This is a genomic window from Pseudomonas canadensis, from assembly GCF_030980095.1.
Taxonomy (GTDB): Bacteria; Pseudomonadota; Gammaproteobacteria; order Pseudomonadales; family Pseudomonadaceae; genus Aquipseudomonas; species Aquipseudomonas canadensis.
Genome location: NZ_CP133298.1, coordinates 5,010,180 through 5,125,165 on the forward strand (window position 1 = coordinate 5,010,180; position 114,986 = coordinate 5,125,165).

Genomic DNA, 114,986 nt, shown 5'->3' on the forward strand with positions numbered 1-114,986 from the left:
GCCGTTGACCTTGATGCGCTTCTGGGTGATCCAGGCTTCGACGTCGCGGCGCGAGCCCACGCCGATACGCGCCAGCACCTTCTGCAGTTTTTCGCCTGCTGGGCCGATTTCCTGGCTGTCGTTCTGGTCTTTGTCGTTCATCTTAAGCACCTCCCGGTGGGTCGATTCAGGCGTGGCCTGAAGAGTGTTGAAAGCGGGGCTTTGGCCGAATAGCTCGGCAAAGGGTCGCGAATCATACGCGCAAGACGCGCGTTGCGCATCACAGACTAGTCGATAAGCGCCAAGTCATTTGCTTTTCCGCCGACCGGTGGCGCCCAGGGCCAGCAATCGCAGCTCGGCTTCGGCCAGGACGCTGCGCTTGTCGGCTTTGTCGAGTTTCTTCCAGGCGCGGATCTCACGCTTGCTGCGGCCACAACCAACGCAGATGTCATCGCTGAATTTGCAGATGCTGATGCAGGGGTCTTTGGTGGAACTCATGTTTTGTACCTGACACTGGAGATCTAAATGTGGGAGCGTCAGTCTTCGAACTGGCGGCGCTCGGCTTCGATGGCTTCGGCCAGGGCCCGGGCTTCGTCTTCTTCGTCGCTCAAAGGCGGTTGTTCGAGAGCGGCGACGGCGGCGAGGAGTTTTTCGCGGGCCTCAGCAACGCCAAGGATGTCTTCCTCTGGCTCAGGTTCTGCTTCGACTTCAGGCTCAGCCTCAACGTTCGGTTGAGTTTCAGGTTCGGCGACGCCGTCACGCAGCAGGTCGTCGAAGTCAGTCTTGATGCCCTGCTCCATGTCGTCCAATTCCAGCAACAACGTATGAAAACTGGTCTCGTCCTTCGGCTCTTCCGGCTCGGCGCTGGCGTCGGCCAATTCCTGCAGGCTCGCGGGCACCGGCGCGTCGTCGAAATCGAGCACCGGCTCGGCTTCCATCTCGCGCAGTTCGGCCAGCGGCGGCAGGTCGTCGAGGTTTTTCAGGTTGAAATGGTCGAGAAACACCTTGGTGGTGGCGAACATCGCCGGTTTTCCGGGCACGTCGCGGTAGCCGACGATGCGGATCCACTCGCGCTCCAGCAAGGTCTTGACGATATGGCTGTTGACCGCCACGCCCCGCACATCCTCGATCTCGCCCCGGGTGATCGGCTGGCGATAGGCGATCAGCGCCATGGTCTCCAGCATCGCCCGCGAATAACGTTGCGGACGCTCTTCCCACAAACGGCCGACCCAGGGGGAAAACTTCTCACGGATCTGCAGGCGGTAACCCGACGCCACTTCGCGTAATTCAAAGGCGCGGCCATCGCAGGACTTGCGCAGGATCTCCAGCGCCTTCTTGAACACCGGCGGCTCAGGGCGCTCGGCTTCTTCAAAGAGCTCGAACAGGCGTTCCAAAGATTGCGGTTTGCCAGAGGCCAGGAGAAACGCCTCCAGCAGCGGCGCCAGTTCGCGGGGTTCAGTCAGATTCATCGATTCAGCTCTTTATTCGGCTCGCGCCCGCACGTGGATAGCCGCAAAAGGCTCATTCTGGACCAGCTCGACCAACGATTCCTTGACCAATTCAAGGATCGCCATAAAGGTCACCACCACCCCCAGGCGCCCCTCTTCAGCGGTGAACAGCTCGACAAAGGGCACGAAACCGCCGCCCTTGAGGCGTTCCAGCACATCGCTCATGCGCTCGCGGGTCGACAACGCCTCGCGGCTGACCTGGTGGCTTTCAAACATATCGCCACGGCGCAGCACCTCGGCCATGGACATCAGCAATTCTTCCAGGCTCACGTCCGGCAGCAACTTGCGCGCGCGGGCTTCAGGCGCGTCGAGTTTCGGCACTACGACGTCGCGGCCCACGCGGCTCAAGCCGTCGATGCCTTCGGCGGCGGCCTTGAAGCGTTCGTACTCTTGCAGGCGGCGGATCAGTTCGGCGCGCGGGTCATCTTCTTCGGCTTCGACCGTCTCCGAGCGCGGCAGCAGCATGCGCGACTTGATCTCGGCAAGCATGGCGGCCATCACCAGGTACTCGGCGGCCAGTTCCAGGCGCACCGATTGCATCAGCTCGACATAGCCCATGTACTGGCGGGTGATTTCCGCTACCGGGATGTCGAGGATGTTGATGTTCTGCTTGCGAATCAGGTAGAGCAGCAAGTCCAGCGGGCCTTCGAAGGCTTCAAGGAAGACTTCGAGGGCGTCCGGCGGAATGTACAGGTCCAGGGGCATTTCCATGACCGCCTGGCCATACACCATGGCAAACGGCAGTTCCTGCTGGGCGCCCGCCTGGGGATCAACGGTTTCCACGGCTGACATTCAAGCCTCGACCATGAACGGGGCCGGGTCGCCGCAACCCACGCGGATCACCTCGGGTTCGCCGTCGGCCAGGTTGATCACGGTGGAGGCTTTGTTGCCGCCGTAACCGCCGTCGATGATCAGGTCGACGTGCTTTTCCAGCAGGCGGCGCATTTCGTATGGGTCGTACAACGGCTCATCTTCGCCCGGCATGATCAGCGACACGCTCATCAACGGCTCACCCAGCTCTTCGAGCAGCGCCAGAGCAATAGGATGCTCCGGGACTCGCAGGCCGATGGTGCGCTTCTTCGGGTGCAACAGCAGACGCGGCACTTCGCGGGTGGCGTTGAGAATAAAGGTGTAGGGCCCCGGCGTGTGCGCCTTGAGCAGGCGGAAGGTGCCGGTATCGACCTTGGCGAACAGCCCAAGTTGGGACAGATCGCTGCAGATCAGCGCAAAGTTGTGCTTGTCGTCCAACTGGCGCAGGCGTCTTACACGCTCCACCGCGCCCTTGTCGCCGATCTGGCAACCGATGGCGTAGGACGAATCAGTCGGGTAGATCACCACGCCGCCGGCGCGAATGATCTCGACGGCCTGTTTGATCAGGCGCGCCTGGGGGTTTTCCGGATGAATCTGGAAGAATTGACTCACGTGCTCTACCTGTTCAGACGGTGGCAGTAATGGGGTCATGCTTGAATCGCCCCGACAAGAGCGGCAGGTCTTCGGGTACCTGGCGATACTCGCCGATTTCGGACCACCCACCTGGACCATGAAAATCACTGCCGGCACTGACCAGCAGACCAAATTCGCGGGCAAGAATCGCCAGGCTGCCAACCTGTTCGGCGGGTTGATGCCCGTTGACCACTTCGATCGCGTGGCCGCCCGCTCCAATATAGTCGCTGATCAGCTTGCGGCGCTTGCTGCGGGTGAAATCGTAATGCCAAGGATGGGCCAGGCTCACCCAGGCGCCGGAGGCACGCAGGGTCCCGACCGTGTCTTCCAGGGTCGGCCAGTGTTGCTTCACATCGCCCAACTTGCCGGCGCCCAGCCATTTGCGAAAGGCTTCGGCGCGATCTTTGACAAAGCCTTCACGCACCATCCAGTCGGCAAAGTGCGGCCGGGCCGGTGCATTACCGCTGTCGCCCAGTTCCTGCTGGATGGCGCGGGCGCCATCAAGGGCGTTGGGCATGCCTTTGAGGCTGAGCTTGCGACTTATTTCTTCGGACCGCAGCCAGCGGCCATCGTGCAAATCGGCGATGGCCTGCACCAGCGGCGGAGCCTGTTGATCGAAACCGTAGCCGAGCACATGAATGGTGGCGCCGCCCCAGGTGCAGGACAATTCCACGCCGTTGACCAGCTGCATGCCTAGGCTGTGGGCCGCGACCCGGGCCTCGTCGAGACCTTCGAGGGTGTCGTGGTCGGTCAACGCCAGGACTCGCACGCCTTTTTCAAACGCACGCGCGACCAGTACCGCGGGCGCCAGGGCGCCGTCTGAGGCCGTGCTGTGGCAGTGCAAATCAACATTCACGGGGATGTGTAACCTCAAGTCAGCTGGCGCTTTCGCTACCAAGGATGTTTGTTATTATGCCGCCACATCCAGCTTCTGGCTCTTACTGTGAAACAATTCATCGACTTCATCCCGCTGTTGCTGTTTTTCATCGTTACCAAACTCGACCCCAGGGTCATCGATATCGCCGGTCACCCGGTGTCGTTCGGGGGCATCTACAGCGCCACCGCCGTCCTGATCATCAGCTCTATCGTCGTCTATGGCGCTATCTTCATCTCCCAGCGCAAGCTGGAAAAAAGCCAATGGCTCACCCTCATTGCCTGCCTGGTATTCGGCGGACTGACCCTGGCCTTCCACAGCGAAACCTTCCTCAAATGGAAAGCGCCGGTGGTGAACTGGCTGTTCGCGCTGGTCTTTATCGGCAGCCACTTCATTGGTGATCGCCTGCTGATCAAGCGAATCATGGGCCATGCGCTGACCCTGCCGGAGCCGGTGTGGACACGCTTGAACGTGGCCTGGATCGTGTTTTTCCTGTTCTGCGGCGCCGCCAACCTGTTCGTGGCCTTTACCTTCCAGGATTACTGGGTCGACTTCAAAGTGTTCGGCAGCCTGGCCATGACCGTGTTGTTCCTGGTAGGCCAGGGTATCTACCTGTCGCGCCACCTGCATGACGTTGCCCCTACCACGCCTAAAACCGAGGACTGACATGCTCTACGCAATCATTGCCACCGACGTGGCCAACTCGCTGGAAAAACGCCTGAGCGTACGCCCGGCCCATGTCGAGCGCCTCAAGCAGCTGCAGGCCGAAGGCCGTATCGTGCTGGCCGGCCCGCACCCGGCGGTAGACAGCAACGACCCAGGCGATGCGGGTTTCACCGGGAGCCTGATCGTTGCCGAGTTCGCCTCCCTGGCCGATGCCCAGGCCTGGGCCAAGGCTGATCCTTATGTCGCCGCCGGCGTATACGCTGACGTCGTGATCAAGCCGTTCAAGCAAGTCCTGCCTTGATAACGGCCGCGCCGAACCTTATCGGTTCGGCGTACGCCTAATGGCTCATTATTCTCGGTAACCTGCCGACAACGTTCTGAATATTCGTGTGGAATCAGGAGTTCCGATGCGCTTACGTCAGTTGTGTCTGTTGGCAGTGGTAATGATCGGGGCTTCGGCCCACGCTGAAGAAACCTCGAACACCGGCAGTTCCACGCCCCTGTCCTTGAGTGTCGGCGCCCAGATCACCGAGTTGCAGCAACGTTTGAAAGAAAGCGAACGCCAGCGTGAAGAACTGAGCAAGCAACTGCAAAGCGCAGATGCTGCCCGCGAAAGCGCCCAATTGAGTCGCCTTCGCCAAGAGAACCAACGCCTGGCCCAGCAACTCAAAGAGACACAGGGCGGCGCCTTGACCCGCTGGCTGACCGAGCAACAGCAATGGTTCGTCACCGGCGGGGCCGTCGCACTGATCGCCCTGCTGTGCGGGATCTTCGCCAGTGGTGGGCACCGTCGCCGTCGACAATGGCTAAATTGAGTGAGTCATGAGCGAGCTGTTACTGATAGATGATGACCAGGAGCTCTGCGAGCTGCTGACCAGTTGGTTGAGCCAGGAAGGCTTCCAGGTGCGTGCCTGCCATGACGGCTTGAGCGCCCGCAAAGCCTTGGCCGACAGCGCCCCGGCTGCGGTGGTGCTCGACGTGATGCTGCCCGACGGCAGTGGCCTTGAGTTGCTCAAGCAATTGCGCAACGACCACCCGGAACTGCCGGTGCTGATGCTCTCGGCCCGTGGCGAACCGCTGGACCGCATCCTCGGCCTCGAACTGGGCGCCGACGATTACCTGGCCAAGCCCTGCGACCCACGCGAGCTGACCGCCCGCCTGCGTGCCGTATTGCGCCGCAGCCATCCGGCTGCCGTGTCGACCCAGCTGGAATTGGGCGACCTGTGCTTCAGCCCGGTGCGCGGCGTGGTCAGTATCGACGAGCAGGAGTTTACCCTGACTGTTTCCGAAAGCCGCCTGCTGGAAGCCCTGCTGCGCCAGCCCGGCGAACCGCTGGACAAGCAGGAACTGGCGCAGATCGCCCTGGGCCGGAAGCTGACCCTCTACGATCGCAGCCTGGATATGCACGTCAGCAACCTACGCAAAAAGATCGGCCCACACCCGGACGGCCGGCCACGGATCGTGGCGTTGCGTAGCCGGGGCTACTATTACAGCCTCTGAAATCGGGAGCCCCTGGGCTCCTGGTTTTGTCAGCGCCCCCCCAATCGTCTTTACCCAAGCTTTACCCACACCTGACCGCCGCTGACCTTGATCTCCGTAATCTACTCACATCCGGACTCACCGGAATAGAGACAGGAGAATCACCATGCGCAAGACCCTTATCGCTTTGATGTTCGCCGCTGCCCTGCCCACCGTTGCCATGGCGGCAATGCCTGAAGGCCCAGGCCCGATGGGCGGCCCGGAAGGCCACATGATGGGTGGCCCGGGCCACGGCGGTGAACACGGTCCGCGTGGCAAAGGCGGTCCTTTCAGCCAACTGGACCTGAGCAAGGAACAGCGCCAGCAGATCGGCAAGTTGATGGGCGACCAATGGCACGCTCGCAAAGACCTGACCAAGAAGTACTTGGACAAACTGCCAGCCGCTGACCAGAAAGCCATGCAGGACGAAATCGCCGCCGGCAAGCAGAAAACCCAGGCGGACATCCGGGCGGTCCTCAAGCCTGACCAGCAGAAGAAGTTCGACGAGATCGTCAAGCAGCAGGAACAGCGTCGCGCCGAATGGAAGGAATTCCAGGCCTGGAAAGCGCAACAGCCGCAAAAAGCGCAATAATGCACCCGCGTTAACACTCCCAGCCCAGTGGCCCTCGCCACTGGGCTTTTCCTGTTTGAGGGTTTCCTGTGCGTTCATTGTTCTGGCGCATCCTGGCCAGCTTCTGGCTGGCCATCGCCTTGGTTGCCGGGTTGTCGATCCTGCTGGGGCACATGCTCAATCAAGACGCCTGGATTCTCAGCCGTCACCCCGGTCTCAATAACCTGGCCGAAGAGTGGACCCAACTCTACGAGGCCCAGGGCGAGGATGCCGCCCAGGATCTGCTGCAACAGCGCAAGCGCCAGTACCACATCGACGTACAAGTGCTGAATGAAAGCGGCGAGCCGGTGGTGCGCGGCACCTTTCCGCGCCGCGCCGCCGCTTTCGAAGCGCGCCAGAATGACAGCCAGGACGGCCACTTGCCCTGGCGCCGCCTGACCGCCGAGTACACCAGCGAAAAGACCGGCGACACCTACCTGCTGATCTACCGCATCCCCCACCCGGAACTCGACGCCTGGCACCGCAGCAGCCTTTTGTGGCCGTTGAGCGCGTTGGCGATCGCGCTGGTGGTGCTGACCCTGTTCAGCCTGTTGGTGACACTGTCCATCACCCGGCCCCTCAGCCGTTTGCGTGGCGCGGTACATGACCTTGGCCAGGCCACCTATCAGCAAAACAGCTTGGCGCGCCTGGCCAACCGCCGCGATGAATTCGGCGTGCTGGCTACCGACTTCAACCGCATGGGCGCCCGCCTGCAAAGCTTGATAGGCAGCCAGCGCCAGTTGCTGCGCGATGTCTCCCACGAACTGCGCTCGCCCCTGGCGCGCCTGCGGATCGCCCTGGCCCTGGCCGAACGCGCCAGCCCCGAAGAACGGGAAAAACTCTGGCCGCGCCTGACCCGTGAATGCGACCGGCTGGAAGCCTTGATCAGCGAAATCCTGGTACTGGCCCGTGTCGATGCCGACAACGCCAGCGCCGAAGAGGTCGACCTCACTTCCCTGCTCAAGACCCTGCAAAAGGACGCCCAACTCGGCGCGCCGGACCAGCTAGTGCAACTGAACGCCGACACCGACCTGCACCTGAAGGGCTGGCCGACCATGATCGAACGCGCGGTGGATAACCTGCTGCGCAATGCCCAGCGCTTCAATCCACCGGGCCAGCCGATTGAACTGCATGCGCAGCGCCAGGGTGATCGGATCCTGATCAGCGTGCGCGACCACGGCCCCGGCGTTGAGGCCGAACACTTGAGCCAGCTCGGCGAACCCTTCTACCGCGCCCCCGGCCAGACCGCACAAGGCCATGGCCTGGGCCTGGCGATTGCGCGTCGCGCCGCCGAACGCCATGGTGGCAGCCTGATCTTAGCCAATCATCCTGACGGCGGTTTTGTTGCCAGTATCGACCTGCCGTTGGAACCTGGGGTTGTCACACCGGCCTGATGATCTTCTATAGTGGCCCTTCTCTTACGGAGGGCCTTTGATGACTGACCTGCTGACTCCCATCCAAGCCGCACTCGCTCTACCACAAACACCACTGACCTTTACCGAAGCCGGCGCCCTGCCCTCGACCTTCGCCGTCACTGAGCTGGCCAGCGCCAGCATCGGCGCTGCCGGCCAGGCGGTGGCGCAACTGATCCAGCAACAGACCGGGCGCCTGCCCAGCGTCATTGTGGACCGGCGCCTAGCCTCCTTCTGGTTTTCTTCTTCGATCCGCCCGGTAGGCTGGGAAACACCACCGCTGTGGGACCCGGTGGCCGGCGACTATGCCAGCGCCGATGGCTGGATTCGACTGCACACCAATGCGCCCCACCACCGCGCGGCGGCTGAGCGTGTGCTGGGCAAGGTGACCGAGCGGGCCGAAATGGCCGTCAAGGTCGCCAAATGGAACGCCGCCGAGCTGGAGCAGGCGCTTGTCGATGAAGGGGGTTGCGCCGCGCAGATGCGTGACTGGCAAGCCTGGCAGGCACATCCTCAAGGGCTGGCAGTGAATGCTGAGGAGCTGGTGCAGCGCCAGACCTTTGCAACCACCACCCACAAGCCCTGGCTCGGCTCGGTTGCGCGGCCACTGGCGGGCCTCAAGGTATTGGACCTGACCCGCGTGTTGGCCGGCCCGGTGGCCAGCCGCTTTCTCGCAGGCCTGGGCGCTGACGTGCTGCGCATCGATTCGCCCACCTGGAATGAGCCCGGCGTAGTACCGGAAATGACCCTGGGCAAACGCTGCGCCCGCCTGGATTTGAAAAGCCCGGAAGGCCGGCAGGTTTTCGAAGGCCTGCTCAAGGAAGCCGACATCCTGTTCCACGGCTACCGCGCCGATGCCCTAGAACAGCTGGGTTACACCGCCGATGGACTGCAAACCCTGGCCCCCGGCCTGATCGACGTGAGCCTCAACGCCTATGGTTGGAGCGGCCCGTGGCGCAACCGTCGTGGTTTCGACAGCCTGGTGCAGATGAGCAGCGGAATCGCCGCCGCTGGCATGGCCTGGAAACAGACGGACAAACCGGTGCCCCTGCCGTTGCAGGCGCTGGATCACGCGACCGGGTATTTGATGGCGGCCAGTGCGATCCAGGCATTCAGTGAACGGGTGAAAACCGGGCGGGGTGGTTCGGCGTGGTTATCATTGGCGCGTACGGCGAAGTTGCTGGTAGAGGCGGGACAGGTGCCGGAGCAGCCAGCGTTGCGCGCCGAAGAGCCAGCAGATCAAGGCCTGTTGGCGGAGCAGACAGCCTGGGGCCAGGCACATCGATTGTTGCCACCGGTCGCTATCAGCGGCACGCCGTTGCAGTGGGATTTGCCGGCTGGGGAATTGGGTTCACACCGGCCTCAGTGGTGACCTTGAGTCCCCATTCGCGAGCAAGCCCGCTCCCACATTCGACCGCATTCCATGGAGGTACTCGGTCAAAATGTGGGAGCGGGCTTGCTCGCGAAGAGGCCAGTACAGGCACTCTTAATCCGCCCGCTGCAACGACGTCCACAAGTGCTGCGCCGCATACGCCCGGAGCGGGCGCCAAGCCTCAGCCCGCGCCAACAACTGCCGCGCCGAAACCGGCCCACCTTCCAATGCCACCAACGCATTGATCAACCCGATATCCCCCGACGCAAACGCATCCGCCTCGCGCATCTGGCGCATGGCGATGTACTGCGCGGTCCAATCGCCAATCCCCGGCAACGCCACCAACCGTGCCACACCAGCCTTGAGGCTGGCCTGGGGTTCGAACAATCGGGGATCATCCAGCAACGCCTGGGCCACGCCCGACAAGGTCCGCCCACGCGCCTTGGGCATGCCCAGCGTCGCCAGGTCCGCCGCCGCCACCACCTCAGCGGCGGGGAACACATGGGTGATACCGACATGCGGCGTTGCCAGCGGCTGACCGTAGTGCGCCACCAACTTGCCCGCCAGACGAATCGCGGCGACCACGGTGATTTGCTGGCCGAGCACCGCGCGAATCGCCAGCTCCAGACCATCCCAGGTGCCCGGCACACGCAAGCCCGGACGCGCTGCGACCAGTTGCGCCATCAATGGGTCCGTCGCCAATTGCGGGTTGATCAACTGGGGTTGGGCATCCAGATCGAACATCGTGCGCAGACGCCGTTCGATCTCAGGCAACGCCGCCGGGTCTGGAAAACCCACCTCCACGTCTAGCCAATCGCCATCCCCCATCGCCACGCTGATCCAGCCGTGCTGCCCGCCGAGGCTGATACTGCGCCGGTACACCCCCGCCTCGACCGTCTCCATCCCGCCGATCGCCCGCGCCGACAGAAACCCCACCATTGCCGCCCAGTCGTAGGGCGGCTGATACGCCAATCTCACAACGACAACACCCCGCTGTACAACCCATACGCCGCCAGCCCCGCGCCGGCGATCACGCAGCTGAAAATGCCTTTTTCCATGTGGGTAAACAAGGGTTGGCCCTGCTCACGCTTGGCGAGGGCAAACAGGATCACACCCGGCGCATACAACAGCGCCGACAGCAGCAGGTATTTCAAGCCCCCGGCGTAGAGCAGCCATACGGCGTAGCCGAGGGCAATCAGGCCCACCAGCAGGTCCTTCATGCGCTGGCCGTGGGCGCCTTCATACGTTTCGCCGCGCCCGCTCAACAGCACCGCATAGGCGGCCGACCACAGGTAAGGCACCAGGATCATCGAGGAAGCCAAGTAGATCAGGGTGGTGTAGGTGCTGTGGGAAAACAGCGTGATCACCAGGAAGACCTGGATCATCACATTAGTCAGCCACAGCGCATTGACCGGCACCTGGTTGACGTTTTCCTTTTTCAGGAAGGCCGGCATGGTCTTGTCCTGGGCCGTGGCATAGAGGATTTCCGCACAGAGCAACGCCCAGGACAGCAAGGCGCCGAGCAACGAGACCGCCAGGCCGATGCTGATCGCCATCGCGCCCCAGGGGCCGACGATGTGTTCGAGCACACCTGCCAGGGACGGGTTCTGCAAGTGCGCGAGTTCCGGCTGGCTCATGATCCCCAGGGACAACACATTCACCAGCACCAGCAGTGCCAGCACGCCCAGAAAACCGATGACCGTGGCGCGGCCCACGTCCGAGCGTTTCTCGGCGCGCGCCGAGTAAACGCTGGCGCCCTCGATGCCGATAAACACAAACACGGTGACCAGCATCATGTTGCGCACCTGGTCCACCACGCTGCCGATAGTCGGGTTGCCCGCACCCCAGATATCTCGGGTGAAGATCTCTGCCTTGAATGCCACGCCGGCAATCACGATAAACATCAGCAGCGGCACGATCTTGGCCACGGTGGTGATCTGATTGATAAACGCGGCCTCCTTGATCCCACGCAGCACCAGAAAATGCACGGCCCACAGCAGCAAGGACGCGCAGCCGATAGCCACCGGCGTGTTGCCCTGACCGAATATCGGAAAAAAATAACCGAGGGTGCTGAACAGCAACACGAAGTAACCCACGTTGCCCATCCAGGCGCTGATCCAGTAACCCCAGGCCGACGAGAAGCCCATGTAGTCGCCGAAGCCGGCCTTGGCATAGGCATACACGCCCGAATCCAATTCAGGCTTGCGGTTGGCCAGGGTCTGGAACACGAAGGCCAGGGTCAACATACCCACGGCGGTGATCGCCCAACCGATCAGCACGGCGCCCACCTCGGCGCGAGCGGCCATATTCTGCGGCAACGAGAAAATCCCCCCGCCGATCATCGACCCCACTACCAGGGCGATCAGGGCACTGAGCCGAAGTTTCTGGGCGGGTTGGGACATGAACACTCCTGAATGAATAAAACGCTTTTAGCTGACAACTGTGCACTCAACTAATTAACCCAGCGAGTGTAGCGTTTATTAGAGACCGCGATAAAACACGGCGCTAATAACCCGAGGGCATGACAGTTTATAGGGTTTAGGCTTATTTAGAATTTAAATACGGCAACTACTTTGTCGTGTATTGGCTACTTATTGTCGCCTGTATGAAAAGTTTGCACATTCGGAAAAACGGGCTAGCTTAAAACGTCCACACGTAGCACTAAATGATTAACCAATACCGCAGGGATCGCTCTGGAAAGCACCTTTGCGAGGAAATCTATTGCCCACGGCTTTGCACCCTAAGTCATTAATTCACAATGGAATGTGCCAATGAAGTGATCTGAGTCAGCTGTTTGATTAGCGCACGGATTTATTCTGTGGTCTCTCTTCTCCTGCATTGGAGTTATGCGATGTCTGAATCTCCCGGAAAACTTCGATTGGGCGCACTGGTTGCACTTGTCGTCGGCTCAATGATTGGCGGCGGGATCTTCTCACTGCCGCAAAATATGGCCGCCAGTGCCGATGTCGGCGCCGTGTTGATTGGTTGGGTGATTACCGCCATCGGCATGTTGACCCTCGCGTTTGTGTTCCAGACCCTCGCCAACCGCAAGCCCGACCTCGACGGCGGCGTGTATGCCTACGCCAAGGCCGGCTTCGGCGACTACATGGGCTTCTCTTCAGCCTGGGGCTACTGGATCAGCGCCTGGCTGGGCAACGTCGGTTATTTCGTGTTGCTGTTCAGCACCCTCGGTTACTTCTTCCCGCTATTTGGAGAGGGAAATACACCTGCTGCAGTGATCGGTGCGTCGGTGCTGCTGTGGGCCGTGCATTTTCTGGTGCTGCGCGGCATCAAGGAAGCGGCATTCATCAACCTGGTGACCACCGTCGCCAAGGTCGTGCCACTGGTGCTGTTCGTGTTGATCGCGCTGTTTGCGTTCAAGCTGGATATCTTCACCGCTGACATCTGGGGCGTGAAAAACCCGGACCTGGGCAGTGTGATGAACCAAGTGCGCAACATGATGCTGGTCACCGTCTGGGTGTTCATCGGCATCGAAGGCGCGAGCATCTTCTCGTCCCGTGCGGAAAAACGCTCCGACGTGGGCAAGGCCACAGTGATCGGTTTTATCACCGTGCTGTTGTTCCTGATGCTGGTGAACGTGCTGTCCTTGGGCATCATGACCCAACCCGAACTGGCCAAGCTGCAAAACCCATCGATGGCCGCCGTGTTGGAACACGTGGTGGGCCACTGGGGCGCGGTGCTGATCAGCGTCGGCCTGATCATCTCGCTGTTGGGAGCGCTGCTGTCGTGGGTGCTGCTGTGTGCGGAGATCATGTTCGCCGCCGCCAAGGACCACACCATGCCGGAGTTCCTGCGCAGGGAGAATGCCAACCATGTGCCAGTCAACGCCCTGTGGCTGACCAACGCCATGGTGCAACTGTTCCTGGTGATCACGCTGTTTTCCGCCAGCACTTACCTGTCGCTGATCTACCTCGCCACCTCGATGATCCTGGTGCCTTACCTGTGGTCGGCGGCCTACGCCCTGTTACTGGCGGTGCGCGGCGAGACCTACGAAAACGCGCTGAAAGAGCGCAAGAAAGACCTGTTCATCGGCGCCATCGCCCTGATCTACGCGATCTGGCTGCTGTATGCCGGCGGCACCAAATACCTGCTGCTCTCCGCCCTGCTCTACGCGCCCGGCGCGATTCTGTTCGCCAAGGCCAAGCATGAACTGGGCAAACCGATTTTCACCAACGTCGAGAAGCTGATTTTCGCCGCAGTGGTCATTGGCGCCCTGGTGGCGGCCTATGGGCTCTACGACGGCTTCCTGACCCTGTAACACCTGAATCTTTTGTTCACTGGAGGATCTGTAATGACCACGGAAAAAGTGAAGTACGGCGTACATTCCGAAGCCGGCAAACTGCGCAAAGTCATGGTGTGCTCCCCAGGCTTGGCCCACCAGCGGCTGACCCCCAACAACTGCGATGAACTGCTGTTCGATGACGTGCTGTGGGTGGCCCAGGCCAAGCGCGACCATTTCGACTTTGTGACCAAGATGCGCGAGCGGGATATTGATGTGCTGGAAATGCACAACCTGCTCACCGACATCGTCGCCATCCCCGAAGCGCTGGACTGGATCCTGGAGCGCAAGATCACCGCCAACACCGTGGGCCTGGGCCTGGTCGATGAAGTGAGCTCGTGGTTGCGCAGCCTGGAGCCGCGCAAAATCAGCGAATTCCTGATTGGTGGCGTGTCGGCCGATGACCTGCCGAGCAGCTTCGGTGGCAAGACCATCGAGATGTTCCGCGACTTCCTCGGGCATTCCAGCTTCATCTTGCCGCCACTGCCCAACACCCAGTTCACCCGTGACACCACCTGCTGGATCTACGGCGGCGTCACGCTGAACCCGATGTACTGGCCGGCACGACGCCAGGAAACCCTGCTGGCCTCGGCCATCTACAAGTTCCACCCGGAGTTCACCAACGCCGACTTCCAGATCTGGTACGGCGACCCGGATCAGGAACACGGCGCTTCCACGCTGGAAGGCGGCGACGTGATGCCCATCGGCAACGGCGTAGTCCTGATCGGCATGGGCGAGCGTTCGTCCCACCAGGCGATCGGCCAACTGGCGCGCAACCTGTTCAAGAACAAGGCGGTGGAGAAAGTCATCGTGGCCGGCCTGCCGAAATCCCGCGCGGCGATGCACCTGGACACCGTGTTCAGTTTCTGCGACCGCGACCTGGTCACCATCTTCCCCGAAGTGGTCAACCAGATCGTGCCGTTCACCCTGCGCCCGGACGAAAGCAAGCCACACGGCATCGACATCCAGCGCGAGAAAACCAACTTCCTCGACACCGTCGCCGCAGCCCTCAACCTCAAGGCGCTGCGCGTCGTCGAAACCGGCGGCAACAGCTTCGCCGCCGAACGCGAGCAGTGGGACGACGGCAACAACGTGGTGGCGGTGGAGCCTGGCGTGGTGATCGGTTACGACCGCAACACCTACACCAACACCCTGCTGCGCAAGGCTGGTGTGGAAGTCATCACCATCAGCGCCGGCGAACTCGGCCGGGGCCGTGGCGGCGGCCACTGCATGACCTGCCCGATCATCCGCGACCCTATCGACTATTAATTTCCAGGCCTTGGCCGTCGCCCATAAGGCGCCGGCCAGGGGGATAACCTAAACAGAAGGAGATCCATCATGGCTTTCAACATGCGCAACCGCAGCCTGCTGTCACTGATGCACCACACCACCCGCGAGCTGCACTACCTGCTGGACCTGTCCCGCGACCTCAAGCGCGCCAAATACACCGGCACCGAGCGTCCGCACCTGAAGGGCAAGAACATCGCGCTGATCTTCGAAAAAACCTCGACCCGCACCCGCTGCGCCTTCGAAGTCGCGGCCCATGACCAGGGCGCCCACGTCACCTACATCGACCCGGTGTCGTCGCAGATCGGCCACAAGGAAAGCATGAAAGACACCGCCCGCGTATTGGGCCGGATGTTCGACGCCATCGAGTACCGTGGCTTCGAACAGGAAATCGTCGAGGAGCTGGCCAAGTTCGCCGGTGTGCCGGTGTTCAACGGCCTCACTGCTGAATTCCACCCCACCCAAATGATCGCCGACACCCTGACGATGCGCGAGCACAGCGACAAACCGCTGCATGACATCAGTTACGCCTACCTGGGTGACGCACGCTACAACATGGGCAACTCGCTGCTGATGATCGGCGCCAAGCTGGGCATGGACGTGCGCATCGGCGCGCCGAAAGCCCTGTGGCCGCACGAAGATTTCATCAAGCAATGCCAGGCGTTTGCCGAAGAAAGCGGCGCGCGTATCACCATCACCGAAGACCCGAAGGAAGCGGTGAAAGGCGTGGACTTCATCCACACCGATATCTGGGTGTCCATGGGCGAGCCGGTGGAAGCGTGGGACGAGCGCATCGAGCAACTGCTGCCGTACCAAGTCAACGCCAAGATGATGAAAGCCTCGGGCAACCCGCGCGTGAAGTTCATGCACTGCCTGCCGGCGTTCCACAACAGCGAAACCAAGGTGGGCAAGGACATCGCCGCGCGTTATCCAAACCTGGCCAATGGCGTGGAAGTGACCGAGGACGTGTTCGAGTCGCCGGCCAACATCGCGTTTGAGCAGGCGGAGAACCGCATGCATACCATCAAGGCGATTCTGGTGTCGGCACTCGCAGATATCTGACGGATATTCTGTAGGAGCTGGCTTGCCAGCGATAGCCATGTACCTGCCGACATCCCTGTTGGAGGTACAGGCACTATCGCCGGCAAGCCGGCTCCTACATGGACCGTGTTGTTCATGAGCTTTCTAGAAGGACATTCTGTATGCGCATCGTCGTAGCCCTGGGCGGCAACGCCCTGCTCCGCCGTGGTGAACCCATGACGGCGGACAACCAACGCGCCAATATCCGCATCGCCACCGAACAGATCGCCAAGATCCATGCCGGCAACCAGCTGGTGATCGCTCACGGTAATGGTCCGCAAGTCGGCCTGCTGTCGTTGCAGGCGGCGGCCTACACCCAGGTGTCGCCGTACCCACTGGACGTGCTCGGCGCCGAGACCGAAGGCATGATCGGCTACATCATCGAACAGGAACTGGGCAACCTGCTGGACTTCGAAGTGCCGTTCGCCACCCTGCTCACCCAAGTCGAAGTGGACGCCAAGGACCCGGCCTTCCAGAACCCGACCAAGCCCATCGGCCCGGTGTATTCCAAGGCCGAAGCGGAAAAACTCGCCGCCGAAAAAGGCTGGGCCATAGCCCCGGATGGCGACAAGTACCGCCGCGTGGTCGCCAGCCCACGGCCCAAACGCATCTTTGAAATTCGCCCGATCACGTGGCTGCTGGACAAAGGCAGTATCGTGATTTGTGCCGGCGGTGGCGGTATTCCGACGATGTACGGCGAGGACGGCAAGCTGCGCGGCATTGAAGCCGTGATCGACAAGGATCTGTGTTCGTCGCTGCTGGCTTCACAATTGAAAGCCGATTTGCTGGTGATCGCCACCGACGTCAACGCCGCTTTTATCGATTTCGGCAAACCCACCCAAAAAGCCATCGGCCAAGCCCACCCGGACGACATGGAAAAACTCGGCTTCGCCGCCGGTTCCATGGGCCCCAAGGTACAAGCCGCCTGCGAGTTCGCCCGCCAGACTGGCAAAACCGCCGTCATCGGTTCACTCTCGGACATCGAAGCCATCGTCCAGGGCAGCGCCGGTACGCGCATCAGCACGGCAACACCTGGCATCACCTATCTGTGAAGTAGAGGAGAGACGCCTATGGCCACCTTTGAACCGGGTCACCTGCACGTTGAACGTCACGCGCTGAACAAGGATGACTACAGCTACAACCTGTGCATCGACTACGAAGTCAGCCAGGATCCCAAGGAAGGCAAGGGGATGCTGTTCAAGCTCCATGGCTCGGTGCAGGGCAAGGACCTTAAGGAGGAGTTTTTCCTGCCCAAGGACCAGGCGTTCGACTTTGCCCGGCATGCGATGAACATCGCGCAGAAATACGGCATGCCGAAGATTGCCGTGTTGAACGGCTCGATGCACAAGCAGTACGACCAGATGTTCGAGGATGTACGGCATCAACTGGATGTGAAACCTGGGGATCCGATCAAGCCCGAACACCTGGAATAACCGCCCCCCTGTAGGAGCGAGCTTGCTCGCGAAGAACGCAAGATCAACGCGTGCATTCAAGCAACCCGCGTTATCGTTGACGTTTTTCGCGAGCAAGCTCGCTCCTACAGTTTTCACCTCTGGCATACTTGCCGCCTCTCGCTCCCCAGAATTGTTAGCGTCCCATGCGTATCCACGTCAGCTTCATCGACCGCGTCGGCATCACCCAGGAAGTCCTGGCCCTGCTCGGCGGGCGCAATCTCAACCTGGATGCGGTGGAGATGGTGCCGCCCAATGTCTACATCGACGCACCGACCCTCAGCGCCGAGGTGCTTGAAGAACTGCGCGACGCCCTTTTCAGCGTGCACGGCGTACAGGCCGTCACCGTGGTGGACATCCTCCCCGGCCAACGCCGCCACCTGCAACTCGACGCCCTGTTGGCCGCCATGACCGACCCGGTGCTGGCGCTGGACAGCGCGGGCAAGATCCTGCTGGCCAACCCGGCGCTGATCGCGCTGTACGGTCGTGAACCGGCCGGGGAAAGCATCAGCGAGCTGTTCAATGACCCGGCGCTGCTGGACACCCTGCTGGAACATGGCTTTCGCTTGCCGCTGCGCGAGATCAGCGTCAACGGTCAGACCCTGCTGTTGGACGCCACGCCGATCACCGACGCCGGCGCCCTGCTCACCCTCTATCAGCCCAATCGCATCGGCGAACAACTGTCGGCGCTGCACCATGACCATGCCGAAGGGTTTGACGCGCTGCTCGGTGAATCCCCGGTCATCCGCACGCTAAAGGCCCGCGCGCAGCGGGTGGCGGCGTTGGATGCACCGTTGTTGATCCAGGGCGAAACCGGCACCGGCAAAGAGCTGGTGGCGCGTGCCTGCCATGCGATCAGCGCGCGCCACAGTGCACCCTTCCTGGCGTTGAACTGCGCGGCGCTGCCGGAAAACCTCGCGGAAAGCGAGTTGTTCGGTTATGCACCGGGCGCCTTCACCGGCGCACAACGCGGTGGCAAGCCGGGGCTGATGGAGCTGGCCAACCAGGGCACGGTGTTCCTCGATGAAATTGGCGAGATGTCGCCGTACCTGCAGGCCAAGCTGCTGCGGTTTCTCAACGACGGCAGCTTCCGGCGCGTGGGCGGGGACCGTGAAGTGAAGGTCAATGTGCGCATCCTCAGCGCCACCCACCGCGACCTGGAAAAAATGGTCAGCGAGGGCACCTTCCGCGAGGACCTGTTCTACCGCCTCAACGTGCTGAACGTCGAAGTGCCGCCGCTGCGCGAACGCGGCCAGGACATCCTCTTACTGGCGCGTTACTTCATGCAGCAGGCCTGCGCCCAGATCCAGCGCCCGGTGTGCCGGCTGGCACCCGGCACTTACCCTGCGCTGCTGGGCAACCGCTGGCCGGGCAACGTGCGTCAACTGCAGAACGTGATCTTCCGTGCCGCCGCCATTTGCGAAAGCAGCCTGGTGGACATCGGCGACCTGGACATTGCCGGCACCTCGATGGCGCGCCAGGGCGACGGCGAAGTCGACAGCCTGGAACAGGCCATGGAAGATTTCGAACGCAGCCTGCTGGAAAAGCTCTACGCCCACTACCCCTCCACGCGCCAACTGGCTAGCCGCTTGCAGACCTCGCACACGGCCATCGCCCATCGCCTGCGCAAATACGGCATTCCAAATAAGCCCTGAAGCCGAGCTCCCACAGGAATTGCAATTCGAGCGTTAAGTTTGGTCCAGGAACGACATCCAGTGTACTGAAAGCGCTACAGTGGAACGATTTCGCTACAACCTTGTTTTTTGCGCGCCATGCAAGGCTTTGATCCACATAGGCTTTTTTTCAGACGCCCGAGTGTAGCGAAATCGCTACAGCGAATCGGCATATCGTCATAACCGTTTTATTTAACTCGTTGATTTATAACGACTTAACAACCTTGGCCGCGATATTGCTAAGCAACTCCCCATTATTCCAATCCCGTCCACCAGACGAATCTGGCCCCGAGGAGTTTCCATGAGCGAGTTGCGTTTCACTGAAGATCACGAATGGCTGCGCGCCGAAGCCGATGGCAGCGTCACCGTGGGTATCACCGCTTTCGCGCAGAACGCGCTGGGTGATGTGGTTTTCGTGCAACTGCCGGAGTTGCAGGCCTATGACAAGGGTGCCGAGGCGTCCACCGTTGAGTCGGTCAAAGCGGCTAGCGGCGTGTACATGCCTTTGGACGGTGAAGTCCTTGAAGTGAACGACAAATTGGATGGCAGCCCGGAGCTGGTCAACGAAGACCCGATGGGCGAAGGTTGGTTCTTCCGCTTTAAACCCGCTGATGCCAGTGCAGTGGCTAAGCTGTTGGATCAGGATGCGTACGACCGCCTGATCAAAGCCAACGCTGAAGCTTGAGGAGCGCGCCATGACCGTTAATCTGACTACCGCCAACGAATTCATCGCCCGCCACATCGGCCCGCGCCAGGAAGATGAGCAGCAGATGCTCGCCAGCCTGGGCTTCGACTCCCTGGAAGCCCTGAGCGCCAGCGTGATCCCGGAAAGCATCAAGGGCACCAGCGTGCTCGGCCTGGAAGACGGCCTGAGCGAAGCCGACGCACTGGCCAAGATCAAGGCCATCGCCGGCAAGAACCAGCTGTTCAAGACTTACATCGGCCAGGGCTACTACAACTGCCACACGCCGTCGCCGATCCTGCGCAACCTGCTGGAAAACCCGGCCTGGTACACCGCCTACACCCCGTATCAACCTGAGATTTCCCAAGGCCGCCTGGAAGCGCTGCTGAACTTCCAGACCCTGATCAGCGACCTCACCGGCCTGCCGATCGCCAACGCATCCTTGCTCGACGAAGCCACCGCCGCCGCCGAAGCCATGACCTTCTGCAAGCGCCTGAGCAAGAACAAGGGCAGCAATGCCTTCTTCGCCTCGATCCACAGCCACCCGCAAACCCTCGACGTGCTGCGCACCCGTGCCGAGCCCTTGGGCATCGACGTGGTGGTGGGCGATGAGCGTGAACTGACCGACGTCAGCCCGTTCTTCGGCGCGCTGCTGCAGTACCCGGCCAGCAACGGTGACGTGTTCGACTACCGCGCACTGACCGAGCGCTTCCACGCCGCCAATGGCTTAGTGGCCGTGGCCGCCGACCTGCTGGCCCTGACCCTGCTGACCCCACCGGGTGAGTTCGGCGCCGACGTGGCCATCGGCAGCGCGCAACGCTTCGGCGTGCCGCTGGGCTTTGGTGGCCCGCACGCGGCGTACTTCTCCACCAAGGATGCGTTCAAACGCGACATGCCGGGCCGTCTGGTCGGTGTATCCGTGGACCGTTTCGGCAAGCCGGCCCTACGCCTGGCCATGCAGACCCGCGAGCAACATATCCGCCGCGAGAAAGCCACGTCGAATATCTGCACCGCCCAGGTGCTGCTGGCGAACATCGCCAGCATGTACGCCGTGTACCACGGTCCCAAAGGCCTGACCCAGATTGCCCAGCGTGTGCACCAGCTGACCGCGATCCTGGCCAAGGGCCTGACCGCCCTGGGCTTGAAGGTCGAGCAGGAAAACTTCTTCGACACCATCACCCTCAACACCGGCGCCAACACTGCCGCGCTGCACGACAAGGCGCGCGCCCAGCGCATCAACCTGCGTGTGGTGGATGGTGAGCGTCTTGGTGTGTCGGTGGACGAAACCACCACCCAGGCCGATATCGAAACCCTGTGGGCAATCTTCGCCGACGGTAAGGCCCTGCCGGACTTCGCCGCCAAAGTAGACAGCACCCTGCCGGCCGCGCTGCTGCGCCAGTCGCCAGTCCTCAGCCATCCGGTGTTCAACCGTTATCACTCCGAAACCGAGCTGATGCGCTACCTGCGCAAACTGGCCGACAAGGACCTGGCGCTGGACCGCACCATGATCCCGCTGGGCTCGTGCACCATGAAGCTCAACGCTGCCAGCGAAATGATCCCGGTGACTTGGGCCGAGTTTGGCGCCCTGCACCCGTTCGCTCCGGCTGAGCAAAGCGCTGGCTACCTGGAGCTGACCTCCGACTTGGAGGCCATGCTCTGCGCCGCCACCGGTTATGACGCGATTTCCCTGCAGCCGAACGCCGGTTCCCAGGGCGAGTACGCGGGCCTGCTGGCCATCCGCGCCTATCACCAGAGCCGTGGCGATGAGCGCCGCGACATCTGCCTGATCCCCTCGTCGGCCCACGGCACCAACCCGGCCACCGCCAACATGGCGGGCATGCGCGTGGTCGTGACTGCGTGCGATGCACGCGGTAACGTGGACATCGAAGACCTGCGCGCCAAGGCCATCGAGCACCGTGACCACCTCGCCGCGCTGATGATCACCTACCCGTCCACCCACGGCGTGTTCGAAGAAGGTATCCGCGAAATCTGCGGCATCATTCACGACAACGGCGGCCAGGTGTACATCGATGGCGCCAACATGAACGCCATGGTGGGCCTGTGCGCACCGGGCAAGTTCGGCGGCGACGTGTCCCACCTGAACCTGCACAAGACCTTCTGCATCCCGCACGGCGGTGGTGGCCCGGGCGTTGGCCCGATTGGCGTCAAATCGCACCTCACGCCGTTCCTGCCCGGCCACGCGGCCATGGCGCGCAAGGAAGGCGCGGTGTGTGCGGCGCCGTTCGGCAGCGCGAGCATCCTGCCGATCACCTGGATGTACATCAGCATGATGGGCGGTGCGGGCCTCAAGCGCGCTTCGCAACTGGCGATCCTGAATGCCAACTACATCTCCCGTCGCCTCGAAGAGCACTACCCAGTGCTCTACACCGGCAGCAACGGCCTGGTGGCCCACGAATGCATCCTCGACCTGCGCCCACTCAAAGACAGCAGCGGCATCAGCGTAGACGACGTGGCCAAGCGCCTGATCGACTTCGGCTTCCATGCGCCGACCATGTCGTTCCCGGTGGCCGGCACCTTGATGATCGAGCCGACCGAAAGCGAATCCAAGGAAGAACTGGACCGCTTCTGCAACGCGATGATTGCCATCCGCGAAGAAATCCGCGCGGTGGAAAACGGCACCTTGGACAAGGACGACAACCCGCTGAAAAACGCGCCGCATACCGCCGCTGAACTGGTGAGCGAGTGGACCCATCCCTACACCCGCGAGCAAGCGGTGTATCCGGTGCCATCCTTGATCGAAGGCAAGTACTGGCCGCCGGTGGGGCGTGTGGACAACGTGTTTGGCGATCGCAATCTGGTGTGTGCGTGCCCATCGATCGAGAACTACCAGGAAGCGTAAACGCAACCTTCCCTGTAGGAGCCGGCTTGCCGGCGATGGCGGCCTCGAGGCCCGCATCGCCGGCAAGCCGGCTCCTACAAGATCGGGTGCCCCCGTGAATGCGTGCCCAATAATAAGAAACCGGAGAACAACCATGTCTTTAAGCGTGTTCGACCTGTTCAAGATTGGCATTGGCCCCTCCAGCTCCCACACCGTCGGCCCGATGCGCGCCGCCGCTCGGTTCGTCGAGGGCCTCAAGCGTGACAACCTGCTGAGCGCTACCGCCGGCATCAAGGTGGAACTCTACGGATCGCTGGGCGCCACCGGCAAAGGCCACGGCAGTGACAAGGCCGTGTTGCTGGGCCTGGAAGGCGAACACCCGGACACTGTGAATACCGAAACCGTGGCCACCCGCCTGGCGCAGATGCGCAAGGACGGCCACTTGAATTTACTCGGCGAACACAGCATTGCGTTCAACGAGAAAGAACACCTGGCGATGATTCGCAAACCCCTCGCCTACCATCCCAATGGCATGATTTTCCGTGCCTTCGACGCCGCCAATATCCAGATCCGCAGCCGCGAGTACTACTCGGTCGGTGGTGGATTTGTGGTGGATGAAGACGCCGCCGGCGCCGACCGGATTGTCGAGGATGCCACAGCGCTGACCTTCCCCTTCAAGCATGCCAAAGACCTCCTCGGCCATTGCACCACCTACGGGCTGTCCATCAGCCAGGTGATGCTGACCAACGAGAGCGCCTGGCGCCCGGAGGCGGAAACCCGCGCCGGGCTGCTGAAGATCTGGCAAGTGATGCAGGACTGTGTGGACGCGGGCTGTCGCAACGAAGGGATTCTGCCCGGCGGCTTGAAGGTCAAGCGTCGCGCCGCGGCCCTGCATCGCCAGTTGTGCAAACACCCGGAGTCGGCGCTGCGCGACCCACTGTCGGTACTCGACTGGGTCAACCTTTACGCCCTGGCCGTCAACGAAGAAAACGCCAACGGCGGCCGCGTGGTCACGGCGCCCACCAATGGAGCGGCAGGCATCGTGCCGGCGGTGCTGCATTACTACATGCGCTTTATCCCCGGCGCGAACGAAGACGGTGTGGTGCGCTTTCTGCTCACCGCCGCCGCCATCGGGATTTTGTACAAGGAAAACGCGTCGATCTCCGGCGCAGAAGTTGGCTGCCAGGGTGAAGTCGGCGTGGCTTGCTCCATGGCGGCCGGCGCGTTGTGCGAAGTCTTGGGCGGCAGCGTTTCCCAGGTGGAAAACGCCGCCGAAATCGGCATGGAGCACAACCTCGGCCTGACCTGCGACCCGATTGGCGGGCTGGTGCAGGTGCCCTGCATCGAGCGCAATGCGATGGGCTCGGTCAAGGCAATCAATGCGGTGCGCATGGCTTTGCGCGGCGATGGGCAGCACTTTGTGTCCCTCGACAAGGTCATCCGCACCATGCGCCAGACCGGCGCCGACATGAAAAGCAAATACAAGGAAACCGCCCGTGGCGGTTTGGCGGTCAACATTATCGAGTGCTGACGCCTAACGGCGCGCCAGCACGTTTTTCAGGAGCTGAATATGTCCACCGAAACCCTGTTGAAAACTCCATTGCACGCCCTGCACATCGAGCTGGGCGCACGCATGGTGCCCTTCGCCGGCTATGACATGCCGGTGCAATACCCGTTAGGCGTGATGAAGGAACACCTGCACACCCGTGATCAGGCCGGGCTGTTCGACGTGTCCCACATGGGCCAGATCCGCCTCACCGGAGCCAATGCTGCTAAAGCCTTGGAAACCCTGGTGCCGGTCGACATCATCGACCTGCCGGTGGGCATGCAGCGCTACGCGATGTTCACCAATGACCAGGGCGGTATTCTCGATGACCTGATGGTGGCGAACCTGGGTAACGACGAACTGTTCCTGGTGGTCAACGCCGCCTGCAAGGACCAGGACCTGGCACACCTGCGCCAGCATATCGGTGACCTGTGCACCATTGAGCCGCTGTTCGAAGAACGTGCACTCCTGGCCCTGCAAGGTCCGGCGGCGGTGAAGGTACTGGCGCGCCTGGCACCGGAAGTCACCAAGATGACCTTCATGCAGTTCGCCACGCTGCGCCTGCTGGGCGTGGACTGTTATGTCAGCCGTTCGGGCTACACCGGCGAAGACGGCTTCGAGATCTCCGTGCCTGCCGCCAATGCCGAAAGCCTTGCGCGCAGCCTGCTGGCCGAGACCGAAGTACAAGCCATCGGCCTGGGTGCCCGCGACTCGCTGCGCCTGGAAGCTGGCCTGTGCCTGTACGGCCACGACATGAACGCCGACACCACGCCAATCGAAGCCAGCCTGCTGTGGGCGATCTCCAAGGCCCGCCGTGCCGACGGTACGCGTGCCGGTGGCTTCCCGGGTGCGGACAACATCTTCACCCAGCAGCAAACCGGTGTGAGCCGCAAACGAGTAGGTTTGTTGCCACAAGAGCGCACGCCCGTACGTGAAGGCGCGGAAATCGTCGACGCAGACGGCACCGTGATCGGCAGCGTGTGCAGCGGTGGCTTCGGTCCGACCCTGGGCGGCCCGCTGGCCATGGGTTACCTGGACAGCGCATTCATCGCGCTGGATACCGAAGTGTCTGCGTTGGTACGTGGGAAAAAGGTGCCACTTCGTGTAAGTAAAATGCCATTTGTACCGCAACGTTACTACCGTGGCTGATTGACTGTTTCTATAAGTAACGCGATTGCGTTAACGCGCACTAATTTGTAACGCAATCGCCATAAAACAGTGCACTCCCGATAGTCTTTCTTATAGGGCCCCCGCTATAACAAGTGATCAACTCTATCGAATAAGTGGGATCCACTACATCCACCCAAGTGCCATAAGCCCTAGCAAAACCTGGGCTTTTGGCAGGGCTTGTTTTTTCTCCATTAGTTGGCGTAGAGTTTGCCCACTGTGTTTGCATGGGTCGCTTGGAACCTGGACCTGGGCAGTAGCCAAACTTAGCTACAACCCGTTCGACGTCTCTTACTTTCCTGCAACCCAGCCCAGTACTCTTTCATGCGAAAGGGGCTGTCATTAATTTTTAGCGTCAAGGAAATAAGAAAATGGCTGAACGTCAGAGCGGTACCGTCAAGTGGTTTAACGACGAGAAAGGGTTTGGTTTTATCACTCCAGAAAGCGGTCCGGATCTGTTCGTGCATTTCCGCGCTATTCAGGGCAACGGCTTCAAGAGCCTGAAAGAAGGCCAGAAAGTGACGTTCGTTGCTGTGCAAGGCCAAAAAGGCATGCAGGCTGACGAAGTACAAGCAGAAGGCTGATCCCTCCTGCGACAAAAAGCCCCTGATGGTGACATCAGGGGCTTTTTTATGTGCGTTTACTCGTAAAATGGCTTTTTTCATCAGAGAGCCCTGCCATGTCAAAACCCCTGCTGAGCCCCCAAGGCGAGTTCCCCGCCGTTGGCCTGGGCCGTCGCCTGGCAGCGATGTTCTATGACTTCCTGTTGTGCACTGCCCTGCTGATCGTCACCGCGTTCGCCTACAAGCTGATCTGGATCGCGTTTGTCGGTGAAGCCAAGATGCGCACCCTCACCGAGTCCGGCGCGCTGGACGGCGACCCGTTGCTGTCGACGATCCTGTTGTTTGTGCTGTTCGGCTTCTTTGCCAAGTTCTGGACCCATTCCGGGCAGACCCTGGGCATGCAGGTGTGGGGCGTGCGCGTGCAGAACGCCGATGGCTCACGGATCAGCCTGTGGCAGGCGCTGTTGCGCTTTGTGGTGTCGATTGCGTCGTGGTTGTGCGTGGGGCTGGGATTTATCTGGTCGCTGGTGGATAAGCGCAAACGCAGCTGGCATGACATCTATTCCGACAGCCAGCTGGTTCGTATCCCCAAACAGAAAAAGTAACCGCTCTTTGCAGGAGCCGGCTTGCCGGCTCCTGCAAGGTTATGCGTTGCCGGCCAGCTTGAGGCGGGCGGCCTGGGTGAAATCCAACATGCGCTTGAGCGGGCGCACTGCCTGCGGAATCACGGACGGCTCGACGAAGATCTCGTTGCTGCCCTCACGCAGGCACTGCAGCGTGCGCTCCAGCGTGTTCATCGCCATCCACGGGCAATGCGCGCAACTGCGGCACGCTGCGCCGTTGCCGGCGGTAGGCGCCTCGACAAAGACCTTGTCCGGACACAGCTGCTGCATCTTGTAGAAAATGCCGCGGTCAGTGGCGACGATGAAGGTTTTGTTCGGCAGGCGCTGAGCGGCAGCAATCAATTGACTGGTCGAACCTACGGCATCCGCCAATTCGATCACCGCCGTCGGCGATTCCGGGTGCACCAAAATCGCTGCATCCGGGTACAACGCCTTCATGTCTTCAAGCTGCTTGGACTTGAACTCTTCGTGGACGATGCAGGCACCGTCCCACAGCAGCATGTCGGCACCGGTCTGACGCTGGATATAGGTGCCCAGATGCTTGTCCGGACCCCAGATAATCGTCTCGCCGTTGTCCATCAGGCTTTCGACGATTTCCAATGCACAGCTGGAAGTCACCACCCAATCCGCCCGGGCTTTGACCGCCGCCGAGGTGTTGGCGTACACCACCACGGTGCGCTCGGGATGCTGGTCGCAGAACGCCGAGAATTCCTCCACAGGGCAACCCAGGTCCAGGGAACACGTGGCTTCCAGAGTGGGCATGAGGATGCGTTTTTCCGGGGTGAGGATCTTGGCGGTCTCGCCCATGAAACGCACGCCGGCGACCAGTACGGTCTTGGCCGGGTGGGCGGCGCCGAAGCGGGCCATTTCCAGGGAGTCGGAGACGCAGCCGCCGGTTTCTTCGGCCAGGGCCTGGATCACCGGGTCACAGTAGAAGTGGGCAACCAGCACCGCGTCTTGAGCCTTGAGCTCGGCGGCGATGGCAGTACGCAGGTTCGCCTCTTCCGCGGCGCTGAGGGCCTTGGGCTGCTTGGCGTCGAGATGGGCTTGAACCAGAAGGCGTTCGGAAATTTGCGTCATGTTCGCAAGACCTGCAGGCGCAGTTGCGCGAAAGTCGAGTGTACCACCGGCTCTGGAGCCCTTCGGGCGCCGCCGGACGAAGTGATTGTGTTCATCAAGCACGGGTTAAAGTGAAGCTGCGCAAGGCTACAGAATATCCAAGGCTTTCAAAAGCCTAATCTGGCATTCGTCGGTGCGTCTGTCGGGCAAAAAAAAGGCGCCTCCATCACTGGAGGCGCCTTTTTTACAGCCGTATCAGCGTGCCAGTGCGGACGGATCTTCCTGCAACATTACCGAAGCATGCAGGCTGGCCAGGGCTTCTTTAACAGTGGACTCCTCCAGCGCATCCTTGGACTTCTTGCTTTCCTTGGCGGCGTATTCGAGCAGCACCAGGTAGTCGCGCTTGACCGACGCCTCTTTCGGCACCGTGGTGTCTTCCACCAACTTGCCCATCACATACTGCTGCGTGCGGGTGTTCTGGCTGGCACTTTGATCGAGGGTTGCACTGGCCAGCAGGCCGTCCTTGTAGGAGAGCTTGGCCGAGCTACTGGCCTTGTCCTGCACTTGTATGTAGCGATAGTTCTGCGACTCTGCGTTGCCGTCCAGGGCAGGCGCTTTGCCGCCCTTGAGCCCTTTATGGAAACTCGCGGACAGGCTCGACTGCTGGTCCTGGCTGACACTGCGATCCAAGGTGCTGGTGCCGCCGACGTGGGTCTTTTGCGAAACCTCATAGGCGAAACTGTCCACCTCAGACGGACGCATCGGGTTCGGCGATTCGCTGGTCTGTTTGATGGATGCCTTGAAGTCCGCCAAGCCGGTCAGCAAGCCCTGATCAGTCGAGTTGCGCGTCAACGCTTCGGGCAGGGTAACGCCCTGTGGATAATGACTATTCATGGCGCTGAAGGCGTCTTTGAACATCGCCATCAGCTCTGGCTTGGCACTGCCGCGCTCCTGTGCCCGGTCGAATTGGGCGAGATAGCGTTGCAGGGCCTTGGCCTGTTGCTTGGCGTTGCCGAGGATCGCGGCGTTTTTCAGGTCGACGGCCAAGTTCAACTCGCCGAGCGGCCCCCTCATGCGGGTGGTGCGGCTTTGGCTGTCCGCATGGAAGGCCAGGCTCAGGTCCTGGCCGTCCAGGGATTTGAGCTTGGCATTGAGGTCCACCGACGCCAGCAGCTTGGTATCAAACTGCGTCAGTTGGCTCAGGTCGAGCTTCGGCGGCGTTGCCGTCAATCCATCTACGGCGGACTGGAAGGCGCTGCCCAGTTTGCCGACGGCCTTGAGTTCCTCATCGCTCAAGGTGCCACCGTCTACTGTGGCCTGCACGCCCAGGCCATCGGTCTGGCTCGAAAGGCTGAAGGTGACGGTCTTACCGCTGGCGGTCTTGATGCTGAGGCTGACCAGGTTGTCGGCCTTGGTGTGCAGCAGACCCTGATCAACTTTGATTTCACCTGCGTTCGCCGCGCGGTCGGCACTCGCGAACATCACCGACTGGGAAATCCCTGCCCCGCCCTTGGCAAACTGCGCAATCAGGCCAGCGCCCAAGCCACTGAAGCGGTTGGCCGTCGACTGCGAATTGAAGTTGGCGTTGAGCGATTTGCTGAGCGCGTCCTGGCTGTCACTTTCCCAGGCGCGCACGGTCTCTTGACCCGGTAATTGCCCGCGACGGGAATAGGTGTCGGAAAGCGTATCGGAGACGACGTTGCCCAGGCTGACGACTGAAGAGGGCCTCTTCAGGCTGACTTCAATGTTGTGCGTCAGGGTTGCAGGCGGCGTTTCTGTCGGACGGACGATAAGCGTATTGCCGGTATTAATAGGCGAAAGCGTGGTCATGACGATCCCTGTCTTGAGCTGAGCAATGCTCAATTTAACCAAGACTTCGATCGATTGACAGCACATAGATAGCAAAGAGCCATGCCAAAAAACTGGCTCTTTGCGGTTTTGCGAACATCAGAAGCGGTAGGTCACCGATCCGCCGAAGCCATTGGCGCTGTTTTCATACTTGGCATCGTAGGTCAGGCCAACCTGGGAAAGGTTCTGCCGCACCTTGATCGGTTCTTCCTTGAGGTACGAATACGCTACGTCGAAGGTCAGGTTATCGACGGGCGTCCAGCCGGCGCCCAGGCTGAACACCGTGCGGTCACCCGTAGGAATCCGCACGGAGCGGTCGGTGTTGTTGGTCGGCGTCTGGTCCACCGAGAAGCCGGTCCGTAGCACCAGTTGTTTGTTGACCCGATACGCCGCGCCGATGGCGTGGGACCAGGTGTCATGCCAGTGCTGTTGCTCGGTGATCGAGCCAAGGCCACCAAATTGAGCAGTGAGATCGGACACGCCATCGTTGTTGATGGTGATCTTCTTCAACTGGCTCCAACGGGTGTAGGTGCTACCGAGGTAGAGGGTCCAGTCGTCATTCAGTTGATGGGTGACCGAAAAATCCACCGAGGATGGCGTGGTGACGTTCAAGCTGGCGTCATAGTGCTGGGGCCCACCGTCGAAGGCATCGGAGATCACCCCGGAGGCGTGGGTCTTGCCGGTAAGGTGGTAGACCACCTGCGAGTGGTAGGTCACGCCGATACGCGTACTTTCGAGGGGTTGCACCAGGATACCGGCGTTGAACCCGGTGGCGTTGTCGTCGCCTTTGACCTTCACACTTTCGCCCGCGCCGCCACCCAGCGGCACATTGGAGTCCAGCTCGCCATTGATGCGATTGAAGGTCGGGCCGAAGCCTACCGACACCTTGTCGTTGAAGGCATAGCTGACCGTCGGCTGCACGGTGATGACCTGAACCTTGCTCTTGTTGCCGAAGCCATTGCCCTGGAAGCTGTGCTCATAGTCGGTCACCAAGCCGAACGGGGCATAGATGCCTAAACCGAACGCCCAGTGCTCATCGATAGGCGTGACCAGATACCCCATCGGCACGGCAATGCCGGGCACCATATCGCCCTTGTTGGTGCCTGGGTTGTCGGCACCGAACTGCGAGGAACTGGCGTCTTTGATATCGGTTTTGGCATCGAGGTAAGTCGCACCGAGACTGACTTCATTCTGCTTCAGGCGAGACATACCGGCGGGGTTGCCAAACACGGTACTGGCGTCTTCGGCCGATGAGGAGCGACCGGCATAACCCGTGCCCATTGAACTGATACTTTGTTCATTGAGCGCGAATCCACCGGCGAACAGCTGGGTTGAGGCAAGGGAAACGGCGAGCGCCAAGGCGCCTTTAAGAGTTTTGTTATTCATTATTAGGACTCGAATTGTGGGCAGCGACGAGGAAGCTACCAACGTTCGAGCGAGGGGTTTATGAAGAGTTTTTCATGCGGGTGATTGTCGGACAATCCTAGGATATTCAAAGACTTTAGCTGTTTTTCATCCCCAATAATGACCTTGAAGCCTGATCATGACCCATTGGTTTTGAACAGAGCCTGACAATGGCTCGGATACAAAAAACCCCAGGCACTTCGTATGCCTGGGGCTTTCTCTGTATTCCAGCAGGCAAAAAAAAACCCGGAAATCCTCACTTGCGTGGGCCTTCCGGATTTTCTAAACCGCCAAAAATGGTGGGTCGTGTGGGATTCGAACCTACGACCAATTGGTTAAAAGCCAACTGCTCTACCAACTGAGCTAACGACCCGCTGTGTGGTGGCGCGTATAATACTGATTTCTAAGGATTATTCAACACCTTATTTGAAATAAATCAGAAATAACGCGTTGGGTCAGTAATTCCGGCCGCTTGGAAGCCTTCTGCACGCAGTCGGCAGCTGTCGCATTTCCCACAAGCACGGCCGTCATCGTCTGCCTGATAGCAGGAAACAGTCAGCGAATAATCCACGCCAAGTCCTACACCAGCCTTGACGATATCGGCCTTGCTGAGGTTTTGCAGCGGCGCCAGGATACGGAAGCCCTGCCCTTCTACACCGGCCTTGGTCGCCAGGTTGGCCATGCGCTCGAACGACTCGACGAACTCTGGGCGGCAGTCCGGGTAACCGGAGTAATCCACTGCGTTGACGCCAATGAAGATGTCGCGAGCGTTGAGCACTTCTGCCCAGCCGAGGGCCAGGGACAGGAACACGGTGTTGCGTGCCGGCACGTAGGTCACCGGGATGCCTTCGCTGGGCGCTTCCGGCACATCGATGCTGCTGTCGGTCAGCGCCGAGCCGCCGATGCCGTTGAGGTTCAGGCCGATCACCTTGTGCTCGACCACGCCCATCTCACGGGCAACACGCGCGGCGGCGTTCAGCTCGGCGCGGTGACGCTGGCCGTAGTCGAAGCTCATGGTGTAGCAGCTGTAGCCTTGCGCCTGGGCCATGGCCACCACGGTGGCCGAGTCGAGGCCGCCGGACAGCAGAATTACCGCGCGTTTTTGATCCATTGTGTGTTCAGTCATATCAGCGTCCTGGCTCGTCGTTCCAAAGGTATTTATGCAGCTGCAATTGCAGGCGCACCGGGAGATTGTCCGCAACCACCCAATCAGCGAGGTCGCGTGCGTTCAGGTCATGGTGGCTTGGCGAAAACAGTACTTCGCCTGCGCGGCGGTCCAGCCCGTATTGAATCAGCTTGGAGTTCGCCCAGTCGTAGTCGTCGCGGGAGCAGATCACGAACTTGACTTGATCGTTGGCCGTCAGCAGCTCGATGTTCTCGTAGCGGTTACGGTGCGCTTCCTTGGAGTCGGGGGTCTTGAGGTCGACCACGCGGCTGACACGGGGGTCGACCGCAGAGATGTCCAAGGCGCCACTGGTCTCCAGGGAGACCTCGTAGCCGGCATCACACAGCTGCTTGAGCAACGGGATGGCATTGGGCTGGGCCAACGGCTCGCCGCCGGTCACACAGACGTAGCGCGGCTTGTAGCCGGCGACCTGCTCCAGGATGTCATCGAGGGTGCGCACCGTGCCGCCACTGAAGGCGTAGGCGCTGTCGCAGTATTGGCAACGCAAGGGACAACCGGTCAGGCGCACGAATACTGTGGGCAGGCCAGCCGTTCGCGTTTCACCCTGCAACGAGTAAAAAACTTCGGTAATACGTAATGTGTCTTGCATAGTCGCCACGGGCGTAACAGCTAAACAGGCTGTCCGCCTCCGTCAGGCACTTTGAGGGACCCCGCCAACGCGTAGACCCCAAAAAGCGTGTTTCATAAAAGGGCGTGGATTCTAACGAAAAAACCCGCGACAGGCGCGGGTTTCTTCTAAACGGGCTGCATCGCTTACAAGCGTTGCAGATCCCGTTGGGCCAACTGGGCAGCGGAAGTCCCCGGATATTGGGCCACAACCTGCTGCAGAATGCCTTTGACCTTGTCGGTATGACCCAGGCGGCGCTCTACGTCAGCGAGTTTGTACAGCGAATCCGGCACCTTGGCATGCTTGGGGTACAGCTGGCTGACCTTGGCAAATGCCTGGCCCGCGCCCTGTAGATCACCCTTGGCCAGGTTGACTTCACCCAACCAGTATTGGGCGTTGCCCGCGTACTGGCTGTTCGGGTATTTACGCAGGAAAGCGGTAAATGCCTGGCTGGCCTTATCGAAATCCTTGGCTTTGATCAAGTCGAAGGCTGCATCGTAATACAGCTTTTCCTTAGCCGGATCACCCGGTTCGCTGCTCGCGGCAGGGGCTTGGCTGGCAGCCGCCCCTGCTGCTGCACCACCGGCAGCAGCGCTTGGCGCGCCACCGGCAGAAGAATTATCAGGAGTTGCGGCAGGTTGAACGCCGGCTCCAATGCGTCGATCAAGATCCTGGTAACGCTCCAGGCCTTCTTGCTTCAGCTGGTTCACTTGGTTCTGCAGTACTTCAATGGTGCCTTGTTGCTGCGCCAGTTGATCCTGCATGCGTTGCAGCTGGTTGAACAGTTCGCCCTGTGCCGAGGGAGCGGACGTAGCCGCTCCCCCCGCATAGGCGCCGTTCGTGCCATAACCTGCTGGCGGATAACTGCTCCCGCTATTGTTATAGCCAGAGTTGCTATCTTCCACAGGAACCGCAGCCCACACCGCAAGCGGTGCGAGGCTGAGAGCCAATACAGTTAGAGCACGACGGCACGTTCGCATGACGAATTACTTACGCAGTTCGACGCGACGGTTTTGAGCCCAGGACTGCTCGTCGTGGCCAGTAGCAACTGGACGCTCTTTACCGTAGGAAACCAGTTCCAGTTGGCCTGGAGCAACACCTTGCAGTACCAGGTAGCGCTGAACGGCTTTCGCACGACGCTCGCCCAGTGCCATGTTGTACTCACGAGTACCACGTTCGTCAGTGTTACCTTCCAGTACAACGCGAGCGCCGTTAGCTTTCAGGTCCTTCGCGTGAACGTCCAGAGCGCGCATGGCTTCTGGTTTCAGGTCCGAACTGTCGTATTCGAAGTAGAAAGTGGTGATAGCGCGCAGAGCAGCTTCTTCGCTCAGGGAGCCGTCAACCGCACCAGTGTTAGCGCCGTAACCAGCGTTTGGATCAACAGCTGCGCCTTCACCGGCATTGTCGCCGCCTTTAGACGAGCAACCAACGGCTACGGACAGAGCCAGAGCCAGAGCAGCAAACTTACCAAACTTCAGCATTTCCATCGTGAAACTCCTAATGAACCCCAGTGTGTTAAGTACTTCTTTTTGTAGCGCCGCGTCAGTTCAGGTAAGGGGACCAGGATGGTTCTCTGACTTCGCCTTGTGCGGTAGGAAGTGGGAGCCTTACGCGTCCATTTATGGACACGAGCATCAAGACTCCCCGGCCCTGCTGGCGGGTGGCGTAGATTACCATGGTGCCGTTGGGCGCAACAGTGGCTGACTCATCAAGGTTGGTATCTGTGAGGATTTTTACGGTTCCGCGCTGCAAATCCTGGGCCGCAACCCGGAAATTAGTGAAACCATCCTGACGGTGAATCATCACCAACGTCTTTTCATCGGCCGAAAGCTTAGGGTTGGCGTTGTAGTTACCGATAAAAGTAACACGCTCTGCCCCACCACCATTCACGTTCGCCTTGTAGACCTGTGGCTTGCCGCCTCGGTCAGAGGTGAAGTAAATGGTCGAACCATCCTTGCCCCAGAACGGTTCGGTGTTGATGCCCGGGCCGCTGGTTACGCGGGAAATCTGGCGCGAAGCCATGTTCATCACGTAGATATCCGGGTTGCCATCCTTGGACAGCACGAACGCCAGGCGCGAACCATCCGGCGACCAGGCCGGTGCACCGTTGAGGCCTTCGAAGTTGGTGATCTGCTCACGACGGCCAGTATCAATGTGCTGGACGAAGATACGCGGACGCTTCTGCTCGAAGGACACGTAGGCAATACGCTTGCCGTCCGGCGCGAAGCGCGGCGACAGGATTGGCTCACGGGATTGGAGCAAGGTCACAGCCCGTGCACCGTCGTAGTCCGAGCGCTGCAAAGTGTAACGAGTGTTGTCTACAGAGAAACGTTCAGCCGTTACGTACAGCAGACGCGTCGAGAACGCACCCTTGATACCGGTGAGCTTTTCAAACGACTGGTCCGAGATGTAGTGGGCCATGTCGCGGATCTGCTCGGCAGTGCCCGACACGCTGCCGGTCAAGACCTGCTGTTCGGTCGCCACGTTGAACAAGGTGTAGGTGATTTGCAGACGACCACCGGCCGGCGTGATATTGCCGACCATCAGGTACTGCGCACCCACCGCTTTCCAGTCGCGGAACACGACTTCGCTGGCCTGGTTTGGCTGGCTGATCATGTTGCCTTTTGGAATCGGTGCGTAGTAACCGGAGTTGCGCAGGTCGTCGCTGACGATCTGGGCCATGTCGTCCGGCAGCACGCTGCCGCCCTGCCAGCCGAACGGCACTACCGCGATCGGGGTGGCCCGATCGCTACCGCTGGTGACCAGAATGTTCTTTTCATCCGCCGCCGCTATCCCTGCCATACAGCAAATAACGACAAGCATTCCTCGAAGAAGGTTTCTCACAAGGCTAGATCCTCAGGTGTGAATGTCATCTTGAATGAACGATAGGGAGCGAAGTCGCTTGGTTTCATTCCCTGCATCTCGGTCAACCGGCCAATATTCTTGACCGCGGCAACCGCCGAACTGTCGAACGAACCGTCACCACTGGACTTGGACACGCTGACCGAAGTCACCGTACCGTCCGGCAACATGCCGATCTGCAGCACTACTGTCATGCCTTTACGTGCCGAAGGTGGACGTGTCCATCCCTCTGCTGCCCGCGCCCGAATCAGGTCGTCGAAACTGCCCGCGACTTCATCACCACGTTCATCGGCCAAGGCTTGCTGACGCTGCGGCGTGTCGGAGAGCAGATCTGCCAAGGCCTGGGCCTTTTTCTCTTCGGCGGATTTGCGCGCTGCTTCCTGGGCCTTTTTCTTCTGGGCGTCGGCGGCAGCTTTCTTCTTCGCGTCGTCGGCGACTTTTTTCTTCGCCTCGTCTGCTTCAGCTTTTTTCTTGGCGTCTTCGGCGGCTTTCTTCTTCGCGTCTTCGACTATTTTCTTCTTGGCGTCTTCAGCGGCCTTTTTCTTGGCCTCTTCTTCAGCAGCCTTCTTGGCTTCTTCTTCAGACTTCTTCTTGGCTATATCAGCCAATTGTTTCTCTTCGGCCTTTTTGGCTTCGGCAGCTTTCTCGGCTTTCTTGGCTTCATCAGCCTTTTTCGCCTCGTCCGCTTTCTTGGCTTCGTCAGCCTTTTTCGATTCCTCGGCCTTTTGAGCCGCCTCTTCTTTCTTTTGTTCCGCAGCAGCCTTCACCGCTTCCTGCTCGACCTTCTTCTGTTCCATCTGTTCGACTTCAGTCTGGCGCGCAGCCGACTTCTGGGCCTCACCCGCAATCTTCTGATTGGTCTGGGTGGTGGCCTGACTTTTCGATTTCAGCTGATACAGGGTCGCCTGCACGATCGGCTTGGCTGGCGGCAGGTCCGGAGTCATGGCAAAGCTGACGAACAGCATGCCAAACACCAGGACGTGCAGGGCAATTGCCCAGACGCTAGGCCAGAAGTAGCTTTCCGAGGCGGACGGCTCTCGCTGTTGCTGCATCAGGGCGCCTCGGTAATCAAGCCAACGTTACCCACGCCGGCCTTCTGCAGCCCGCCCATGGCGCCCATGACGGAGCCGTAGTCGACCGCCTTGTCACCGCGGATGAAGACCTGGGTGTGCTTGCCGCCTTCGTTGCCGGAACGAATGATCTTGGTCACCGCGTCGGTCATCGCCGGCAAGGTCAGGGCCTTGTCCTGCTGCTTCTGAGTGTCGACTTCGCTGCCAAGGTTCCAGTAATAGGTCTTGTCGGACTTGATCGAAATGGTCAGCACCTGGGTGTTGTTGTCTTGCGGCAAGGCTTCGCTGGAAACCTTGGGCAGGTCAACCTTCACACCCTGGTTGAGCATCGGCGCGGTCACCATGAAGATAACCAGCAGCACCAGCATCACGTCGATGTAAGGCACTACGTTCATCTCGGCGACCGGCTTGCGCTTGGTTCGAGCTCGAGTGATTAAAGCCATCGTGAGATACCTGCTTATTCTTCGCTGGTGTGCACTTTACGGTGCAGGATCGCCTGGAATTCATCGGCGAAGGTGTAGTAACGGCCAATCAGGTTCTCGCCGCGAGCAGCAAAACGGTTGTAGGCAATTACTGCGGGGATAGCAGCGAACAGGCCGATCGCGGTGGCGATCAGGGCTTCGGCAATACCAGGAGCCACGGTAGCCAGGGTCGCTTGCTGGGCCTGGGCCAGGCCACGGAAGGAGTTCATGATCCCCCACACGGTACCGAACAAGCCGATGTAAGGGCTTACGGAGCCGACGGTGGCGAGGAACGGCAAGCTTTGCTCAAGCTTCTCTTCTTCACGGGAAATGGCAACGCGCATGGCACGAGCCACACCTTCCATGACCGCTTCCGGGTCAACACCTGGCTGCTGGCGCAGGCGGGAGAATTCCTTGAAGCCGGCGCGGAAGATCTGCTCGACGCCAGAATCCGGGTCCGGGTTGCTGCCCGCCTGACGGTAAAGCTTGGACAGGTCGATACCCGACCAGAAGCGCTCTTCAAAGCTCTCCAGGGCACGTCGACCGGCACGCAACAGATTGCTGCGCTGAAAAATCATGACCCAAGAGGTAACCGATGCGGCTACCAGGGTCAGCATGACCAGTTGAACCACAACACTGGCATTGCTGACCAGGCTCCACATGGAGGAATGGTCGACGACGGTAGGTTCCACGCTAAATCTCCTGCTTTGATTGTTTACCCGCGCCGCTTACGTCGGCAAAGGCCGCACGTAGAGCTTCGGGAATGGCCCGGGGTTTCAAACTATTGGTGCGCACACAGGCCACCAGGAACTGCCCCTCACAGAGCAGCGTTGCATCCGTTGCCCGCCTGACCTGCTGCTTGAAACGCAGGCTGACACGGTTCAATTCGATTACTTCAGCGCTGACCAACAGTTCGTCGTCCAGCCGCGCCGGCGCGTGATAGCGCGCCTCGCTGGAATGCACGACGAATAACAGGTCCTCCCCTGCCAGCTGGGATTGGGCAAAGCCCAGCTCCCGTAGCCGCTCGGTTCGAGCCCGCTCCATGAACTTGAGGTAGTTGACGTAATACACGATGCCGCCCGCATCGGTGTCCTCGTAATAAACGCGACAGCGATGTGCGAACGACTGATCCCCGTTTTGCGCGCGCATACTCTAGTGCTTACTCCTCAGGTTGCCAATCCGGCTGGGCAACTGTTTTTTAATCCATCGAAACATTTCGAGTGACTGAATGACGACACCAGCCACTAGGACAGCACAAACCTCGGATAAATCGTCTGGCGTGAAGCTTTTAATCGTCCACTGCATCGAGGAATTCGTCTACTACAGGCATCTCGCCCAATCGTGACGGAATGTTTAACCCGAAGTGCAGATAGGCGTGGCGCGTGACGACTCTCCCCCTCGGCGTACGCATGATGTAACCCTGCTGGATCAGATATGGCTCCAGCACATCCTCAATGGTATGGCGTTCTTCGCTGATGGCCGCGGCCAGGCTGTCGACGCCTACCGGCCCGCCGTCGAACTTCTCGATCATGGTCAAGAGTAGACGCCGATCCTGGTGATCGAAGCCGTGCTCATCCACATCCAGCAGGTTCAACGCCAGATCGGCCACCGCCTTGGTGATATGCCCCTTGGCCCGCACCTCGGCAAAGTCCCGCACACGGCGCAGCAGACGGTTGGCGATCCGAGGCGTACCACGGGCCCGGCGGGCGATTTCAAACGCGCCTTCCGGGTCCAGCGGCAAACCGAGAATGCTCGCCGAACGACTGACGATGGTCGCCAAGTCCGCCGTGCTATAGAACTCTAGACGTTGAACAATGCCGAAACGGTCTCGCAAAGGGTTGGTCAACATACCGGCGCGGGTGGTGGCCCCCACCAGGGTGAAAGGCGGAAGATCGAGCTTGATCGAACGGGCCGCCGGGCCTTCGCCAATCATGATGTCGAGCTGGAAGTCCTCCATCGCCGGGTACAGCACTTCCTCGACGATCGGCGAAAGCCGGTGAATCTCGTCGATAAACAGCACGTCATGGGGCTCGAGGTTGGTCAGCAACGCCGCCAGATCCCCCGGACGCTCCAGCACCGGGCCGGAGGTGGACTTGATCGATACGCCCATTTCCTGGGCGATGATGTTGGCCAGGGTGGTCTTGCCCAACCCAGGCGGCCCGAAGATCAGCGTGTGGTCCAGGGACTCACTGCGCCCGCGCGCAGCCTGGATGAACAACTCCATCTGCTCACGCACGGTGGGCTGACCGATGTATTCGGCCAGGCTCAGGGGGCGGATGGCGCGGTCCTGGACCTCTTCACGGTCGCGCGGGCCAGTGGCTGCAATCAGACGATCAGCTTCAATCACTTAAATCATTCCCTTCAGGGCGCGGCGGATCATGTCTTCACTGCTCAGGTTCTTGTCCTTGATGGCCGACACGGCCTTGCTGGCTTCCTGCGGCTTGTAGCCCAGGGAAATCAGCGCGCTGACGGCATCGCTTTCGGCGCTGGCAACTTGGCCCGCCGGCATATCCGGCTGATTCGGCACCAGGGCGAACATACTCGGTACCACTTCCCAGGCTTTGAAGCGGTCCTTGAGTTCCACCAGCAGGCGCTCGGCAGTCTTCTTGCCGACACCCGGCACCTTGGTCAGCGCCGACGTGTCCTGGGCCGAAACCGCGCGCACCAGCTCATCCACTTCCAGGCTCGACATCAACGCCAAGGCCAGTTTCGGGCCCACGCCGTTGAGGCGGATCAGCTCGCGAAAGAAGTCACGGTCGCGCTTGCCGATGAAACCATAGAGTAGTTGCGCGTCTTCGCGCACCACCAAGTGGGTGTGCAGGGTAATCGGCTCACCGACCGACGGTAGGCGATACAGGGTGGTCATGGGCACTTCCAGCTCATACCCCAGCCCGTTTACATCCAGAATCAGGTGCGGCGGCTGTTTCTCAGCCAGGGTGCCGCGCAAGCGTCCAATCACGGTTCAGATCCTTAAAGCTTGGGGTCAGCGCATGGCCTGACCGGAAATTACGATTGCGCTGATGCTATCAGAGACGCAGCCGCCCGCCACGACTGCGTGCCGTACCCAGCCCATGAGGCAGCAAGCTGGAGCGGGTGTGCGCATGGCAAATGGCAATGGCCAGGGCGTCGGAGGCGTCGATCTGCGGTTTTGAAGTGAGCTTGAGCATGTGCATGACCATCATCTGCACCTGCTCTTTATTCGCCGCACCGGTGCCGACCACGGCCTGCTTGACCTGGGTCGCCGTGTACTCGGCGATCTCCATGCCCTCCTCCGCCCCGGCAACGATGGCAGCGCCACGGGCCTGGCCAAGCTTTAACGCGGAGTCGGCATTTTTTGCCATGAACACCTTTTCGATGCCCATGGTGACCGGTCCGTAGGTCTGGATCACTTCACGCACGCCGCGATAGACAATCTGCAGGCGCTCGGCCAACTCGCCCGCGCCGGTGCGGATGCAGCCCGAAGCGACGTAGACACAGCCGCGCGGGGTCTGCTGCACCACGCCAAAACCGGTGATGCGCGAACCGGGGTCGATACCTAGGATTAAAGTCATAACGCCTGCAGATAAGGTAAAGAGAAACCAGCATAAAACATGCAGGGTGACATGAAACCCCGTAGGAGCCGGCTTGCCGGCGATGGCGTCCTCAAGGGCCCTATCGCCGGCAAGCCGGCTCCTACAGGGGAGCGGTGTGCCTAGGAGAGCTGTTCGGCGACGGATTCCGGGATGTCGGCATTGGAATACACGTTCTGCACATCATCCAGGTCTTCCAGCATATCCAGCATCTTCAGCACTTTCTGCGCGCCATCCAGGTCCAGCTCGGCACTGGTGGTCGGCAGCATCACGATTTCCGCGTCGGTGCCTTTGAAACCCGCGGCTTCAAGGGCATTGCGCACGGCATAGAAGCTGGCGAACGAGGTGAACACGTCGATGGAACCGTCTTCATTGGTCACCACGTCGTCGGCATCTGCCTCCATCGCCGCTTCCATCAGCGCGTCTTCATCCGTGCCGGGGGCGAAGGTGATCTGCCCCTTGCGCTCGAACAGGTAAGCCACCGAACCGTCGGTGCCAAGGTTGCCACCGCACTTGCTGAACGCGTGGCGCACGGCTGCCGCGGTACGGTTGCGATTGTCAGTCATGCACTCGACCATCACCGCCACGCCGCCCGGGCCGTAGCCTTCGTAGCTCAGTTCGACCATATCGTCGGTATCGGCAGCACCGGCGCCACGGGCCACGGCGCGGTCGATGATGTCGCGGCTCATGTTGGCGCCAAGCGCCTTGTCCAACGCCAGGCGCAGACGCGGGTTGGAGCCGGGGTCACCACCGCCCTGGCGGGCGGCGACGGTCAGCTCGCGGATCCACTTGGTGAAGATCTTGCCTTTTTTGGCATCCTGACGCTCTTTGCGGTGCTTGATGTTCGCCCACTTGGAATGGCCAGCCATAACACAACTCCGAAATTCTATAGAAACCTTGATCAACCCCGCCCCAGGCGAGGAATAGTCCTTTAACGCAAAGGCGCATCCGAAGATGCGCCTTTTTAGACTGCGTAAACCTCAGTGCGCTTTCACGCAGCAGCCTTACTCAGCCTTAGGCGTCTCACGCAGGCGGATGTGCAACTCGCGCAGTGCCTTGGCATCCACCACACCCGGAGCCTGGGTCATGACGTCCGCAGCGCTCTGGGTTTTCGGGAAGGCGATCACTTCACGGATCGACTGGGCGCCGGTCATCAGCATCACCAGGCGGTCCAGACCGAACGCCAGGCCACCGTGCGGCGGCGCGCCGTATTTCAGGGCGTCGAGCAGGAAGCCGAACTTCTCTTCCTGTTCCGCTTCGTTGATGCCCAACAGGCGGAAGACCGCTTGTTGCATCTCCTTGCGGTGGATACGGATCGAACCGCCACCCAGCTCGGTACCGTTGAGCACCATGTCGTAGGCGCGGGACAGCGCGCCCGCAGGATTGGCTTCCAGCTCGGCCGGGGAGCACTTCGGCGCGGTGAACGGGTGGTGCAAGGCGCTGAAGCTGCCGTCGTCGTTCTCTTCGAACATCGGGAAGTCAACGACCCACATCGGGGCCCATTCGCAGGTCAGCAGGTTCAGGTCGTGACCCAGCTTGATGCGCAGTGCGCCCAGGGCCTCGCTGACGATCTTGGCCTTGTCGGCGCCGAAGAACACGATGTCGCCGTCGACTGCACCGACGCGGTCGAGGATCGCGTTCAGGTTGTCCAGCGGGATGTTTTTGACGATCGGCGATTGCAGGCCGTCAACACCATTGGCGCGCTCGTTGACCTTGATGTACGCCAGGCCCTTGGCACCGTAGATGCCGACGAACTTGGTGTAGTCGTCGATCTGCTTGCGCGGCATGCTCGCGCCGCCAGGCACGCGCAGGGCGGCGATGCGGCACTTAGGGTCATTGGCCGGGCCGCTGAACACCTTGAAGTCGACTGCTTTGAGTTGGTCGGCCACGTCCACCAGTTCCAGCGGGTTACGCAGGTCTGGCTTGTCGGAACCGTAACGGCGCATGGCTTCTTCGAAGGTCATGTGCGGGAAATCGCCGAACTCCAGGTCCAGCACTTCCTTGAACAGATTACGGATCATCTGCTCGGTCAGGCCCATGATCTCTTTCTCATCGAGGAAGCTGGTCTCGATATCGATCTGGGTGAATTCCGGCTGGCGATCAGCGCGCAGGTCTTCGTCACGGAAGCACTTGGCGATCTGGTAGTAACGGTCGAAGCCGGCCACCATCAGCAACTGCTTGAACAGCTGCGGCGATTGCGGCAGGGCGAAGAACGAACCGGCGTGGGTACGGCTAGGCACCAGGTAGTCACGCGCGCCTTCCGGGGTGGCGCGGGTCAGGATCGGGGTCTCGACGTCCAGGAAGCCGTTTTCGTCGAGGAAGCGGCGGATACTGGTGGTCATGCGCGAACGCAGGCGCAGCTTCTCGGCCATCTCCGGACGACGCAGGTCCAGGAAGCGATAACGCAGGCGGGTTTCTTCGCCGACGTCGGAGTATTCGTTGAGCGGGAACGGCGGGGTTTCCGATTCGTTCAGCACTTCCAGTTCATAGCCCAGCACTTCAATGCCGCCGGACGCCATGTTCTTGTTCACGGCACCGGCCGGACGCAGGCGAACCTTGCCGGTGATCTTCACGACGTATTCGCTGCGCACGCGGTCGGCGGCGGCGAAGCTCTCGGCGCGATCCGGGTCGAACACCACCTGGGCCAGACCATCACGATCACGGATATCGAGGAAGATCACCCCGCCGTGGTCGCGGCGACGGTGAACCCATCCGCAAAGGGTGATTTCCTGACCTTCCAGGGTCTCGTTCAGTTGGCCGCAATAGTGGCTGCGCATCATGGTAGTGGTTTCACTTCTCGTAATTCGAAATTCGGTGGAGGCCTGCCTCGTCACCGTACATTAAAGCAGGGGACGGATAATGCAGGAGCCTGCGCGTAGAGTTCAACTCAGTCTGCTTTGTCGCCGCCCGCCAGGTTCTTCTTCGAGCCGGTCTTGAAGTCGGTCTCGTACCAGCCGCTGCCGCTCAGGCGGAAGCCTGGCATGGACAACATCTTCTTGAGCTCCGGCGCCTGGCAGGCTGGGCAATCGACCAGCGGCGCTGCGCTGATCTTCTGAATGGCTTCCAACTGATGACCACAGGAAGCACATTGATAGTCGTACATGGGCATGGAGATGTCTCGGCGATCAGATCGTTACTGCGCCACGCCTGCTCCGGAACAACCCGGCACGCGCAGCAAAGCGCGGGATTATATCTGGTAAATCGAGGTAGCGCAGCCGGCTTTCTGCCCAGGGGCCTTGCCCGCCTTAAAGGAGGACATGACCCCGAAGCCCGGTAGCTAAGAAGGTTGAACACGCTCTTTCAAGGCGTGAACCACACACACCACCCTGACCAACCCACTGAAGTTCTTCACGCCGCCATGACGCAAGTGCACTTCCCGATCCACATAGGACAGCAACGCACTGACCGAACAGGCATTGATCCTGGCAATTTCCGTGAGGATATTCCAATAGATCTGCTCCAGCCGCAGGCACGTGGAAAACCCGTTGAGCCTCACTGACCGGGACAATGGCTTGGCCAGTCCCATGTCGAACCCTTTAACAAAGGGGTCGACCTTTATTTTATGAAAACCACCGGTTTCCATGACTCCATTACCCACTCCGCGTGACATACACCTGACACTCCATTGCCAAACAGCCGCCCATGGGGTGTCCCATTGGGCAATCACCCTATAAAACAGCAGGCAGAGTGCGGCAGCCAGAAGACGCGGAGTTGATCGGCGTAGGACAACGCCAGGAAATGCGCGGAAACAAGCGAGCGGCGCCGGGAAGGCGCCGCTCAGGCCAGTTGTTTACTGATTTTCGAGCAGGGAACGCAGCATCCATGCGGTCTTTTCGTGAACCTGCATGCGCTGGGTCAACAGGTCGGCCGTCGGCTCATCGCTGACCTTGTCGAGCAGCGGGAAGATACCGCGCGCGGTGCGAGTGACCGCCTCCTGGCCTTCAACCAATTGCTTGATCATGTCTTCAGCACTCGGCACACCTTCTTCTTCCTTGATGGAAGAAAGACGGGCGTAGATGGAGTAGGCACCCGGTGCCGGGAAGCCCAGGGCACGGATACGCTCGGCAATGGAGTCCACGGCCAGCGCCAGCTCGTTGTACTGTTCTTCGAACATCAGGTGCAACGTGCGGAACATGGGGCCCGTGACGTTCCAATGGAAGTTGTGGGTCTTCAGGTACAGTACATAGGTATCCGAAAGCAGTCGCGAAAGCCCGTCGACGATGGATTTACGATCTTCTTCACTGATACCGATATCGATTGCCATGTTTATCCCCTTCAATTGACAAGCATTCATTGATCCGGTGCAGGACCACTCTAGCAAGTGTGCCGGTGATGCGCAGCCCGGCGCGGCAATTCGTCCCGCCTTGGCCTGCCAGAACGACACGGCCCAAGCCTTCAGTCCATGTGGGAAACGTCCCAGCAGGCTGCTGGAAAAGCCCGCACGTGTCTAGGACAAGCGTTTGACGCAGAAATGCCGTCACCCTTGCAACACCCCGAAATGCTTGATTTGAGTAGGCACAGCCTTTGCTGTTAAATAGGCGGCGTGTCGACGCCGTTATTTTCTGCGGCAGCGGCATAGGCTGATACCCCGCGCACGTGCCCAACGCCTCCCATTGTTCAGAAGCGAACCGTGCCAGTCAGCTCTTCCTTGTGATCCGTCTTAACGTGAGTTAATCAAAATGTTGAAAATCGTCCACCTGCTAACGGGCGTTGCAGCTTTGCTGCTGTCCTTTATCCCGAGCCTGCAGCCTGAAAGCCTGCCGTATCTGGAACAACACGACGCTCTGTACCTGGCCTTGTTCGGCCTTCTTAACCTGACGCTGGCACCGGTGATCCCTTACTGGAACAAAGGCACACGTCATCAACTGCAAAACCTGGTCAGCGCGCTGTTAGTTCTGACTGTCGTCGTACAAACCCTCACCCTCCTGGCGCCCATGCCTGAAGTCGGCGGCCACCCGGCCATCCTGCTCAGCCTGGTGATTGCTGTGGCCGCCATTGTTCTTCACCTGGCCATCAGCTTCTACCGTTCGTCCCCTGCGGCCTCGTCGCAAACCTACGACATGACCAATCGGGATACCGGTACCGTCAAGTGGTTCAACACATCCAAAGGCTTCGGCTTTATTTCCCGTGATTCGGGCGACGATATCTTCGTCCACTTCCGGGCCATTCGCGGCGAAGGCCATCGCGTCCTGGTGGAAGGCCAGCGTGTGGAATTCTCCGTCATGAATCGCGACAAAGGCCTGCAGGCCGAAGACGTGATCGCTGCACTGCCGCGTCGCTGATACTCAGCTTCGTAGCAAAAAAAACCGCGACCCAGCCTGGCTGGGTCGCGGTTTTTTTATGCACGCCTATTAATAGTGAGGCGGCGGCGCTTCTTCTTCGGACGTTTCGAACTGACCGCCCATTTCTTCCTGGCGCTTGAGCAACGCGGTCATCTGCAGTTGCAGGCGTTCGACGGCGCGCTGCTGGGTGACAAGGATGTCATTGAGAGTCTCGATGGTGTCGTCCTGGAAGGCCAGGCGACTTTCCAGATCGTTGACGCGGTCTTGCAGATCCATGATTCAACCCTGGGTAAAGACGAAGTCGGCGGGCAGCAGCTCGCGCAGACGAGCACGAATGGCTGACACTTGCTGATCGGTATAAGGCTTCGCAGGATGCTTGCCCCACACCGGCGCAGGCCAGGCGGCATCATCACGTTTGCGCACAATCACATGCACGTGCAACTGGCTGACCACGTTGCCCAGAGCGCCGATGTTCATCTTGTCGGCGGCCAAACCTTCATTGAGCAACTGGGCCAGGGCAGTCGTTTCCTGCCACAGGCGTTGCTGGTCGACGACATCCAGTTGAAACACTTCGCTGATAGCATTGATGCGCGGCACCAGGATGAACCAAGGGTAGTTCGAGTCATTGGACAACAGCAGGCGGCACAGGGGGAAATCCCCGATGACCAGTGTGTCTTGTTGAAGGCGTTGATCTAAAGCGAACACCGCAGGCACTCCGTTCGGCAGGTCAGGTTCAAGGCCACCAGCATACCCGCGAATCGCTATTGCTTCACGCCGACCAATACGCGCCCAAGCAAGGCGTGGCGAAAAAAAGTGCACCATTTCGATCCAAACGATTTTTTCGACTACGCTCAACCACCAAACCTTCGGCGATTGACCAAGCACAGATCAAAACATTGCGAGGAAAACCGCGATGCAGAGGCCTCACAAAACAAGGCATTGAGCCATCACCCAAACACTGAGGCATCAGAGGCCATGCACCAAAATGACCCAATTGCGCCTCAAAGAGATCCGCCGATTACCCACTGAATGGGGTGAACGGGTAACGTTTTTCCCAGATACAGGATTTATGCACCACAACACAGGCACAGAGCCCGAGCGTCAAGGCCAAACCAATCGGCGTAAAAACCCCGTGCTTATGCGGTTTTCACGAAGCGGTAACGTTTTTCACGAAAAAATGACATTCGATTTACGGTTTGGGCACGCTTGCTGCATTCATCCCTCTATCGTCGGCAACGGCACCGGACGGGAAGCAGGTGTTTCGCGATGAAAAACAGCAGCGGTTCAATGCGCGCCAAGGAAGATTTCAAACTTAACAAAGTAACGTTTTTTTGCGTTCTTTTAACGGTCGGAAAACAGCATTGAAGTTGTCAGCCTCGTTACAGTGAGGCTGTGAATTTGCGACATGGATATAGCAATCTACGACAAGCTCGTAAAGAAGCTGAAAGGAAAGTTGGGCAAGTATCGCCAATATTGTCAGCGTGATATAACTTTGCGCCGACACAAAAAGAAAGAGCCGCCCAGACAAAAATATAGGTGGGACGGCAGTACTCTTCCTAAAACCAAAGGAGCAAATCACGATGCGCGTGATGAAGTGGAGCATGATCGCCCTGGCTGTTTCAGCAGGCACTACGCAGTTCGCAATGGCGTCCGCCCAAAGCGATTCCAAAGGCTTTGTTGAAGACAGCACTTTCAGCATCAACACTCGCGCCCTGTACTTCAGCCGCGATTTCCGCAACAACCCGTCGGGCCCAGGCACGAAAAGTCGTGCGGAGGAAACCGGTCTGGGCTTCAACGCCCTGTACGAATCGGGCTTCACTCAGGGCACCATCGGCGTCGGCGTCGACGTGATCGGCCTGTTGGGCGTCAAGCTTGACAGCGGCAAGGGTCGCGCTGGTACTGGTCTGTTCCCAACCGGCTCCGACGGTCGTTCGCAAGACGATTACTCCAAAGGCGGCGGTGCCGTTAAGTTCCGTATTTCCGATACGGTCCTGAAAATTGGCGACCAGTACACCACAGCGCCTGTGTTCGCCTCGGACGACAGCCGCTTGCTGCCAGAGCTGCCACAAGGTATCTCGATCACCAGCAATGAGATCAAGGGCCTGAAACTGGAAGGCGGTCACTTCACTTCCAGCATCGCGCAAAACCAGACTTACCATGACAGCCTGGGCCTGACCAAAACCGACTTTGTCGGTGGTGTCTACTCGTTCACTCCTGAATTCACCGGCAGCCTGTACTACGCGAAGACCGAAGATTACTTCCGCAAGTACTACAGCAACCTGAACTGGACCCACGCGCTGAGCGACGATCAGTCCTTCGCGCTGGACTTCAACATCTACGACACCAAGAGCGAAGGTGCCGGCCTGCAACGCGCAGAGAAAGATGGCACCACCAAGCTTGATAACCGTGCGTTCAGCTTGCAGGGCGCTTACACCATCGGTGCTCACACCTTCACCCTGGCAGCCCAGAAAGTCACCGGCGACGGCGACTATGGCTACGGTGTAGACGGCGGCGGCACGGTGTTCCTGGCCAACTCCATCGCCCGTTCCGACTTCAACGCCGAAGGCGAGAAGTCCTACCAGGCGCGTTACGACATCAACATGGCGACCTTTGGTATTCCTGGTCTTAGCTTCATGACTCGTTATGTCACCGGTAGCGGCGCCAACACTGGCACCACGTCGAACGGTAAAGAATGGGAACGCGATATCGAAGCCAAGTACGTGGTACAGAGCGGTCCAGCGAAAAACCTGAGCTTGCGCCTGCGTCAAGCCACTTATCGCTCGGGCGATGGCGTGTACTACGGTTCGCCTTCGATCGACGAACTGCGTTTGATCGCGAACTACCCGCTGAACATCCTGTAATTGACAGTTTTATTACAGCGATGAGTTAAGGTTTCGGCCTTAAACAAAAAAGCCGCTCCCTTGTTTAACAAGGGAGCGGCTTTTTTATGGCTGTAATGTTTCAGCACTGGAATAACTAGCAAGCTAACTAACGAGGTTACCGCTTACACCTTGAACCTGACCTAACGGCCAAGTTCAAGAATGATCCCAGATTACTTGGCAGCTGTTTCCTGCATCACACGAATAACCCGCTGTGGAAACGGAATATCAATCCCCGCCGCTTTCAAGCGGTCCCGTGCAAGTTCGTTCAACATGAACACCACGTCCCAGTAATCGGCCGTCTTGGTCCAGCAACGCAAGGAAACGGTGATCGAACTGTCACCCAAGGTCGACACCACCGCCACCGCAGCCGGGTCTGCCAATACGCGCGGATCTTTCGCCAGCTCCAGCAAAACTTCACGGGCTTTCTGCAGATCGGCTTCATAGTCGACGCCCACATCAAACACCACTTTGCGGGTCGGCTGACGGTTGGTGTTGGTGATGAGACCGTTGGACAGGCTGCCGTTGGGGATGATCACGGTCTTGTTGTCACCGGTACGCAGCACGGTGTGGAAGATCTGGATGCTGTCGACGGTGCCGGAAGTGCCTTGGGCTTCGATCCAGTCACCAATGCGGAACGGGCGGAACAACAGAATCAGCACGCCGCCGGCAAAGTTTGCCAGGCTGCCTTGCAACGCCAGGCCAATGGCCAGGGTGGCAGCACCGATCGCGGCAACGAACGAGGTGGTGGCGACGCCGATCATCGAGGCCACGTTGACCACCAGCATGACCTTGAGCGCAATGTTCGCCAGGCTGGTGATGAAGTGTTGCAGCGCCAGGTCAGCATTACGCAATGCCAGCAAACGCCCCACTCGGTGCGTCAACACGTTGATCAGCCACCAACCGATGGCCAGGGTGACCACCGCCAGCAAAAACCGGCTGCCGTATTCCATGATCATCGGTAACCAAGACTCTGAGGTCTTGATCAGGTGATCCACTTCAGCATTCAAATCCATCTACATTCTCCTGTTTACCGGATGTTCGGCGTATTGAGTGGCCATAAATGCAATTGAGCCCCGTAGGGCTCAATAGTCGGCGCAAGTACTGGGGCGTGGGACGTCAAAAACGCCCACAGGTTCCCCAAAGTGCCATCAGTCGCGGAAGTTATTGAACTGCAGCGGCATGTCGAAGGTCTTGGCGCGCAGGGCCGCGATGGCCTCTTGCAGGTCGTCACGCTTCTTGCCGGTGACGCGAACCTGCTCACCCTGGATCGCGGCCTGGACTTTCAGCTTGGCGTCCTTGATGTGAGCAACGATCTTCTTCGCCAGCTCCTTGTCGATACCTTCCTTGAGGACGGCTTCTTGCTTCATCAGCTTGCCGGAGGCGTAGGCGTCCTTGATTTCAAGGCATTGCGCGTCGATCTTGCGCTTGACCAGCGACAGCTTGAGGATCTCGATCATCGCTTCCAGCTGGAAATCGGCTTCAGCGGTCAGGTTGACGGTCAGCTCTTTTTCCTTGAATTCGAAGCTGCCCTTGCCTTTCAAGTCATAGCGACGGTCCAGTTCCTTGACGGCGTTCTCGACGGCGTTGGTGACTTCGTGTTTGTCCAGTTCGGATACCACGTCGAACGAAGGCATGTCATTTCTCCAATATAAGGGGCGGGCTCAGTAGAGATGGAGCGCGCCCAAGCTAAAATGCCGGGGCATTATAGCGGTTCTTTTGTCCCGTTCGCTGCGGGCGCCCCTTCGGAGTACAAACTGATGTCGACCACTTGGCATATTCTCGGCGCCGGCAGCCTGGGTACACTGTGGGCCACACGTCTGGCGCGTGCAGGCGTGCCCGTGCGGTTGATCCTGCGCGATGCTGCGCGCCTGGCCGATTATCAGTCAGCCAAGGGGCTGACCCTGGTGGAACAGGGCATAGAACACACTTACCCGGTGATTGGTGAAACGCCTGACAGCCCAGAGCCGATTCATCGTCTACTTGTGGCGTGCAAAGCCTACGACGCCCAAGGCGCCGTCGCTCAGCTGCAGCACCGGCTGGCACCCGACGTCGAACTGATCCTGTTGCAGAACGGCCTCGGCAGCCAGGATGCTGTGGCCGCGCAACTGCCCCAGGCACGCTGCATCTTTGCCTCCAGTACCGAAGGCGCGTTTCGCGATGGCGACTGGCGTGTGGTGTTTGCCGGCCATGGCTACACCTGGCTGGGAGACGCAAGCCACCCCACCCCGCCGCTTTGGCTGGATGACTTGCAAGCGGCCGGCATCCCCCACGATTGGAGCACCGACATCCTCACACGGCTGTGGCGCAAGCTGGCGCTCAATTGCGCCATCAACCCGCTGACCGTGCTGTACCAGTGCCGTAACGGAGAACTGCAAGCCCATCACTGCGAAGTCGCAACCCTGTGCGCCGAACTCGGCGAACTGCTGGAGTGTTGCGGCCAACCGGCTGCCGCCCAGGACCTGCAACACGAAGTGGAACGGGTGATCCAGGCCACCGCCGCCAACTACTCGTCCATGTATCAGGACGTAACCGCCGGCCGTCGCACCGAAATCAGCTATCTATTGGGCTATGCTTGCCAGGCGGCCTCTCGTCACCAACTGAACCTGCCGCACCTGCAACAACTGCAAGTACGCTTGGTGGAGCACTTGCTTGCACGCGGATTGCCCCGCGACTGAGCCACGCGCTACCCTGCCCGCCTGTCTATCACCTGGGAAAACCCTGATGCCGCTGCGCCAGCGTCTTGAAAACCTACCGGTCGGGCAGAAACTACTGGCCGCCCTGCTGGTGCTGTTGACCACCGTGTTACTGGTGGCCAACCTGACCTTTATCAGCGCCGCCTACTGGATCTCCCAGGAAAGCATGGCGCCCCAGGCCTTACAGGCCATCGGCCGCCTGGTGTCCAACCCCGCGCTCGCCGCCGAAGCCCTCGAATCGCCGGCCAAGGCTGACGCGCTGCTCAACGAACTGACCAGCTATTCGCCCTTGCGCGCCGCCGCCCTGTACGACGGCGAAGGCAACCGCCTGGCGCAGATGCAACACGGCGACCGCCTGCACCTGCCGGACAACTATCGGCACATCGAAGCCTGGCGCGTGACCGAGTTTCGCAGTAACCAAGTCATTACACTCCCCCGCGCAGGCCAGCCGTCCGGGCATTTGTTGTTGGTGGCCAGCAGCGAGTTGCCCGTAGCGTTCTATACCGGCACGTTGACGGCGAGCCTGGGCATCCTGATTTTCAGCGTGCTGTTGTGGCTGATCATCGCCCGCCAGATCAAACGGCTGATCACCCGGCCGATCCACGAACTGGAAGAGCTTTCACGCCAAGTCACCCGCGAAGAGAACTACGCCCTGCGCGCCGGTCGCGGCAACCACGATGAAATCGGCAGCCTGGCCGAAGCCTTCAACACCATGCTGTCGCGCATCGAAGCCCGTGAGCAACAACTCAAGCGCGCGCGGGACGACTCCCAGGCGGCGTATGACCAGGCTCAGGGTCTGGCGGAGGAAACTCGCCACACCAACCGCAAACTGGAACTGGAAGTGCAGGTTCGCAGCAAGATCGAGAAGAAACTCACCGGCTTCCAGAATTACCTGAACAGCATCATCGACTCGATGCCCTCGGCGCTGATCGCCCTGGATGAACAGCTCTACGTCACCCAATGGAACCAGGAGGCCAGCGCCCTCTCCGGCACACGCCTGGACGAAGCCCTCAACCAGCCGATCTACCTGGCGTTCCAGCCACTCAAGCCTTACCTGCCGCAGATCCGGGCGGCGGTTGAGCAACACACCGTGGAGCGCATCGAGCGTGTCACCTGGTTCAAGGACGACGAAGCCAAGCATTACGCCCTGACCTTCTACCCGCTGATGGGCGGGGCCGGGCGGGGCGTGGTGATCCGTATCGATGACATCACCCAGCGCCTGTCCCTGGAAGAAATGATGGTGCAGTCGGAGAAAATGCTTTCCGTGGGTGGCCTGGCTGCCGGCATGGCCCATGAGATCAACAACCCGCTAGGGGCGATACTGCATAACGTGCAGAACATCCGCCGCCGCCTGTCCCCCGATTTGCCCAAGAACCTGGAACATGCGGAACAGGCTGGCATCGAGCTGGAAACGGTCAACCACTACCTGCAAAGCCGCGAAGTGCCGCAGTTGCTGGATGGCATCCAGCAGGCCGGAGCGCGGGCGGCGAAGATCGTCACCCACATGCTCAGTTTCAGCCGTCGCAGCAACCGGCAGATGGCTCCATGCGACCTGCCTGCGCTGATCGACCAGGCCGTGGAAATCGCCGGCAACGATTTCGACCTGGCCATCGGCTTCGACTTCAAGGGCCAGGCAATCATCCGCCAGTTCGACCCTCAACTCGGCCCGGTGCCCGGCACCGCCAACGAACTCGAACAAGTACTGCTCAACCTGCTGAAAAACGCCGCCCAAGCCATTCACCTGCGTGCAGACGACAGCGAACCGGGACGCATCATCCTGCGCACGCGCCTCAACCCGCCATGGGCGGAGATCCAGGTGGAAGATAACGGCATCGGCATGAGCGAAAACGTGCGCAAGCGCACCTTCGAGCCGTTCTTCACCACCAAGGAAATCGGCCAGGGCACCGGGCTTGGGTTGTCGGTGTCGTATTTCATCATCACCAACAACCACAAGGGCCAGATGGAAGTGCATTCCACCCTGGGCCAGGGCACCTGTTTCACCCTGCGCCTGCCATTGGCCGGCAGCCAAATTCCTCCTTATGAATTGAATCAACTGGAGCACTGACCATGGGCTTTCGCCTGTCGAAAATCTACACCCGCACCGGCGACAAGGGTGAAACCGGCCTGGGCGATGGCCGCCGCGTGCCTAAGGACCACCCACGGGTGGAGGCAATTGGTGAGGTGGATACGCTGAACAGCCAGTTGGGTTTGTTGCTGGCCAGCCTCGAAGAACAGAGTGGCAAGCATCCGGAGTTAAGGGATGTGATCGAGGTGCTTACGCCTTGCCAGCATCGTTTGTTCGATCTGGGGGGGGAACTGGCAATGCCGGTGTACAAAGCGTTGAACGCTGCGGAAGTGGATCGACTGGAAGCGGCGATCGATCGTTGGAATGAGGAAGTGGGACCGCTGGAGAACTTCATCCTGCCCGGTGGCTCGGCGTTGATCGCACAAGCCCATGTATGCCGAAGCCTGGCGCGCAGTGCGGAGCGGCGGTGTCAGCAGTTGAATGCGGTTGAGTCGTTGGAAGGCGTGGGGCTGGCGTACATCAATCGGCTGTCGGATCTGCTGTTTGTGGCGGCGCGGGTGATTGCCAAGCGCCAGGGCGTGGCGGAAGTTTTGTGGCAGGCGGCCGCTAAGCCACACTAGCCTTATGAAAACGCCAAACCTGTAGTGAGCGGGCTTGCCCCGCGCTGGGCTGCGAAGCAGCCCAAATAAGGCCGCCGCATAGACTCAGACACAACACGCTGTCTGTTTTGGGGCTGCTCCGCAGCCCAGCGCGGGCAAGCCCGCTCACCACAGTGTCCGCGTCAAACCTGCGGCCAGAAAGCGCGAATCCCCGCCACACCCTGAGCCCCAGCCTCCCAAGCCTGTTCCCGCTCGGCGGGCCCAACCCCGCCTAGCAGAAATACGGGCTTGCTGAACCCACTGATCAACTCTGCCGCCTGCTCCCATCCCAATGGCTGTGCATCGGGGTGAGTCTGGGTCGGCTGCACCGGCGACAGCGTGACGAAATCCACGTCCATCATTTCCGCCAGTGCCAGCTCTTCTGCGTTGTGGCAAGACGCCGCCAACCAACGGTCTTTAGGAAGCGGTCGACCTTTGCTCGCGTATTTACGCAGTTGTGCCGAGGTCATGTGCCAACCGGCCGAAGGAAAATCCCCCAGCCACTCGAACGGTCCCTTGAGCATCAACTGAGCCTTGCCGGCGCACAGGCCTACTGCGTCCACCGCCAGGTCACGGTATTTAGGGTCGTAGCCATTGGGCGCACGCAGTTGCACCAGCTTGACGCCGCCGGCTATAGCTTTCTGGATACCCCGCAGTAACGTCGGGGTTTCCAGTTCGCCAGGGGTGATCAGGTACTCGGCAGGCAAGCGCGCCGCCGCAACGATCGGCGCATTAGCCGCCGGGAACTCATAGTTAAGCAGGTCCCGAGGAGCCACCCATTCCAACGGTTGCCCCTCGACTCCGTGCGGCTCGCCGGTAAACGCCGAGACTTCCCAGACATCCAGCAACACCTGTTTGTCCGGGTAATCATGCTGCACCTTGATCAGCGGCCGCGCCGTGGTGACCTGGATGCCCAGCTCTTCCTGCAATTCGCGGGACAGTGCGGTTTCAACCGACTCATCGGCCTCCACCTTGCCGCCGGGAAACTCCCAGAGGCCGCCCTGATGCTGGGTATCGGCGCGGCGCGCCAGCAGGATCCTGCCGTCGACACCGCGGATAACCGCGGCTGCTACATGCACTCGTTTCACCGTGCTTATCCTCTTAGGTACGGTATTCCGCGTTGATCTTTACGTACTCGTGGGACAGGTCGGTGGTCCAGATGGTTTCGCTGCACGCGCCGCGACCCAGCTCGATGCGGATGGTGATTTCTTCCTGCTGCATCACCGCCGAGCCCTGGGCTTCGGTGTAGGTCTCGGCGCGGGCGCCACGGCTGGCGATGCACACGTCACCGAGGAACACGTCGATCTTGCTCACGTCCAGGTCCGGCACGCCGGCACGGCCCACAGCGGCCAGGATACGGCCCCAGTTCGGGTCAGAGGCAAACAGCGCCGTCTTGATCAGCGGCGAATGCGCCACGGTGTAGCCAACGTCCAGGCATTCCTGGTGATTGCCGCCGCCATTCACTTCAACGGTAACGAACTTGGTGGCGCCCTCGCCGTCACGCACGATGGCCTGGGCGACTTCCATGCACACTTCGAATACGGCCTGCTTCAACGCCGCGAATAGCGGGCCGCTGGCCTCGGTGATTTCCGGCAGGTTGGCCTGGCCGGTGGCGATCAGCATGCAGCAGTCGTTGGTCGAGGTGTCGCCATCGATGGTGATGCGGTTGAACGACTTGTTGGCGCCGTCGAGGATCAGGCTGTGCAGCACGTCGCGGGAGACTTTGGCGTCGGTGGCGATGTAGCCGAGCATGGTGGCCATGTTCGGACGGATCATGCCCGCGCCCTTGCTGATACCGGTCACGGTGACGGTCACGCCATCGTGCACGAACTGGCGGCTGGCGCCCTTGGGCAGGGTATCGGTGGTCATGATGCCGATTGCTGCCGCGGCCCAGTTATCCACAGACAGGTCGTCCAGCGCGGCTTGCAATGCGCCTTCGATTTTCTCGACGGGCAGCGGTTCACCGATCACGCCGGTGGAGTACGGCAGCACTTGGCTGGCGTCGACGCCGGTCAACTGGGCCAGCTTGGCGCAGGTGCGCGCGGCCGCCACCAGGCCTGGCTCGCCGGTGCCGGCGTTGGCATTGCCGGTGTTGGTCAGCAGGTAACGGATCGTGCCGGCAACGCGCTGCTTGGCCAGGATCACTGGCGCGGCGCAGAACGCGTTGAGGGTGAACACACCGGCGACGGTCGAGCCTTCGGCACAGCGCATCACTACCACATCCTTGCGCCCCGGGCGCTTGATGCCGGCCGAAGCGATACCGAGTTCAAAACCTGCAACCGGGTGCAATGTGGGCAAAGGACCAAGACCAACAGCCATGAATGCGCTCCTTAAAAATCAGATGATGTCTGTGCCGTCGTGAGCAACGGCGAAATTAATGGCAAAACGCCGCGACGGCAGAGGCCGGTCGCGGCGCAGGGTGTAGCAGCGTCAGGCAAAAATCTTATTCGATCTGGCCGTGGCAGTGTTTGAACTTCTTGCCCGAACCGCAGTAGCACAGCTCGTTGCGGCCCAGCTTCTGGTCATTGCGAACCGGGGTTTGAGCCAGGGCCACGTCGACCTCTTCGCCCAATACCTCAGGCGCTTCCAGCCCCGGTGCTTCGTCATGCTGGAACTGCATGCGCGCAGCCAGAGCTTCGGCTTCCTGACGCAGGCGGGCTTCTTCCTCGATCGGGTCTTCGCGACGCACCTGAACGTGGGACAGCACGCGAATCGAATCGCGCTTGATCGAATCCAGCAGTTCGGAGAACAGCGTGAACGACTCGCGCTTGTACTCCTGCTTCGGGTTCTTCTGCGCATAGCCACGCAGGTGGATGCCGTGACGCAGGTGGTCCATGGTCGACAGGTGGTCTTTCCACAGATCGTCCAGCACGCGCAGTACGATTTGTTTCTCGAAGGTGCGCAGCGCTTCGGCACTCGCCTGTTCTTCTTTCTCGTTGTACGCGGCCAGCAATTCGGCCATCAGTTTTTCACGCAGGGTTTCTTCGTACAGGTGATCGTCTTCGTCCAGCCACTGCTGAACCGGAAGGTCGACACCAAAATCGCTCTTCAACGCCGCTTCCAGACCGGCAACATCCCACTGCTCTGGCAGAGACTGTGGCGGAATATGTGCGCTGACGGTGGCGTTGAGTACATCCTGACGGAAATCAGCGATGGTCTCGCCAATGTTGTCGGCAGCCAGCAACGTGTTACGCATGTGATAGATCACTTTACGCTGTTCGTTGTTGACGTCATCGAACTCGAGCAGTTGCTTACGAATGTCGAAGTTGCGGCCTTCAACCTTACGCTGAGCCTTCTCGATGGCGTTGGTCACCATGCGGTGCTCGATCGCTTCGCCGGACTGCATGCCCAGGGCCTTCATGAAGTTCTTCACGCGGTCCGAGGCGAAGATGCGCATCAGGCTGTCTTCCAGGGACAGGTAGAAGCGGCTGGAACCGGCGTCACCCTGGCGACCGGCACGACCACGCAGCTGGTTGTCGATACGACGCGATTCGTGACGCTCGGACGCAATCACCTGCAGGCCACCGGATTCCAGCACGGCCTGGTGGCGCTTCTGCCAGTCAGCCTTGATCTGGGCGATCTGCTCAGGGCTCGGATTTTCCAGTGCCGCGACTTCCACTTCCCAGTTACCGCCCAACAGGATGTCGGTACCACGACCGGCCATGTTGGTCGCGATGGTCAGTGCGCCTGGGCGACCGGCCTGGGCAATGATCTCGGCTTCTTTTTCGTGGAACTTGGCGTTCAGGACCTTGTGCTCGATGCCTTCCTTATTAAGCAGGTTGGACACGTGCTCGGAAGTCTCGATGGTGGCAGTACCCACCAGGATCGGGCGACCCTGGGCCATGCCGTCCTTGATGTCGTTGATGATTGCCGCGTACTTCTCTTCGGCCGTCAGGAACACCAGGTCGTTGAAGTCTTTACGCGCCAACGGCTTGTTCGGCGGAATGACCATCACGGCCAGGTTGTAGATCTGATGGAATTCGAACGCTTCGGTGTCGGCCGTACCGGTCATGCCGGACAGCTTGTTGTACAGACGGAAGTAGTTCTGGAAGGTGGTGGACGCCAACGTCTGGCTTTCAGCCTGGATGTTGAGGTGTTCCTTGGCTTCGATGGCCTGGTGCAGACCTTCGGACAGACGACGACCCGGCATGGTACGGCCGGTATGTTCGTCAACCAGCACGACCTGGCCATCCTGCACGATGTATTCGACGTTGCGATGGAACAGCTTGTGGGCGCGCAGGCCGGCATACACGTGGGTCAACAGGCCCAGGTTGTGTGCCGAGTACAGGCTTTCACCTTCGGCCAGCTCGCCGATCTGGGTCAGCATCTCTTCGACGAACTGGTGACCGGCTTCGTTGAGTTCGACCTGGCGGGTCTTCTCGTCGATGCTGAAGTGACCTTCTTTGGTCACCACGCCTTCCACTTCCTCAATGTGCTGCTCCAGGCGCGGAATCAACTTGTTGATTTCGGTGTACAGGCGCGAGCTGTCTTCGGCCTGGCCGGAGATGATCAGTGGGGTACGGGCTTCGTCGATGAGGATGGAGTCGACTTCGTCGATCACGGCAAAGTTGAGTTCGCGCTGGAATTTTTCATCCATGCTGAACGCCATGTTGTCGCGCAGGTAGTCGAAGCCGAATTCGTTGTTGGTGCCGTAGGTAATATCGCAAGCATAGGCTGCGCGCTTCTCTTCCGGCGGCTGGAACGGCGTTACCACGCCGACGGTCAGGCCGAGGAATTCATACAGCGGGCGCATCCAGTTGGCGTCCCGGCGGGCCAGGTAGTCGTTCACCGTCACAACGTGCACGCCCTTGCCGGACAGTGCGTTGAGGTAAACGCCCAGGGTTGCCACCAGGGTCTTGCCTTCACCGGTACGCATTTCGGCAATCATGCCTTCATGCAAGGTCATGCCGCCGATCAACTGGACATCGAAGTGGCGCATGCCCATGACACGCTTACCGGCTTCACGGGCGACCGCAAAGGCTTCGGGCAGCAGCTTGTCGAGGGTTTCACCTTTGGCTATGCGGGCCTTGAACTCTTGGGTCTTGGCGCGCAATTGCTCGTCCGAAAGGGCAACCATCTGCTCTTCGAAGGCATTGACCAGCTGCACCGTCTTGAGCATGCGTTTGACTTCGCGCTCATTCTTGCTTCCAAAAAGTTTCTTTAACAAAGGCGCAAACATATCGGCAGGTTCTTCCACACATAGGGATGGAGGGCGCACCGTGAGTGGCCCGAGCAGCCCTCACGGCCGCATGCGAACGCGCATTCTACCCGGATTCGTGGGTGAGGAAAGTGGCGTTGTTCCCCGATGCTGGCATGGTGCTGTGAGAGGGCTTGTTTAAAATAAGGGCTTTTGCCGGAACTTCAACCCATGGAGCGCAGAAGTTACCAATTGATTTGATGAATAAAATCCACGGAATGCATTGCCTGGGGCCGTACAGGTGGGTTCTGCTAAGATGGCGGCTCTGTTACTTAAGGTGTCCAATAATGGCATTTCGCCCCTTATCAGCCCGCGCTCCCGCCGTGTTGCTTCGTGATGCCAAGCCGCTGAAAGCCATCTTTGGCCATGCTCAACGCCTGGACCGCCTGCAACGACTGCTTGAAACCCAACTGCAACCGGCTGCACGCGAACATTGCCGCGTGGCGTCGTGGCGTGAAGGCAACCTGCTGCTTATTGTCACAGATGGCCACTGGGCGACACGTTTGCGCTATCAGCAAAAACGCCTGCAGCGTCAATTGATGGCCTTTGATGAATTCGCCGGTCTGACGCGCATCCAGTTCAAAGTGCAACCGCCCACCACCCAACCCGGCGTGGCGGAGCATATTCATGACCTGTCGCCCAGTGCCGCCGAAACCATTCAGGCAACGGCCGACGGCATCAGCAACCCAGGCTTGCGTGCGGCGCTTGAACGCCTGGCGGCCCACGCCAAGCCCAAGCCCTGACTCGCTATTTGCGCTTGCTGCCGCCCAATAACGACCCCAACAAGCCACGCACCAGTTGCCGCCCCATCTGATTGGCGGCTTGCTGCATCGCGGACTTCAACGCCTTGCCTGCGGTTGTGCCAAGGAACGCCCCGGCCTTGTCCGTAAAGCTGGGCTCCTCAGCGGCCGGTTTGCCCTCTTCGGTTGACCCAAGCTCTTTGCGTGCCATCAGCACTTCATATGCGGATTCCCGATCAATCGGCTTGTCATACCGGCCCAGCAACGGCGAACTGGCCACCAATGCCGCCCGCTCGGCTGCGCTGAGCGGGCCGATCCGCGATTGCGGCGGTGCGACCAGGACGCGCTGCACGACTTCCGGCGTCCCCTTTTCCTGCAGTGTTCCCACTAAAGCCTCGCCCGTGCCCAGCTCGGTCAGTACCGAAAGGGCATCAAAGGCCGGGTTCGGCCGAAAACCGTCGGCTACGGCGCGCAAGGACTTCTGTTCCTTGGTGGTAAACGCCCGCAGGCCGTGCTGGATACGCAGGCCGAGTTGGGCCAGCACGCTGTCCGGCAGGTCGCCTGGGGATTGCGTGACAAAATACACGCCAACACCCTTGGAGCGGATCAGCCGCACCACCTGCTCCAGACGCTCCTGCAACGCTTTGGGCGTGTCAGCGAACAGCAAATGCGCCTCATCGAAAAACAGCGCGAGCAGCGGTTTGTCAGCGTCACCGCGCTCGGGCAGTTGCTCGAACAACTCCGCCAACAGCCACAACAGGAACGTCGCATACACCTTCGGCGCCTCATGCACCAAGCGGCTGGCGTCCAGCAGATGGATGCGACCACGCCCCTCACCGGTAGGCTGCAGGATATCTTCCAACTGCAGGGCCGGCTCACCAAACAAGGCTTCAGCGCCCTGCTGCTCCAGCACTGCCAGGCGTCGCAACAGTGCCTGGCTGGAACCGGTGGTCATCAGCGCCGCGTCTTCACCCAGCAACTCCGGGTGATAGCGCAGATGGTTGAGCAATGCCTTGAGGTCCTTGAGGTCCAGCAACAACAAGCCTTCGCGATCGGCCACCTTGAACGCCGCGTAAAGCGCCGACTGCTGGCTATCGGTGAGTTCCAACAGGCTGCCGAGCAACAACGGGCCCATTTCACTGATGGTAGTGCGCAATGGATGGCCGGACTGCCCGTGGATATCCCACAGCGTGACTGGGTAAGCCTTGGCCGTGTAATTGAGGAACGGCATGCCGGCGATGCGCTCGGCCACCTTACCCTGCGGGTTCGCCGCAGCGCCCAGGCCGCACAAGTCGCCCTTGATATCCGCCGCAAACACCGCTACGCCGGCGTCACTGAAAGCTTCGGCCAGGCGTTGCAGCGTGACGGTCTTGCCGGTGCCGGTGGCGCCGGCGATCAACCCGTGACGATTGGCCAGGCGCATGGCCTGGGCGATGGGCTGGCCGTCGAGGCCGGCGCCGATTAGGAGTTGCGAGGAGTCAGGCATTTCGTCACCCATGGTTAATCTTTAGTGCGGCCAGGTCGATACAGAGAAGTGTGAGACCCACAAAGTCCAAAAATAGGTCAGATAGTTCCCACAGGGACCACCGGAACCATCACAAGAAGTATCACACCTTTTTTGACGCTGCCATTTTGCGCCTCCCATAAGGACGCGCTTCGGATATTAAGACCTTAGCGGACCCTACAAGCCATGAATAAAAATCTGCGCTTCAGCCACAAAATCCTGCTTGCAGCCTCCCTTATCGTCATTGCCGCATTTGCGCTGTTTACCCTCTACAACGACTACCTGCAACGCAACGCGATTCGCGACGATCTCAACAACTACCTGCATGAAATGGGCGATGTGACCGCCAGCAACATTCAAACCTGGCTAACCGGGCGCATTGCCCTGGTGGAAAACGCCGCACAAAACATCGCCATCAACCCCGAACCGTCCGCGGTTGCTGGCCTGCTGGAACAGAAAACCCTGACGTCTTCCTTCATGGCGACCTACGTCGGCGACAGCAAAGGCGCCTTTACCATCCGCCCAGACACCAAGATGCCAGACGGTTTCGACCCGCGTGTCCGCCCTTGGTACAAGGGCGCCCAGAGCAGCAACGGTTCAACCCTGACCGAGCCGTATATTGATGCGGCCACCGGCAAGTTGATCATTTCCGTTGCCACTCCCAGCACCCAAGGCACCCAGAGCATTGGTGTGGTCGGTGGGGACCTGAGCCTGCAAACCCTGGTGGATAACATCGGCGCGCTGAACTTCGGCGGCATGGGTTACGCGTTCCTGGTCAGCGCCGACGGCAAAGTATTGGTACATCCGGACAAAAATCTGGTGATGAAGACCCTGGCCGACGTGTATCCGAAAAATACGCCGAAGATCAGCGCCGACTTCAGCGAAGTCGAGGCCAACGGCAAAGACAACATCGTGACCTTTACACCGATCAAGGGACTGCCCTCGGTGAACTGGTACCTCGGTATTTCAGTCGATAAAGACAAATCCTACGCCATGCTCAGCGAGTTCCGCACCTCAGCGGTCATCGCCACGCTCATTGCAGTGGTGATCATCATTGCCCTGCTCGGCATGCTGATCCGTATCTTGTTGCAACCGCTGCATGTAATGACCCGCGCCATGCAGGACATCGCCGATGGCGAGGGCGACCTGACCCGTCGCCTGACCATCCAGAATCACGATGAGTTCGGCACGCTGGGTAATGCCTTCAACCGCTTCGTGGAGCGTATTCATACGTCGATTCGTGAAGTGTCTTCGGCCACCGAACAGGTCAACGAGGTGGCACTGCGGGTCGTCAGTGCCTCCAACTCGTCGATGGTCAATTCCGATGAGCAGGCCAATCGCACCAACAGCGTCGCGGCGGCCATCAATGAGCTGGGCGCTGCGGCCCAGGAAATCGCGCGCAATGCGGCGCAAGCCTCCCATCAGGCCAGCGATGCACGTCACCTGGCTGAGGATGGCCAACAGGTGGTGGAACGCAACATCAAGGCGATGAACCAGTTGTCTTCGATGATCAGCGCTTCCAGCAGCAACATCGAAGCGCTCAATAGCAAAACGGTGAACATCGGGCAGATCCTCGAAGTGATCACCAGCATTTCCCAGCAAACCAACCTGCTGGCATTGAACGCTGCCATCGAAGCAGCCCGTGCCGGGGAAGCCGGACGTGGGTTTGCGGTAGTCGCAGATGAGGTGCGCAACCTGGCACATCGCACTCAGGAATCGGCGCAACAAGTGCAGAAGATGATTGAAGAGCTGCAAGTCGGCGCGCGGGACTCGGTCAGCACCATGGGTGATAGCCAGCGCCATAGTCTTGAAAGCGTCGACATCGCCAACCTGGCCGGCGAACGCCTGAATAGCGTGACCCAGCGCATCGGCGAAATTGATGGTATGAACCAGTCAGTCGCCACCGCCACTGAAGAACAGACTTCGGTGGTGGAGTCGATCAACATGGACATTACCGAGATCAACACCCTCAATCAGGAAGGTGTGGAAAACCTGCAATCGACGCTGCGTGCTTGTGCCGACCTGGAACAACAGGCGGCACGGTTGAAACAATTGGTTGGCAGTTTCCGGATCTGATCAGGCGTCCTTGGGCTCGGACTTGGCCTGCTCCTGCTCCTGCTCCTGCTCCCACAGTTCGGCGGCACCGGGAAATTCGGTGCCGTCCTCGCTGCTCAGGTCATCCGGGTCGTATCGACTCAAACACCCCTCCCCTAATGTGGCGGGGGCTTTTGAGGTGGCTTTGTCCAGCGGATCACTCATGACTCACTCCTCGGCAGCATAAAGAAAAAGGGCCTGGGACGATTTAACGCCCAGGCCCTTCATTCTTCAATCACAACAGTTCGATCAGAACACGACGGTCTTGTTGCCGTGCACCAGCACGCGGTCTTCCAAGTGGTAACGCAGGCCACGGGCCAGCACCATCTTCTCGACGTCACGGCCGAAACGCACCATGTCTTCAATGCTGTCGCTGTGGCTGACACGCACCACGTCTTGCTCGATGATCGGGCCGGCGTCCAGCTCTTCGGTGACGTAGTGGCAAGTAGCACCGATCAACTTCACGCCACGCAGGGACGCCTGGTGGTAAGGCTTGGCGCCGACGAAAGACGGTAGGAAGCTGTGGTGAATGTTGATCACCTTGCCAGCATATTCGCGGCACAGTTCCGGCGGCAGGATTTGCATGTAGCGCGCCAGCACCACTACGTCGGCTTCGTGCTGCTTGACCAGGCGTGAGACCTCAGCGAACGCCGGCTCCTTGTCCTGCGGGTTGACCGGCACGTGGTAATACGGGATGCCATGCCACTCGACCATGCTGCGCAGGTCGTCATGGTTGGAGATCACACACGCGATCTCGCAGTCCAACTCATCGCTGTGCCAGCGATGCAGCAAGTCGGCAAGGCAGTGGGATTCACGGCTGGCCATCAACACCACGCGCTTTTTCTGCTCGGTGTCGGTGATATGCCAGGTCATCGAAAACTCTTCGGCGATCGGCGCAAATGCGTCGCGGAAGGCATCAAGACCAAAAGGCAGCGAATCGGCACGAATCTCGTGACGCATGAAGAACCAACCGCTGAGATTGTCCGAGTGATGACTCGCCTCGGTGATCCAACCGTTGTGGGAGGCCAGAAAGTTACTGACTTTGGCAACGATACCAACCCGGTCCGGGCAAGCAATCACCAGCCGAAAAGTGCGCATTAGGGGAAAACTCCAGAACTTCGCAAAGGCCGCCATTCTAGCGATTGCGCAGGAAAACTGCAGTATTCGTTGACGCTTATTCTGATCGCCGGCCGACGGCATGTCCCTTAATAGCCTATGGTTTTACCACCTTTATATGAATTTAGTACGTCACCCTATGGCAGGTTCACGTATTTTAGGGGAATTATCTTAAGGCCTACGCCCTAGTAATTAACTCGAATGCATAGCAATGCTACAAACATTCAATGTAATTCACATAAATGCGAGCTTAAATGTTTACTTGGGTAAACTGCCTGACTATTATTGGGCCACTGTCCCTCTCAATCAGCGCTCTACATAAGGTAGTCCACATGTCCCTGATCAACGAATACCGTGCCACCGAAGAAGCTATCAAAGAGCTGCAAGCCCGTTTGAAGAACCTGTCCCAAGACGACAAACTGCAAACCGAGCTGGAATTCGAAGGCAAACTGCGCGCCCTGATGGGTGAATACTCCAAATCCCTGCGTGACATCATCGCGCTGCTGGATCCAGAGTCGAAAGTTAAAGCACCGCGTGGCGCCGTGAAAACTACCGGCACCAAACGTGCTCGCAAAGTCAAACAGTACAAAAACCCGCACAACGGCGAAGTGATTGAAACCAAAGGTGGCAACCACAAAACCTTGAAAGAGTGGAAAGCCAAGTGGGGCGGTGACGTGGTTGAAGGCTGGGCTACCCTGCTGGGCTAAGCCTCGCCAGGCTTACGCCTGATACGCGACACATTAAAAACGCCAGCCTGCTGGCGTTTTTTATTGCCGGTGTATGTGTGACGATCGACTACAGATTCACCTTATGTGCCAGCAAGTCGGCATATTCCTGCCACCGCTCAAGCACCTCCGCCTGAAAAGGTGTCGCACTAACTGCAAACTCTTGTTTAGCCTGCTTAAATGCCGCAAGGGTATTCGGCGCGCCCCACTCCGGGTCCGTCAAACGTTGCTGACAGAAAAGCTGCCAACGTTGTTGCTCCTCACTGTTCAAGGTATCGGGGAAGTTACGCGCTCGGTAGCGGAAGAGTAATTCAGGCAACCGATGATCATCGAAAGGCCATTGCTGGCGAGCTAATTGTGCAGGCTCGGCCATCCTGACTTGTTCACATAAACGTCGATCACGATCTCCGATAAAGCCATCGTATAGCTGTTGCTCCGGGTCTGAACTCGGGGTGAAATCTTCCTCGGCATAAATAGCCGCCAACTTATCGCGCCAACACTCCTGTGCGTCAGTTAGCCGCAGGGCACGCTCCTGATAAAGATTCATATCCAAGTGCAGACGCTCACGATCTTCTGCCCGAAGCACATTCAAGGGCGCAACCACGGGGCAGCGATTGATGTGCACCAACTTGAGCGGGACCGGTAACTCGCCCTCGGCAAGATCGTCACGACGGGTGTAGAGGCGCTGGCGCAAGGTATCTGCATCCAGGTCCAGCAACCCTTGAGGATCGAGTCCGAGGTCGCAGACGATCAGTGCATTTCGGTTGCGTGGGTGCCACGCCAGTGGCACTACGACGCCCAGATAATGACGCTCGGCGGAAAAACGCCCGGAGATGTGCACCATGGGTTGCAGTAAGCGCACCTGGTCCATCACCGCCTGCTTGCTGCGCAGTTGAAACAGCCACTTGAACAGCTTGGGCTGTTTCTCACGAACCAATCGGGCCAGGGCAATAGTGGCTCGCACGTCGGACAGAGCATCGTGCGCCTGACCATGGTCGATACCGTTGGCTTCGGTCAGGCGCTCCAGTTTGAGCGTGACGCGCCCATCCTGTTGCGGCCATTCAATGCCTTCCGGGCGTAGGGCGTAGGCCGTGCGAATCACGTCGATCAGATCCCAGCGGCTGTTACCGCCCTGCCACTCACGTGCGTAAGGATCGAAGAAATTGCGGTACAGGCTGTAGCGCGTCATTTCATCGTCAAATCGCAAGGTGTTGTACCCAGCGCCACACGTACCCGGGGCGGCCAGCTCAGCATGCACCCGAGTCATGAAATCGGCCTCGGCCAGGCCTTTTTCCGCGAGGATTGCGGGAGTAATGCCGGTAATCGCGCAGGCGATGGGATGGGGCAGGATATCGTCGCTGGGCAGGCAATAAAGATTGACCGGCTCGCCGATCTCATTGAGTTCGTGGTCTGTCCGAATGCCGGCTACTTGAAGCGGGCGGTCATTGCGCGGATTGATGCCGGTGGTTTCATAGTCGTACCAGAAAATGGAGGTCACGGGCTTTTCCTGTACTGAAGATCGACAAAGTCTAGGCGCTGGACGACGTCCACGGCCAGCACCAAATCAACTGTACAAACATCCAGCAAAACCTTGAATGGTTGCTTCCACCGCCGACACTGCTAGCATCCGTGTCTCCCAGCCATTCTGCACTGCCAAGGATCGCGATGCCGTCAGCTCCATTGGATACCCGCTACCAGATCGAGACCCCGGAGGGCATCGAGCTGCCCCTACGCCCGGCCGGCCTGACGTCACGTGTGTTGGCCTTTGCCTTCGACCTGGGTGTGCGCGCAGTGGTCATGGGCGTTCTGCTGGTGCCATTGGCCATGCTTGGCAACGTCGGCATCGGCCTGGGTTCGCTGCTGCTGTTCCTGATCAGTTGGTGGTACATGGTGCTGTTCGAAGTACTCAACCAGGGATGCTCACCTGGGAAACAGGTCATGGGGTTGCGGGTGGTACACGATGACGGCACACCGATCGGCTGGTCCGCGTCACTGATCCGCAATTTGCTGCGGTTTGTCGACATGCTGCCATTCGGTTACTTTCTCGGCGCGATCAGTTGCCTGCAGCATCCTCACTTCAAGCGCCTGGGCGACCTGGCCGCCGGCACACTGGTGATCTACCGGGAGCAACCGCTTCTGCGTCCCAAGATTCCTCAAGCTGCCGCCCTACGCTTGCCCTTCGCTCTGGATCTGAGTGAACAACGGGCCATCCTTGGCTTTGCGGAACGCCAGGGTGAGCTTTCCACGGAGCGCGTTCACGAGTTGGCTTCGATTCTCGCCACCCCCTTGCACGTATCCCCGGCCCGCGCCGTGGAACAACTCAACGGCGTGGCCCGTGGCCTGTTGGGGTCGACATGAAGCAGAGTCTTTTCGAAAGCCGTCACCAGCCTCAATGGCAGGCCTTTGCCCAATACCTGCAACAATTGGAGCAAGGCAAGGTTAAAGCCAGTGACATGGCCGACTTCCCTCATCAGTACCGGCGTCTGTGCCAGCACCTGGCCCTGGCCCAGGAACGCGGCTACAGCAGCTATTTGGTAGACCCCTTGCAACAACTGGCCTTGCGCGGCCATCAACAGCTCTACCGTCATCGCAGCCAACTGACCGCAAATGTGCTGGGGTTCGTACTTGCCGGCTTTCCCCGGTTGGTGCGGGAACAGTGGCGTTTCGTACTGATAGCCAGCCTGCTGTTCTTTGGCAGCCTGATAGGTATCGCGTTGCTGGTCTACCTGTTTCCCGACCTGATCTACAGCATCGTCAGCCCTCAGCAGGTTGCAGAGATGCAGGGCATGTATGACCCCGATGCGAGCCGCCTGGGCCGCACCGCTGAGCGCGCATCGAGCGAAGACTGGATGATGTTCGGCTACTACGTGATGCACAACATCGGTATCGCGTTCCAGACGTTTGCCGCCGGTTTGCTGTTCGGCCTGGGCAGCGTGTTCTTTCTGATTTTCAACGGCCTGGTCATCGGTGCGGTCTCCGGGCACCTGACCGAAATCGGCTCCGGCCAGACCTTCTGGTCATTCGTCATCGGGCATGGCGCGTTCGAGCTGACGGCCATCGCCCTCGCCGGTGCCGCTGGTTTGCAACTGGGCTGGGCGCTGATCGCTCCCGGGCAGTTGACCCGCGGCGAGTCACTACGGCTGGCGGCGCGCAAGAGCGTGCAGATGTTGTGCGGAGTAATGATCTTCCTGTTGATCGCTGCCTTCATCGAAGCGTATTGGTCATCCGCCACCCTGATAGCCCCCTGGATCAAGTACCTGGTTGGCGCGGCACTATGGCTTCTGGTAGCCGCTTACCTGAGCCTTGCCGGAAGGACTCTCCATGCGCCTGAGTGATGCCAGCGTGGTCATCCGCCCGCGCACTGCCTGGGAGGCGATGGATCTTGGCGTGTTGATGGCCCGCGAGCACCGCCTGCTCCTGATGAGCAGTTGGGCGTTGGTGACTCTGCCAGTGTTCGCCGCGCTCACGGCACTGCTGTGGAAGTACCCGTCCACCGCGATTTTCCTGTTCTGGTGGCTCAAGCCAGCCTTTGACCGCTTGCCACTGTATATCCTCTCCAAGGCATTGTTTGGCGAAACGCCCAGCATAAAGCAGGCTGTTCGCCAGTGGCCGCGACTGCTCAAGGGCCAACTGTTGGCCAGCCTGACCTGGCGGCGACTCAGCCTGAGCCGCAGCTTTGTGATGCCGGTGAGCCAACTTGAAGGCCTGGATGGCCCCGCTCGCCAAAAACGCCTGGGCGTGCTGCAGCAACGTAACGCTGGCGCCGCACGCTGGTTGACCACCATCGGGGTGCATCTGGAGATCGGACTGTGGTTCGGTTGCATGACGCTTTTCTATCTGTTCATTCCCCAGAACCTCGAGTCGGATTGGGATTGGCAACGCCTGATACTGGCGACAAGCTCGGAAGGCTTGTGGCTGGAACACCTGAGCAATGCCTTCTACGCCGTAATCCTGGTGTTTTGGGAACCTATCTATGTAGCCTGCGGTTTCAGCCTCTACCTGAATCGCCGCACGGTATTAGAGGCCTGGGACCTGGAGTTGGTCTTCCGCCGTCTTCGTCAGCGCCTGAGCAACGTGGTGCCGTTGTTATTACTGATGATGGGCCTGTCGCTGCTGCCATTCAGCCCGCCTGCCATGGCAGAGTCATCCCCCTCACAAAAACCGCTAGCCACCCAGGACGCAAGCCAATCCATCAAGTCCCTGATGGAAAAGCCCCCCTTCAAAAATCCGGAAACCGTCACGCGCTATCGCTTTGGCGAAGACAAGCCGCCTGTTAAAAACAAGGCTCACCGCGACGGTAAGCTTCCGGACTGGCTGAAGGCATTGCTGGACAACCTCAACAGCAATACCTTCAAGCACATCGCCCAAGGTTTGGAGGTGCTGCTGTGGGGACTTATTGTCGGTGCATTGATCACGCTGGTATGGCGCTATCGTGAGTGGTTGCGCACGTTTGTCAGCCGACGCAGGCTACGCAAGCCACAAGATCTCAAAGTTACCCCCGCGCAATTGTTCGGCCTTGAGCTAGGCCTCGAGACGTTGCCCGACGATATTGCCAGTGCCGCCGAACACCTGTGGCCCACCCAGCCAAGGGAAGCCCTTGGCCTGCTATATCGCGGCCTGCTCAGCCGGCTGCTGCATGACTTCAACATGCCGCTGAAAAGCGCTGACACCGAAGGCCAGATCCTGGAACGGGTCAACCAGTTGCAACAACCACAACTGCTGGCGTTCAGCGACGACTTGACCAGGCATTGGCAAAACCTCGCCTACGGCCATCGCCTACCTCCCCCTTTAGTCCAGCAACAGCTATGCAGTGATTGGCGCACCCTGTTCAGCCGGGGGAGCAATCCATGAACCGGCCTTTACTGTGGGCGGGACTCTTGCTGGCGTGCCTGCTTGGAGCGGGTGGTTACTACGCATGGAGCAAGGCAATTCCCTACGATGAGGTGGTGGATCGCGGCCCTTCTCCAGAAGCCCTGGCCAACCCCTACCTGGCAGCCGAACACTTTCTACGCCAACAAGGCCTGACCGTTGAGCGCGCCAATAGCCTGGAGCGGCTGGCTACCCTGCCCGCCAAGGGCAACAGCCTGTTGCTGCTCGGCGAGCGCAGCAACATGTCACCCCGCCAGGTAGAGCAACTGCTGGGTTGGGCCAAATCCGGCGGCCATTTGTTGCTGGTGGCCGAGGCGTTGTGGGATGAAGAGACTGGCAAAAGCGGCGACCTGTTGCTCGATGGTTTGCATATCCACCAGACCTTGAGTGACGAGCCTGAGGAACCTGCACCGTCCAGCAACAAAGCACTTAAAAAGAAAGCCCCGGACCTCACCAAACTCTACATCGACAATGAAAACCCATCGGCTTACTTCAGTTTCGACACAGACTTCAATCTCACCGACCCCAGGCACCTGGCCCAATTCTCTGCCAACAGCGCAAGATCGAGCCACCTGATGCAACTCGACCTCGGGGAAGGCAGCGTCACGGTAATCACCGACAGCGACCTGTGGAAAACCCCGAGCATCGCCAAGTACGACAATGCCTGGTTGCTGTGGTACCTGAACCAGGGCAAGGCCGTGACCTTGCTGTTCAACACCGACTTCGACGACCTGTTCACCTTGCTGATGCGGTACTTCCCCCAGGCTCTGGTAGCACTCGCTACCTTGATCATCCTGGCTCTTTGGCGGGCGGGCCAACGTCAAGGCCCGGTACGTAAACCCGCAGACCATGCACGTCGTCAATTGCAGGAACACCTCAAAGCCAGCGCTGACTTCCTGTTGCGCCGCAGCGGCCAGGGCACACTACTGCATGCCTTGCAGCGCGATATCCTGCGCGCGGCCCGGCACCGTCACCCCGGCTTTGAACACCTCGACAATGCAGAACAGTGCCGGGCGCTTGAACACCTGACGCGCCAACCCTTTCACATCATCAGCCAGGCCCTTGGCCCACTCCCGGAGAAACGGCTTTCCAGCGCCGATTTCAGCCGTCAGGTGGCGTGCCTGCAAACCCTCAGGAATGCCCTATGAGTGAATTTCCAAGCGCCACTGCCTTGACCCGCGAAACCGTGCAACGCGCCAGCGGGCAAGCCCAAGCCCTGCGCAATGAGTTGCGCAAAGCGGTGATTGGCCAGGACCCGGTGATCAACGATGTCCTGACCGCGCTGATCGCCGGCGGGCATGTGCTGCTCGAAGGTGTACCGGGTCTGGGTAAAACCCTGCTGGTGCGTGCCCTGGCACGCTGCTTTGAGGGCGATTTCGCGCGCATCCAGTTCACCCCGGACCTGATGCCCAGCGATGTCACAGGCCACGCCGTGTATGACCTGCACACCGAACAGTTCAAGCTGCGCAAAGGGCCGGTGTTCACCCATTTGTTGCTGGCCGACGAAATCAACCGTGCCCCGGCCAAGACCCAGGCCGCGTTGCTCGAAGCGATGCAGGAACGGCAAGTCACCCTCGAAGGCGAGGCGTTGCCCATCGGCCAACCGTTCATGGTGCTGGCGACCCAGAACCCTATTGAACAGGAAGGTACTTACCCCCTGCCGGAAGCGGAGCTGGATCGCTTCATGCTCAAGGTGCGCATGGATTACCCCGATGCGCAGCAAGAACTGGACATGGTGCGTGAAGTCACGCGCTCGTCTCGGGCCGACATGCTGGATGTACAACCCTTGCGCACGGTACTGCTGGCCGAAGATGTGCTGCAGCTTCAGCAGATAGCCAGTGAGCTGGCACTCGACGAACAAGTGCTCGACTATGCCGTACGGCTGGCGCGCGCCACCCGCAGTTGGCCGGGGCTGGCCATCGGTGCCGGCCCGCGGGCGTCCATCGATCTGGTGCGCGGCGCGCGCGCCCGTGCCTTGTTGCGCGGCGGCGAATTCGTCACGCCGGACGACATCAAGGATTGTGCCTTGGCAGTACTGCGCCATCGGGTACGTATCGCGCCAGAGCTGGATATCGATGGGTTGGAAGTCGACCAGGTGCTCAAGCAACTGCTCGATCAGATCCCGGCGCCTCGGCAATGACTCGCCCATGAAACCGACCCGTCTGCTGTTGAACTGGCTGGGCGTATTGCTGGGCTTGGGCATCGTGCTGGGCACTGCGGCAGCGTTGCAGTTCAAGTTGCCCGACACCTTGTACGCCATCGCATGGGGGCTGCTACTGGCACTGTTACTGCTCGCGCTGCTGGATGCGATGCGTCTGCGTAACCGCCCTTCGCCCCGCGTGCAACGGCAAATGCCCGGAAGCCTGGCACTGGGCCGCTGGGGAGAAATCCGCCTGGTTCTAGAGCATGACTTTGCGCAGGCACTGAGCGTGCAGGTGTTCGATCATGTCCCTGACGGGTTGTCCGTCGAGCACATGCCCCAATCCATAGACCTGCGCCCCGGTGAACGCAGTGAACTGGGTTATCGCCTTCGCCCCTTGCGACGCGGGCATTTCAATTTCGGCCGCTGTGAAATTCACCTGCCCAGCCCCATGGGCCTGTGGTCAGCACGACGACTGATCGAAGTGAGCGATACCACCCGCGTCTACCCAGACTTCGCCCGTCTGTACGGCGCCCAACTCCAGGGCGTGGACAACTGGCTGAGCCAACTGGGTGTACGCCAACGCCAGCGGCGCGGCTTGGGACTGGAATTTCACCAGTTGCGCGAGTTTCGCGAAGGGGACAGCCTACGGCAGATCGACTGGAAGGCCACCGCCCGGCAACGCACACCCATTGCTCGTGAATACCAGGATGAGCGCGACCAACAGATCGTGTTCATGCTCGATTGCGGCCGCCGCATGCGTAGCCAGGATGACGAACTGTCTCACTTTGACCATGCCCTGAATGCCTGCCTGCTGCTCAGCTACGTCGCGTTGCGCCAGGGGGATGCGGTAGGACTGTGCACCTTTGCCGGTGACCAGCCACGCTACCTGGCGCCGGTCAAAGGCAGTAGCCAATTGAACCTGTTGCTCAACGCGGTATACGACCTGGATACCACTCGACGGACTGCTGACTATCAGGCTGCAGCAAGCGAGTTGCTGGCTCGGCAGAAACGGCGCGCATTGGTGATCGTGATAACCAACCTGCGGGATGAGGATGATGAAACACTGCTGGCTGCCGTCAAGCGTATCAGTCGTCAACACAGGGTGCTGGTGGTCAGCCTGCGCGAGGAAGCGCTCGATCGACTGCGCCAAGCCCCCGTACAAACCTTGCCCGAAGCCTTGGCCTACAGCGGCACCATCGACTACCTGAATACCCGCAACGAACTGCACGACCGACTCAGCGCCCAAGGCCTGTCCCTATTGGACAGTTTGCCGTCTGAACTGGGACCGGCGTTGGTCACGCGCTACCTGGGGTGGAAGAAAGCTGGCGTGCTCTGAAAAGTGCCCGCCAACTCTTTATCTAAGCCGAAGCCTGCAAAGGATCAAAGCTGAAGTAATGCAATAAGACGTTGATCAACTGCTCATATTCCTCAGGTGCCTGCAGCACCCTGAACCCGGAATCATAGTGCTGGGGGTTTACATCCTCATGACTCCATAGGCAGCTCGCCGTGAGATCAATGGGATGGAAGGTGCCGTCAGCCGCCGGAATCTTCAAACGCAGCTCAAAATCCACGTCGACCATCATGGGCAGTTGGCTGATTAACATCAGTCCATCTTCAGAGACATTTCCCAAAAAGCCGATGGGCTTGTCGGTAAGACGATTAAACACTTGCAAAAAACAAGGAAGCTGATGCCGCTCGATCCGTCGGTCGGTAAACATGGTGAGATCGCCATCCAATGGCCATGACTGCGGCCGTGCCAGTGATTCGGAACGGGTAATACGCCCGCTCTCCTTGGATCTCGGTGCGACAACAGGCAATTGCCTGCCGCTAGACAGCCACCCAGTCCGGGGCCCCACATCCATTTGCATAGAACTTATACAAATGAACATTCAAAGAATAGCCCAAGACTGGCAACGGGCCAGTTATGGAATGACGAATATCATCACAAAGAAGCTGGTCGCGGTTGCGCGACGCTTGCACCAGGGTAATGCCCCAGTTGTTGCAGGGTGTCGAGCCTCGCGCGGGCGCGGTAGGCGTACTCGCTCGATGGGTATTGATTGATAATGAATTGATAGGTCTGTACCGCGTCGACGAACAGCTTTTGCCGTTCCAGGCACTGACCGCGCAACATCGAGACTTCCGGCTGCACATAACGTCGGGTGCGACTTTCACGGTCGACCTGGGACAATTCCAGGGTAACGCGCTCGCAGTCACCGACCTTGTAGGCGCGGTAGGCATTGTTCAGATGGTGATCCATCGACCAACGGGTGCAGCCGACAACACTGACGGCCAGGGCAGCAATGAGCAAAATTCGCATGAGGGTTCTCCTGTCTTGTGCAGTGTATCGACCCCTCGTCGAAAATCTTCAAGGATGTTCGTATTCAGCCGCAGCGAAAACAAGTCAATCATCGATAAGTAGTGCAAACGAACAATGACTACAACGAAAGAGCATAGTAGCCTTCTCCAGCGCTTGAACTCAGGAGTCTGTGCATGTCCGTCCGTCGTACCAAAATCGTCGCCACCCTTGGCCCGGCCAGCAACTCGCCGGAAGTCCTCGAACAGCTGATTCTGGCTGGTTTGGACGTTGCCCGTCTGAACTTCTCCCACGGCACCCCGGACGAGCACAAGGCTCGCGCCAAGCTGGTGCGTGACCTGGCCGCCAAGCACGGCCGCTTCGTCGCTCTGCTGGGTGACCTGCAAGGCCCGAAAATCCGTATCGCCAAATTCACCAACAAGCGGATCGAGCTGAAGATCGGTGATCAATTCACCTTCTCCACCAGCCACCCGCTGACCGAAGGCAACCAGCAGGTCGTGGGTATCGACTATCCGGATCTGGTCAAGGACTGCGGCGTCGGCGACGAGCTTCTGCTGGATGATGGCCGCGTAGTAATGCGCGTCGAAACCGCGACCCCGACCGAACTGCACTGCGTCGTGCTGATCGGTGGTCCGCTGTCCGACCACAAAGGCATCAACCGTCGTGGGGGTGGCTTGACCGCACCAGCCCTGACGGAAAAAGACAAGGCCGACATCAAGCTCGCCGCCGAAATGGAAGTGGACTACCTCGCCGTGTCCTTCCCGCGCGACGCCGCCGACATGGAATACGCCCGTAAGCTGCGCGACGAAGCCGGTGGTACTGCCTGGCTGGTGGCGAAGATCGAACGCGCCGAAGCCGTGGCCGATGACGAAACCCTCGACGGCCTGATCAAGGCTTCCGACGCGGTGATGGTTGCCCGTGGCGACCTGGGCGTGGAAATCGGTGACGCCGAGCTGATCGGTATCCAGAAGAAGATCATCCTGCACGCTCGCCGCCACAACAAGGCAGTGATCGTGGCGACCCAGATGATGGAGTCGATGATCCAGAACCCGATGCCGACCCGCGCCGAAGTGTCCGACGTGGCCAACGCCGTGCTCGACTACACCGACGCCGTGATGCTCTCGGCCGAAAGCGCCGCCGGCCCGTACCCGCTGGAAGCCGTGCAAGCCATGGCACGTATCTGCCTCGGCGCTGAAAAGCACCCGACCAGCAAGACCTCCAGCCACCGCATCGGCAAAGAGTTCGAAAGCTGCGACCAGAGCATCGCCCTGGCTGCCATGTACACCGCGAACCACTTCCCCGGTGTGAAGGCGATCATCGCGCTGACCGAAAGTGGCTACACGCCGTTGATCATGTCGCGCATCCGTTCCTCGGTGCCGATCTACGCGTTCACCCCGCACCGTGAAGCCCAGGCGCGCACCGCGCTGTTCCGTGGCGTGTACACCGTTCCGTTCGATCCGGCTTCGCTGGCACCGAACGAAGTCAGCCAGAAGGCGATCGACGAGCTGGTCAAGCGTGGCGTCGTAGAGAAAGGCGACTGGGTCATCCTGACCAAGGGCGACAGCTACCACACCACCGGTGGCACCAATGGCATGAAGATCCTGCACGTGGGCGACCCGCAGGTCTGAGTGACACGCTGAAAAACAAAAGCCCCGCCATGTGAATGGCGGGGCTTTTTTGCATTTCAAGAGTTCGTGTCGAACTCGGTCAAGCCCGCTCCCACATGTTGATCAGCGCCGGGTGATGAACCCCGACAACGCCGCAATCGCCTCAGGCGATCTCAAGCGATGGGTAAACAGCGCCCCCTCCTCCTCGATCACCTGCCGCAACTGCTCACGATCAACACTTTTCATCAATTGCTTGGTCACCTGCACCGCCCCCGGCGCCAGGGTTTCGAAACGCTCAGCCACTTCCCGCGCCTTGGCCAACGCCGCCTCACCGCTGCCCAACGCCTCGGTGGCAATCCCCCAGGCTGCCGCCTGTTCGCCGGTAAAGCCCTCGCCCAGCAACAATAATTCCGCAGCCTTTGCGTGCCCCAACAACCTCGGCAGAATCAGGCTCGACCCAAACTCCGGGCACAGCCCCAGGTTGACAAACGGCATGCGCAACCGCGCATCGCGGCTGATGTATACCAGATCGCAATGCAGCAACAGGGTTGTCCCGATACCCACCGCAACGCCCGCCACGGCGGCAATCACCGGTTTGCGGCAGTTGAGCAGGCTTTTCATGAAATAAAACGGTGGGCTGTCGAGATCGCTGGGCGGCTGTTCGAGAAAATCGCCGATGTCGTTGCCGGCAGTGAAGCATTCACTGCTGCCCTGGATCAGTACGCAGCGGATGTCCTCATCCGCATCGGCCTGCTCCAGTGCCTCGGCCAATTGCGTGTACATGGCGCGGGTCAGGGCGTTTTTCTTGTCGGGGCGATTGAGCTGCAAGGTCAGCAACCCGCGTTCGCGGTGTTGCAGGATGGCATCGGTCATGGCGAATCTCGCGGCTGTAGAGTTCAGCGCTCAACCACGGGGCAGGAACACATCGGCCAGCAGTTGATTACGCGGCAGTCCCGCCAGGAACAGACGCTTGGAAAACGCCTCGACACTGGCCGGGTGCCCGCAGAGTAAAGCCAGAGTTTGCCGCGAAACAAGCCGCAGTTGCGCCAATGCCTGGGTTGCCTGCGCCGCCGTCCACAGCCCCACCGTCACGTTGGGATGCTGTGCGGCCAGCAGCGCCAAGGGTTCGGCCAGGTAATGCCCCTCAGTATCATGGGCCAGGTGAATCACGCGGATGTCGCCCTGATGATCCTGGCGCAAGGCCTCTCGCAACACGCCCCAAAGAGGGCCAAGGCCGGTGCCGGACGCCAGTAGCCACAGCGGTCGGCTTTGCCAGTCGGGATCGTATTGCAGCGCGCCGCCGCGCAGTTCGCCCAGCCGCAAACGGTCGCCCAGCTGCAACTGGCGGGCAAGATCACTGAATTCGCCAGGCAGACGGCAATCGAGGTGAAACTCCAGGAATGGGTCATCCTGGGGCAAGCTCGCCAGGGAATAGGGCCGCGCCACTTGTCCCGCCCACAACACCAGATGCTGCCCAGCCCGGTAGCGCAGGCCTCGCTCGGGTTGCAGGCGCAGGCGCAGCACACTCGGGCTCAACCAATCGATACCCACCACCTGGGCCGGCAACCCATCACGCGTAGGATCAAAGGTTTCGACGCGCAGGTCCCCGCTCACCTGGCACTGACACGCCAAGCGCCAGCCGTCCTGACGTTGCGCCGGGCTCAAGGCCTCGGGCTGCTTGTCCTCGATCTCTCCCTGGCATCGCACCAGACACGCATGGCAACTGCCGGCGCGACAACTGTAAGGCACGGCCACACCTGCCTCGTTCAAGGCATCCAGCAGGTTGCTGCCGGTCGTTACCGACCAATGGCGTTCGCCGACATACAGTTCAGGCATATAACTCTCACCTGTAGGAGCGAGCTTGCTCGCGAAGATCGCTAACGATAACGCGGGGTGCCTGACGAAACCCATCAAATTCAAGTTTTTCGCGAGCAAGCTCGCTCCTACAACCCAATCGAGCCAGGCATTCATGACCATAGTCGGGTGTATCGGCCACCGAGCCGGGTTATACTGCCGCGCCTTTTTAGCGTCGCGCCTGCACCACTTTGGCGTGCCTTGGAAAGGTGAGCTCAGCCGACCGATGCAACACTGAGCCCACCTTTATTGAATGTTCCCTTATAGAGGAGCGCGACTCATGACCGTGATCAAGCAAGACGACCTGATTCAGAGCGTTGCCGACGCCCTGCAATTCATTTCCTACTACCACCCCGTGGATTTCATCCAGGCCATGCACGAAGCCTACCTGCGCGAAGAATCGCCAGCGGCCCGTGACTCCATCGCCCAGATCCTGATCAACTCGCGCATGTGCGCCACCGGCCATCGCCCGATCTGCCAGGACACCGGTATCGTTACCGTGTTCGTGCGCGTGGGCATGGACGTGCGTTGGGATGGCGCTACCATGGGCCTGGACGACATGATCAACGAAGGCGTGCGTCGCGCCTACAACCTGCCGGAAAACGTCCTGCGTGCCTCGATCCTGGCCGACCCGGCAGGCGCGCGTAAGAACACCAAGGACAACACCCCGGCGGTGATCCACTACTCCATCGTCCCGGGTAACACCGTGGAAGTGGACGTGGCAGCCAAGGGCGGCGGTTCCGAGAACAAGTCGAAAATGGCGATGCTCAACCCGTCCGACTCGATCGTTGACTGGGTATTGAAGACCGTTCCGACCATGGGCGCCGGCTGGTGCCCACCGGGCATGCTCGGCATCGGCATCGGCGGCACCGCCGAGAAAGCCGCCGTCATGGCCAAGGAAGTGTTGATGGAATCCATCGACATCCACGAGCTGAAAAAGCGCGGCCCGCAGAACCGTATCGAAGAGATGCGCCTGGAGCTGTTCGAGAAGGTCAACCAACTGGGCATCGGCGCCCAGGGCCTGGGTGGCTTGACCACCGTGCTCGACGTGAAGATCATGGACTACCCGACCCACGCAGCGTCCTTGCCGGTGTGCATGATCCCCAACTGCGCCGCCACCCGTCACGCGCACTTTGTGCTCGACGGCTCGGGCCCGGCCTCGCTGGAAGCGCCACCGCTGGACGCCTACCCGGAAATCGTCTGGGAAGCTGGCCCATCGGCCCGTCGCGTCAACCTAGATACCCTGACTCCGGAAGAAGTGCAGAGCTGGCAGCCGGGCGAAACCGTGTTGCTCAACGGCAAGATGCTCACCGGTCGCGACGCCGCGCACAAGCGCATGGTCGAGATGCTGAACAAGGGCGAAACCCTGCCGGTGGACCTCAAGGGTCGCTTCATCTACTACGTCGGCCCGGTTGATCCAGTGCGCGAAGAAGTGGTTGGCCCAGCCGGCCCGACCACCGCGACGCGGATGGACAAGTTCACCCGTCAGATCCTCGAGCAAACCGGCCTGCTGGGCATGATCGGCAAATCCGAGCGCGGCCCGACTGCGATCGAAGCGATCAAGGACCACAAGGCCGTGTACCTGATGGCCGTGGGCGGCGCCGCTTACCTGGTGGCGCAAGCCATCAAGAAGTCGCGTGTTGTTGCCTTCGCCGAACTGGGCATGGAAGCGATCTACGAGTTCGACGTGAAGGACATGCCGGTCACCGTTGCTGTCGACAGCAAAGGCGAATCCGTGCACATCACCGGTCCTGCCATCTGGCAGAAAAAGATCAGTGAAAGCCTGGCGGTAGAAGTGCAGTAAGCGCTTCCCCTGCAAACATAAAGGCGACTGTGGCCATGGCCCAGTCGCCTTTTTTATGGCACATGGTATGGTGCACTCCCTTACCGTGCCTGCCCATCACCGTATGATCGTCATCCCTCGCCCCCTGCGCCTGACCTTCTATTCCCTGCTGATCATCGCTGGCGCGCTACTGGCCGCGGCCTTGGCCACGCGCCACGCCGAACGCCAGGCCCTGGTGGACGACGCCGCCCGCGCCAATCAGCAGCTTGCGCTGTACGCCAACTCGCTGCATACCCTGATCGAACGCTACCGCGCCCTGCCCGCCGTGCTGGCGTTGGACTCGGAGATGATCAATGCCTTGAAGGGCCCGCTGGATACCGCGACCCAGGATCTGCTCAACCGCAAGCTGGAGCGCATCAACGGCGCGGCGCAGTCATCCACCCTGGAATTGATGGACCGCACCGGCCTGGCCGTGGCCGCCAGCAACTGGAACCTGCCCAGCAGTTATGTGGGCCACAACTACGCGTTTCGCCCTTATTTCAGCCAAACCTTGAGTCAGGGCACTGGGCGCTTTTACGCGGTGGGCGTGACCACCGGCATACCCGGTTACTTCCTCTCCAGCGCGGTGGTCGATGAACACGAACAGTTCCTCGGCGCGATGGTGGTCAAGCTTGAGTTCCCCGAACTTGAACGTGAGTGGGCCCAAGGCAATGACCTGCTGCTGGTCAGTGATGCGCGTGGCATTGTGTTCATCGCCAATCAACCCGGTTGGCGTTATCGCAACCTGCGACCGTTGTCGGCCAGCGACCTTGCCGAGCTGAAAGCCACACGCCAATACGACAAGAAACATCTGCAGGCACTCGAAACCAGCACCCTGCAACGCTTCGACGAAAACAGCCACCTGATGCGCGTCAACGGCCCGGATGGCAGTGCCAATTACATCTGGGAATCCCTGCCGTTGAAGGCCGAAGGCTGGACCTTGCACCTGCTGCGCAAACCGCAGTTCGCCTTTGAAGATCAACGTAACGCTGGCCTGGCTGCCGCCGGCTCCTGGCTGGCGCTGGTGTTCCTGGTGCTGTTCCTGACCCAACGCTGGCGCCTGGCCCGCTTGCGCCAGCGCAGTCGCGAAGAACTTGAGCAACTGGTGGAAGAACGCACCCAGGCGCTGCGTACCGCCCAGGATGGCTTGGTGCAATCGGCCAAATTGGCGGCGCTGGGACAGATGTCCGCCGCCCTCGCCCACGAAATCAATCAGCCACTCACCGCCCAACGCATGCAATTGGCCACGTTGCGCCTGCTGCTGGATCACGGTCGTGTCGACGACGCCTACCAGGCGCTCACGCCACTGGACGACATGCTCACGCGCATGGCCGCCCTCACCGGCCACCTCAAGACCTTCGCGCGCAAAAGCCCCAGTGGTTTGCGTGAACGCCTGGACCTGGCCACCGTGGTCGACCAGTCGCTGCACCTGCTCGATGCGCGCCTGCGCGATGAATCCATCGGCGTGGTGCTGGACCTGACCCGCCCCGCCTGGGTGCGCGGCGATGCCATCCGCTTGGAACAGGTCCTGATCAACCTGCTGCGCAACGCCCTCGACGCCATGGCCGACAAACCGCGCAAACGCCTGGAGATCCGCCTGCATGCCGACCAACAACTGTGGCGACTGACCGTCAGCGACAGCGGCGGCGGGATTGCCGACGAGCACCTGAACAGCGTGTTCGACCCGTTCTTCACCACCAAGCCTGTGGGTGATGGCCTCGGCTTGGGGCTGGCGGTGTCCTACGCTATCGTGCACGAATTGGGTGGGCGCCTGATCGCCAGCAATCGCGGCGACGGCGCGGTATTTACCCTGACCCTGCCTATCGCGCTGGAGACGCCCGACCTATGTTGAACGCGGTGATTGTGGTCGATGACGAAGCCAGCATCCGCACGGCCGTCGAGCAGTGGCTGAGCCTCTCGGGGTTCGAGGTGCAGTTGTTCAGCCGCGCCGAAGAATGCCTGGCGCAATTGCCCAAGGATTTCCCCGGCGTGATCCTCAGCGATGTGCGCATGCCCGGACTCAGCGGGCTCGAACTGCTGGCCGAGGTACAGCGCCGCGATGCCGATTTACCGGTCATCCTGCTCACCGGCCACGGCGATGTACCGATGGCGGTTGAGGCCATGCGCGACGGGGCCTACGACTTCCTGGAAAAACCCTTCAGCCCCGATGCCCTGCTCAACAGCCTGCGCCGCGCCCTGGACAAACGCGGGCTGATCCTGGAGAACCGCCGCCTGCATCAACAGGCCGATCATCGCGCGCAGTTGGAGTCGACCCTGCTCGGCGTGTCCCGTGGTTTGCAGACCTTGCGCCGCCAGGTGCTGGACCTGGCGAGCCTGCCGGTCAACGTACTGATCCGCGGCGAGACCGGCAGCGGCAAGGAAATGGTCGCCCGTTGCCTGCATGATTTTGGCCCTCGGTCGAAGAAACCCTTTGTCGCGCTCAACTGCGCCGCCATCCCCGAGCAGTTGTTTGAAGCCGAACTATTCGGCCACGAAAGCGGCGCGTTTACTGGCGCGCAGGGCAAGCGCATCGGCAAACTGGAATATGCCCACGGTGGCACGCTGTTCCTCGATGAAATCGAAAGCATGCCGCTGGCCCAACAGGTGAAACTGCTGCGAGTGTTGCAAGAACAGAAACTGGAGCGACTGGGCTCCAACCAGAGTATCCACGTGGACCTGCGCATCATCGCCGCCACCAAGCCCGACCTGCTGGAAGAGGCCCGCGCCGGGCGCTTTCGCGAAGACCTGGCCTATCGCTTGAACGTCGCGCAACTGCGCCTGCCGCCTTTGCGTGAGCGCCGCGAAGATATCCCGCTGCTGTTCGACCACTTTGCACAGAGTGCCGCCGAGCGCCTGGGCCGCAGCGTCGAACCCCTGAGCGGCGCTCAACTGGGGCGCCTGCTCAGCCATGATTGGCCAGGTAATGTGCGTGAACTGGCCAACGTCGCCGAACGCCAGGTATTGGGCCTTGGCGAACCGGAACCGGAAGGCATCGAGGCTGGGCAATCCCTGGCTGCGCAGCAGGAGGCCTTCGAAGCCCACTGCCTGAAAGCCGCGTTGACCCGGCACAAGGGCGATATCAAGGCCGTATTGGCCGAGCTGCAACTGCCACGCCGGACCCTCAATGAAAAGATGCAGCGCCATGGGTTGGTGCGGGACACCTTCCTGTAGGCGCTGGCTTGCCAGCGCCTACAATGGGCAGTGCGCGCCCGCACCAATAAGCGGATTTCCGCTCACCCATTGAAAATCATCAGCGGCTTTCCGCTCAAAAAAATCCTCGAACCCCTCTAATCCGGGCCTTCATCCACCTGGCACAGCTCCTGCTATAGCTCGAGCCAGGCTGCGCACGCGCCGCTCCATAAAAACAACTAGATGAAGGATCCTTCAATGGATAACTCCAACGCCCTGCCTCTGGGGTCGGCGGCCGCGCCGACGAAAGAGCGCACTACCTCCAGCCGCATCAAATCGATTTTCAGTGGTTCCGTCGGCAACATGGTCGAGTGGTACGACTGGTACGTCTACGCCGCCTTCTCGTTGTACTTCGCCAAGACCTTCTTCCCGAAAGGCGACACCACCGCCCAACTGCTCAACACCGCCGCGATCTTCGCCGTTGGCTTCCTGATGCGCCCGATCGGTGGCTGGCTGATGGGCCTGTACGCCGACAAAGTCGGGCGTAAAAAAGCCTTGATGGCCTCGGTCTACCTGATGTGCTTTGGTTCGCTGCTGATCGCCCTGAGCCCAGGCTATGAAATGATTGGTATCGGTGCACCGATCCTGCTGGTGTTTGCCCGTTTGCTGCAGGGGTTGTCGGTCGGCGGCGAATACGGCACTTCCGCCACCTACCTCAGCGAGATGGCGACCAAGGAACGCCGTGGTTTCTACTCCAGCTTCCAGTACGTGACCTTGATCTCCGGCCAGCTCATCGCCCTGGCCGTGCTGATCGTGCTGCAACAGCTGCTGACCACCGAGCAGCTGTATGCGTGGGGCTGGCGTATCCCGTTCGCCATCGGCGCGCTGTGCGCAGTCGTCGCGCTGTACCTGCGTCGTGGCATGGAAGAAACCGAGTCATTCACCAAGAAGGAAAAAGCCAAGGAAAGCGCGATGCGCACCTTGATGCGCCACCCCAAGGAACTGCTGACCGTGGTCGGCCTGACCATGGGCGGCACCTTGGCCTTCTACACCTACACCACCTACATGCAGAAATACCTGGTGAACACCGTCGGCATGAGCATTTCCGACTCCACCACCATCTCGGCAGCGACGCTGTTCCTGTTCATGTGCCTGCAACCCATCGTCGGTGGTCTGTCGGACAAAGTCGGCCGTCGCCCGATCCTGATCGCCTTCGGCATCCTCGGCACGCTGTTCACCGTGCCGATCCTCACCACCCTGCACACCATCCAGAGCTGGTGGGGCGCGTTCTTCCTGATCATGGCGGCGCTGATCATCGTCAGCGGCTACACCTCGATCAACGCCGTGGTGAAGGCCGAGCTGTTCCCGACCGAAATCCGCGCCCTGGGCGTGGGCCTGCCGTATGCGCTGACCGTATCGATTTTTGGCGGTACTGCTGAATACATCGCGCTGTGGTTCAAGAGCATCGGCATGGAAACCGGCTACTACTGGTATGTGACCGCGTGTATCGCGGTGTCGCTGGTGGTCTATGTGACCATGAAGGACACGCGTAAGCACTCGCGCATCACCACCGACTAACCGTTGAACGCAGTTCAAAATGTGGGAGCGGGCTTGCCCGCGAAAGCGGTGTGTCAGTCAACGATTGTAGAGACTGAACCACCGTATTCGCGGGCAAGCCCGCTCCCACATTGGGTATGATGCTGGTCCCGAAATCGAGAACAGAACAGGCCATGTCCGACGATATCCATTTCTACGAACCCGCCAACGGCCACGGCCTGCCCCATGACCCTTTCAATGCCATCGTCGGTCCACGGCCGATCGGCTGGATTTCGTCCCACGACAGCGAAGGCCGCCTGAACCTGGCGCCCTACAGCTTCTTCAACGCGTTCAACTACATTCCGCCGATCATCGGGTTTTCCAGTGTCGGGCGCAAAGACAGCCTGAACAACATCGAACAGACCGGCGAGTTTGTGTGGAACCTGGCAACCCGCCCGCTGGCCGAGCAGATGAACCAGAGTTGCGCCCCGGTTTCACCCGAGGTGAATGAGTTCGAATTGTCCGGCCTGACACCGGTGGCTTCGAAAATCGTGGGCGTGCCACGGGTGGGCGAGAGCCCGGTGTCGTTCGAGTGCAAGGTGACGCAAATCATCCAGCTTCAGCGCGCCGACAAGGCATTGGTGCCTAGCTGGCTGGTGTTGGGCGAGGTGGTCGCGGTGCACATAGCCAAGTGGTTGCTCAAGGACGGTATCTACGACACCGCCGCCGCCGAGCCGATTCTGCGCGGTGGCGGCCCGGCGGATTACTTCCAGTTGGGCCCTGAGGCCCTGTTCAAGATGCATCGACCGAAGTAAATCCAGTAGGAGCGAGCTTGCTCGCGAAGGGCGTCAACAATAACGCGGGCATCTTGATACGCTGCGGCGCCCTTGGATTTTTCGCGAGCAAGCTCGCTCCTACAGGACGGCGGGTGCCCAGTTCAGCACGCCTTCTTCATCGACATCGACCAACCGCTCAAGCTGCAGGGTGGCCGCATGGTCGGCGTCGGAGGCCGTGGTGAACTTTTGTCCATCAAGGATCTTGTGAAACTGCGGTGCGCCCATGCCATCCAGTGCCTTGACGGCGACGGCGGCGCTGTAGCCACCCTCACCCGGTACTACGGCGGAAACGGCTTCGTGGTGGGCAAATTGTTTACGTGCCATGTTGCTGGTCCTGGCCAATGGAAAGTCGGCCATTCTAGACCTTCAGCCGGCGAGTTGCAGGTACTCGCCGTAGGCGTGTGCAGCGGATGCGTCAGTAAAGGTCTGGAAGTCCATGCTGCGGACCACCATGTCATTCAACAGCTCGGTCAGGATCATCAGGGCTGGTGAGTTGAAGTAGGCGCTCATCGCCTCCTCACTGCTCCAGAAACCGGAGATCAACCAGACATCGGGATCGACCTGGGAATGCTGCAACGAGAACTGCAGGCAACCCTGAGCCTGACGGCCCGGTTCGATCAAACTGCTCAAGCGTGCACCGAGTTCGGTGCTGCACCCGGTGCGGGCGCGGATAAAGGCCATATGGCTCGCGGGAATGGGGGTGGACATGTTCGACTCTCCCGTTGAGAAGTGATGCTCGGCAAGCACTGTGAGGGCGTGTTGCCACAGGATCAAAGATAACGGCGCGGGGGCGGGCGCGGTTAGTCAATTCCTGTCGGCTTATTGCACAATCCTGCGAGAAGCGTAGAGAGGACGTCTGGCGCAGACGTTTTATTCCATGGGTCAACGCCTTGTTTCAGGGAGATGACAGGCCTCGCGATTGCCTGATTCACGATGCGTCGCAGGATCAGGCAAGGATTGTGCAGAATCGACGTAACACTTTTTGAAAAGCCGCCGCTAAGCTGAGCCCATCGAAGTAGCCAGTAGAGGACGCTCCATGTCGTCGCCCGAACATAAAGCCATGCCCCTCGATGCCGAGATGGAAAAACAGCGCGCCGAACTGGCCAGCATCGTGCACCGGCATACCTGGGAGGACGGCTCCTACGGCACCGCCATCACCACCTTGTTCCTGAACCGCCACAACACGCCGCGCGACTTCATGCCGGTACTGGTGGAGCCTGCCCTGTGCATTCTGGCCAGCGGCAGCAAGGAAGTGCGCCTGGCCGACGAGATCTTTGCCTACGACCCACTCAATTACCTGGTGTTCTCGGTGGCGATGCCGGTGGCCGGGCGGATCATTGATGCCACCCCGGAAGACCCGAACCTGTCGGTGCGCATCAATATCGACCCGGCGCAGTTGACGGCCTTGATCGCGGAAGCAGGGCCGATGGGCGTGCCGTCGCGTCCGACCTCCCGTGGCATGTATGTCGACCGCATCGACGGCCAACTGCTCGACGCCGTGCTGCGCCTGGCGCGCCTGCTGGACTCGCCCAAAGACATCGCCATGCTTGCGCCGCTGATCAACCGGGAAATTCTTTATCGCCTGTTGCGGGGTCCACAGGGTTATCGCCTGTATGAAATCGCCGTGGCCAACAGTCAGAGCCATCGGGTCAGCCAGGCGATCAAGTGGTTAAACGGCAATTACGAGCAACCACTGCGCATCGATGACCTGGCCAAGGAAGTGAACCTCAGCGTCTCGACCTTGCACCACCGCTTCAAGGCAATCACCGCCATGAGCCCGTTGCAGTACCAGAAGCAACTGCGCTTGCAGGAAGCGCGGCGGTTGATGATCGCCGAAGGGTTGGAAGCGTCGGCGGCCGGGTATCGCGTGGGGTATGAAAGCCCGTCGCAGTTTAGCCGCGAGTACAGCCGGCTCTTCGGTGCGCCGCCATTGCGTGACCTGGCCCGATTGCGCCAGAGCATCTGACTCAACGGAGATCAAAATGTGGGAGTGGCGGTTTTGTGTTTATTCAGTCCAGACCGCGGGGTAGCTGCAAGGTCACCCGCAACCCTCCCTCGCGCAGATTCTGCAAACTCACTTCCCCACCATGGCTATGGGCAATGTTGCGCGCAATTCCCAACCCCAAGCCATAGCCCTGCTGCTGCCCAGCCAGGCGGAAGTGAGGTTCAAAAACTTGTTCCAGGCGTTGCTCGGGTACGCCTGGCCCTTCGTCATCCACATGCAGGATGAACTCCACGCCATCGTCCTCGATGTACAGGTGGGCGTTCTGACCGTACTTCAACGCGTTGTCGATCAGGTTGCCGATGCAACGCTTGAGCGCCAGCGGCTTGCCCGGATATGCCGTCAACGCCCGGCCATGCTGGGTCACGCGGCCATTCCCGTTCGGCGCCAGGTACGGCTCTACCAGGCAATCGAGCACATGGTTCAGGTCGACCGGCTCGATGTTTTCGTGGATATCCGTATCTTTCACGCATTGCAGCGCGCCCTTCACCAACAACTCCAGCTCATCCAGGTCGCGGCCGAACTTGGTTTGCAGGTTCTCGTCTTCGAGCAATTCCACGCGTAGGCGCAGGCGGGTGATCGGTGTGCGCAAGTCGTGGGAAATCGCGCTGAACAACTGGCTGCGCTCGGTCAGGTAACGGCTGATGCGCTCGCGCATGGCATTGAACGCACGGCCCACTTCGACCACTTCGCTGCCGCCACCTTCGGCGACTGGCTCTACATCGGCGCCCAGGGACATGTCCCGCGCCGCCCGTGCCAGACGCTTGAGCGGTCGGCTCTGCCAGTGCACCAGCAAACCGATGAACAGCAGCAGAAAACCGCTGGTCAGCACGATAAACCACACCTGCTGGGACGGCAGGCCTTGCTCTTCAAGACTGGTGTAGGGCTCGGGCAATAGCGAGGCGATGTACAGCCATTCGCCAGGCGCGAGCTGAATCTGAGTGACCAGCACCGGCGGGTTTACCGGCTCCAGGGTCAGTGCGTAGTGGGCCCAGGAACGCGGCAGTTCATCAAGTTTGAGGCCGGCATTGAAGATGCGCAGGTCTTCGGCGCTGACAAACTCCACCGAGATATGCACATCGGCACCGAGGGTTTGTTTCAGCACTTCATCGACCGCTTCAAGCACGGCCTGCTTACGCGGGGTTTGCGGCAGGATGGCCATGTCCAACGGGCGATCATTGAGGGTCACGACGAAACGCGTGCCGCCCATGCTGCGCAATTGGTCGAGGACCAATGGGCGATAGGCCACCGGCAATGAACGGAAATAACTCACGCTGGCGGTCATCGAATGCGCCAGGCTGCGGGCGCTGGTGACCAGGCCTTCGAGCTGTGTGGCACGCAACTGCGAGACCCAGATCACGCTGGACAGCGCCTGGGCAAACAACACCGCCAGCAACGTCAGCAGCAGCATGCGCCCCAGCAACGAACGTGGCACCGGGAAGCGGCGACGGCGTTCAGTCAGATGTTCAGTGGGCATTGCCGGCAACCACGCTGGCTGCCAGTTGATAACCGCTGCCGCGCACCGTGCGGATCAGCCTCGGGGGTTTTTCGGTATCGCGCAAGCGTTGGCGCAGGCGGCTGACGGCCATGTCGACGATACGGTCCAGCGGCATCAGGTCGCGGCCACGGGTAGCGTTGCCGATGGTGTCACGGTCGAGGATCTGTTGCGGGTGGTCGAGAAACAATTTGAGCAGGGCGAAATCGGCCCCGGAGAGGATCACTTCTTCGCCGTCTACATGAAACAGGCGGTGGCTGATCATATCCAGGCGCCATTCATCAAACACCAGCACGTCCCCACCTACGCTGCGCTCCTGGCCGAACTGGCAACGGCGCAACAGGGCCTTGATCCGCGCCTGCAACTCGCGGGGGCTGAACGGCTTGCCGATGTAGTCGTCGGCGCCCAGTTCCAAGCCAATCACGCGGTCGGCCTCGTCGGAACTGGCGGTGAGCATGATGATCGGCACCTGCGCCTGGCGCGGGTGCTGGCGGATCCAGCGGCAAAGGCTGAAACCGTCTTCGTCCGGCAACATCACATCGAGGATGACCAGGTCGCACGGCGCCTCGTTCATCGCTTGGCGGAACCCCGCGCCATCCGGCACGCCACGCACCTGGAAACCGGCGCGACTGAGGTAGGTCTGCAGCAATTCGCGGATTTCCTGGTCGTCGTCGACGAGGAGAATCGATTTACTGATTACGCTCACGGGGTCCTCCTTGTTGTTATGGCCAATCTGTAGGAGCGAGCTTGCTCGCGAAAATCCTGAAGCTGCTGCGTATCACCTGATGCGCTGCGTTATCGTTAACGTTCTTCGCGAGCAAGCTCGCTCCTACATGGCAAAAGCCTGCTCAAGCGCCACCCCAGCCCCGGTCAACCCGGAATACGGCGCGGTCACCAACCACACCGGAATGCCTTTGAAGTAGTCGCTCATACAGCCTTTGTCGGCGAAACTCTTGGCAAAGCCGCTGTTGATAAAGAAGTCGGCAAACCTCGGTATCACCCCGCCCACGATGTACACGCCACCGCGTCCACCGGTGGTCAGTACATTGTTGCCGGCAACGCGGCCCAGCCAGATGCTGAACTGGTCCAATACTTCCATCGCCACCGGGTCGCCGGCCAGGCCTGCGGCCGTGATGGCCTCGGGGGTTTCCAGTACCGGTGTGTGGCCGTCGACCGCGCAAATGGCACGGTACAGACGCGGCAAGCCGCCACCGCTCAAGGCGGTTTCGGCGCTGACGTGGCCGATCTCAGTGTAGATGTGCTGCCACAGCTGGGTTTCACGCGGGCTGCTGAGGGGCAGGTCGACATGCCCGCCCTCCCCCGGCAACGCCGCAAAACGGCCAGCGCCGAGGTCCAGCAGCGTCCCGACCCCCAGGCCAGTGCCAGGGCCAATCACTACCGCCGGGCGCAATGGCTCCGGCGTACCCTCGCAGACCACGCGAAATTCGTCGGGCTTGAGGCGGGTCATGCCCAAGGCCATGGCCGAGAAGTCATTGACCAGCAGCAGTTCATCGACCTGCAACGTCTTGCAAAACGCAGTCTTGCTCAGGCGCCAGTGATTGTTGGTGAATTTAAATTCATCGCCGCTTACCGGCCCGGCCACCGACAGGCACACCGCACCGATGTCGCCGATTTCCAGGCCTTCCTCCTTGAGGTAAACCTTGATCGCATCTTCAGGGCTGGAGTGATCCGCCGTGGCATGCACGCGGATCGAATGCAGTTCCTGATCGCGCCACAACGCAAAACGGGCGTTGGTGCCCCCGATATCACCGACCAGCGCAAGCTTCACTTAAGCGTCTCCAAGGCAGAGGTAAAGGCGCTGGCGCCCTGCTCTGCGGAGCTTGCGGCCAAGCGCATAAATGCAAACAGCTCGCGACCGGCCCCCACGTTATTGCCCAACAGGCCCGTGGCAGGCGCGCGCGCTGCGAATTCGTCGGCGTCCACCTTAAGCTCCAAGGTGCCCTTCACGCCATCCACGCGAATGATATCGCCATCGCGCACCCGCGCCAGTGGCCCGCCGCTCTGGGCTTCGGGGTTGACGTGGATCGCGGCGGGGATCTTACCCGACGCGCCGGACATACGCCCGTCTGTTACCAGTGCGACTTTGAAGCCACGGTCCTGCAACACGCCAAGGAACGGCGTCATCTTGTGCAATTCGGGCATGCCATTGGAGCGCGGGCCCTGGAAGCGCATGACGGCCACGAAGTCTTTTTCCAACTGACCGGCCTTGAACGCGTCGGCCAGGTCTTGCTGGTCCTGGAACACCACCGCCGGCGCTTCAACAATTTGATGTTCCGGCGCTACGGCAGACACTTTCATCACGCCACGACCGAGGTTGCCTTCCATCACACGCAAGCCACCTTCCGGCGAGAACGCACGGGCCACGGGACGCAGGATGCTTTCGTCGAGGCTTTCGATCGGGCCGTCGCGCCAGATCAGCTCGCCGTCGACCAGGAATGGTTCCTGGGTGTAGCGGCTCAGGCCCTTGCCGGCCACCGTGTTGACGTCCTCGTGAAGCAGGCCGGCTTCGAGCAGCTCGCGGATCAGGAACGACATGCCGCCCGCCGCCTGGAAGTGGTTGATGTCGGCCTTGCCGTTTGGATACACGTGGGACAGGGTCGGCACCACCTCGGAGAGGTCAGCCATGTCGTCCCAGGTAAGAATAATGCCCGCCGACATGGCGATCGCCGGCATGTGCAGGGTGTGGTTGGTCGAACCACCAGTGGCGTTGAGGGCGATGATGGAGTTGACGATGGATTTCTCATCGACGATCTCGCCGATCGGCATGAAGCTGCCGTTGGCCTTGGTCAGGCGGGTGACCTGGTGCGCGGCTTCGCGGGTCAGCGCATCGCGCAGCGGCGTGTACGGGTTGACGAACGAGGCGCCCGGCAGGTGCAAGCCCATCACTTCCATCAGCAACTGGTTGGTGTTGGCGGTGCCGTAGAAGGTGCAGGTGCCAGGGCTGTGGTAGGACTTCATCTCCGATTCCAACAGCTCTTCGCGGGTGGCCTTGCCTTCGGCGTAGCGCTGGCGCACGTCGGCTTTCTGCTTGTTGGAGATGCCCGACGGCATCGGGCCGCCCGGTACGAATATCATCGGCAAGTGGCCGTAGCGCAGCGCGCCCATCATCAGGCCGGGGACGATCTTGTCGCAAATGCCCAACATCAGCGCGGCATCGAACATGTTGTGGGACAGCGCTACCGCCGTGGACATGGCAATGACTTCACGGCTGAGCAGGCTCAACTCCATCCCAGGCTCGCCCTGGGTCACGCCGTCACACATGGCAGGGGTGCCGCCGGCGAACTGGCCGACCGAGCCGACTTCGCGCAGGGCTTTCTTGATCTGTTCAGGAAAATGTTCGTACGGCTGGTGCGCCGAGAGCATGTCGTTATATGACGAAACAATTGCCACGTTGGCGGCATTCATCATGCGCAGACTATTTTTATCTTCAGTGCCGCAACCGGCCACGCCGTGGGCGAAGTTGGCGCATTGCAGCTTGCCGCGCATCGGACCGTCGGTGGCTGCACCGCGAATGAGCGCAAGGTAGGCCTCGCGGGTGGCGCGGCTGCGGGCGATAAGCCGTTCGGTGACCTCAAGAACGCGGGGATGCATGTGTAGAACTCCAGGCTAACGGATGTGGCGACCTGAGTGTCTATGCTGATCAAACGCCCGCAGCGCATGGGATGGCAGGGAGTCGTTTGGATCATCGGACCAGTTGATTCAGGTCACTCGTTGTAGATTGAACAAAATATTGCCACTAAAAAGGCTTGTTTTCTATTTTTATGCGAATAATCTTGTAATTCTTACAACAAATCGACGACAGGCACTCTCCAATGACTCTTCGTATCGCAATCAATGGTTTTGGCCGTATCGGCCGTAATGTCCTGCGCGCACTGTATACCCAAGGCTACCGCCAGGATTTGCAGATCGTCGCCATCAACGATCTGGGCGACAGTTCGATCAACGCCCACCTGCTCAAATACGACACCGTGCATGGCACTTTCGAAGCAGAGGTCGCTCACGATCAGGAAAGCCTGACCGTCAATGGCGACCGGATTGCCGTCAGTGCCATTCGCAACCCAGCCGACCTGCCGTGGGCTGCACACAAGATCGACGTGGTGTTCGAATGCACCGGCCTGTTCACCGACCGTGACAAAGCTGCCGCCCATATTACCGCCGGCGCGCGCAAGGTGATCATTTCCGCACCGGCCAAGGGCGCGGACGCGACCGTGGTCTATGGCGTCAACCACGACATTCTGCGTCAATCCCACCAGATCATCTCAAACGCCTCGTGCACCACCAACTGCCTGGCGCCTGTGGCTCAAGTGCTGCACCGCGAGCTGGGCATCGAAAGCGGCCTGATGACCACGATTCACGCCTACACCAACGACCAGAACCTGACCGACGTCTACCACACCGACCCGTATCGTGCGCGTTCGGCCACCCAGAACATGATCCCGAGCAAAACCGGCGCCGCTGAAGCCGTCGGCCTGGTGCTGCCGGAACTGGCGGGCAAGCTGACCGGCATGGCGGTGCGTGTACCGGTGATCAACGTGTCGCTGGTGGACCTCACCGTGCAGTTGAAGAAAGAAGCCACCGCCGAACAGGTCAACGCGCTGCTCAAGGATGCCAGCCAGCATTCGAAGATTCTGGGTTACAACACCCTGCCGCTGGTTTCCAGCGACTTCAACCACAACCCGTTGTCGTCGATCTTCGATGCCAATCACACCAAAGTCAGCGGCAAGTTGCTGAAAGTGCTGGCTTGGTATGACAACGAGTGGGGCTTCTCCAACCGTATGTTGGATAACTGCCTGGCATTGTGTAACGCCGAGTAATCCAGTGGGAGTGGGCTTGTGTGGGAGCGGGCTTGCTCGCGAATACAGACGCCTCGGTTCATCTGAATACCGAGGTGATGCATTCGCGAGCAAGCCCGCTCCCACATTTGTCCTGTGCAACACCGGGCAACGTGCCACTTGCCATTTGCGTTGATGATAAGCATTATCATTAACTGCAAACCGGTCTGGTATCACTGTGAGCCAATCTCGCTTCAACCATGTCTTTCTCACCCAACGGGTGATTCTGCTTCGCACCTTGCAGCGGATGGTGAATAACCACAGCACCGCCGAGGACCTGTTGCAGGAAACCTACCTGCGCGTCACTCGGGCCCTGAGCGAACGGCCGATCGATCACCTTGAACCCTTCGTGTTTCAGACGGCGCGCAACCTGGCGCTGGACCACCTGCGTGCGCGCAGGATCCAGGCCCGCACGCTGCAAGAAGATGTTCCGCTGGATGTCCTGCAAAGCGTCGCTGCCCCCATCAGTACCCCCGAAGATGCCACCCAGGCCGAGCAAATGCTCGAAGCCCTGAGCGTCAGCCTCGGCCAGTTGAGCGCCCGCCAACAACAGATCTTCATCCTCAGCCGCCTGCATGGTTGCAGTTACCAGGAGATCGCCGATCAGTTGGAAGTGTCCTTGAGCACCGTGCAAAAGGAACTCAAATTGATTATGGCTATCTGCGTAGGTGTGGCCGAACGACTGGATCGGCCTTAAGCTTCACCCAACAGAAGCGTCGATCCCAGCTGCAAGAAAGTTGAATAGAACGTGGCGAAGACCCGAGGAACACCGTGACGGACCCGAATAAACTGCGCCCTCTCGAGCTGGCTCATGAGGTGTTGCAAGACACGGCCATGGACCAAGCCCTTGACTGGCTGATCGCCTTGCAGTGCCCGCTACCCGGGCAACAGACCGAATTCGAAGCCTGGCTGGCCAGCGATCCCGCCCACGTCCACGCCTTCGCCAAGGCCCAAGCCTCATGGGAGCGCGCGCCGGTTCACAGTGCCGCCGTCGCACTGGCCGTACCGCGCAAGTCCAGCGCTTGGCGCCGCATCAAACCGCATTGGAAACCGCTGGCCACCGCCGCTGTGCTGCTGATCGGCCTGTTCAGCTTCAGCAACCTGCCGGTGCGTCTGCAAGCCGACCACCTCACCGTGGTGGGCGAACGCCAGCGCCTGCAACTGGATGACGGCTCCAAAGTGTTGCTGAACACCAACTCGGCATTTTCCAGCAGTATCAAGGACCATCAGCGCCTCGCCCGACTGTACCAGGGCGAGGCGTTTTTCGAAGTCGTGCCCAACCATGGCCTGCCCCTGGAAATCGACGCCGGCCCCGTGCGCGCCAGCGTGCGTGATACCGCGTTCGCCGTGCGCTACCTGAATGGCGAAGCGCAGGTGCAAGTGCAACGCGGCGATGTCGACCTGAGCAACACCTTCGATGATGCCCGCGTGCGCTTGCGCGCCGGTGAAAGTATCCGCATCGGGCCCAAGGGTTTTGGCCAGCCGGCCAAGCTGGACGCCAACAAGGATCTGGCCTGGGTGCAAGGCCGGCTGATCTTCGAAAACTGCCCGATGAGCGAAGTGCTCGCCGAGCTGCGCCGTTATTATCCCGGCTGGATCGTCAACACCAATGATCAACTGGCCAGCGTCGCCGTCACCGGCAATTACCGCCTCGACCAGCCCCTGGACGTGGTGCGCTCCCTGGCCCACATCACCTCGGCCAAGCTGTCGGAATACCCGGCGCTGGTGATCTTGAACTAAATGAGAATTATTTTTACTCGATAGCTGAGGATCGTACGTCTCGTCTTAGCCAATGCAACTGATTCCTATTTGTTTCAGTTCGCAACTATAAGATTCGTACCCCGGAGCGCTCTCGATGTCCTCTCGTTTCAACCGCCGGTCCTCTTCGCCCGTCCTGTCCTTGCTGACCGCGGCCATCCTGCTGGCCGGTGCGCCGGTGATGACGGCCACCGCCGCCGAACCTACTGCACGCAGCCACGGCAACTACAACTTCAGCATCGAGCAGCAATCGCTGGTCTCGGCCCTCAACGCCTTTACCGCTGTGACCGGTTGGCAAGTCGGCCTGCCCGCTGAGTTGGGCCAGGGTGTGTCGTCCCCAGGCGTACGCGGCCCGTTGTCGCCGGGAAAAGCCCTGGACCGGCTGTTGGTGGGGACCAACCTGAGCTATCGCAAACTGGGCAGCAACAACATCATCCTGGAAAAGCGCGCAGCGGGGAGCACCCTCAACCTGCAACAGGTGACCATCAGCGCCACCCGCAGTGAGCAGGGCGTGAGCAGCGTACCGAGCACCGTCAGCGTGCATGATCGCGAAGAGCTGGACCGCCAGAACGTGAATACCATCCGTGAACTGGTGCGTTATGAGCCCAACGTCTCGGTAGGCGGTGCCGGTGGCCGCTCGAGCAATTCGGGCTACAACATTCGTGGCATCGACGGCGACCGCATCCTCACCCAAGTGGATGGTGTGGAGGTGCCGGACAACTTCTTCAACGGCCCTTACGCCAAGACCCGTCGCAACTACGTCGACCCGGAAATCGTCAAGCGCGTCGAGATTCTGCGCGGCCCGGCCTCAGCCCTGTACGGCAGCAGCGCCATTGGTGGTGCGGTGAGTTATTTCACCCTCGACCCGGACGACATCATCAAGCCCGGCAAGGACGTTGGCGCCCGCCTCAAGACCGGCTACAGCTCCGCCGATGAAAGCTGGCTGACCTCCGGCACCGTCGCCGGACGCGTGCAAGACTTCGACGGCTTGCTGCACCTGAGCCAGCGCAACGGCCATGAGATGGAATCCTATGATGGCAACAACGCCACGGGGCTGGCGCGCACTGGCGCCAACCCCGAGGACGCGCGCACCACCAACGTGCTGGCCAAGCTGGGCTGGAACTACGGTGACGACAATCGACTGGGCCTGACGTACGAGAAGTTCAAGGATGATCGCGACGTCAATCTCAAGAATGCCGTGGGTGGTCCGTTCACCGGCGGGCGTGGCTTCAACTTCTACCGTGCGCGGTCGGGCAACGACACCATCACCCGCGAGCGTTTCGGTATCGAAAACCGCTTTGCCCTGGACTCGCCGATTGCCGATCAGATCAAGACCAGCCTCAACTACCAGATCGCCAAGACCGACCAGACCACCGCCGAGATCTACCAGCCGTCGCGCCGTGTCTTGCGCACCCGCGAAACCCTTTACGAAGAAAAACAGTGGGTGTTCGACGCCCAATTGGACAAGGCCTTCAGCCTGGGTGAAACCGATCACCAACTGACCTATGGCACCACCCTCAAGCAACAGAAAGTCACCGGCTCCCGAGAAGGCGCAGCCAGCTGCCTGGCTGTTGGCGGCGGTTGCACGGCCATCGGCGCGCCCAGTCCGATTGCCAGCGATAGCGTAAAGAAGGCCAGTGACTTCCCGGACCCGACCATCAACACCTACTCGTTGTTCGCACAGGACCAGATCACTTGGGACAAATGGACCTTCCTGCCCGCCGTGCGTTACGACTACACCCAACTCAAACCCAAGTTGACTGAAGAGTTCCTCAACACTGTCGACCCGACGCGGATCTACGCCCACAGTGACAAGGAAAAAACCTGGCACCGTGTGACGCCCAAATTCGGCCTGACCTACGCACTGACCGATCACTACACCTGGTTCGGCCAATACGCTGAAGGCTTCCGCACACCGTCGGCCAAGGCCTTGTACGGCCGCTTTGAAAACCTGCAGCAGGGCTACACCGTCGAGCCCAACCCAGACCTAAAGCCGGAAAGCAGCAAGGGCGTGGAAACCGGAATTCGCGGCAACTTCGATTCCGGTTCGTTTGATATCGCTGTGTTCTACAACAAATACCGCGACTTCATCGACGAGGACGCCTCCGTCGCCGGCGGCACCTCACAGCAATTCGAAGCCAACAACATCAAGCACGCCACCATCAAAGGGATAGAAGCCAAAGGGCGCCTGAACCTCGATGCCTTCGGCGCACCGCAAGGCCTGTACACCCAGGGTTCGGTCGGCTACACCTATGGCCGCAACGACGACAATGGCGAGGCGCTCAACAGCGTCAACCCGCTCAAGGGCGTATTCGGCCTGGGCTACGACCAGGACAACTACGGTGGCCTGCTGAGCTGGACCCTGGTGAAAAAGCAGAACCGCGTCGACAGCACCACTTTTCACGCGCCTGACGGCAGCACCACTGGCCCCTTCAAGACCCCAGGCTTTGGCATCGTCGACCTGACCGGTTTCTACAAAGTCACCAACGACGTGACCATCAATGGCGGCCTCTACAACCTCACCGACAAGAAATACTGGAACTGGGACGACGTACGCAGCTACGACGGCGTCGGCGAAGCGGGCGTGACCTCCCCGGCCAACCTCGACCGCCTGACCCAGCCGGGTCGCAACTTTGCGATCAACGTGATCTGGGACATTTAAACCGCCCCTCTCACCTCGTCGAAATTTCACCGACGAGGTGAGGATTTTTTACTGTGCCGCGTCTTCTTGTTCGTCTAGTTGATAACAGCTCTCTTTAGGGCACCCAGGCGCTCCCCTTCTCAAGGACTTTTTCATGACCGCTTCTCCTACCGCAGAACGCCCAAGCCTACGCTCCCAGCGCCTGAACCAGATCACCAACGAGCCACACACCAAGCTCGACGCCCTGGTCAAAGCCCACGCGCCGTTCGAAACCCAGGCCAATTTCGCGCGTTTCGTGGTCGCGCAGTACCTGTTCCAGTCGGAGTTGGTGGCGTTGTACAACGATGCCGAGCTGATCAAGATCGTGCCGGACCTGGCCGCACGTTGCCGCGCCGAAGCCGCCAAGCTGGACCTGGGTGACCTCGACACTGAAGTGCCTGCACCGGTCGCCGGCGCCGTGAAGAACCCGAGCAAGGCCGAAGCCTTGGGCTGGCTGTTCGTGTCCGAAGGCTCCAAACTGGGCGCTGCGTTCCTGATCAAGCGCGCCGTGGGCCTGGGCCTGAGCGAAACCTTCGGTGCCCGTCACCTGGGTGAGCCGGCCGGTGGCCGTGCTGAAGGGTGGAAAAGCTTCACCCGTACGCTCGATGCCCTGGAATTCAACGCTGAAGAAGAGGCTGCGGTGGAAAAAGGCGCAATCGACGCGTTTGTACGCTTCACCGTCTTGCTGGAACAAGCGTACGCTAGCGCCCCTGAACTGGCCTGACTCTTGGTTGGAATGCGATAAAAATGTGGGAGCGGGCTTGCTGTGGTGAGCAGGCTTGCCCTGCGCTGGGCTGCGAAGCAGCCCCTTGGGTCGGCGGTGAGCCCGTCGGGGGACAAGCCCCACTCACCACAGCAAGCCCGCTCCCACATTTAGATCTCATTTCATATTGATTCTCTGTGATATCTCTACCTATGACCGGCAAAACCCAATCCACCTCGAAAATCGCCCGGATCCTCTTCGGCCTGCTGGCGTACGTCAGCCTGGGCATAGGGTTGATAGCGATTGTCGTGCCGGGTTTGCCCACCACCGAATTCATCCTGCTCGCCGCCTGGGCCGCCACCAAAAGCTCACCGCGCCTCAGCGCCTGGCTGGAAAACCACCGGCTGTTCGGGCCGATCCTGTTCAATTGGCGCAACGGCAAGATCATCGCCCGTCGTGCCAAAGTCAGCGCCACAGTGAGCATGCTGCTGTGCGCCCTCCTGATGCTGGTGATGCTCGACCACGGCTGGCCGATCTACCTGGCGATTGCCGGGATGAGCCTGGGCAATCTGTGGATCTGGTCACGTCCGGAGCGGCTTGTAGCGCCCGTATAATGTAGCCTGTAGGGTATTTCCTACCGCTCATCGCCTCTCTCTCATGAATTGAATCATGACGCCGATGTTTCAGACATAGCGCTGAATGGACTTGGCCTGCACTGCGTGCCTTCCAACAAGTCCATTCGTGAGTGAACCTATGTTCGACACCCTCTCCATTCGCTTGAAAATCGTGCTGCTATCAGGCCTTTGCCTCTTGGGGGTCATCGCACTGATCATCAGCATCAACCTCTACGAAACCAATCAGAACGATCAGCTGATCAGCGATTCAAGCTCGCGAATGCTCACCAACAGTGTGCAAAACCTGCTGCAATCCAAAGCCGCCGAACAGGCCGTGCAATTGCAGAAAACCTTTGGCGAAAACCTGTTGGTGGTGACGGCCCTCGCCGACCAGGTCAAGGACCTGCGCGCCCTGGCAGCCAAACGGTCCCTGGAACCCGCTGCCTTGCGGGAAGAACTCAACCAGAGCCTCAAGACCACCTTCGAGCGCAACAGCAAAGTGCTGGGTATCTGGCTGTCGTTCGAGCCCAATGGACTGGATGGCAAGGACAGCGAATTCGTCGGCGACAAGGCCCGCGTGTCCAACGAAAAAGGCCGTTTTTCCAGCTACTGGAGCCGCGCCGGCGGTGAAGGGCTGAACACCATCATGGTTGAAGAAGACCTGACCAAGACCACCCCCAACCTCAGCGGCACGCCCTACAACATCTGGTACACCTGCCCACGTGATACGCGCAGAGTGTGCCTGCTCGACCCCTACGCCGATGAAGTGGCCGGCAAGCAGATGCTGATGACCACCATTGCCTTGCCGCTGATCGTGGACGGCAAAGTCATCGGCGTGGTCGGTATCGACATCGCCCTCAACACCCTGCAAGCAGTGACGGACGCGGCGCAAAAAGAACTCTTCGACGGCGCGGCGCATCTGGAGATCCTGTCCAGTACCGGCCTGATTGCGGCGTATAGCGGTCAGCCGGACAAGGTCGGCAAAAATCTGATCGACATTCTCGCCGCCGAAGGCAAGGAGATCGTGCAACTGCTGGCCAGCGAGTCACCCATGATCCGCGAGCAGGACGACACCATCCGCGCCGTCTACCCGGTCAAGCCGATTGCCGACGCAAAATCCTGGGGCGTGGTGATCAAGCTGCCCAAGAACGTGATGCTGGCCGACACCTTGAAACTGCAGGACGTCCTCGACAAGGCCCAAGCCACCGGTACGCTCAAAGCCTTGCTGGTCGGCGCTGCCGCCGCGCTGCTGGGTCTGCTGCTGATCTGGCTGACCGCCACCGGGGTAACCCGTCCAATCAACAGCGTGGCCGCCATGCTCAAGGAGATCGCCAGTGGCGACGGCGACCTCACCCAGCGCCTGGCCTACACCAAGAAGGATGAACTCGGAGAATTGGTCAACTGGTTCAACCGCTTCCTCGACAAGCTGCAACCGACCATCGCCCAGATCAAGCAAAGTATCACTGAAGCCCGTGGCACCGCCGATCAGTCATCGGCCATCGCGCGCCAGACCAGCGAAGGCATGCAAGTGCAGTTCCGCGAAATCGACCAGGTGGCTACCGCGTCCAACGAGATGAGTGCCACTGCCCACGACGTCGCCAACAGCGCCTCCAACGCCGCCAACGCGGCACGCGGGGCTGATCAGTCGGCACGCGAAGGCATGTCGATCATCGAGCAGAGCACTCGCGACATCACCACCCTGGCCGAAGAAGTCAGCAAGGCCGTGGGCGAAGTCGAAGCCTTGGCGGTCAACAGCGAGCAGATCGGTTCGGTGCTGGAAGTGATCCGCAGCATCGCCGAGCAGACCAACCTGCTGGCGCTGAACGCCGCCATCGAAGCGGCACGCGCCGGGGAAAGCGGCCGTGGCTTTGCGGTGGTGGCCGACGAAGTGCGCAACCTGGCCAAGCGCACCCAGGACTCCGTGGAGGAAATCCGCCTGGTGATCGAGCGCATCCAGAGCGGCACCCGTGGCGTGGTGGCGACCATGCATTCAAGCCAGAGCCAGGCCCAGAGCAATGCCGGGCAGATCCATCAAGCGGTGCAGGCCTTGGGCAAGATCAGCGATGCGGTGACCGTGATCAGCGACATGAACTTGCAAATCGCCAGCGCCGCCGAACAACAGAGCGCCGTGGCCGAAGAGGTCAACCGCAACGTCTCGGCGATCCGTACAGTGACCGAAACCCTCACCGGCCAGGCCACCGAGTCGGCGGCCATCAGCAGCCAACTCAATGCGTTGGCCAGCCAGCAGATGAAGCTGATGGATCAGTTCAGGGTCTGAACAGCTTGCACAAAACCCTGTAGGAGCCGGCTTGCCGGCTCCTACCATTAGAGACCAGTCCAAGCCTGGACAAACGCCGCCACATCCTCTTTAGCCGCGGTACGCGGCGGGTTTTGCGGCGTGCCCAGGTAGAGGAAGCCAATCACTTCCTCGTCGGCCGCAAGGCCCAGGCCTTTGGCAACGTGGGCCGAGTAGGACAGTTCACCCGTGCGCCACACGGCGCCAATCCCCTGGGCATACGCCGCCAGCAGGATGCCGTGAGCCGCACAGGCGGCTGCCAGCAATTGTTCGGATTTCGGCACCTTGAAATGTTCCTGCAAACGGGCAATCACCACCACCACCAACGGCGCACGCAACGGGCCATTCTGGGCCTTGTCGATGGCGGCTTGCGGCGCATCGGCGTCCTGCAGGCGTGCGGCTTCGGCCAGCAGCGTGCCCATTTGCTCACGGGCAGCCCCTTCAACCGTGAGGAAACGCCACGGGCGCAGTTGGCCGTGGTCAGGCGCGCGCATGGCGGCGGCGAACAGCACGTCGCGCTGCTCCTGGGTCGGCGCCGGTTCCAGCAGACGCGGCACGGAAACACGGTTGAGCAAAGCGTCGAGAGCCTGCATTGGCCACCTCCAGAGAAAAATGTGCGGCCATTCTAGCGGGAATGAATCGGATTCGACCAAACGATAATTGCTCTTATTCATTGCGCCCCGCCCTGTTAGACTTTGCGACCTTATTTTTCGTCTTCGTCCGGGAAACTCGATGTTCCGTTCGCTTTTTCGCCTGTCCGCAGCCGTGCTGGCCTTGAGCCTGAGCGCCTGCGATGACGCGCCCAGGTTTACCAAGGCCGAGCCGGGTGAATCACGGGCGGGCGGCGCTGCGACGGTGAACAAGCGCGACCAGAATGCATTTTCCCTGCCCTCGGCCAACCTGTCGCCCACCCGCCGCTTGGACTTCAGCGTGGGCAACAGCTTCTTTCGCAGCCCCTGGGTGATCGCGCCGTCCACTACCACCGCGCGTGATGGCTTGGGCCCACTGTTCAATACCAATGCGTGCCAGAACTGCCATATAAAAGACGGACGGGGACATCCGCCATTGCCCGACGCCCCCAATGCGGTGTCGATGCTGGTACGCCTGTCGATTCCGGATGCAGCGCCGTATGCCAAGCTCATCGAACAGGTCGGCGTGGTGCCCGAGCCGGTCTACGGCGGGCAACTGCAGGACATGGCCGTGCCAGGCGTGCTGCCTGAAGGCAAGGTGCGAGTCGACTACACACCGGTCAACGTGACGTTCGAGGACGGCACGGTGGTCGAGTTGCGCAAGCCGGACCTGCAAATCACCCAGCTCGGCTACGGCCCGATGCATCCGGATACGCGTTTTTCCGCACGCATCGCCCCGCCCATGATCGGCCTGGGCCTGCTCGAAGCCATCAGCGACGCCGATATCCTGCGCAACACCAACCCGAAGACCGCCGACAAAGAAGCCATCGTCGGCCGCGCCAATTGGGTCTGGGACGACGCGCAGCAAAAAACCGTGCTCGGGCGATTTGGCTGGAAAGCCGGGCAACCCAACCTCAATCAACAAAATGTTCACGCGTTTTCTGGTGATATGGGCCTCACCACCTCGTTGAGACCCTTCGATGACTGCACCGATGCCCAAGTCGCCTGCAAACAGGCCCCCAACGGCAATGGCCCCGATGGCGAGCCGGAAGTCAGCGACAACATCCTGCGCCTGGTGCTGTTCTATACCCGTAACCTCGCCGTGCCGGCGCGCCGTGGCGTCAACACGCCGCAGGTGCTGGCCGGCAAAAACCTGTTCTACCAGGCCGGTTGCCAGGGTTGCCACAAACCCGTGTTCACCACGGCGGCCAATGCCGCTGAACCTGAGCTGGCCAACCAAGTGATTCGTCCGTACAGCGATCTGCTGTTGCACGACATGGGCGAAGGCCTGGCCGACAACCGTAGCGAATTCAAAGCCGGTGGCCGCGATTGGCGCACGCCGCCGTTGTGGGGCATCGGCCTGACACAAACCGTGAGTGGCCACACCCAGTTCTTGCATGACGGCCGCGCCCGCAACCCGCTGGAGGCCGTGCTGTGGCACGGCGGTGAAGCACAAGCGGCGCAGCAGCATGTGTTGTCCTTTAATGCCGAGCAGCGCGCTGCGTTGCTGGCGTTCCTGAATTCTTTATAAGCTTCGCCCCAATTACAGAAGGGAGCTCGACATGTTCCGTCCCAAGTTGTTGTTCACCAGCCTGGCCGCCCTCGCCCTCGGCGCCTGCTCGCCGCAAGACCCGCAAGCGGTGACCTCGGCGGCCATTGCCAAGCAAGTGATCCTGCCGACCTACAGCCGTTGGGTCGAAGCCGACCGCCAACTGGCCGTCAGCGCCCTGGCCTACTGCCAAGGCAAAGAGAGCCTGGACACTGCCCGTGCCGACTTCCTGCATGCGCAAAAGGCCTGGGCCGAGCTGCAACCGCTGTTGATCGGCCCGCTGGCCGAAGGCAACCGTTCGTGGCAGGTGCAGTTCTGGCCAGACAAGAAGAACCTGGTCGGCCGCCAGGTCGAGCAGTTGGTCGCCAGCCAGCCGCAGATCGATGGCGCCGCCCTGGCCAAGTCCAGCGTGGTGGTGCAAGGCCTGTCGGCCTACGAATACATCCTCTATGACGCCAAGACCGATATTGCCGACGACGCACAAAAGGCCCGTTACTGCCCGCTGCTGGTGGCCATCGGCGACCGTCAGAAGGCCCTGGCCGAAGAAATCCTGGCCAGCTGGAACAGCACCGACGGCATGCTGGCGCAGATGACCAAGTTTCCGAACCAGCGTTACGCCGATTCCCACGAAGCCATTGCCGATCTGCTGCGCGTCCAAGTGACCGCACTGGACACCCTGAAGAAAAAACTTGGCACGCCGATGGGCCGCCAGACCAAGGGCATCCCGCAGCCATTCCAAGCCGATGCATGGCGCAGCCAGTCGTCCCTGCAAAGCCTCGAAGCCAGCCTCGCCGCCGCCCAGACCGTATGGGTCGGCGTCGACAACAAAGGCCTGCGTGGCCTGCTGCCGTCCGAACAGAAGCCGCTGGCCGACAAGATCGACGCCGCCTATGCCGCGTCCCTCAAACTGTTCGCCAGCAACCAGCGCACCCTCAATGAACTGCTGGCCGACGACGCCGGGCGCCAGCAGCTCAACGATATCTACGACAGCCTCAACGTCGTCCACCGCCTGCACGAAGGCGAATTGGCCAAGGCGCTGGGTATCCAACTGGGCTTTAACGCCAACGACGGTGACTGATGATGCTCAGGCGACAGGCTTTGGCGGTTGGCAGCGTGCTGCTCAGTGCACTCACTTTGGGCGGCTGGACGCTGTTCAAAGGGAAAGACAAGGGCCCGCTGCTGCTGTCGGCGCGGGATGATGCAGACGGCAAGCACTACGCCGTGGGCTATCGCCTGGACGGCAAGCAAGTGTTTGCTACCCAGGTCGGCCAACGCTGCCACGACATCATCAACCACCCTACGCTGCCGATTGCGCTGTTTGTCGCCCGCCGCCCGGGCACCGAGAGTTACCTGATCGACCTGCGCGATGGCACGCTGCTGCAAACCATCACCTCCAAGGCCAATCGCCACTTCTATGGCCACGCGGTCATTCACAAGAGCGGCGACTGGCTGTACGCCACCGAGAACGACACGACCGACCCCGGCCGTGGCCTGCTCGGCGTGTACAGGTTCGAAGGCGAGCGGTTGGTGCATACCGGCGAGATCTCCACCCACGGCATCGGCCCGCACCAAGTGTCGTGGATGCCCGACGGTGAGACGCTGGTGGTCGCCAACGGCGGCATTCGCACCGAAGCCGAAAGCCGCGTGGAAATGAACCTCAACGCCATGGAGCCAAGCCTGGTGCTGATGCACCGCGATGGCACGCTGATCAGCAAGGAAACCCTGGGCCAGCAGATGAACAGCGTGCGCCATATGGGGATCGCCAGCGACGGTACCATCCTTACCGGGCAGCAGTTCATGGGGGCGTCACAGGAGCGTTCCGAGTTGTTGGCAATCAAACGGCCGGGCCAGCCATTCGTGGCGTTCCCGGTGGCCGATGAGCAGTTGCAGGCCATGGGGCACTACACCGCCAGCGTCGCGGTGCACAGCGAGTTGCGCCTGGTCGCGTTGACGGCTCCTCGGGGCAACCGCTTCTTTATCTGGGACATGGACAGTGGCGAGTTGCGCCTGGATGGACCGCTACCCGACTGTGCTGGAGTCGGCGCAGTCGAGGATGGCTTTATCGTGACCTCCGGCCAAGGCCGTTGCCGGTTCTACGATTGCCGCCAGAAACCGTTGGTAGCAAAACCGTTGGAATTGCCGGCAGGGCTCTGGGATAACCATCTGCATCTGATCTGAGCTGGCGCACAGCAAAAAAAAGGGCCTCGCATCGCAAGGCCCTTTCCTGGGGGTTTGAATCGTTTCAACTCTGTGGCCTCATCCCTTGAGACATGCCGAACATGAACAGCAACAACTCATGATCAGGCTTGGCCGCAGTGCTCGCCTTGGCGACGCGCGGCAACAGGCATTGCGCGCCACCCTGCGTTGCACTGAGCACCTGTGTGCGAGGCTGTTCCCAGGCCGCCAGCGCCAAGGCTGCAACGCCCAGCGCCCCGACCAAAAACAAACCTCGTGCTATTTCTAGCTTCATCTGGTTAAACCCTTGATAGCGCTGCCAAACGCCGTCTCGTAAAAGTAGCTGAGTTTCTTCCAGTCCGCGTCATTCCACGACGAATGGCGGCGCAGTTGCAGCATGTCATGGGAAGCGGCCCGATAAGCGGTCAAGCGCTGGCGGCATTTCTCGAAATCCAGCAGCGCCACTTCGACATTGGCCGAATCACCTTCGCCTGTCACTCGCACAAAAATATGCTTGATGTACAAACAGCCATGCTGCCAGCGCCCCCGGTGCATACGCGCCAGGGTACCGGCCAATTCCTTGAGCACGCGCTCATGCACCAACTCGCCGTACTGTTCACGACCACCGGCGGCGTACCAGTTTTCGATCTCGTCGAAGCCGTCGAGGGCTGCGGTCACCAGCAGTGCCTGCCAGCGGTGCTCAGGGTCGCGGCGCGCCTCGCAAAAAACCATTTCGGGCACGCGTACATCCAACAGGCGCAGGCCCTTGATCGCATCCCGCTCACGCAACACGGTGGGACGGCCAAACGGATGTAACCAACTGCGGTAGATATGTCCGGTCTGACGCTTGCTGTAAAGCAAACGTCCATTGGCGCTCATCACGCGCTGCACGCCGCTTTCTCCACCTCGCCGACGGTTGGGTTCTTCAACCCACTCGCCCTGCTGGCGCCAGAAGTAATCAAATCGTTCTTCGGGAGCTACATGACTGCCTGCTATGCACTCAACTGCCATCCTGTTACCTCTTGCGCAATACATACACTCGCCACATGGCGTAGAGCGGAATGAAGTCCAGGGACTCCTGGACACGAAAACCGGCTTCCTCGAATTCTGCTTCAACAGTAGCAGCCGGTAACACAAACCGGTTTTGGTAACCTTCCTGCTCACCCTTCTTGCGACGTTTCAGTTCGGTGCGCTTGCGCTTCCAGGCCTTGAAATTGCCGTCCACCCACAGCGAAAGGATCACGCTGTCACGTGTAACACGCTGAAACTCCCGCAGTATCGCCAACCGATGCGCTGGATCACCAATGTGGTGCATCAGGCGCATGCAGAAAATACTGTCGACAGCGTTATCCGGTAGATCGATATCAAAGGCAGAAGTCTGCAAAGGTCGTACCCGTTTCACGACGTCAGCGGGCTGGGCGACCGTCGCGACCTTCAACATGGAGGCCGAGTTGTCCGCGCCGATAATCACGCGATTGGGTTTTTCCGCCAACAATGGCCAGAAGCGCCCCGCACCGCACGGCAGATCCAACACCAGCCCCGGCTCGCCGGCCATCGCCAGAGCGCCACGGGCCAATTGCTCGTCGCGTTTGTGAGACAGTCGACGGGCCAGATTGTCCTGATGTTTGAGCAAATAATTCTGCGCGTGCTCGTCGTCGTACTTTTCGGAAAATTCGAGTTTGATCGGGGTAGACATCAACGGATCTCCAGTTGCTGATGCCTACAAAAGTAAACAGCGCACTGTGATCAACAGGTCAACCCGTTGTGAAAAACTTGTCCTGTCCAATCTCATACATTTCAAGACTTTACAGACACAAGCAATAGCATGGGGCCATCTTCGCCGATTTACCGGGATCTCTGGCAGGATAACGGCAGAGGGTGAAGTCAGGCCTAGACCTGACTCAATTGCACATGAAAGCGGCAGCCGTTGGGCTCCATGGTGCTGAGACTCACGGTCCAGCCCTGGTTCTCGCAGATGCGCTGGACCAGTGACAACCCTAGGCCCAGGCCTTCTCCACGCTTCTCGCTGCCGCGTACAAACGGCTCGAACATCGCCTCACGTTTGTCTTCGGGAATACCGACGCCGCTGTCTTCCACCACAAAGCCCGTGGGTTCCAGGGTCAGGCGGATAAACCCTTGCTCGGTGTAATGCAGGGCGTTGCGCAGCAGGTTGCCCATGACGGCGTGCAGGAAGGTGGTGTTATAGCGCGTATCCAGAGGGTTACCGGGGTTGTAGATCAGCTCCAGGCCTTTTTGCTCTATGGGCTCGCGCCAGATGCCGAGCAGATCATCGGCCACCTGCGCGAGGTTGACCTGCTGCGACATGGCCGATTCATCGTGCTGGGCACGGGCCAGCATCAGAAAGGTCTGCACCAGTTCGCGCATCTCTTCGCAAGCCCGGGCGATACGCAGCACCTGGTTACGCCCCCGCTGGTCAATGGCCGGGTTTTCCAGCAGCAGTTCGCAAGAGCTGGCCAATACCATTAACGGCGTGCGCAATTCGTGGCTCACATCGCTGGTGAACAACTGCTCACGGGACAGCGCCTGACGCAGGCGCCCCAGCGTGGCATCGAAGGCCACGGCCAACTCACCCACTTCATCCGCTGCGTAGTCCGGCGCCAGCGGCGGGGCCAGGCCCAGCAGTTGGTCACGGTGGCGCACCTGGCGGGCCAGCCGCACAACCGGCGCCATGACTTTGCGCGCCAGCACCCAACCCAGGAACACCGCCAGCGCCAGGCTGAGTACGAAACCCACCAGCACCACGGCAAACAGCACGCGCTCGCGCTCTTCAAAATCGCTTTGATCCTGCAGCAGCACGTAGCGCCGACCATCAACCACTTCGACCATGGCGTGGTACGACAGCGCTTCGCGGAACACTTCATGGAAACCGGGTTCAAGGTGGCGCAAATCCTTGGGCAACTCAAAATCGCCAGGGCCGCCACTGAAGTAAAACAGCTGATCCGGCTCGGGCCGGTGCCGCCAGTCTTCGACCGTGTCCATCAGCAGCAAGCGTTGCAGGTCACCGCCCAGGCCCGCCGAGATCAACTTCTCTTCCACCAGGTGCACTGTCGCGACAATGCCCATGGCGAAGGCTCCCGCCACCAACGCACTCATCAAGGCAAAGGCAATGATGATCCGTTGGGCAAGGCTTTGCTTAAACTCCATCTCGACCCTCAGCCAGGCGATAACCGACGCCGTGCACCGTTTGCAGCAGTGGCTTGGCGAACGGCTTGTCGATCACTTGGCGCAATTGATGGACATGGCTGCGCAGGCTGTCGCTGTCCGGGCAGTCGTCGCCCCACAGCGCTTCTTCAAGGATTTCGCGGCGCAGCACGTGCGGGCTCTTCTGCATCAACACCGCCAGCAGCTTCAGGCCGACCGGATTGAGTTTGAGCAGGCGGCCTTCACGGGTCACCTCCAGGGTATCGAGGTCGTAATGCAGGTCGGCGACTTGCAGGGCGCGACGACCGCCACCCTGGGCGCGGCGCAGTACGGCTTCGATGCGCGCGGCCAATTCGGACAGGGCAAACGGCTTGAGCAGGTAGTCATCGGCGCCGGACTTGAAGCCCTGCAGCCGGTCATCCAATTGGTCGCGGGCGGTGAGCATGATCACCGGCGTATCGCGGCGCGCATCTTCGCGCAGGCGTTTGCACAGGGTGTAGCCATCGATGCCGGGCAACATGATGTCGAGCACGATCAGGTCGTAATGCTCGGTAGCGGCCAGGTGCAGGCCCGACAAACCGTCCTGCGCACAGTCCACGGTATAGCCTTTTAGCCCCAGGTAATCGGCCAAGTTGGCCAGAATATCGCGGTTGTCTTCAACCAATAGAATTCGCATGGGCAGTGTCTCCGTACGCGGTAACGGCCGTGTTGGCTCGCGCAGCTTAAGGCCAAGTGTGGCTCAGGGATAGGCCTGTGAGACCCGTCGATTAAGCTTTTCAACCGATATTTTAGTTGAACGAGATTTTCACTATAGCTTCACAAACCGATGACAGCGCCAGCGCTAAAATGGCCGCCAAACAAACGGCCCTTGCCTCCCCTATTCAAGGGCGTAACACTTGCGCCCATTCTCTGGCGACGACGCCCTTTCATGTCCGACACGCTGCTGCTGATCGAAGATGACCGCCCTCTGGCCGCGCTGACCGCCGAGTTCCTGCGCGCCGAAGGATTTACCGTGGCGGTGGAACATCGCGGCGACCGCGCGGCCCAGCGTATACGCGACGAACAGCCGGCGTTGCTGATCCTGGATGTAATGTTGCCGGGCATCGACGGCTTCACGCTGTGCCGACAGATTCGCGACCAGTACCCCGGCTTGATCCTGATGATGACGGCGCTGGACGAAAACGCCGAGCAATTGACCGGGTTCAACGTCGGCGCGGACGATTATGTGGTCAAGCCGGTCGACCCGCTGCTGTTGCTGGCCCGGATCCGCTCGTTGCTGCGGCGCCATCCGCAAGCCCCGCGTGCGTATTACCAGTGGGGCACGTTTCGATTGGACCTCGGCAACCATTTCGCCTGGCTCGATGAGGTGCCCTTGCAGTTTTCGGTGGGCGAGTTCGACTTACTCACGATCTTCGCCCGCCATTGCGGGGTGTTGCTGACCCGGGAACAACTCCTGCAAAGCCTGCGTGGCCTGGAATACGACGGCCTCAATCGTTCCGTGGACATGCGCGTCTCGCGCCTGCGCAAGAAGCTGATGAGCCTGGATTGCCCGGTGACCATCCAGACCATCACGGCCCAGGGCTATCTGTTTGTCGAAATCCCGCAAGGCGCCCGGCATGCTCTCTAAAGTGCGGCCCTGGATGGCGATCGTGGCGGGCACCAGTTGGGGCGCGTTGACCCTTTATTTGTTGTGGCTGTGCGCCAACGCCTCGGTGTTCGTCGGCGAATACAGCTTTTTGCGCTTGATGGCCGGGCCGGGCTACCTGGTGGCGGAGCAGCTCAAGCCCTTGCCGGCCGAGCAGCGTGAAGCGCGCATGGACGCGTTGCGTGCGCGCTTCCAGTACCCGATCAGCCTGGTCAAACTGGACGCGATCGAACTGCCGCCCGAAGCCCTGATCATGCTCAAACACCAACAACCGGCGCAGAGCAGCGATGAAGACATCACTTACTTTCCGCTCGACGACACTACCCTGATCCAGTTCGGCCCGATGTGGGGAACGGCTGAGGTCAAGGACCTCCTGCAATTCCCGGTCTATGGCATCACCGCGTGCGTGGCCGGCCTGCCCCTGGTGCTTTGGATGTGGCTGGGTCTGCGCGCACGTCGCCAACGCAGCGCCGATGTAGAAGCACTTAATGCCTGCCTGGGCACCCTGGCTCGCACGCCCAACGCCATGCTGCCGGCCATGGGCAAGGAATGGACGCCGTTGCTGCAAACCGTGCAACAACATGCGCAGGACATTACCGCCATGAGCGAGCGTCACCGAGAGGTGTCCCAAGCCGTTTCCCACGAACTGCGCACGCCTCTGGCACGAATGCGTTTCGCCTTGACCCTGCTGAGCAAAAGCGACGATCCCCTCACGCGCACGCGCCTGCAGGAACGCTTGCAAACCGATGTGGAAGAACTCGAAGCCCTGGTCCGCGCCAGCCTGGCCTTTGCCCGGATGGCCGGTGCGCCCACCGACCTGCAGCATGAACCCATTCCAATCCGTGACTGGCTGCATCAGGAGTTCGCTTTGCTCGACGGGCACCATCGCCGCCTGAGCCTGGAGACGGATCCGGCGGATCTGCAACTGATCGGCGACCGCGCCTTGCTGCATTTGATCGTGCGCAACCTGTTGAGCAACGCCATCACCTATGCCCGCGACCAAGTGCGCGTCAGCGCTGCCTGCGAAGATGAGCACCATCTTGTGCTACATGTGGACGACGATGGCCCTGGCATCCTCGCCGAAAACCGCGAAAAGGTATTCGAACCGTTTGTGCGCCTGGCCATGGGCGGTGATGAGCCCGGCGGTTTCGGCCTCGGCCTGGCACTGGCCAAGCGCGCGACCCAATGGCATCGCGGTGAATTATGCGTTGCGCGCAGCCCGCTGGGCGGTGCACGTCTGACCCTGATCCTGCCCCTACGCCCCCAGTAACCAGCGTGTTACAGCCTGTGACAGTGCACCGCTGGCATTTTCCGTAATCTCGCCACCTGATCCAGGAGAGCCCCTGCACCCTGGGTCCCGTCCTTTGGATCCGGTTGGAGAGCCCGTTCATGCGTCCCCCCAAGAAACAGTTGCCCACGTTGATGCTGTCGCTGTGTATCGCCGCCAGTTCACTGCTGGCCTGCCACTGGGGGCGGCCCATACCCAGCACAACCGCACATGTGCCTACCGAAGAGCCTTTCGACAGTGCGACTGCACCGTGGTCCGCTGCACGTGTGCTCTTTATCGGCCAACCCACCCTGGCCCGCGGGATGACGTTCAAGAAGCTATTGCGACGACGCGGAATCGGCTGAGTGAGAAGTCGCCCATAAAAAAACCCGCCTGCATCACTGCAGGCGGGTTTTTTATTAGCCGGGTAAGGCTGGCTTACATCATGCCGCCCATGCCACCCATGCCGCCCATGTCTGGCATACCGCCGCCAGCTGCGCCTTCAGCCTTCGGCTTGTCAGCGATTGCAGCTTCGGTGGTCAGGATCAGACCGCCGATGGAGGCTGCTGCTTGCAGCGCGGAACGGGTTACCTTAGTAGGGTCCAGGATGCCCATTTCGATCATGTCGCCGTAGACGCCAGTCGCAGCGTTGTAACCGTAGTTACCTTTGCCGTTCTTGACTTCGTTGACCACAACGCTTGGCTCGTCGCCGGAGTTGGCAGCGATTTGGCGCAGTGGTGCTTCAACAGCGCGACGCAGTACGGCAATACCGACGTTCTGGTCAGCGTTGTCGCCGGTCAGGTTGGCCAGGGCTTCCAGAGCACGGATCAGCGCAACGCCACCGCCAGGTACCACGCCTTCTTCAACGGCTGCGCGGGTTGCGTGCAGGGCGTCTTCAACGCGGGCTTTCTTCTCTTTCATTTCAACTTCGGAACCGGCGCCAACCTTGATCACTGCAACACCGCCGGACAGCTTGGCCAGACGCTCTTGCAGTTTTTCACGGTCGTAGTCGGACGAAGTCTCGGCAACCTGGGCACGGATCTGGGTGATGCGAGCCTGGATATCCTGCTCAACGCCAGCACCGTCAACGATGATGGTGTTTTCTTTGGAGATGGTCACGCGCTTGGCACTGCCCAGGTTTTCCAGGGTAGCGCTTTCCAAGCTCAGGCCGATCTCTTCGGAGATAACGGTACCGCCGGTCAGAACGGCGATGTCCTGCAGCATGGCCTTGCGACGGTCGCCGAAGCCTGGAGCCTTGACGGCTGCGACTTTAACGATGCCACGCATGTTGTTCACAACCAGAGTCGCCAGGGCTTCGCCTTCAACGTCTTCGGAAACGATCAGCAGTGGGCGGCCGGCTTTGGCAACGGCTTCCAGTACTGGCAGCATTTCGCGGATGTTGGAGATCTTTTTGTCAACCAGCAGGATCAGCGGGCTGTCCAGCTCGGCAACCATGGTTTCTGGCTTGTTGACGAAGTACGGGGAGAGGTAGCCACGGTCGAACTGCATGCCTTCAACAACCGACAGTTCGTTTTCCAGGCCAGTGCCTTCTTCAACGGTGATCACGCCTTCTTTGCCGACTTTTTCCATGGCTTCGGCAATGATGTCGCCGATGGAGCTGTCGGAGTTGGCGGAGATGGTGCCTACCTGAGCGATAGCCTTGGTGTCAGCGCATGGCTTGGACAGGTTTTTCAGCTCGGCAACGATAGCGATGGTCGCCTTGTCGATACCGCGCTTCAGGTCCATTGGGTTCATACCGGCAGCGACGGCTTTGTAGCCCTCGTTGACGATGGCCTGAGCCAGGACGGTAGCGGTGGTGGTGCCGTCGCCTGCGTCATCGTTGGCACGGGAGGCAACGTCTTTGACCAGCTGCGCGCCCATGTTTTCGAAACGGTCTTCCAGTTCGATTTCTTTTGCTACAGAAACGCCGTCCTTGGTGATGGTCGGAGCGCCGAAGCTCTTCTCGATGATCACGTTACGGCCTTTCGGGCCCAGGGTCGCTTTTACTGCGTCAGCCAGGATGTTGACACCGGTGAGCATTTTCTTGCGGGCGGAATCGCCGAATTTAACTTCTTTAGCAGCCATGATCGATAATCCTTAAATACTTTGGAGTAACGGGAAAATGAACGGGGGAATCAGCCTTCCAGTACGGCGAGAATCTCGTTCTCAGCCATGACCAGCAGGTCTTCGCCGTCAACTTTCACAGTGTTGCTGCCGGAGTAAGGGCCGAATACAACCTTGTCACCGACTTTAACGGCCAGAGCACGCACTTCACCGTTTTCCAGGGTTTTGCCTGGACCCGCAGCGACGATCACACCGTGGTTGGCTTTTTCAGCAGCCGAACCTGGCAGAACGATACCGCCAGCGGTTTTCTTTTCTTCTTCGCTACGACGGATTACGACGCGGTCGTGCAGAGGACGAAGCTTGCTCATTGTCGATCTCTCCTAATTGTGTTTTTCATCGGCCGGTGTCAATACCGGCGGGGTGTATTC

Annotated in this window: 110 protein-coding genes, 1 tRNA gene and 2 pseudogenes (1 of these 113 only partly in view); 55 read left to right on the forward strand and 58 right to left on the reverse strand. The window is 60.2% G+C overall.

Features of this window, described 5'->3' with window-relative positions; all coding sequences use genetic code 11:
* The 6 genes from rluB to RB216_RS23300 form a co-directional block, all read right to left on the reverse strand.
* A protein-coding gene (gene rluB, locus RB216_RS23275; RefSeq protein WP_068934988.1) for a 23S rRNA pseudouridine(2605) synthase RluB crosses the window boundary here: on the reverse strand, positions 1–141 show its 5' portion. 1,071 nt of this gene lie to the left of the window's left edge; only the first 141 of its 1,212 coding nucleotides appear in the window; its start codon is at positions 139–141; the stop codon falls past the left edge of the window.
* 144 nt (positions 142–285) lie between these two features.
* A complete protein-coding gene (locus RB216_RS23280; protein WP_028617718.1) occupies positions 286–477 on the reverse strand; it encodes a DUF1289 domain-containing protein in 192 nt (63 codons plus the stop codon).
* Between the two features lie 38 nt (positions 478–515).
* A complete protein-coding gene (scpB, locus tag RB216_RS23285; RefSeq protein WP_068934990.1) occupies positions 516–1,448 on the reverse strand; it encodes an SMC-Scp complex subunit ScpB in 933 nt (310 codons plus the stop codon).
* 12 nt (positions 1,449–1,460) lie between these two features.
* Entirely contained in the window at positions 1,461–2,279 is an 819-nt protein-coding gene (locus RB216_RS23290; RefSeq protein ID WP_010208145.1) for a segregation and condensation protein A, read from the reverse strand.
* Positions 2,280–2,909 carry an L-threonylcarbamoyladenylate synthase gene (locus RB216_RS23295; RefSeq protein WP_016975422.1) on the reverse strand — a complete coding sequence of 210 codons (630 nt, stop codon included), beginning with the start codon at positions 2,907–2,909 and terminating at the stop codon, positions 2,280–2,282.
* A gap of 13 nt (positions 2,910–2,922) precedes the next feature.
* The gene (locus RB216_RS23300) at positions 2,923–3,786 is read right to left on the reverse strand and encodes a PHP domain-containing protein (protein WP_028617721.1); all 864 of its coding nucleotides are present in this window, start codon (positions 3,784–3,786) and stop codon (positions 2,923–2,925) included.
* Between the two features lie 87 nt (positions 3,787–3,873).
* On the opposite strand from RB216_RS23300, the gene RB216_RS23305 reads away from it, so the two are divergent.
* The 7 genes from RB216_RS23305 (at position 3,874) to RB216_RS23335 (ending at position 9,382) form a co-directional block, all read left to right on the forward strand.
* A complete protein-coding gene (locus tag RB216_RS23305) occupies positions 3,874–4,470 on the forward strand; it encodes a septation protein A (protein ID WP_028617722.1) in 597 nt (198 codons plus the stop codon).
* Between the two features lies 1 nt (position 4,471).
* Positions 4,472–4,771: a YciI family protein gene (locus RB216_RS23310; protein ID WP_015885584.1), complete on the forward strand. Its 300-nt coding sequence runs from the start codon at positions 4,472–4,474 to the stop codon at positions 4,769–4,771.
* Positions 4,772–4,877: 106 nt separating this feature from the next.
* Positions 4,878–5,285, forward strand: coding sequence for an SH3 domain-containing protein (locus RB216_RS23315; RefSeq protein WP_028617723.1), 408 nt, complete (start codon positions 4,878–4,880; stop codon positions 5,283–5,285).
* Positions 5,286–5,292: 7 nt separating this feature from the next.
* Positions 5,293–5,970, forward strand: a complete 678-nt coding sequence (locus tag RB216_RS23320) for a response regulator transcription factor (RefSeq protein WP_028617724.1) — start codon at positions 5,293–5,295, stop codon at positions 5,968–5,970.
* Between the two features lie 145 nt (positions 5,971–6,115).
* Positions 6,116–6,580 carry an LTXXQ domain-containing protein gene (locus tag RB216_RS23325; RefSeq protein WP_016975427.1) on the forward strand — a complete coding sequence of 155 codons (465 nt, stop codon included), beginning with the start codon at positions 6,116–6,118 and terminating at the stop codon, positions 6,578–6,580.
* A gap of 68 nt (positions 6,581–6,648) precedes the next feature.
* Positions 6,649–7,992 carry a sensor histidine kinase gene (locus RB216_RS23330; protein WP_308907953.1) on the forward strand — a complete coding sequence of 448 codons (1,344 nt, stop codon included), beginning with the start codon at positions 6,649–6,651 and terminating at the stop codon, positions 7,990–7,992.
* Between the two features lie 40 nt (positions 7,993–8,032).
* Complete coding sequence (locus tag RB216_RS23335; protein WP_028617726.1) at positions 8,033–9,382, forward strand: CoA transferase; 1,350 nt, start codon at positions 8,033–8,035, stop codon at positions 9,380–9,382.
* A gap of 114 nt (positions 9,383–9,496) precedes the next feature.
* Here RB216_RS23335 and RB216_RS23340 read toward each other — a convergent pair whose 3' ends face one another.
* Both RB216_RS23340 and arcD (RB216_RS23345) read right to left on the reverse strand, forming a co-directional pair.
* Positions 9,497–10,360 (reverse strand): DNA-3-methyladenine glycosylase family protein, encoded by an 864-nt coding sequence (locus RB216_RS23340; RefSeq protein ID WP_308907954.1) that lies wholly within the window; start codon positions 10,358–10,360, stop codon positions 9,497–9,499.
* Entirely contained in the window at positions 10,357–11,784 is a 1,428-nt protein-coding gene (gene arcD, locus RB216_RS23345) for an arginine-ornithine antiporter (protein ID WP_305382562.1), read from the reverse strand. Before arcD (RB216_RS23345) ends, RB216_RS23340 begins: the two co-directional genes overlap by 4 nt.
* 449 nt (positions 11,785–12,233) lie before the next feature.
* Between arcD (RB216_RS23345) and arcD (RB216_RS23350) the strand changes: the two genes are divergently transcribed.
* From arcD (RB216_RS23350) to RB216_RS23405, 12 genes are all read left to right on the forward strand, one after another.
* A complete protein-coding gene (gene arcD, locus RB216_RS23350; RefSeq protein ID WP_028617729.1) occupies positions 12,234–13,661 on the forward strand; it encodes an arginine-ornithine antiporter in 1,428 nt (475 codons plus the stop codon).
* A 33-nt stretch (positions 13,662–13,694) separates the two neighbouring features.
* A complete protein-coding gene (arcA, locus tag RB216_RS23355) occupies positions 13,695–14,951 on the forward strand; it encodes an arginine deiminase (protein WP_028617730.1) in 1,257 nt (418 codons plus the stop codon).
* 69 nt (positions 14,952–15,020) lie between these two features.
* Positions 15,021–16,031 carry an ornithine carbamoyltransferase gene (locus tag RB216_RS23360; protein WP_016973242.1) on the forward strand — a complete coding sequence of 337 codons (1,011 nt, stop codon included), beginning with the start codon at positions 15,021–15,023 and terminating at the stop codon, positions 16,029–16,031.
* A 140-nt stretch (positions 16,032–16,171) separates the two neighbouring features.
* Entirely contained in the window at positions 16,172–17,101 is a 930-nt protein-coding gene (arcC, locus tag RB216_RS23365) for a carbamate kinase (protein WP_028617731.1), read from the forward strand.
* Positions 17,102–17,119: 18 nt separating this feature from the next.
* Positions 17,120–17,482, forward strand: a complete 363-nt coding sequence (locus RB216_RS23370; RefSeq protein WP_068935005.1) for a DUF5064 family protein — start codon at positions 17,120–17,122, stop codon at positions 17,480–17,482.
* 164 nt (positions 17,483–17,646) lie between these two features.
* A complete protein-coding gene (gene gcsR, locus RB216_RS23375; protein WP_122685499.1) occupies positions 17,647–19,155 on the forward strand; it encodes a transcriptional regulator GcsR in 1,509 nt (502 codons plus the stop codon).
* A 319-nt stretch (positions 19,156–19,474) separates the two neighbouring features.
* The gene (gene gcvH, locus RB216_RS23380) at positions 19,475–19,858 is read left to right on the forward strand and encodes a glycine cleavage system protein GcvH (protein ID WP_015885597.1); all 384 of its coding nucleotides are present in this window, start codon (positions 19,475–19,477) and stop codon (positions 19,856–19,858) included.
* Positions 19,859–19,868: 10 nt separating this feature from the next.
* Positions 19,869–22,715, forward strand: a complete 2,847-nt coding sequence (gene gcvP / locus RB216_RS23385; protein ID WP_308907955.1) for an aminomethyl-transferring glycine dehydrogenase — start codon at positions 19,869–19,871, stop codon at positions 22,713–22,715.
* A 133-nt stretch (positions 22,716–22,848) separates the two neighbouring features.
* Positions 22,849–24,225 carry an L-serine ammonia-lyase gene (locus tag RB216_RS23390; RefSeq protein WP_122685505.1) on the forward strand — a complete coding sequence of 459 codons (1,377 nt, stop codon included), beginning with the start codon at positions 22,849–22,851 and terminating at the stop codon, positions 24,223–24,225.
* A gap of 39 nt (positions 24,226–24,264) precedes the next feature.
* Positions 24,265–25,389 (forward strand): glycine cleavage system aminomethyltransferase GcvT, encoded by a 1,125-nt coding sequence (gcvT, locus tag RB216_RS23395; RefSeq protein ID WP_122685507.1) that lies wholly within the window; start codon positions 24,265–24,267, stop codon positions 25,387–25,389.
* 389 nt (positions 25,390–25,778) lie between these two features.
* A complete protein-coding gene (locus RB216_RS23400; RefSeq protein ID WP_003365337.1) occupies positions 25,779–25,991 on the forward strand; it encodes a cold-shock protein in 213 nt (70 codons plus the stop codon).
* A gap of 95 nt (positions 25,992–26,086) precedes the next feature.
* Complete coding sequence (locus tag RB216_RS23405; protein ID WP_028617737.1) at positions 26,087–26,575, forward strand: RDD family protein; 489 nt, start codon at positions 26,087–26,089, stop codon at positions 26,573–26,575.
* Positions 26,576–26,614: 39 nt separating this feature from the next.
* On the opposite strand, the gene nadA is transcribed toward RB216_RS23405, so the two are convergent.
* From nadA to RB216_RS23510, 21 genes are all read right to left on the reverse strand, one after another.
* Positions 26,615–27,673: a quinolinate synthase NadA gene (nadA, locus tag RB216_RS23410; RefSeq protein WP_068935015.1), complete on the reverse strand. Its 1,059-nt coding sequence runs from the start codon at positions 27,671–27,673 to the stop codon at positions 26,615–26,617.
* A 234-nt stretch (positions 27,674–27,907) separates the two neighbouring features.
* Positions 27,908–29,482 (reverse strand): lactate dehydrogenase, encoded by a 1,575-nt coding sequence (locus RB216_RS23415; RefSeq protein WP_308907956.1) that lies wholly within the window; start codon positions 29,480–29,482, stop codon positions 27,908–27,910.
* A gap of 117 nt (positions 29,483–29,599) precedes the next feature.
* Entirely contained in the window at positions 29,600–30,886 is a 1,287-nt protein-coding gene (locus tag RB216_RS23420) for an OmpP1/FadL family transporter (protein WP_028617740.1), read from the reverse strand.
* Positions 30,887–31,201: 315 nt separating this feature from the next.
* Positions 31,202–31,277, reverse strand: a tRNA-Lys gene (locus tag RB216_RS23425).
* A 63-nt stretch (positions 31,278–31,340) separates the two neighbouring features.
* Positions 31,341–32,015, reverse strand: coding sequence for a 7-cyano-7-deazaguanine synthase QueC (gene queC / locus RB216_RS23430; RefSeq protein WP_028617741.1), 675 nt, complete (start codon positions 32,013–32,015; stop codon positions 31,341–31,343).
* Positions 32,016–32,031: 16 nt separating this feature from the next.
* Complete coding sequence (queE, locus tag RB216_RS23435) at positions 32,032–32,679, reverse strand: 7-carboxy-7-deazaguanine synthase QueE (RefSeq protein ID WP_010208116.1); 648 nt, start codon at positions 32,677–32,679, stop codon at positions 32,032–32,034.
* A gap of 164 nt (positions 32,680–32,843) precedes the next feature.
* A complete protein-coding gene (gene ybgF / locus RB216_RS23440; protein WP_016975447.1) occupies positions 32,844–33,677 on the reverse strand; it encodes a tol-pal system protein YbgF in 834 nt (277 codons plus the stop codon).
* Positions 33,678–33,683: 6 nt separating this feature from the next.
* Entirely contained in the window at positions 33,684–34,184 is a 501-nt protein-coding gene (gene pal / locus RB216_RS23445) for a peptidoglycan-associated lipoprotein Pal (protein WP_003209827.1), read from the reverse strand.
* A gap of 55 nt (positions 34,185–34,239) precedes the next feature.
* Entirely contained in the window at positions 34,240–35,520 is a 1,281-nt protein-coding gene (gene tolB / locus RB216_RS23450) for a Tol-Pal system beta propeller repeat protein TolB (protein WP_032864323.1), read from the reverse strand.
* A gap of 17 nt (positions 35,521–35,537) precedes the next feature.
* Positions 35,538–36,611: a cell envelope integrity protein TolA gene (tolA, locus tag RB216_RS23455; protein ID WP_016975448.1), complete on the reverse strand. Its 1,074-nt coding sequence runs from the start codon at positions 36,609–36,611 to the stop codon at positions 35,538–35,540.
* Positions 36,611–37,063, reverse strand: a complete 453-nt coding sequence (gene tolR, locus RB216_RS23460) for a protein TolR (RefSeq protein WP_161634127.1) — start codon at positions 37,061–37,063, stop codon at positions 36,611–36,613. The genes tolA and tolR overlap by 1 nt, the downstream gene beginning before the upstream one ends.
* Before the next feature lie 23 nt (positions 37,064–37,086).
* Entirely contained in the window at positions 37,087–37,782 is a 696-nt protein-coding gene (gene tolQ, locus RB216_RS23465) for a protein TolQ (protein WP_010208111.1), read from the reverse strand.
* Position 37,783: 1 nt separating this feature from the next.
* Positions 37,784–38,239 carry a tol-pal system-associated acyl-CoA thioesterase gene (ybgC, locus tag RB216_RS23470; protein WP_015885610.1) on the reverse strand — a complete coding sequence of 152 codons (456 nt, stop codon included), beginning with the start codon at positions 38,237–38,239 and terminating at the stop codon, positions 37,784–37,786.
* Positions 38,240–38,378: 139 nt separating this feature from the next.
* A complete protein-coding gene (gene ruvB / locus RB216_RS23475; protein WP_003193867.1) occupies positions 38,379–39,437 on the reverse strand; it encodes a Holliday junction branch migration DNA helicase RuvB in 1,059 nt (352 codons plus the stop codon).
* Entirely contained in the window at positions 39,438–40,049 is a 612-nt protein-coding gene (ruvA, locus tag RB216_RS23480) for a Holliday junction branch migration protein RuvA (protein ID WP_003175802.1), read from the reverse strand.
* Between the two features lie 67 nt (positions 40,050–40,116).
* Positions 40,117–40,641 (reverse strand): crossover junction endodeoxyribonuclease RuvC, encoded by a 525-nt coding sequence (gene ruvC / locus RB216_RS23485; RefSeq protein WP_016975450.1) that lies wholly within the window; start codon positions 40,639–40,641, stop codon positions 40,117–40,119.
* A gap of 140 nt (positions 40,642–40,781) precedes the next feature.
* Complete coding sequence (locus RB216_RS23490) at positions 40,782–41,528, reverse strand: YebC/PmpR family DNA-binding transcriptional regulator (protein ID WP_028617742.1); 747 nt, start codon at positions 41,526–41,528, stop codon at positions 40,782–40,784.
* A 135-nt stretch (positions 41,529–41,663) separates the two neighbouring features.
* Positions 41,664–43,439, reverse strand: coding sequence for an aspartate--tRNA ligase (gene aspS, locus RB216_RS23495; protein WP_028617743.1), 1,776 nt, complete (start codon positions 43,437–43,439; stop codon positions 41,664–41,666).
* 107 nt (positions 43,440–43,546) lie between these two features.
* A complete protein-coding gene (locus tag RB216_RS23500) occupies positions 43,547–43,768 on the reverse strand; it encodes an FmdB family zinc ribbon protein (RefSeq protein ID WP_010208103.1) in 222 nt (73 codons plus the stop codon).
* A 168-nt stretch (positions 43,769–43,936) separates the two neighbouring features.
* Positions 43,937–44,269, reverse strand: coding sequence for a ribbon-helix-helix domain-containing protein (locus RB216_RS23505; protein WP_028617744.1), 333 nt, complete (start codon positions 44,267–44,269; stop codon positions 43,937–43,939).
* Positions 44,270–44,449: 180 nt separating this feature from the next.
* Positions 44,450–44,923 carry a Dps family protein gene (locus RB216_RS23510; protein WP_028617745.1) on the reverse strand — a complete coding sequence of 158 codons (474 nt, stop codon included), beginning with the start codon at positions 44,921–44,923 and terminating at the stop codon, positions 44,450–44,452.
* Positions 44,924–45,338: 415 nt separating this feature from the next.
* Here RB216_RS23510 and RB216_RS23515 point away from each other — a divergent pair, with 415 nt between their 5' ends.
* Positions 45,339–45,941, forward strand: a complete 603-nt coding sequence (locus RB216_RS23515) for a cold-shock protein (RefSeq protein ID WP_016975455.1) — start codon at positions 45,339–45,341, stop codon at positions 45,939–45,941.
* A gap of 69 nt (positions 45,942–46,010) precedes the next feature.
* Here RB216_RS23515 and RB216_RS23520 read toward each other — a convergent pair whose 3' ends face one another.
* The gene (locus tag RB216_RS23520) at positions 46,011–46,217 is read right to left on the reverse strand and encodes a SlyX family protein (RefSeq protein WP_010208093.1); all 207 of its coding nucleotides are present in this window, start codon (positions 46,215–46,217) and stop codon (positions 46,011–46,013) included.
* Positions 46,218–46,220: 3 nt separating this feature from the next.
* Complete coding sequence (locus RB216_RS23525) at positions 46,221–46,646, reverse strand: HIT domain-containing protein (protein WP_068937979.1); 426 nt, start codon at positions 46,644–46,646, stop codon at positions 46,221–46,223.
* An 875-nt stretch (positions 46,647–47,521) separates the two neighbouring features.
* On the opposite strand from RB216_RS23525, the gene RB216_RS23530 reads away from it, so the two are divergent.
* Entirely contained in the window at positions 47,522–48,802 is a 1,281-nt protein-coding gene (locus RB216_RS23530) for an OprD family porin (RefSeq protein WP_028617747.1), read from the forward strand.
* 191 nt (positions 48,803–48,993) lie between these two features.
* On the opposite strand, the gene RB216_RS23535 is transcribed toward RB216_RS23530, so the two are convergent.
* Together RB216_RS23535 and RB216_RS23540 are read right to left on the reverse strand one after the other, a co-directional pair.
* Positions 48,994–49,836 (reverse strand): mechanosensitive ion channel family protein, encoded by an 843-nt coding sequence (locus tag RB216_RS23535; protein WP_028617748.1) that lies wholly within the window; start codon positions 49,834–49,836, stop codon positions 48,994–48,996.
* 135 nt (positions 49,837–49,971) lie between these two features.
* Positions 49,972–50,457 (reverse strand): YajQ family cyclic di-GMP-binding protein, encoded by a 486-nt coding sequence (locus RB216_RS23540; RefSeq protein WP_003175814.1) that lies wholly within the window; start codon positions 50,455–50,457, stop codon positions 49,972–49,974.
* A 123-nt stretch (positions 50,458–50,580) separates the two neighbouring features.
* On the opposite strand from RB216_RS23540, the gene RB216_RS23545 reads away from it, so the two are divergent.
* Genes RB216_RS23545 through RB216_RS23555 form a run of 3 tightly spaced genes read left to right on the forward strand, consistent with a single transcriptional unit; the run spans position 50,581 to position 54,162 of the window.
* Positions 50,581–51,498, forward strand: a complete 918-nt coding sequence (locus RB216_RS23545) for a putative 2-dehydropantoate 2-reductase (RefSeq protein ID WP_028617749.1) — start codon at positions 50,581–50,583, stop codon at positions 51,496–51,498.
* Between the two features lie 46 nt (positions 51,499–51,544).
* Positions 51,545–53,581, forward strand: coding sequence for a sensor histidine kinase (locus tag RB216_RS23550; RefSeq protein WP_308907957.1), 2,037 nt, complete (start codon positions 51,545–51,547; stop codon positions 53,579–53,581).
* Between the two features lie 2 nt (positions 53,582–53,583).
* A complete protein-coding gene (locus RB216_RS23555) occupies positions 53,584–54,162 on the forward strand; it encodes a cob(I)yrinic acid a,c-diamide adenosyltransferase (RefSeq protein WP_068937975.1) in 579 nt (192 codons plus the stop codon).
* Between the two features lie 161 nt (positions 54,163–54,323).
* Here RB216_RS23555 and RB216_RS23560 read toward each other — a convergent pair whose 3' ends face one another.
* The 3 genes from RB216_RS23560 to secA all read right to left on the reverse strand — a co-directional run bounded on the left by RB216_RS23560 (position 54,324) and on the right by secA (position 59,359).
* Complete coding sequence (locus RB216_RS23560; RefSeq protein ID WP_308907958.1) at positions 54,324–55,268, reverse strand: Nudix family hydrolase; 945 nt, start codon at positions 55,266–55,268, stop codon at positions 54,324–54,326.
* Positions 55,269–55,281: 13 nt separating this feature from the next.
* A complete protein-coding gene (gene argJ / locus RB216_RS23565) occupies positions 55,282–56,499 on the reverse strand; it encodes a bifunctional glutamate N-acetyltransferase/amino-acid acetyltransferase ArgJ (RefSeq protein WP_308907959.1) in 1,218 nt (405 codons plus the stop codon).
* A gap of 124 nt (positions 56,500–56,623) precedes the next feature.
* Positions 56,624–59,359, reverse strand: coding sequence for a preprotein translocase subunit SecA (gene secA, locus RB216_RS23570; protein WP_028617754.1), 2,736 nt, complete (start codon positions 59,357–59,359; stop codon positions 56,624–56,626).
* 305 nt (positions 59,360–59,664) lie between these two features.
* Here secA and RB216_RS23575 point away from each other — a divergent pair, with 305 nt between their 5' ends.
* The gene (locus tag RB216_RS23575) at positions 59,665–60,120 is read left to right on the forward strand and encodes a DUF721 domain-containing protein (protein WP_028617755.1); all 456 of its coding nucleotides are present in this window, start codon (positions 59,665–59,667) and stop codon (positions 60,118–60,120) included.
* A gap of 4 nt (positions 60,121–60,124) precedes the next feature.
* On the opposite strand, the gene RB216_RS23580 is transcribed toward RB216_RS23575, so the two are convergent.
* Positions 60,125–61,603, reverse strand: coding sequence for a helicase HerA-like domain-containing protein (locus tag RB216_RS23580; RefSeq protein ID WP_028617756.1), 1,479 nt, complete (start codon positions 61,601–61,603; stop codon positions 60,125–60,127).
* A gap of 204 nt (positions 61,604–61,807) precedes the next feature.
* Here RB216_RS23580 and RB216_RS29920 point away from each other — a divergent pair.
* A pseudogene (locus tag RB216_RS29920) lies at positions 61,808–62,839 on the forward strand (HAMP domain-containing protein); the annotation flags it as partial.
* A 93-nt stretch (positions 62,840–62,932) separates the two neighbouring features.
* Complete coding sequence (locus RB216_RS29925; protein WP_370468594.1) at positions 62,933–63,697, forward strand: methyl-accepting chemotaxis protein; 765 nt, start codon at positions 62,933–62,935, stop codon at positions 63,695–63,697.
* Here the strand turns inward: RB216_RS29925 and RB216_RS23590 are convergent, their stop codons facing one another.
* The gene (locus RB216_RS23590; protein ID WP_308907960.1) at positions 63,698–63,880 is read right to left on the reverse strand and encodes a hypothetical protein; all 183 of its coding nucleotides are present in this window, start codon (positions 63,878–63,880) and stop codon (positions 63,698–63,700) included. It lies immediately after the preceding gene.
* A gap of 84 nt (positions 63,881–63,964) precedes the next feature.
* Complete coding sequence (gene purU / locus RB216_RS23595; protein ID WP_010208067.1) at positions 63,965–64,813, reverse strand: formyltetrahydrofolate deformylase; 849 nt, start codon at positions 64,811–64,813, stop codon at positions 63,965–63,967.
* A 350-nt stretch (positions 64,814–65,163) separates the two neighbouring features.
* On the opposite strand from purU, the gene mvaT reads away from it, so the two are divergent.
* Positions 65,164–65,538 carry a histone-like nucleoid-structuring protein MvaT gene (gene mvaT, locus RB216_RS23600; protein ID WP_016970296.1) on the forward strand — a complete coding sequence of 125 codons (375 nt, stop codon included), beginning with the start codon at positions 65,164–65,166 and terminating at the stop codon, positions 65,536–65,538.
* A gap of 88 nt (positions 65,539–65,626) precedes the next feature.
* Here the strand turns inward: mvaT and sbcB are convergent, their stop codons facing one another.
* Positions 65,627–67,054, reverse strand: a complete 1,428-nt coding sequence (sbcB, locus tag RB216_RS23605) for an exodeoxyribonuclease I (protein ID WP_068937970.1) — start codon at positions 67,052–67,054, stop codon at positions 65,627–65,629.
* A 167-nt stretch (positions 67,055–67,221) separates the two neighbouring features.
* Here sbcB and RB216_RS23610 point away from each other — a divergent pair, with 167 nt between their 5' ends.
* The 6 genes from RB216_RS23610 to RB216_RS23635 are packed head-to-tail and all read left to right on the forward strand — an operon-like array spanning position 67,222 to position 73,904.
* Complete coding sequence (locus RB216_RS23610) at positions 67,222–67,914, forward strand: RDD family protein (protein WP_308907961.1); 693 nt, start codon at positions 67,222–67,224, stop codon at positions 67,912–67,914.
* Positions 67,911–68,891, forward strand: a complete 981-nt coding sequence (locus RB216_RS23615; RefSeq protein WP_028617856.1) for a stage II sporulation protein M — start codon at positions 67,911–67,913, stop codon at positions 68,889–68,891. Before RB216_RS23610 ends, RB216_RS23615 begins: the two co-directional genes overlap by 4 nt.
* Positions 68,878–70,407, forward strand: a complete 1,530-nt coding sequence (locus tag RB216_RS23620) for a DUF4129 domain-containing protein (protein WP_308907962.1) — start codon at positions 68,878–68,880, stop codon at positions 70,405–70,407. Before RB216_RS23615 ends, RB216_RS23620 begins: the two co-directional genes overlap by 14 nt.
* The gene (locus RB216_RS23625; RefSeq protein ID WP_122685527.1) at positions 70,404–71,573 is read left to right on the forward strand and encodes a DUF4350 domain-containing protein; all 1,170 of its coding nucleotides are present in this window, start codon (positions 70,404–70,406) and stop codon (positions 71,571–71,573) included. Before RB216_RS23620 ends, RB216_RS23625 begins: the two co-directional genes overlap by 4 nt.
* Complete coding sequence (locus RB216_RS23630; protein ID WP_308907963.1) at positions 71,570–72,565, forward strand: AAA family ATPase; 996 nt, start codon at positions 71,570–71,572, stop codon at positions 72,563–72,565. Before RB216_RS23625 ends, RB216_RS23630 begins: the two co-directional genes overlap by 4 nt.
* 7 nt (positions 72,566–72,572) lie before the next feature.
* Positions 72,573–73,904, forward strand: coding sequence for a DUF58 domain-containing protein (locus RB216_RS23635; protein WP_068937967.1), 1,332 nt, complete (start codon positions 72,573–72,575; stop codon positions 73,902–73,904).
* A gap of 22 nt (positions 73,905–73,926) precedes the next feature.
* Here RB216_RS23635 and RB216_RS23640 read toward each other — a convergent pair whose 3' ends face one another.
* The gene (locus tag RB216_RS23640) at positions 73,927–74,286 is read right to left on the reverse strand and encodes a PilZ domain-containing protein (RefSeq protein ID WP_028617764.1); all 360 of its coding nucleotides are present in this window, start codon (positions 74,284–74,286) and stop codon (positions 73,927–73,929) included.
* A 224-nt stretch (positions 74,287–74,510) separates the two neighbouring features.
* A complete protein-coding gene (locus tag RB216_RS23645) occupies positions 74,511–74,885 on the reverse strand; it encodes a tol-pal system YbgF family protein (protein WP_025854787.1) in 375 nt (124 codons plus the stop codon).
* A 173-nt stretch (positions 74,886–75,058) separates the two neighbouring features.
* Between RB216_RS23645 and pyk the strand changes: the two genes are divergently transcribed.
* Entirely contained in the window at positions 75,059–76,510 is a 1,452-nt protein-coding gene (gene pyk / locus RB216_RS23650; protein ID WP_016975479.1) for a pyruvate kinase, read from the forward strand.
* A 102-nt stretch (positions 76,511–76,612) separates the two neighbouring features.
* On the opposite strand, the gene RB216_RS23655 is transcribed toward pyk, so the two are convergent.
* Complete coding sequence (locus RB216_RS23655) at positions 76,613–77,362, reverse strand: enoyl-CoA hydratase-related protein (RefSeq protein ID WP_308907964.1); 750 nt, start codon at positions 77,360–77,362, stop codon at positions 76,613–76,615.
* A 30-nt stretch (positions 77,363–77,392) separates the two neighbouring features.
* Complete coding sequence (locus RB216_RS23660; RefSeq protein WP_308907965.1) at positions 77,393–78,325, reverse strand: iron-sulfur-binding ferredoxin reductase; 933 nt, start codon at positions 78,323–78,325, stop codon at positions 77,393–77,395.
* A gap of 298 nt (positions 78,326–78,623) precedes the next feature.
* Between RB216_RS23660 and RB216_RS23665 the strand changes: the two genes are divergently transcribed.
* From RB216_RS23665 to RB216_RS23685, 5 genes are all read left to right on the forward strand, one after another.
* On the forward strand, positions 78,624–80,147 hold the full coding sequence (locus tag RB216_RS23665) for a fumarate hydratase (RefSeq protein ID WP_016971118.1): 1,524 nt from the start codon (positions 78,624–78,626) through the stop codon (positions 80,145–80,147).
* 103 nt (positions 80,148–80,250) lie between these two features.
* Complete coding sequence (mifS, locus tag RB216_RS23670; RefSeq protein ID WP_028617769.1) at positions 80,251–82,017, forward strand: sensor histidine kinase; 1,767 nt, start codon at positions 80,251–80,253, stop codon at positions 82,015–82,017.
* Positions 82,011–83,336 (forward strand): two-component system response regulator MifR, encoded by a 1,326-nt coding sequence (gene mifR, locus RB216_RS23675; RefSeq protein WP_308907966.1) that lies wholly within the window; start codon positions 82,011–82,013, stop codon positions 83,334–83,336. The genes mifS and mifR overlap by 7 nt, the downstream gene beginning before the upstream one ends.
* Before the next feature lie 216 nt (positions 83,337–83,552).
* On the forward strand, positions 83,553–84,872 hold the full coding sequence (locus RB216_RS23680; RefSeq protein ID WP_068935922.1) for an MFS transporter: 1,320 nt from the start codon (positions 83,553–83,555) through the stop codon (positions 84,870–84,872).
* Positions 84,873–85,024: 152 nt separating this feature from the next.
* Complete coding sequence (locus RB216_RS23685) at positions 85,025–85,645, forward strand: flavin reductase family protein (RefSeq protein WP_068935919.1); 621 nt, start codon at positions 85,025–85,027, stop codon at positions 85,643–85,645.
* Between the two features lie 99 nt (positions 85,646–85,744).
* Here RB216_RS23685 and RB216_RS23690 read toward each other — a convergent pair whose 3' ends face one another.
* Both RB216_RS23690 and RB216_RS23695 read right to left on the reverse strand, forming a co-directional pair.
* Positions 85,745–86,023 carry a hypothetical protein gene (locus RB216_RS23690; protein WP_305382615.1) on the reverse strand — a complete coding sequence of 93 codons (279 nt, stop codon included), beginning with the start codon at positions 86,021–86,023 and terminating at the stop codon, positions 85,745–85,747.
* 9 nt (positions 86,024–86,032) lie between these two features.
* A complete protein-coding gene (locus RB216_RS23695) occupies positions 86,033–86,374 on the reverse strand; it encodes an antibiotic biosynthesis monooxygenase family protein (protein ID WP_028617774.1) in 342 nt (113 codons plus the stop codon).
* A gap of 328 nt (positions 86,375–86,702) precedes the next feature.
* Here RB216_RS23695 and RB216_RS23700 point away from each other — a divergent pair, with 328 nt between their 5' ends.
* Positions 86,703–87,632, forward strand: coding sequence for an AraC family transcriptional regulator (locus RB216_RS23700; protein WP_028617775.1), 930 nt, complete (start codon positions 86,703–86,705; stop codon positions 87,630–87,632).
* 43 nt (positions 87,633–87,675) lie between these two features.
* On the opposite strand, the gene RB216_RS23705 is transcribed toward RB216_RS23700, so the two are convergent.
* The 4 genes from RB216_RS23705 to edd form a co-directional block, all read right to left on the reverse strand.
* Positions 87,676–89,103, reverse strand: a complete 1,428-nt coding sequence (locus RB216_RS23705; RefSeq protein ID WP_201769846.1) for an ATP-binding protein — start codon at positions 89,101–89,103, stop codon at positions 87,676–87,678.
* A gap of 31 nt (positions 89,104–89,134) precedes the next feature.
* Positions 89,135–89,869: a response regulator gene (locus RB216_RS23710; RefSeq protein WP_025854798.1), complete on the reverse strand. Its 735-nt coding sequence runs from the start codon at positions 89,867–89,869 to the stop codon at positions 89,135–89,137.
* Positions 89,870–89,992: 123 nt separating this feature from the next.
* The gene (locus tag RB216_RS23715; RefSeq protein WP_028617777.1) at positions 89,993–90,952 is read right to left on the reverse strand and encodes a glucokinase; all 960 of its coding nucleotides are present in this window, start codon (positions 90,950–90,952) and stop codon (positions 89,993–89,995) included.
* The gene (edd, locus tag RB216_RS23720) at positions 90,949–92,775 is read right to left on the reverse strand and encodes a phosphogluconate dehydratase (protein ID WP_028617778.1); all 1,827 of its coding nucleotides are present in this window, start codon (positions 92,773–92,775) and stop codon (positions 90,949–90,951) included. The genes RB216_RS23715 and edd overlap by 4 nt, the downstream gene beginning before the upstream one ends.
* 221 nt (positions 92,776–92,996) lie before the next feature.
* On the opposite strand from edd, the gene gap reads away from it, so the two are divergent.
* From gap to RB216_RS29935, 8 genes and pseudogenes are all read left to right on the forward strand, one after another.
* Complete coding sequence (gene gap, locus RB216_RS23725; RefSeq protein ID WP_016975496.1) at positions 92,997–93,998, forward strand: type I glyceraldehyde-3-phosphate dehydrogenase; 1,002 nt, start codon at positions 92,997–92,999, stop codon at positions 93,996–93,998.
* Between the two features lie 196 nt (positions 93,999–94,194).
* Entirely contained in the window at positions 94,195–94,713 is a 519-nt protein-coding gene (locus RB216_RS23730; protein WP_028617780.1) for an RNA polymerase sigma factor, read from the forward strand.
* A 74-nt stretch (positions 94,714–94,787) separates the two neighbouring features.
* Positions 94,788–95,756 carry a FecR family protein gene (locus RB216_RS23735; protein ID WP_308907967.1) on the forward strand — a complete coding sequence of 323 codons (969 nt, stop codon included), beginning with the start codon at positions 94,788–94,790 and terminating at the stop codon, positions 95,754–95,756.
* Positions 95,757–95,871: 115 nt separating this feature from the next.
* Complete coding sequence (locus RB216_RS23740; RefSeq protein ID WP_308907968.1) at positions 95,872–98,436, forward strand: TonB-dependent receptor; 2,565 nt, start codon at positions 95,872–95,874, stop codon at positions 98,434–98,436.
* Between the two features lie 133 nt (positions 98,437–98,569).
* Positions 98,570–99,178 (forward strand): biliverdin-producing heme oxygenase, encoded by a 609-nt coding sequence (locus RB216_RS23745; protein WP_028617783.1) that lies wholly within the window; start codon positions 98,570–98,572, stop codon positions 99,176–99,178.
* A gap of 191 nt (positions 99,179–99,369) precedes the next feature.
* Positions 99,370–99,771, forward strand: coding sequence for a YbaN family protein (locus RB216_RS23750; RefSeq protein ID WP_028617784.1), 402 nt, complete (start codon positions 99,370–99,372; stop codon positions 99,769–99,771).
* Positions 99,772–100,051: 280 nt separating this feature from the next.
* A pseudogene (locus RB216_RS29930) lies at positions 100,052–101,191 on the forward strand (methyl-accepting chemotaxis protein); the annotation flags it as partial.
* Between the two features lie 102 nt (positions 101,192–101,293).
* Positions 101,294–102,049 carry a methyl-accepting chemotaxis protein gene (locus RB216_RS29935; RefSeq protein ID WP_372514817.1) on the forward strand — a complete coding sequence of 252 codons (756 nt, stop codon included), beginning with the start codon at positions 101,294–101,296 and terminating at the stop codon, positions 102,047–102,049.
* 47 nt (positions 102,050–102,096) lie between these two features.
* Here the strand turns inward: RB216_RS29935 and RB216_RS23760 are convergent, their stop codons facing one another.
* The gene (locus tag RB216_RS23760; protein WP_028617786.1) at positions 102,097–102,660 is read right to left on the reverse strand and encodes an NAD(P)H nitroreductase; all 564 of its coding nucleotides are present in this window, start codon (positions 102,658–102,660) and stop codon (positions 102,097–102,099) included.
* 139 nt (positions 102,661–102,799) lie between these two features.
* Between RB216_RS23760 and RB216_RS23765 the strand changes: the two genes are divergently transcribed.
* The 3 genes from RB216_RS23765 to RB216_RS23775 are packed head-to-tail and all read left to right on the forward strand — an operon-like array spanning position 102,800 to position 106,423.
* On the forward strand, positions 102,800–104,227 hold the full coding sequence (locus tag RB216_RS23765) for a di-heme oxidoreductase family protein (protein ID WP_028617787.1): 1,428 nt from the start codon (positions 102,800–102,802) through the stop codon (positions 104,225–104,227).
* Between the two features lie 31 nt (positions 104,228–104,258).
* Positions 104,259–105,323, forward strand: coding sequence for an imelysin family protein (locus tag RB216_RS23770; protein WP_016975505.1), 1,065 nt, complete (start codon positions 104,259–104,261; stop codon positions 105,321–105,323).
* A 2-nt stretch (positions 105,324–105,325) separates the two neighbouring features.
* On the forward strand, positions 105,326–106,423 hold the full coding sequence (locus RB216_RS23775; protein ID WP_068935945.1) for a DUF1513 domain-containing protein: 1,098 nt from the start codon (positions 105,326–105,328) through the stop codon (positions 106,421–106,423).
* Positions 106,424–106,487: 64 nt separating this feature from the next.
* Here RB216_RS23775 and RB216_RS23780 read toward each other — a convergent pair whose 3' ends face one another.
* The 5 genes from RB216_RS23780 to colR form a co-directional block, all read right to left on the reverse strand.
* Positions 106,488–106,715, reverse strand: a complete 228-nt coding sequence (locus RB216_RS23780; RefSeq protein WP_028617789.1) for a hypothetical protein — start codon at positions 106,713–106,715, stop codon at positions 106,488–106,490.
* Positions 106,712–107,431: a lipopolysaccharide kinase InaA family protein gene (locus RB216_RS23785; protein ID WP_308907969.1), complete on the reverse strand. Its 720-nt coding sequence runs from the start codon at positions 107,429–107,431 to the stop codon at positions 106,712–106,714. Before RB216_RS23785 ends, RB216_RS23780 begins: the two co-directional genes overlap by 4 nt.
* 4 nt (positions 107,432–107,435) lie before the next feature.
* Positions 107,436–108,116: a class I SAM-dependent methyltransferase gene (locus RB216_RS23790; RefSeq protein WP_028617791.1), complete on the reverse strand. Its 681-nt coding sequence runs from the start codon at positions 108,114–108,116 to the stop codon at positions 107,436–107,438.
* Between the two features lie 194 nt (positions 108,117–108,310).
* Positions 108,311–109,585, reverse strand: coding sequence for a sensor histidine kinase (locus tag RB216_RS23795; protein ID WP_028617792.1), 1,275 nt, complete (start codon positions 109,583–109,585; stop codon positions 108,311–108,313).
* Complete coding sequence (gene colR, locus RB216_RS23800) at positions 109,575–110,258, reverse strand: two-component system response regulator ColR (protein ID WP_016975511.1); 684 nt, start codon at positions 110,256–110,258, stop codon at positions 109,575–109,577. Before colR ends, RB216_RS23795 begins: the two co-directional genes overlap by 11 nt.
* Before the next feature lie 252 nt (positions 110,259–110,510).
* Between colR and RB216_RS23805 the strand changes: the two genes are divergently transcribed.
* The 3 genes from RB216_RS23805 (at position 110,511) to RB216_RS23815 (ending at position 112,859) form a co-directional block, all read left to right on the forward strand.
* Positions 110,511–111,209: a response regulator gene (locus RB216_RS23805; protein ID WP_308907970.1), complete on the forward strand. Its 699-nt coding sequence runs from the start codon at positions 110,511–110,513 to the stop codon at positions 111,207–111,209.
* Complete coding sequence (locus tag RB216_RS23810; RefSeq protein WP_308907971.1) at positions 111,199–112,497, forward strand: sensor histidine kinase; 1,299 nt, start codon at positions 111,199–111,201, stop codon at positions 112,495–112,497. Before RB216_RS23805 ends, RB216_RS23810 begins: the two co-directional genes overlap by 11 nt.
* Before the next feature lie 119 nt (positions 112,498–112,616).
* Positions 112,617–112,859 carry a hypothetical protein gene (locus RB216_RS23815; RefSeq protein ID WP_308907972.1) on the forward strand — a complete coding sequence of 81 codons (243 nt, stop codon included), beginning with the start codon at positions 112,617–112,619 and terminating at the stop codon, positions 112,857–112,859.
* 73 nt (positions 112,860–112,932) lie between these two features.
* On the opposite strand, the gene groL is transcribed toward RB216_RS23815, so the two are convergent.
* Positions 112,933–114,579: a chaperonin GroEL gene (gene groL, locus RB216_RS23820; RefSeq protein WP_028617795.1), complete on the reverse strand. Its 1,647-nt coding sequence runs from the start codon at positions 114,577–114,579 to the stop codon at positions 112,933–112,935.
* Between the two features lie 50 nt (positions 114,580–114,629).
* Positions 114,630–114,926 (reverse strand): co-chaperone GroES, encoded by a 297-nt coding sequence (locus RB216_RS23825; RefSeq protein ID WP_017846112.1) that lies wholly within the window; start codon positions 114,924–114,926, stop codon positions 114,630–114,632.
* Positions 114,927–114,986: the final 60 nt, after the last annotated feature.

Coding starts and splice junctions, on each gene's coding strand:
- RB216_RS23700 (WP_028617775.1), top strand. CDS start 86,703: ATGTCGTCGCCCGAACATAAAGCCATGCCCCTCGATGCCGAGATGGAA.
- ruvC (WP_016975450.1), bottom strand. CDS start 40,641: ATGACTTTAATCCTAGGTATCGACCCCGGTTCGCGCATCACCGGTTTT.
- RB216_RS23665 (WP_016971118.1), top strand. CDS start 78,624: ATGACCGTGATCAAGCAAGACGACCTGATTCAGAGCGTTGCCGACGCC.
- RB216_RS23760 (WP_028617786.1), bottom strand. CDS start 102,660: ATGCAGGCTCTCGACGCTTTGCTCAACCGTGTTTCCGTGCCGCGTCTG.
- RB216_RS23750 (WP_028617784.1), top strand. CDS start 99,370: ATGACCGGCAAAACCCAATCCACCTCGAAAATCGCCCGGATCCTCTTC.
- RB216_RS23620 (WP_308907962.1), top strand. CDS start 68,878: ATGCGCCTGAGTGATGCCAGCGTGGTCATCCGCCCGCGCACTGCCTGG.
- RB216_RS23810 (WP_308907971.1), top strand. CDS start 111,199: ATGCTCTCTAAAGTGCGGCCCTGGATGGCGATCGTGGCGGGCACCAGT.
- RB216_RS23630 (WP_308907963.1), top strand. CDS start 71,570: ATGAGTGAATTTCCAAGCGCCACTGCCTTGACCCGCGAAACCGTGCAA.
- secA (WP_028617754.1), bottom strand. CDS start 59,359: ATGTTTGCGCCTTTGTTAAAGAAACTTTTTGGAAGCAAGAATGAGCGC.
- nadA (WP_068935015.1), bottom strand. CDS start 27,673: ATGACGCAAATTTCCGAACGCCTTCTGGTTCAAGCCCATCTCGACGCC.
- RB216_RS23625 (WP_122685527.1), top strand. CDS start 70,404: ATGAACCGGCCTTTACTGTGGGCGGGACTCTTGCTGGCGTGCCTGCTT.
- RB216_RS23690 (WP_305382615.1), bottom strand. CDS start 86,023: ATGGCCGACTTTCCATTGGCCAGGACCAGCAACATGGCACGTAAACAA.
- RB216_RS23635 (WP_068937967.1), top strand. CDS start 72,573: ATGAAACCGACCCGTCTGCTGTTGAACTGGCTGGGCGTATTGCTGGGC.
- RB216_RS23515 (WP_016975455.1), top strand. CDS start 45,339: ATGTTGAAAATCGTCCACCTGCTAACGGGCGTTGCAGCTTTGCTGCTG.
- RB216_RS23520 (WP_010208093.1), bottom strand. CDS start 46,217: ATGGATCTGCAAGACCGCGTCAACGATCTGGAAAGTCGCCTGGCCTTC.
- RB216_RS23580 (WP_028617756.1), bottom strand. CDS start 61,603: ATGCCTGACTCCTCGCAACTCCTAATCGGCGCCGGCCTCGACGGCCAG.
- RB216_RS23360 (WP_016973242.1), top strand. CDS start 15,021: ATGGCTTTCAACATGCGCAACCGCAGCCTGCTGTCACTGATGCACCAC.
- RB216_RS23535 (WP_028617748.1), bottom strand. CDS start 49,836: ATGGATTTGAATGCTGAAGTGGATCACCTGATCAAGACCTCAGAGTCT.
- RB216_RS23765 (WP_028617787.1), top strand. CDS start 102,800: ATGTTCCGTTCGCTTTTTCGCCTGTCCGCAGCCGTGCTGGCCTTGAGC.
- RB216_RS29925 (WP_370468594.1), top strand. CDS start 62,933: ATGGTCAATTCCGATGAGCAGGCCAATCGCACCAACAGCGTCGCGGCG.
- RB216_RS23575 (WP_028617755.1), top strand. CDS start 59,665: ATGGCATTTCGCCCCTTATCAGCCCGCGCTCCCGCCGTGTTGCTTCGT.
- queC (WP_028617741.1), bottom strand. CDS start 32,015: ATGGATCAAAAACGCGCGGTAATTCTGCTGTCCGGCGGCCTCGACTCG.
- purU (WP_010208067.1), bottom strand. CDS start 64,813: ATGCGCACTTTTCGGCTGGTGATTGCTTGCCCGGACCGGGTTGGTATC.
- RB216_RS23815 (WP_308907972.1), top strand. CDS start 112,617: ATGCGTCCCCCCAAGAAACAGTTGCCCACGTTGATGCTGTCGCTGTGT.
- arcA (WP_028617730.1), top strand. CDS start 13,695: ATGACCACGGAAAAAGTGAAGTACGGCGTACATTCCGAAGCCGGCAAA.
- RB216_RS23790 (WP_028617791.1), bottom strand. CDS start 108,116: ATGTCTACCCCGATCAAACTCGAATTTTCCGAAAAGTACGACGACGAG.
- RB216_RS29935 (WP_372514817.1), top strand. CDS start 101,294: ATGCAAGTGCAGTTCCGCGAAATCGACCAGGTGGCTACCGCGTCCAAC.
- RB216_RS23805 (WP_308907970.1), top strand. CDS start 110,511: ATGTCCGACACGCTGCTGCTGATCGAAGATGACCGCCCTCTGGCCGCG.
- RB216_RS23510 (WP_028617745.1), bottom strand. CDS start 44,923: ATGGCAATCGATATCGGTATCAGTGAAGAAGATCGTAAATCCATCGTC.
- RB216_RS23785 (WP_308907969.1), bottom strand. CDS start 107,431: ATGGCAGTTGAGTGCATAGCAGGCAGTCATGTAGCTCCCGAAGAACGA.
- RB216_RS23370 (WP_068935005.1), top strand. CDS start 17,120: ATGGCCACCTTTGAACCGGGTCACCTGCACGTTGAACGTCACGCGCTG.
- RB216_RS23615 (WP_028617856.1), top strand. CDS start 67,911: ATGAAGCAGAGTCTTTTCGAAAGCCGTCACCAGCCTCAATGGCAGGCC.
- arcC (WP_028617731.1), top strand. CDS start 16,172: ATGCGCATCGTCGTAGCCCTGGGCGGCAACGCCCTGCTCCGCCGTGGT.
- RB216_RS23740 (WP_308907968.1), top strand. CDS start 95,872: ATGTCCTCTCGTTTCAACCGCCGGTCCTCTTCGCCCGTCCTGTCCTTG.
- mvaT (WP_016970296.1), top strand. CDS start 65,164: ATGTCCCTGATCAACGAATACCGTGCCACCGAAGAAGCTATCAAAGAG.
- RB216_RS23550 (WP_308907957.1), top strand. CDS start 51,545: ATGCCGCTGCGCCAGCGTCTTGAAAACCTACCGGTCGGGCAGAAACTA.
- RB216_RS23315 (WP_028617723.1), top strand. CDS start 4,878: ATGCGCTTACGTCAGTTGTGTCTGTTGGCAGTGGTAATGATCGGGGCT.
- RB216_RS23780 (WP_028617789.1), bottom strand. CDS start 106,715: ATGAAGCTAGAAATAGCACGAGGTTTGTTTTTGGTCGGGGCGCTGGGC.
- RB216_RS23695 (WP_028617774.1), bottom strand. CDS start 86,374: ATGTCCACCCCCATTCCCGCGAGCCATATGGCCTTTATCCGCGCCCGC.
- RB216_RS23400 (WP_003365337.1), top strand. CDS start 25,779: ATGGCTGAACGTCAGAGCGGTACCGTCAAGTGGTTTAACGACGAGAAA.
- RB216_RS23310 (WP_015885584.1), top strand. CDS start 4,472: ATGCTCTACGCAATCATTGCCACCGACGTGGCCAACTCGCTGGAAAAA.
- mifR (WP_308907966.1), top strand. CDS start 82,011: ATGTTGAACGCGGTGATTGTGGTCGATGACGAAGCCAGCATCCGCACG.
- RB216_RS23420 (WP_028617740.1), bottom strand. CDS start 30,886: ATGAATAACAAAACTCTTAAAGGCGCCTTGGCGCTCGCCGTTTCCCTT.
- RB216_RS23290 (WP_010208145.1), bottom strand. CDS start 2,279: ATGTCAGCCGTGGAAACCGTTGATCCCCAGGCGGGCGCCCAGCAGGAA.
- RB216_RS23540 (WP_003175814.1), bottom strand. CDS start 50,457: ATGCCTTCGTTCGACGTGGTATCCGAACTGGACAAACACGAAGTCACC.
- groL (WP_028617795.1), bottom strand. CDS start 114,579: ATGGCTGCTAAAGAAGTTAAATTCGGCGATTCCGCCCGCAAGAAAATG.
- RB216_RS23655 (WP_308907964.1), bottom strand. CDS start 77,362: ATGACCGATGCCATCCTGCAACACCGCGAACGCGGGTTGCTGACCTTG.
- RB216_RS23280 (WP_028617718.1), bottom strand. CDS start 477: ATGAGTTCCACCAAAGACCCCTGCATCAGCATCTGCAAATTCAGCGAT.
- arcD (WP_305382562.1), bottom strand. CDS start 11,784: ATGTCCCAACCCGCCCAGAAACTTCGGCTCAGTGCCCTGATCGCCCTG.
- tolB (WP_032864323.1), bottom strand. CDS start 35,520: ATGCTTGTCGTTATTTGCTGTATGGCAGGGATAGCGGCGGCGGATGAA.
- gcvP (WP_308907955.1), top strand. CDS start 19,869: ATGACCGTTAATCTGACTACCGCCAACGAATTCATCGCCCGCCACATC.
- RB216_RS23500 (WP_010208103.1), bottom strand. CDS start 43,768: ATGCCCATGTACGACTATCAATGTGCTTCCTGTGGTCATCAGTTGGAA.
- RB216_RS23680 (WP_068935922.1), top strand. CDS start 83,553: ATGGATAACTCCAACGCCCTGCCTCTGGGGTCGGCGGCCGCGCCGACG.
- RB216_RS23660 (WP_308907965.1), bottom strand. CDS start 78,325: ATGCCTGAACTGTATGTCGGCGAACGCCATTGGTCGGTAACGACCGGC.
- RB216_RS23745 (WP_028617783.1), top strand. CDS start 98,570: ATGACCGCTTCTCCTACCGCAGAACGCCCAAGCCTACGCTCCCAGCGC.
- RB216_RS23775 (WP_068935945.1), top strand. CDS start 105,326: ATGCTCAGGCGACAGGCTTTGGCGGTTGGCAGCGTGCTGCTCAGTGCA.
- scpB (WP_068934990.1), bottom strand. CDS start 1,448: ATGAATCTGACTGAACCCCGCGAACTGGCGCCGCTGCTGGAGGCGTTT.
- RB216_RS23825 (WP_017846112.1), bottom strand. CDS start 114,926: ATGAGCAAGCTTCGTCCTCTGCACGACCGCGTCGTAATCCGTCGTAGC.
- pyk (WP_016975479.1), top strand. CDS start 75,059: ATGTCCGTCCGTCGTACCAAAATCGTCGCCACCCTTGGCCCGGCCAGC.
- aspS (WP_028617743.1), bottom strand. CDS start 43,439: ATGATGCGCAGCCACTATTGCGGCCAACTGAACGAGACCCTGGAAGGT.
- colR (WP_016975511.1), bottom strand. CDS start 110,258: ATGCGAATTCTATTGGTTGAAGACAACCGCGATATTCTGGCCAACTTG.
- RB216_RS23335 (WP_028617726.1), top strand. CDS start 8,033: ATGACTGACCTGCTGACTCCCATCCAAGCCGCACTCGCTCTACCACAA.
- RB216_RS23405 (WP_028617737.1), top strand. CDS start 26,087: ATGTCAAAACCCCTGCTGAGCCCCCAAGGCGAGTTCCCCGCCGTTGGC.
- ybgC (WP_015885610.1), bottom strand. CDS start 38,239: ATGCGCGCGCAAAACGGGGATCAGTCGTTCGCACATCGCTGTCGCGTT.
- RB216_RS23415 (WP_308907956.1), bottom strand. CDS start 29,482: ATGACCACGCTTTCGCCTATTAATACCGGCAATACGCTTATCGTCCGT.
- RB216_RS23640 (WP_028617764.1), bottom strand. CDS start 74,286: ATGTTTACCGACCGACGGATCGAGCGGCATCAGCTTCCTTGTTTTTTG.
- RB216_RS23530 (WP_028617747.1), top strand. CDS start 47,522: ATGCGCGTGATGAAGTGGAGCATGATCGCCCTGGCTGTTTCAGCAGGC.
- RB216_RS23545 (WP_028617749.1), top strand. CDS start 50,581: ATGTCGACCACTTGGCATATTCTCGGCGCCGGCAGCCTGGGTACACTG.
- queE (WP_010208116.1), bottom strand. CDS start 32,679: ATGCAAGACACATTACGTATTACCGAAGTTTTTTACTCGTTGCAGGGT.
- pal (WP_003209827.1), bottom strand. CDS start 34,184: ATGGAAATGCTGAAGTTTGGTAAGTTTGCTGCTCTGGCTCTGGCTCTG.
- gcsR (WP_122685499.1), top strand. CDS start 17,647: ATGCGTATCCACGTCAGCTTCATCGACCGCGTCGGCATCACCCAGGAA.
- RB216_RS23795 (WP_028617792.1), bottom strand. CDS start 109,585: ATGGAGTTTAAGCAAAGCCTTGCCCAACGGATCATCATTGCCTTTGCC.
- RB216_RS23320 (WP_028617724.1), top strand. CDS start 5,293: ATGAGCGAGCTGTTACTGATAGATGATGACCAGGAGCTCTGCGAGCTG.
- ybgF (WP_016975447.1), bottom strand. CDS start 33,677: ATGCGAACGTGCCGTCGTGCTCTAACTGTATTGGCTCTCAGCCTCGCA.
- RB216_RS23590 (WP_308907960.1), bottom strand. CDS start 63,880: ATGAGTGATCCGCTGGACAAAGCCACCTCAAAAGCCCCCGCCACATTA.
- gcvT (WP_122685507.1), top strand. CDS start 24,265: ATGTCCACCGAAACCCTGTTGAAAACTCCATTGCACGCCCTGCACATC.
- RB216_RS23555 (WP_068937975.1), top strand. CDS start 53,584: ATGGGCTTTCGCCTGTCGAAAATCTACACCCGCACCGGCGACAAGGGT.
- RB216_RS23685 (WP_068935919.1), top strand. CDS start 85,025: ATGTCCGACGATATCCATTTCTACGAACCCGCCAACGGCCACGGCCTG.
- gap (WP_016975496.1), top strand. CDS start 92,997: ATGACTCTTCGTATCGCAATCAATGGTTTTGGCCGTATCGGCCGTAAT.
- RB216_RS23645 (WP_025854787.1), bottom strand. CDS start 74,885: ATGCGAATTTTGCTCATTGCTGCCCTGGCCGTCAGTGTTGTCGGCTGC.
- RB216_RS23390 (WP_122685505.1), top strand. CDS start 22,849: ATGTCTTTAAGCGTGTTCGACCTGTTCAAGATTGGCATTGGCCCCTCC.
- gcvH (WP_015885597.1), top strand. CDS start 19,475: ATGAGCGAGTTGCGTTTCACTGAAGATCACGAATGGCTGCGCGCCGAA.
- RB216_RS23770 (WP_016975505.1), top strand. CDS start 104,259: ATGTTCCGTCCCAAGTTGTTGTTCACCAGCCTGGCCGCCCTCGCCCTC.
- RB216_RS23325 (WP_016975427.1), top strand. CDS start 6,116: ATGCGCAAGACCCTTATCGCTTTGATGTTCGCCGCTGCCCTGCCCACC.
- RB216_RS23505 (WP_028617744.1), bottom strand. CDS start 44,269: ATGTCACGCGGAGTGGGTAATGGAGTCATGGAAACCGGTGGTTTTCAT.
- argJ (WP_308907959.1), bottom strand. CDS start 56,499: ATGGCTGTTGGTCTTGGTCCTTTGCCCACATTGCACCCGGTTGCAGGT.
- RB216_RS23610 (WP_308907961.1), top strand. CDS start 67,222: ATGCCGTCAGCTCCATTGGATACCCGCTACCAGATCGAGACCCCGGAG.
- arcD (WP_028617729.1), top strand. CDS start 12,234: ATGTCTGAATCTCCCGGAAAACTTCGATTGGGCGCACTGGTTGCACTT.
- mifS (WP_028617769.1), top strand. CDS start 80,251: ATGATCGTCATCCCTCGCCCCCTGCGCCTGACCTTCTATTCCCTGCTG.
- RB216_RS23490 (WP_028617742.1), bottom strand. CDS start 41,528: ATGGCTGGCCATTCCAAGTGGGCGAACATCAAGCACCGCAAAGAGCGT.
- tolA (WP_016975448.1), bottom strand. CDS start 36,611: ATGCAGCAACAGCGAGAGCCGTCCGCCTCGGAAAGCTACTTCTGGCCT.
- edd (WP_028617778.1), bottom strand. CDS start 92,775: ATGCATCCCCGCGTTCTTGAGGTCACCGAACGGCTTATCGCCCGCAGC.